The sequence below is a fragment of the Ectopseudomonas alcaliphila genome (assembly GCF_900101755.1).
Taxonomy (GTDB): domain Bacteria; phylum Pseudomonadota; class Gammaproteobacteria; order Pseudomonadales; family Pseudomonadaceae; genus Aquipseudomonas; species Aquipseudomonas alcaliphila.
In genome coordinates, this window is record NZ_FNAE01000002.1 from 86,151 (window position 1) to 201,493 (window position 115,343).

At 65.2% G+C, this 115,343-nt stretch carries 97 protein-coding genes and 2 riboswitches (2 of these 99 cut by a window edge); of the genes, 49 read left to right on the forward strand and 48 right to left on the reverse strand.

Translation table 11 applies throughout. From position 1 onward, the window contains the following. The 8 genes from BLR77_RS09170 to BLR77_RS09205 form a co-directional block, all read right to left on the reverse strand. On the reverse strand, positions 1-560 hold the beginning of the coding sequence (locus tag BLR77_RS09170) for a TolC family outer membrane protein (RefSeq protein ID WP_074676967.1). It extends 760 nt beyond the left edge of the window; the window shows 560 of its 1,320 coding nt (coding positions 1-560); it begins with the start codon at positions 558-560; its stop codon lies off the left edge, out of view. Positions 561-562: 2 nt separating this feature from the next. Further along, positions 563-1,879 (reverse strand): HlyD family type I secretion periplasmic adaptor subunit, encoded by a 1,317-nt coding sequence (locus BLR77_RS09175; RefSeq protein ID WP_074676969.1) that lies wholly within the window; start codon positions 1,877-1,879, stop codon positions 563-565. Beyond that, positions 1,876-3,633 carry a type I secretion system permease/ATPase gene (locus BLR77_RS09180; protein ID WP_074676971.1) on the reverse strand — a complete coding sequence of 586 codons (1,758 nt, stop codon included), beginning with the start codon at positions 3,631-3,633 and terminating at the stop codon, positions 1,876-1,878. Before BLR77_RS09180 ends, BLR77_RS09175 begins: the two co-directional genes overlap by 4 nt. A gap of 166 nt (positions 3,634-3,799) precedes the next feature. Further along, positions 3,800-4,417 carry a heme acquisition protein HasA gene (locus tag BLR77_RS09185; RefSeq protein WP_074676973.1) on the reverse strand — a complete coding sequence of 206 codons (618 nt, stop codon included), beginning with the start codon at positions 4,415-4,417 and terminating at the stop codon, positions 3,800-3,802. Positions 4,418-4,519: 102 nt separating this feature from the next. Further along, on the reverse strand, positions 4,520-7,210 hold the full coding sequence (locus BLR77_RS09190) for a TonB-dependent receptor (RefSeq protein WP_083366062.1): 2,691 nt from the start codon (positions 7,208-7,210) through the stop codon (positions 4,520-4,522). A gap of 200 nt (positions 7,211-7,410) precedes the next feature. Next, on the reverse strand, positions 7,411-8,379 hold the full coding sequence (locus BLR77_RS09195; RefSeq protein WP_074677911.1) for a FecR family protein: 969 nt from the start codon (positions 8,377-8,379) through the stop codon (positions 7,411-7,413). A 98-nt stretch (positions 8,380-8,477) separates the two neighbouring features. After that, complete coding sequence (locus BLR77_RS09200) at positions 8,478-8,990, reverse strand: RNA polymerase sigma factor (RefSeq protein WP_074676975.1); 513 nt, start codon at positions 8,988-8,990, stop codon at positions 8,478-8,480. 61 nt (positions 8,991-9,051) lie between these two features. Continuing rightward, the gene (locus BLR77_RS09205; protein ID WP_074676977.1) at positions 9,052-9,912 is read right to left on the reverse strand and encodes a LysR family transcriptional regulator; all 861 of its coding nucleotides are present in this window, start codon (positions 9,910-9,912) and stop codon (positions 9,052-9,054) included. Positions 9,913-10,055: 143 nt separating this feature from the next. Between BLR77_RS09205 and BLR77_RS09210 the strand changes: the two genes are divergently transcribed. After that, positions 10,056-10,481, forward strand: a complete 426-nt coding sequence (locus tag BLR77_RS09210) for a VOC family protein (RefSeq protein ID WP_074676979.1) — start codon at positions 10,056-10,058, stop codon at positions 10,479-10,481. Between the two features lie 33 nt (positions 10,482-10,514). On the opposite strand, the gene BLR77_RS09215 is transcribed toward BLR77_RS09210, so the two are convergent. Then, positions 10,515-13,397 (reverse strand): putative bifunctional diguanylate cyclase/phosphodiesterase, encoded by a 2,883-nt coding sequence (locus tag BLR77_RS09215; protein ID WP_074676981.1) that lies wholly within the window; start codon positions 13,395-13,397, stop codon positions 10,515-10,517. 325 nt (positions 13,398-13,722) lie between these two features. On the opposite strand from BLR77_RS09215, the gene BLR77_RS09220 reads away from it, so the two are divergent. Together BLR77_RS09220 and BLR77_RS09225 are read left to right on the forward strand one after the other, a co-directional pair. Beyond that, the gene (locus BLR77_RS09220) at positions 13,723-14,430 is read left to right on the forward strand and encodes a DUF1266 domain-containing protein (RefSeq protein ID WP_074676983.1); all 708 of its coding nucleotides are present in this window, start codon (positions 13,723-13,725) and stop codon (positions 14,428-14,430) included. Continuing rightward, the gene (locus tag BLR77_RS09225) at positions 14,427-17,099 is read left to right on the forward strand and encodes a DUF805 domain-containing protein (RefSeq protein WP_074676985.1); all 2,673 of its coding nucleotides are present in this window, start codon (positions 14,427-14,429) and stop codon (positions 17,097-17,099) included. Before BLR77_RS09220 ends, BLR77_RS09225 begins: the two co-directional genes overlap by 4 nt. On the opposite strand, the gene BLR77_RS09230 is transcribed toward BLR77_RS09225, so the two are convergent. Continuing rightward, positions 17,096-18,763, reverse strand: a complete 1,668-nt coding sequence (locus BLR77_RS09230; protein ID WP_074676987.1) for a molecular chaperone HscC — start codon at positions 18,761-18,763, stop codon at positions 17,096-17,098. The genes BLR77_RS09225 and BLR77_RS09230 overlap by 4 nt on opposite strands. A gap of 118 nt (positions 18,764-18,881) precedes the next feature. On the opposite strand from BLR77_RS09230, the gene uvrD reads away from it, so the two are divergent. The 5 genes from uvrD (at position 18,882) to BLR77_RS09255 (ending at position 25,098) form a co-directional block, all read left to right on the forward strand. After that, complete coding sequence (uvrD, locus tag BLR77_RS09235; protein WP_074676989.1) at positions 18,882-21,065, forward strand: DNA helicase II; 2,184 nt, start codon at positions 18,882-18,884, stop codon at positions 21,063-21,065. A gap of 23 nt (positions 21,066-21,088) precedes the next feature. Continuing rightward, the gene (locus BLR77_RS09240; protein ID WP_074677001.1) at positions 21,089-22,183 is read left to right on the forward strand and encodes a TRAP transporter substrate-binding protein; all 1,095 of its coding nucleotides are present in this window, start codon (positions 21,089-21,091) and stop codon (positions 22,181-22,183) included. Between the two features lie 49 nt (positions 22,184-22,232). Continuing rightward, positions 22,233-23,315, forward strand: a complete 1,083-nt coding sequence (locus tag BLR77_RS09245; RefSeq protein ID WP_074677003.1) for a TRAP transporter substrate-binding protein — start codon at positions 22,233-22,235, stop codon at positions 23,313-23,315. 190 nt (positions 23,316-23,505) lie between these two features. Further along, positions 23,506-24,087: a TetR/AcrR family transcriptional regulator gene (locus tag BLR77_RS09250; protein WP_074677005.1), complete on the forward strand. Its 582-nt coding sequence runs from the start codon at positions 23,506-23,508 to the stop codon at positions 24,085-24,087. 156 nt (positions 24,088-24,243) lie between these two features. Next, positions 24,244-25,098: a Tim44 domain-containing protein gene (locus BLR77_RS09255; protein ID WP_074677007.1), complete on the forward strand. Its 855-nt coding sequence runs from the start codon at positions 24,244-24,246 to the stop codon at positions 25,096-25,098. A gap of 123 nt (positions 25,099-25,221) precedes the next feature. Here the strand turns inward: BLR77_RS09255 and BLR77_RS09260 are convergent, their stop codons facing one another. From BLR77_RS09260 to BLR77_RS09275, 4 genes are read right to left on the reverse strand one after another with little or no spacing between them, the layout of a single operon-like run. Next, a complete protein-coding gene (locus BLR77_RS09260; RefSeq protein WP_074677009.1) occupies positions 25,222-25,689 on the reverse strand; it encodes a GNAT family N-acetyltransferase in 468 nt (155 codons plus the stop codon). Positions 25,690-25,706: 17 nt separating this feature from the next. Beyond that, positions 25,707-27,023: a hypothetical protein gene (locus tag BLR77_RS09265; protein ID WP_238380557.1), complete on the reverse strand. Its 1,317-nt coding sequence runs from the start codon at positions 27,021-27,023 to the stop codon at positions 25,707-25,709. After that, positions 27,017-27,466 carry a toxin-antitoxin system YwqK family antitoxin gene (locus BLR77_RS09270; protein WP_074677011.1) on the reverse strand — a complete coding sequence of 150 codons (450 nt, stop codon included), beginning with the start codon at positions 27,464-27,466 and terminating at the stop codon, positions 27,017-27,019. Before BLR77_RS09270 ends, BLR77_RS09265 begins: the two co-directional genes overlap by 7 nt. Before the next feature lies 1 nt (position 27,467). Continuing rightward, the gene (locus tag BLR77_RS09275) at positions 27,468-29,138 is read right to left on the reverse strand and encodes a hypothetical protein (RefSeq protein WP_074677013.1); all 1,671 of its coding nucleotides are present in this window, start codon (positions 29,136-29,138) and stop codon (positions 27,468-27,470) included. Positions 29,139-29,313: 175 nt separating this feature from the next. Between BLR77_RS09275 and BLR77_RS09280 the strand changes: the two genes are divergently transcribed. Then, positions 29,314-29,721 (forward strand): SMI1/KNR4 family protein, encoded by a 408-nt coding sequence (locus BLR77_RS09280; RefSeq protein ID WP_017676192.1) that lies wholly within the window; start codon positions 29,314-29,316, stop codon positions 29,719-29,721. A gap of 150 nt (positions 29,722-29,871) precedes the next feature. On the opposite strand, the gene BLR77_RS09285 is transcribed toward BLR77_RS09280, so the two are convergent. Further along, positions 29,872-30,525 carry a GntR family transcriptional regulator gene (locus BLR77_RS09285; protein ID WP_074677015.1) on the reverse strand — a complete coding sequence of 218 codons (654 nt, stop codon included), beginning with the start codon at positions 30,523-30,525 and terminating at the stop codon, positions 29,872-29,874. A 247-nt stretch (positions 30,526-30,772) separates the two neighbouring features. Here BLR77_RS09285 and BLR77_RS09290 point away from each other — a divergent pair, with 247 nt between their 5' ends. After that, complete coding sequence (locus tag BLR77_RS09290) at positions 30,773-32,167, forward strand: aspartate aminotransferase family protein (RefSeq protein WP_074677017.1); 1,395 nt, start codon at positions 30,773-30,775, stop codon at positions 32,165-32,167. Positions 32,168-32,257: 90 nt separating this feature from the next. Next, a complete protein-coding gene (locus BLR77_RS09295; protein ID WP_074677019.1) occupies positions 32,258-33,625 on the forward strand; it encodes a glutamine synthetase family protein in 1,368 nt (455 codons plus the stop codon). Positions 33,626-33,669: 44 nt separating this feature from the next. On the opposite strand, the gene BLR77_RS09300 is transcribed toward BLR77_RS09295, so the two are convergent. Together BLR77_RS09300 and BLR77_RS09305 are read right to left on the reverse strand one after the other, a co-directional pair. Beyond that, the gene (locus BLR77_RS09300) at positions 33,670-34,917 is read right to left on the reverse strand and encodes a hypothetical protein (protein WP_074677021.1); all 1,248 of its coding nucleotides are present in this window, start codon (positions 34,915-34,917) and stop codon (positions 33,670-33,672) included. After that, complete coding sequence (locus BLR77_RS09305; protein WP_074677023.1) at positions 34,917-35,627, reverse strand: tetratricopeptide repeat protein; 711 nt, start codon at positions 35,625-35,627, stop codon at positions 34,917-34,919. The genes BLR77_RS09300 and BLR77_RS09305 overlap by 1 nt, the downstream gene beginning before the upstream one ends. Positions 35,628-35,908: 281 nt before the next feature. Between BLR77_RS09305 and BLR77_RS09310 the strand changes: the two genes are divergently transcribed. Further along, positions 35,909-36,400 carry an acyl-CoA thioesterase gene (locus BLR77_RS09310; RefSeq protein WP_074677025.1) on the forward strand — a complete coding sequence of 164 codons (492 nt, stop codon included), beginning with the start codon at positions 35,909-35,911 and terminating at the stop codon, positions 36,398-36,400. A 35-nt stretch (positions 36,401-36,435) separates the two neighbouring features. On the opposite strand, the gene BLR77_RS09315 is transcribed toward BLR77_RS09310, so the two are convergent. Further along, complete coding sequence (locus BLR77_RS09315; protein ID WP_074677027.1) at positions 36,436-36,969, reverse strand: TFIIB-type zinc ribbon-containing protein; 534 nt, start codon at positions 36,967-36,969, stop codon at positions 36,436-36,438. A 121-nt stretch (positions 36,970-37,090) separates the two neighbouring features. Between BLR77_RS09315 and BLR77_RS09320 the strand changes: the two genes are divergently transcribed. Continuing rightward, a complete protein-coding gene (locus tag BLR77_RS09320; protein ID WP_074677029.1) occupies positions 37,091-37,483 on the forward strand; it encodes a DUF3301 domain-containing protein in 393 nt (130 codons plus the stop codon). A gap of 34 nt (positions 37,484-37,517) precedes the next feature. Here BLR77_RS09320 and BLR77_RS09325 read toward each other — a convergent pair whose 3' ends face one another. Beyond that, positions 37,518-38,396, reverse strand: coding sequence for an alpha/beta fold hydrolase (locus BLR77_RS09325; RefSeq protein ID WP_074677031.1), 879 nt, complete (start codon positions 38,394-38,396; stop codon positions 37,518-37,520). Between the two features lie 37 nt (positions 38,397-38,433). After that, positions 38,434-39,411: a CobW family GTP-binding protein gene (locus tag BLR77_RS09330; protein WP_074677032.1), complete on the reverse strand. Its 978-nt coding sequence runs from the start codon at positions 39,409-39,411 to the stop codon at positions 38,434-38,436. A 95-nt stretch (positions 39,412-39,506) separates the two neighbouring features. Between BLR77_RS09330 and BLR77_RS09335 the strand changes: the two genes are divergently transcribed. Further along, complete coding sequence (locus BLR77_RS09335) at positions 39,507-39,857, forward strand: NADH:ubiquinone oxidoreductase (protein WP_074677034.1); 351 nt, start codon at positions 39,507-39,509, stop codon at positions 39,855-39,857. 392 nt (positions 39,858-40,249) lie between these two features. Here the strand turns inward: BLR77_RS09335 and BLR77_RS09340 are convergent, their stop codons facing one another. The 3 genes from BLR77_RS09340 to dksA are packed head-to-tail and all read right to left on the reverse strand — an operon-like array spanning position 40,250 to position 42,536. Further along, positions 40,250-40,894 (reverse strand): DUF1826 domain-containing protein, encoded by a 645-nt coding sequence (locus BLR77_RS09340; RefSeq protein WP_074677036.1) that lies wholly within the window; start codon positions 40,892-40,894, stop codon positions 40,250-40,252. Further along, positions 40,894-42,099, reverse strand: coding sequence for a zinc metallochaperone GTPase ZigA (gene zigA / locus BLR77_RS09345; RefSeq protein WP_074677038.1), 1,206 nt, complete (start codon positions 42,097-42,099; stop codon positions 40,894-40,896). Before zigA ends, BLR77_RS09340 begins: the two co-directional genes overlap by 1 nt. A 14-nt stretch (positions 42,100-42,113) precedes the next feature. Then, entirely contained in the window at positions 42,114-42,536 is a 423-nt protein-coding gene (gene dksA / locus BLR77_RS09350; protein WP_074677040.1) for an RNA polymerase-binding protein DksA, read from the reverse strand. Positions 42,537-42,607: 71 nt separating this feature from the next. On the opposite strand from dksA, the gene folE2 reads away from it, so the two are divergent. The 5 genes from folE2 (at position 42,608) to thrS (ending at position 47,656) form a co-directional block, all read left to right on the forward strand. Continuing rightward, positions 42,608-43,498, forward strand: coding sequence for a GTP cyclohydrolase FolE2 (gene folE2, locus BLR77_RS09355; RefSeq protein ID WP_074677041.1), 891 nt, complete (start codon positions 42,608-42,610; stop codon positions 43,496-43,498). Positions 43,499-43,501: 3 nt separating this feature from the next. Next, positions 43,502-43,921 carry a phosphoribosyl-AMP cyclohydrolase gene (gene hisI / locus BLR77_RS09360; RefSeq protein ID WP_074677043.1) on the forward strand — a complete coding sequence of 140 codons (420 nt, stop codon included), beginning with the start codon at positions 43,502-43,504 and terminating at the stop codon, positions 43,919-43,921. Beyond that, positions 43,918-44,163, forward strand: a complete 246-nt coding sequence (gene yidD / locus BLR77_RS09365; protein ID WP_074677045.1) for a membrane protein insertion efficiency factor YidD — start codon at positions 43,918-43,920, stop codon at positions 44,161-44,163. Before hisI ends, yidD begins: the two co-directional genes overlap by 4 nt. After that, entirely contained in the window at positions 44,156-45,496 is a 1,341-nt protein-coding gene (locus BLR77_RS09370) for a dihydroorotase (RefSeq protein WP_074677047.1), read from the forward strand. The genes yidD and BLR77_RS09370 overlap by 8 nt, the downstream gene beginning before the upstream one ends. A 231-nt stretch (positions 45,497-45,727) precedes the next feature. After that, positions 45,728-47,656, forward strand: a complete 1,929-nt coding sequence (thrS, locus tag BLR77_RS09375) for a threonine--tRNA ligase (RefSeq protein WP_074677049.1) — start codon at positions 45,728-45,730, stop codon at positions 47,654-47,656. A 66-nt stretch (positions 47,657-47,722) separates the two neighbouring features. Here thrS and BLR77_RS09380 read toward each other — a convergent pair whose 3' ends face one another. Both BLR77_RS09380 and BLR77_RS09385 read right to left on the reverse strand, forming a co-directional pair. Continuing rightward, positions 47,723-49,648, reverse strand: coding sequence for a DUF2207 domain-containing protein (locus BLR77_RS09380; RefSeq protein WP_074677051.1), 1,926 nt, complete (start codon positions 49,646-49,648; stop codon positions 47,723-47,725). 2 nt (positions 49,649-49,650) lie between these two features. Next, a complete protein-coding gene (locus BLR77_RS09385; RefSeq protein ID WP_074677053.1) occupies positions 49,651-50,217 on the reverse strand; it encodes a LemA family protein in 567 nt (188 codons plus the stop codon). A 91-nt stretch (positions 50,218-50,308) separates the two neighbouring features. Here BLR77_RS09385 and BLR77_RS09390 point away from each other — a divergent pair, with 91 nt between their 5' ends. From BLR77_RS09390 to BLR77_RS09410, 5 genes are all read left to right on the forward strand, one after another. Continuing rightward, positions 50,309-52,228 (forward strand): DUF294 nucleotidyltransferase-like domain-containing protein, encoded by a 1,920-nt coding sequence (locus BLR77_RS09390; protein WP_074677055.1) that lies wholly within the window; start codon positions 50,309-50,311, stop codon positions 52,226-52,228. After that, positions 52,225-52,932 (forward strand): 3'-5' exonuclease, encoded by a 708-nt coding sequence (locus BLR77_RS09395; protein WP_074677057.1) that lies wholly within the window; start codon positions 52,225-52,227, stop codon positions 52,930-52,932. Before BLR77_RS09390 ends, BLR77_RS09395 begins: the two co-directional genes overlap by 4 nt. A gap of 168 nt (positions 52,933-53,100) precedes the next feature. Continuing rightward, positions 53,101-53,550: a hypothetical protein gene (locus BLR77_RS09400; RefSeq protein WP_074677059.1), complete on the forward strand. Its 450-nt coding sequence runs from the start codon at positions 53,101-53,103 to the stop codon at positions 53,548-53,550. A gap of 111 nt (positions 53,551-53,661) precedes the next feature. Further along, the gene (locus BLR77_RS09405) at positions 53,662-54,243 is read left to right on the forward strand and encodes a DUF3267 domain-containing protein (protein WP_074677061.1); all 582 of its coding nucleotides are present in this window, start codon (positions 53,662-53,664) and stop codon (positions 54,241-54,243) included. Positions 54,244-54,283: 40 nt separating this feature from the next. After that, complete coding sequence (locus BLR77_RS09410; protein ID WP_074677063.1) at positions 54,284-54,445, forward strand: DUF2986 domain-containing protein; 162 nt, start codon at positions 54,284-54,286, stop codon at positions 54,443-54,445. 300 nt (positions 54,446-54,745) lie between these two features. Here BLR77_RS09410 and BLR77_RS09415 read toward each other — a convergent pair whose 3' ends face one another. Continuing rightward, on the reverse strand, positions 54,746-55,648 hold the full coding sequence (locus BLR77_RS09415) for a LysR family transcriptional regulator (RefSeq protein ID WP_074677065.1): 903 nt from the start codon (positions 55,646-55,648) through the stop codon (positions 54,746-54,748). Positions 55,649-55,831: 183 nt separating this feature from the next. Here BLR77_RS09415 and BLR77_RS09420 point away from each other — a divergent pair, with 183 nt between their 5' ends. Next, a complete protein-coding gene (locus tag BLR77_RS09420) occupies positions 55,832-57,220 on the forward strand; it encodes an L-serine ammonia-lyase (protein WP_059391065.1) in 1,389 nt (462 codons plus the stop codon). A 229-nt stretch (positions 57,221-57,449) separates the two neighbouring features. Here the strand turns inward: BLR77_RS09420 and BLR77_RS09425 are convergent, their stop codons facing one another. Next, positions 57,450-59,117 (reverse strand): BCCT family transporter, encoded by a 1,668-nt coding sequence (locus BLR77_RS09425; RefSeq protein WP_074677067.1) that lies wholly within the window; start codon positions 59,115-59,117, stop codon positions 57,450-57,452. A 282-nt stretch (positions 59,118-59,399) separates the two neighbouring features. Here BLR77_RS09425 and cls point away from each other — a divergent pair, with 282 nt between their 5' ends. From cls to BLR77_RS09460, 7 genes are all read left to right on the forward strand, one after another. Beyond that, positions 59,400-60,845, forward strand: coding sequence for a cardiolipin synthase (gene cls / locus BLR77_RS09430; RefSeq protein WP_074677069.1), 1,446 nt, complete (start codon positions 59,400-59,402; stop codon positions 60,843-60,845). Between the two features lie 310 nt (positions 60,846-61,155). Beyond that, complete coding sequence (locus BLR77_RS09435; protein WP_156085547.1) at positions 61,156-62,805, forward strand: ShlB/FhaC/HecB family hemolysin secretion/activation protein; 1,650 nt, start codon at positions 61,156-61,158, stop codon at positions 62,803-62,805. A gap of 10 nt (positions 62,806-62,815) precedes the next feature. Continuing rightward, complete coding sequence (locus BLR77_RS09440) at positions 62,816-63,334, forward strand: toxin-activating lysine-acyltransferase (RefSeq protein WP_074677071.1); 519 nt, start codon at positions 62,816-62,818, stop codon at positions 63,332-63,334. A 48-nt stretch (positions 63,335-63,382) separates the two neighbouring features. Continuing rightward, positions 63,383-71,491: a two-partner secretion domain-containing protein gene (locus BLR77_RS09445; RefSeq protein WP_074677073.1), complete on the forward strand. Its 8,109-nt coding sequence runs from the start codon at positions 63,383-63,385 to the stop codon at positions 71,489-71,491. Further along, positions 71,488-72,102 (forward strand): GAD-like domain-containing protein, encoded by a 615-nt coding sequence (locus BLR77_RS09450; protein WP_074677075.1) that lies wholly within the window; start codon positions 71,488-71,490, stop codon positions 72,100-72,102. Before BLR77_RS09445 ends, BLR77_RS09450 begins: the two co-directional genes overlap by 4 nt. Before the next feature lie 97 nt (positions 72,103-72,199). Then, complete coding sequence (locus BLR77_RS25035; protein WP_139202925.1) at positions 72,200-72,658, forward strand: hypothetical protein; 459 nt, start codon at positions 72,200-72,202, stop codon at positions 72,656-72,658. A 353-nt stretch (positions 72,659-73,011) separates the two neighbouring features. Next, positions 73,012-73,743, forward strand: coding sequence for a substrate-binding periplasmic protein (locus tag BLR77_RS09460; protein ID WP_074677079.1), 732 nt, complete (start codon positions 73,012-73,014; stop codon positions 73,741-73,743). 2 nt (positions 73,744-73,745) lie between these two features. Here BLR77_RS09460 and BLR77_RS09465 read toward each other — a convergent pair whose 3' ends face one another. The 12 genes from BLR77_RS09465 to BLR77_RS09520 form a co-directional block, all read right to left on the reverse strand. Beyond that, positions 73,746-74,258, reverse strand: a complete 513-nt coding sequence (locus BLR77_RS09465) for a DUF3617 domain-containing protein (RefSeq protein ID WP_074677081.1) — start codon at positions 74,256-74,258, stop codon at positions 73,746-73,748. 140 nt (positions 74,259-74,398) lie between these two features. Next, entirely contained in the window at positions 74,399-74,806 is a 408-nt protein-coding gene (locus tag BLR77_RS09470; RefSeq protein ID WP_074677083.1) for a DUF1850 domain-containing protein, read from the reverse strand. Continuing rightward, positions 74,803-76,830: a TRAP transporter permease gene (locus BLR77_RS09475; protein WP_074677085.1), complete on the reverse strand. Its 2,028-nt coding sequence runs from the start codon at positions 76,828-76,830 to the stop codon at positions 74,803-74,805. The genes BLR77_RS09470 and BLR77_RS09475 overlap by 4 nt, the downstream gene beginning before the upstream one ends. A gap of 133 nt (positions 76,831-76,963) precedes the next feature. Beyond that, positions 76,964-77,917 carry a TAXI family TRAP transporter solute-binding subunit gene (locus BLR77_RS09480; protein WP_074677087.1) on the reverse strand — a complete coding sequence of 318 codons (954 nt, stop codon included), beginning with the start codon at positions 77,915-77,917 and terminating at the stop codon, positions 76,964-76,966. A 480-nt stretch (positions 77,918-78,397) separates the two neighbouring features. Further along, entirely contained in the window at positions 78,398-79,738 is a 1,341-nt protein-coding gene (locus BLR77_RS09485; RefSeq protein ID WP_074677089.1) for a sigma-54-dependent transcriptional regulator, read from the reverse strand. Positions 79,739-79,970: 232 nt separating this feature from the next. Next, positions 79,971-81,722: a sensor histidine kinase gene (locus BLR77_RS09490; protein WP_074677091.1), complete on the reverse strand. Its 1,752-nt coding sequence runs from the start codon at positions 81,720-81,722 to the stop codon at positions 79,971-79,973. 40 nt (positions 81,723-81,762) lie between these two features. Then, positions 81,763-82,947: a C17 cyclopropane fatty acid synthase CfaB gene (gene cfaB, locus BLR77_RS09495; RefSeq protein ID WP_074677093.1), complete on the reverse strand. Its 1,185-nt coding sequence runs from the start codon at positions 82,945-82,947 to the stop codon at positions 81,763-81,765. 85 nt (positions 82,948-83,032) lie between these two features. Continuing rightward, the gene (locus BLR77_RS09500) at positions 83,033-84,040 is read right to left on the reverse strand and encodes a FecCD family ABC transporter permease (protein WP_074677095.1); all 1,008 of its coding nucleotides are present in this window, start codon (positions 84,038-84,040) and stop codon (positions 83,033-83,035) included. Continuing rightward, positions 84,037-85,008, reverse strand: coding sequence for an ABC transporter substrate-binding protein (locus tag BLR77_RS09505; RefSeq protein WP_074677097.1), 972 nt, complete (start codon positions 85,006-85,008; stop codon positions 84,037-84,039). The genes BLR77_RS09500 and BLR77_RS09505 overlap by 4 nt, the downstream gene beginning before the upstream one ends. Next, a complete protein-coding gene (locus BLR77_RS09510; protein WP_051037280.1) occupies positions 85,008-85,808 on the reverse strand; it encodes an ABC transporter ATP-binding protein in 801 nt (266 codons plus the stop codon). Before BLR77_RS09510 ends, BLR77_RS09505 begins: the two co-directional genes overlap by 1 nt. 106 nt (positions 85,809-85,914) lie before the next feature. Further along, complete coding sequence (locus BLR77_RS09515; protein WP_074677099.1) at positions 85,915-88,023, reverse strand: TonB-dependent receptor; 2,109 nt, start codon at positions 88,021-88,023, stop codon at positions 85,915-85,917. A gap of 333 nt (positions 88,024-88,356) precedes the next feature. Next, positions 88,357-88,550, reverse strand: a riboswitch (cobalamin riboswitch). A gap of 125 nt (positions 88,551-88,675) precedes the next feature. Beyond that, positions 88,676-89,374: a (2Fe-2S) ferredoxin domain-containing protein gene (locus BLR77_RS09520; RefSeq protein WP_074677101.1), complete on the reverse strand. Its 699-nt coding sequence runs from the start codon at positions 89,372-89,374 to the stop codon at positions 88,676-88,678. 411 nt (positions 89,375-89,785) lie between these two features. Here BLR77_RS09520 and BLR77_RS09525 point away from each other — a divergent pair, with 411 nt between their 5' ends. The 3 genes from BLR77_RS09525 to BLR77_RS09535 all read left to right on the forward strand — a co-directional run bounded on the left by BLR77_RS09525 (position 89,786) and on the right by BLR77_RS09535 (position 92,728). Then, the gene (locus BLR77_RS09525; RefSeq protein WP_074677103.1) at positions 89,786-91,117 is read left to right on the forward strand and encodes a C4-dicarboxylate transporter DctA; all 1,332 of its coding nucleotides are present in this window, start codon (positions 89,786-89,788) and stop codon (positions 91,115-91,117) included. 116 nt (positions 91,118-91,233) lie between these two features. After that, a complete protein-coding gene (locus tag BLR77_RS09530) occupies positions 91,234-91,923 on the forward strand; it encodes a FadR/GntR family transcriptional regulator (RefSeq protein WP_074677105.1) in 690 nt (229 codons plus the stop codon). Between the two features lie 85 nt (positions 91,924-92,008). Then, complete coding sequence (locus BLR77_RS09535) at positions 92,009-92,728, forward strand: GntR family transcriptional regulator (RefSeq protein ID WP_074677107.1); 720 nt, start codon at positions 92,009-92,011, stop codon at positions 92,726-92,728. 70 nt (positions 92,729-92,798) lie between these two features. Here the strand turns inward: BLR77_RS09535 and BLR77_RS09540 are convergent, their stop codons facing one another. Beyond that, positions 92,799-93,524 carry a cobalt-precorrin-6A reductase gene (locus tag BLR77_RS09540; RefSeq protein ID WP_074677109.1) on the reverse strand — a complete coding sequence of 242 codons (726 nt, stop codon included), beginning with the start codon at positions 93,522-93,524 and terminating at the stop codon, positions 92,799-92,801. Beyond that, positions 93,521-94,723, reverse strand: coding sequence for a precorrin-6y C5,15-methyltransferase (decarboxylating) subunit CbiE (cbiE, locus tag BLR77_RS09545; protein WP_074677111.1), 1,203 nt, complete (start codon positions 94,721-94,723; stop codon positions 93,521-93,523). Before cbiE ends, BLR77_RS09540 begins: the two co-directional genes overlap by 4 nt. A 180-nt stretch (positions 94,724-94,903) precedes the next feature. Further along, a riboswitch (cobalamin riboswitch) is annotated at positions 94,904-95,086 on the forward strand. A gap of 97 nt (positions 95,087-95,183) precedes the next feature. Here cbiE and cobG point away from each other — a divergent pair. From cobG to BLR77_RS09575, 6 genes are all read left to right on the forward strand, one after another. Next, positions 95,184-96,497 carry a precorrin-3B synthase gene (gene cobG, locus BLR77_RS09550; RefSeq protein ID WP_074677113.1) on the forward strand — a complete coding sequence of 438 codons (1,314 nt, stop codon included), beginning with the start codon at positions 95,184-95,186 and terminating at the stop codon, positions 96,495-96,497. Beyond that, a complete protein-coding gene (locus tag BLR77_RS09555) occupies positions 96,490-97,116 on the forward strand; it encodes a precorrin-8X methylmutase (protein WP_074677115.1) in 627 nt (208 codons plus the stop codon). Before cobG ends, BLR77_RS09555 begins: the two co-directional genes overlap by 8 nt. After that, complete coding sequence (locus BLR77_RS09560; protein ID WP_074677916.1) at positions 97,116-97,856, forward strand: precorrin-2 C(20)-methyltransferase; 741 nt, start codon at positions 97,116-97,118, stop codon at positions 97,854-97,856. Before BLR77_RS09555 ends, BLR77_RS09560 begins: the two co-directional genes overlap by 1 nt. A 133-nt stretch (positions 97,857-97,989) precedes the next feature. Continuing rightward, the gene (gene cobJ / locus BLR77_RS09565; RefSeq protein WP_074677117.1) at positions 97,990-99,639 is read left to right on the forward strand and encodes a precorrin-3B C(17)-methyltransferase; all 1,650 of its coding nucleotides are present in this window, start codon (positions 97,990-97,992) and stop codon (positions 99,637-99,639) included. Between the two features lie 209 nt (positions 99,640-99,848). Further along, on the forward strand, positions 99,849-100,688 hold the full coding sequence (locus BLR77_RS09570; RefSeq protein ID WP_074677119.1) for an AraC family transcriptional regulator: 840 nt from the start codon (positions 99,849-99,851) through the stop codon (positions 100,686-100,688). Between the two features lie 80 nt (positions 100,689-100,768). After that, positions 100,769-101,374 carry a LysE family translocator gene (locus tag BLR77_RS09575; RefSeq protein WP_074677918.1) on the forward strand — a complete coding sequence of 202 codons (606 nt, stop codon included), beginning with the start codon at positions 100,769-100,771 and terminating at the stop codon, positions 101,372-101,374. Positions 101,375-101,382: 8 nt separating this feature from the next. Here the strand turns inward: BLR77_RS09575 and BLR77_RS09580 are convergent, their stop codons facing one another. Further along, positions 101,383-102,366 (reverse strand): GlxA family transcriptional regulator, encoded by a 984-nt coding sequence (locus BLR77_RS09580; protein WP_074677121.1) that lies wholly within the window; start codon positions 102,364-102,366, stop codon positions 101,383-101,385. Positions 102,367-102,460: 94 nt separating this feature from the next. Between BLR77_RS09580 and BLR77_RS09585 the strand changes: the two genes are divergently transcribed. Both BLR77_RS09585 and BLR77_RS09590 read left to right on the forward strand, forming a co-directional pair. After that, the gene (locus tag BLR77_RS09585) at positions 102,461-103,072 is read left to right on the forward strand and encodes a LysE family translocator (protein ID WP_074677123.1); all 612 of its coding nucleotides are present in this window, start codon (positions 102,461-102,463) and stop codon (positions 103,070-103,072) included. Between the two features lie 348 nt (positions 103,073-103,420). Next, positions 103,421-104,242, forward strand: coding sequence for an SEL1-like repeat protein (locus tag BLR77_RS09590; protein WP_238380558.1), 822 nt, complete (start codon positions 103,421-103,423; stop codon positions 104,240-104,242). Positions 104,243-104,288: 46 nt separating this feature from the next. Here the strand turns inward: BLR77_RS09590 and BLR77_RS09595 are convergent, their stop codons facing one another. Beyond that, a complete protein-coding gene (locus tag BLR77_RS09595) occupies positions 104,289-104,858 on the reverse strand; it encodes a flavin reductase family protein (RefSeq protein ID WP_074677127.1) in 570 nt (189 codons plus the stop codon). 83 nt (positions 104,859-104,941) lie between these two features. Further along, positions 104,942-105,685 carry an SDR family oxidoreductase gene (locus BLR77_RS09600; RefSeq protein ID WP_074677129.1) on the reverse strand — a complete coding sequence of 248 codons (744 nt, stop codon included), beginning with the start codon at positions 105,683-105,685 and terminating at the stop codon, positions 104,942-104,944. A gap of 140 nt (positions 105,686-105,825) precedes the next feature. On the opposite strand from BLR77_RS09600, the gene BLR77_RS09605 reads away from it, so the two are divergent. The 6 genes from BLR77_RS09605 (at position 105,826) to BLR77_RS09630 (ending at position 112,296) form a co-directional block, all read left to right on the forward strand. Further along, positions 105,826-106,737: a LysR family transcriptional regulator gene (locus tag BLR77_RS09605; RefSeq protein WP_074677130.1), complete on the forward strand. Its 912-nt coding sequence runs from the start codon at positions 105,826-105,828 to the stop codon at positions 106,735-106,737. Between the two features lie 101 nt (positions 106,738-106,838). Continuing rightward, positions 106,839-108,146 carry an MFS transporter gene (locus BLR77_RS09610; RefSeq protein ID WP_074677132.1) on the forward strand — a complete coding sequence of 436 codons (1,308 nt, stop codon included), beginning with the start codon at positions 106,839-106,841 and terminating at the stop codon, positions 108,144-108,146. A gap of 247 nt (positions 108,147-108,393) precedes the next feature. Next, a complete protein-coding gene (locus BLR77_RS09615; RefSeq protein WP_083366052.1) occupies positions 108,394-108,882 on the forward strand; it encodes a carboxymuconolactone decarboxylase family protein in 489 nt (162 codons plus the stop codon). 26 nt (positions 108,883-108,908) lie between these two features. Continuing rightward, entirely contained in the window at positions 108,909-109,526 is a 618-nt protein-coding gene (locus BLR77_RS09620; protein WP_083366053.1) for an FMN-dependent NADH-azoreductase, read from the forward strand. A 119-nt stretch (positions 109,527-109,645) separates the two neighbouring features. Next, the gene (locus BLR77_RS09625) at positions 109,646-111,790 is read left to right on the forward strand and encodes a TonB-dependent receptor family protein (RefSeq protein ID WP_074677136.1); all 2,145 of its coding nucleotides are present in this window, start codon (positions 109,646-109,648) and stop codon (positions 111,788-111,790) included. Next, positions 111,790-112,296 carry a GNAT family N-acetyltransferase gene (locus BLR77_RS09630; RefSeq protein ID WP_074677138.1) on the forward strand — a complete coding sequence of 169 codons (507 nt, stop codon included), beginning with the start codon at positions 111,790-111,792 and terminating at the stop codon, positions 112,294-112,296. The genes BLR77_RS09625 and BLR77_RS09630 overlap by 1 nt, the downstream gene beginning before the upstream one ends. 99 nt (positions 112,297-112,395) lie before the next feature. Here BLR77_RS09630 and cobF read toward each other — a convergent pair whose 3' ends face one another. The 4 genes from cobF to cobN form a co-directional block, all read right to left on the reverse strand. After that, positions 112,396-113,163, reverse strand: a complete 768-nt coding sequence (cobF, locus tag BLR77_RS09635; RefSeq protein ID WP_074677140.1) for a precorrin-6A synthase (deacetylating) — start codon at positions 113,161-113,163, stop codon at positions 112,396-112,398. Continuing rightward, entirely contained in the window at positions 113,160-113,870 is a 711-nt protein-coding gene (locus tag BLR77_RS09640) for a vWA domain-containing protein (RefSeq protein ID WP_074677142.1), read from the reverse strand. Before BLR77_RS09640 ends, cobF begins: the two co-directional genes overlap by 4 nt. Then, a complete protein-coding gene (locus BLR77_RS09645; RefSeq protein WP_074677144.1) occupies positions 113,852-114,853 on the reverse strand; it encodes a magnesium chelatase ATPase subunit I in 1,002 nt (333 codons plus the stop codon). The genes BLR77_RS09640 and BLR77_RS09645 overlap by 19 nt, the downstream gene beginning before the upstream one ends. Positions 114,854-115,139: 286 nt before the next feature. After that, positions 115,140-115,343 carry the 3' end of a cobaltochelatase subunit CobN gene (gene cobN, locus BLR77_RS09650; protein ID WP_074677146.1) on the reverse strand. It continues 3,543 nt past the right edge of the window, so 204 of the gene's 3,747 nt are visible here — the last part of the coding sequence; the start codon falls outside the window, past its right edge; its stop codon occupies positions 115,140-115,142.

A 115,343-nucleotide genomic window follows, 5' to 3' on the forward strand; every position in this document is an offset into this window, starting at 1 on the left:
TCGGCCAGAGCCAGGCGCGCCTCGGTTTCCAGCTCGTCGGTGCGTGTGCCCTCGCCGGCTCGCACCAAGCGTTGATTGAGCTGCAGACGCTCGACCAGGGCGCGACGCTGGGCGCGCGCCAGGGCGATGCGTTCGTCACTCAGCAGCGCCTGGCTGTAGGCCTCGAACAGGCGTACCGCCAACTCCTGGCTGCGCCCGCGAAAGCGCTCGTCGGCCAGCAGCGTGCGCGCCACACCCTGGCGGTAGTCGGCCCAGGCGGCGTAGTCGAACAGCGGCTGCTGCAGGCTGAGCACCGAGGCGTAGCTGCGGTAATCGCGGTCGACGCGCTGCTCGCCCGCCGTCACCTGCGAGTCGTTGCGCTGGTTACTGTAGCTCCACGACAGCCGTGGCAGCAGCCCCGCGCGGCCGATGGCCTGACTCTCCAGCCCGGCGTCACGCTCGGCGATGGCGGCCTGGAAGGTCGGGTCGTTGCGCAGCGCCAGGGCGTAGGCATCGAGCAAGCCGAGTGCGTACGCAGGCGATGCCAGGCACAGGAACAGGCCGAAACAGAGCGCGCGCATCGTCAGTCTTCCGCCAGGGCCAGGTGAGTGCGATCGAGCAACGGCTTGAACAGGTAGTTGAGCAGCGAGCGCTCGCCGGTGCTGATAAAGGCCTCCACCGGCATGCCAGGGCGAATGCGCAGGCCGGCCAGTTGCTGCATGGCATCGTCGCCCACACGAATGCGGATGGCGTAATACGGCTCGCCGCTGCGTTCATCCTGCAGGCGGTCGGCGGAAACCAGCTCCAGGGTGCCGGCGACGCGCGGCGTGGTGCGCTGCTCGAAGGCGGTGAACAGCAACTCGACCGGCAGGCCAGGGTGTACCTTGTCCACCAGCGCCGGGCTCAGGCGGCCCTCGACCAGCAGCGGCTGATCCTGCGGGACGATCTCCAGCAGCGCCTGCCCGGGTGCGACCACGCCGCCCTCGGTGAATACGCTGAGCCCGACCACCAGGCCGCTGGCCGGCGCACGCAGCAGGGTGCGCTGTAACTCGGCATCGACCCCGGCCAGGCGGTGGTGCAGCTCTTCGCTGCGGATCTGCGTCTCGGCCAACTGGCTACGCACCTGTTCCTGGAACTGCTCGCGACGCTGTGCGGCGCGCAGACGCAGTTCGGCGATCTGCCGCTGCAACTGGCCGATACGACCGGCGTCATCGGCCAGCAGACCGATCAGCTCGGCACGCTGGCGCTCGACATCGAGCAGGCGATTGCGCGGGATGTAGTTGTCCGCCGCCAGCTCGCGCAGGCCCAGCAATTGCTCGTCGAGCACGCGTAACTGGGCTCGCTTGCTGCTGTGCAGCGCACGCAGGCCACCCAGTTGCGCCTCGTTGCCGGCCAGGTTCTGCGCCAGGCCATCGAGCTCCAGGGCCAGGGCCTGACGTCGGCTGGCGAACAGTTGCCGCTGCAGCTCCAGACTGGCGACCGCCAGGGGATCATCCGGGCGTGCCAGCAGCCAGGGGTCGAAAGCGATGCTCGCCGCGCCGTCACGCTCGGCAGCCAGCCGCGCAGCGCTGGCGCGACTGCCGATCAGTTGCGCGCGCAGGGCCTCGGCCTGCGCCTGCAACGCCTGGTCATCCAGCTCCAGCAAGGGCTGGCCGGCCTGCACCGAATCGCCATCCCGGACGAGGATGCGGCGCACCGTGCCACCCGTGGGGTGCTGCAGCGCCTGGCGATTACCGCTGACCATCACCGTGCCGCTCACCGGCACGCCCTTGTCCAGCGGTGCCAGTGCAGCCCAGGCGAGGAAACCACCGAAGCCAGCAAGCAGCAGCCACCAACCGAGTCGAGTTGGCGCCCGCGCATCGACGGCGTGCAGAGGCTGAAGCGGGGCCGGCGCGCTCATTGCTGAGCTCCCGGCGTGGCGCCGTAACTCATGCTCAGGCTCGGCGCGACACGCCGCACCGGCGCGCTCTGGGCTGCCGGCCGGGCGGCCTGCTGCAAATCCTGCAGCACCCGACTGGCCGGGCCGAAGGCCTGCATCTGCCCGCCGCGCAGCAGCAACAGTTGATCGGCGCCCTTGAGCAGCGCCGGGCGATGGCTGACCAGCACCAGGGTGCGGCCTTGTTCGCGCAGGCGGTCGAGCGCGGCCAGCAGCGCCTGCTCACCGGCCTCGTCGAGGTTGGCATCGGGTTCGTCGAGCACGATCAACGCCGGCAGACCGTAGACCGCGCGAGCCAGGCCGATGCGTTGCTTCTGCCCGCCGGAGAGCCCGGCACCGCCCTCGCCCAGGCGCGTGTCGTAGCCCTGCGGCAGGCGCAGGATCAGTTCGTGCACACCGGCCATCTGCGCGGCGGCGACGACCTTGTCCGCCTCGAGGTCGGCGAAGCGGGCGATGTTCTCGGCGATGCTGCCGGCGAACAGTTGCACGTCCTGCGGCAGGTAGCCGAGGTGCGGGCCGAGCACGTCCTTGTCCCACTGCTGCAGATCGGCACCGTCCAGGCGCACCTTGCCCGCCAACGGCATCTGCGCCGCCACCAGCAGACGCGCCAGGCTGGACTTGCCGCAACCGGACGGCCCCAGCACCACCAGGCGCTGGCCCGGCTCCAGGGCGAAGCTGACGCCTGCCAGCACCGGCGTGCGCGAGCCCGGTGCGCAGGCCGACAGTTGCTCCACGCGTAATGCGCCGCATGGCGCTGGCAGGCTCATGCCGCTGGCTCGCGGCGGTTGCGCCCGCAGCAGGTCGCACAGGCGCTGGTAGGCCTGCTGCGCGCCGCTCCACTGCTTCCAGGCATTGATCAGTTGGTCCAGCGGGGCGAGCACGCGCCCGGCGAGGATGGAGCCGGCGATCATCATGCCGGCGGTGATCTGTCCGTCCACGGCCAGCAGCGCGCCGAGGCCGAGCATCAACGACTGCAGCGCCAGACGCACGCCCTTGGACGCCGCGCTGAACGCCGCGCCCTGCTCGCTGGCACGGTTCTGCAGCTGCAGGAAGCGGCCGTGCTCGCCCTGCCAACGCTGACGCAGGCGCGCCAGCATGCCCATGGCCTCGGTCGCCTCGGCGTTGCGCAGGTGCGATCCAGCCGCCTGGGTCGCCTGGATCGCCAATTGCCCGGCCTCGGCCAGCGACGCGCGGGTCAGCCACTGGTTGGCCCAGGTCAGCGCCAGCAGCAACGCCGCGCCGCCCAGCGCCAGCCAGCCGAGCCAGGGGTGGAAGAGAAACAGCACCGCCAGGTAGAGGGGGAACCAGGGCGCGTCGAACAGGGCGAACAGGGCATTGCCGGTGGCGAACTGGCGCAGGCTGGTCAGGTCGTTCAGCGGTTGCGCGCTGCTGCCACGGCCGACGCGCAGGCTGGCATCGAAGGTGGCGTCGTAGATGCGTGCGCCAAGCTGCTGGTCGATCTGCGCGCCAAGGCGGATGAGCACCAGGCTGCGCACCCACTCCAGCAGGCCCATGAAGGCGTACAGGCCGAGCACCATCAGGGTCAGCATGGCCAGGGTCATGTGGTTGCCAGAAGCCAGCACACGGTCGTAAACCTGCAGCATGTACAGCGCCGGGGCCAGCATCAGCAGGTTGATCACCGCGCTGAAGGCGCCGACGCTGACGAAGCCGCGCCGGCAAGCCGCCAGTGCAGCGAGGATTTCGTTGGAAGGTTGCATGCTGTCGCGCCCCAGAAGCACCGCCTGCCGCGATTGACGCGGCGGGCAGCACTTGTCGAGAATTGGTGCGACCACCGTGGCGCGAGTTGTTCAGGCCAGCACCACGGCGGTCGTTGCCGGCGGCCGGGAGAGCGATCTCCCCGCCGCCTTTTTCATCACCCGAAGATCAGGCCGCCAGGGCCAGATCGTCGACCAGCTCCGGCACACCGACCAGCTCCGCAGAACCGGTGCTCAGCGGGCCGGCAGCCAGGGCGGCGGCCACCACGTCGAAGGTGTCGTCGGTGGAGACGCCATAGGCAGCGAACAGATCGTCCAGCACCGACTCCAGTGCATCGGTATTGCCCTGCATCAGGCCGTAGATGGTCTCGTGCACCTCGTTGCCGGTACGGCCGGCGCCCAAGGCAGCGGACAGATCCAGACCGCTGAAGGTGACCACGTAGTTGCTCAGGGTGAAGTCGCTGCCACCGCCACCACCCAGCTCATACCCCAGCGAGACATTGTCCAACTGGCCGTAGAGATAGTGGTTCTGGTTACTGTTGGCCGGCAGCGCCGGGTTGAATACGTAGTGCAGTCCATTGCTGGCGTCGCTGTCGGCGATGAAGGCGTAGTCCGAGCCATTGGCGCCGCTGGTGGCGTACTGGTCGCCGCTGAACGTGCCGTTGCTGAAACCGCCGGTATTGCTTTGACCGTGGCCGGCGGTGGCGAAACCGGTCGTCCAGAAGGCCAGGTAGTCATCGATGGTGGAGCTGCCAAAAATCGGGTCATAGGTAACGGAAACGCTCATGACAAATCCTCTTGCATGGAGTGATGGACGGCGGTGCCTGGGGCACCATCGCCTTTGCCCGAGACGGGCAAAGCCTTGCCCCGGCCCCTTGGCCGGGGCTGTTCAGAAGCGATACTCGAGCATCCCGGTAAGCGTGCGGCCGCGGGCCAGGGACAGGTTATTGGCGTCGCCCATGGCGACGAAGTAGGCCTGATCGGTGACGTTCTCCATCGACAACGCCAGGTTCAGGCTGCTGGTCATCCAGTAGCTGGCGTAGAGGTCGTAGACCTCGTACTGCGGCCAGAGCGCCTGGTCGATCTGGGTGAACCCCCAGGTATCGAGGTTTTCGCCATTACCTTCGCTGTAACGCAGGCGCGCACCGACATCCAGGCGCCGGTCGAGAAAGCGCATGCCCAGGGTCAGCGAACCGCGATCGGCCGGCATATAGGCCGCGCTGCCCATGATCTGGCCACAGGTGACCAGATCGTTCAGCTCGTCATTGGCCTGAGCTTCGTATACCGGTAATTGCACTGGAATCTGGATCGGCCCAACCTGGATGAAACCGGGCACGGTACCCACCTGCACGCGCTCCTGGGCACCGCCCATGTAGAACTCTTTCGAGCAGAAGTCGTTGCTGCCGATCATGTGGGTGTAGCTAAGACGGGCGTAGTAGTCGCCCGCATCGTAGTCGAGGTTGTATTCCACGCCGCGGAAGCGGGTTTGCTCCTGGTTGTTCTGATAGGCCGAACGGCCAAGGCCGATACCACCTACCGTACCTCCCGGCACGCTGACGTTGATATCCATGAAGGAGAAGTTGTCGATGCGCGTATCGAAATAGGCCACCTTGATGCCCAAGCGATCACCGTCGCGCAGCAGGGACTCCTTGAAGACGTTGAAACCCGCCTCCCAGTTGTGCGAGCGCTCCGCCTCGAGGAAAGGATTGGGATAGACCTGTTCCGAGCCACCGCCACCATGGGGCCGGCCAGACATGAACGCCTCGGTCACCGCTGGCGGGCGCCAACCCTTGCCCCAGCGCGTGTAGAGCTGCAGCCAGTCCACCCCCGGGTTGATCGCTACACCCAGCGTGGGCGAGAAGCGGCCCTCCTCTCGATCGACATCGAACACCAGGGACCGCGCACTCCTGACGTTGCCACCACTGGTGAACTGACCGTCGGGATACATCCATACCGTAAGGCCGGTATCACCCTCAAGGCGATAGCGGTCGTAGCGCAGACCGGCATCGAGGGTCAGCCAATCGTCGTAGTCGTAAACCACCTGGCCGAACAGGCCGGCCATGGTGCGTTCACCCTCTGGCGTAGCCCCTTTGATATAGGGATAGGCCGTTTCGTTGGTCGAGGGCGTACGGGTGGTCGAAGGCTTGAAGCTGTCGCGAAACAGTTCGCTGCCATAGGTCACGGCGAACTGGTGTGCGTCGCCCAGATAGAGGCGCGAGGTGTTCTGCAGTTGCAAGCCCCAGGTGTCGGTACGGTACTTGTCCGTGTAGTCGGGATACCAGTTACCGCTGCCGGGGGTAGCCGTACTGCCGGCACTCCAGCGATCCTGCCGGGTGCTGACGTAGTAGAGCTTGGCCTTGAAATCGATCAGATCATCGTCAGGGCTGTAGCTGTAATCCAACGCCGTATTGCGGGCAATCACATCACTGCTACCAGAGCGCTGATATTCATAGCGTTGCCCGTCGGCGGAAAGCCAGGTCCAGGCATCCTTGCTGTCGGTGTCGAGCTCTATGTAGCTCAGTTGTAGCCGCTGACTCTCCGGCAGATTGAGCCCCAGCTTGAACAACTGCGAGCGGGTCACACTGCCGGTATCGCCCACCTCGGAGTCCAGCCAGTTCTCCCAGGCAGCGGGGTACTGGTTGCGCAGGCGGATCTGCGTGCCGAGATTGTCCTTGTCATTGGTGCCGGCGCGATAATCACCAAAGTGGCGCTCGCTGACGCCCAGCAAGACATCGCCGACCTCGTTGCCGAAAGCGAACAGAGCGCTGCCGTTGAAATAAGTGCCATTACCCAACTCGCCGATGCCATGGCCGGCGCGGATGCGCCCACCGAACTCCTTGCCATCACCAAGGAACTCGCGCGCCTCGACCGTGTTGAACGAGGCGATGCCGCCCAGTACCCCGGCACCGCCCATACCGGCGCTGGTGCCCTTGTCGATCTCCACGCTGGAGATGAACTCGGGGTCGACGAACATCACGCCGTTGCGCTGCTGGTGGCCATTGACGCTGAAGTTCTGGCGCATGCCGTCGATGTTCATGTTGACCCGGCCATAGTCCTGCACGCCGCGAATGTTCACCGACAGGCCGGGGTCGCGTTGATTGACGGCGGTGTAAACGCCGGAGGTTTCCTCCAGCATGTCGGCGGCATGCCGTGGCGGACGCCGGTCGATCTGCTCGCGATCGATCACCGCCACCGAGCGCGGTTGCAGGTAGGTCTCCTGGCGTTCGCTGAGCCGTTGACCCTGCACGGTGGTGGACTGCAGTTGCAGCGTCTGCTCGTCGGCGCGGGCACGACGGGTCAGGGTGACTTGCTGCGCGTCGTCGAAGCGGTAGTCCACCGGCGCCGTGCCGAGCAAACGGCGAAGCCCCTCGTCGAGGGAGTAGCGGCCTTTCAGCGCGGTGCTGGCAAATCCCTGCAGCCGTGCGCTGTCGAAGAACACCTGCACACCGGCCTGCTCGGCAAAGGCCAGAGCAGCGCGATCCAGGGGCTGGGCAGCGATATCGAACGCCACCACCTGACGCTGGGCGAGCGCCGTTTCGCCTGCCGGCTCAGCAGCAACGACGCTGCTGCTGAGGGCCATGGCCACGCCCAGCGCGACACCGCCAAGCAGCGGCGCAGGGCCGTAGCGACGAAGAGTGGGTGGTACTACGCAACGACGATGACTCACGACTGACTCCAGGCTGCTTTTGTTGGTAATGAAAATCACTAACAACAAAGACGCCTGACAAACAGAAAGTCAGTAATTCGATGGGAAACTTTTTTCGCAGATCGCGAAAAGGCTCAGTAGATCAGGCTGACGCCCATCAATTCGCGGTGCTGCAGCTGCATCTCGCGGGTCAGCGTGGCCAGGGCATCGTCCAGCCCGTCGAGGCGAAACACGCCACTGACCTCGCGCTGTGCAATCGCGTCGCTACCTATCAGGATGTAGCCCGGTCGGTAGCGGTTGAGTTGCTCGATCACCTGGCCCAGCGGCTGACGGTCGAACACCAGCAGCCCACGCTGCCAACTGGTGACGCGCTGCAGATCGAGCACCACGTCATGCAGACCGGTGGCGTCATAGCGCAGGCTGTCGCCTTCCTGCAGACGGCGCTGCTGGTCCGCCGCCTTTACCTGCACGGCATGTTCGAGCACCCCAACCAAGGCTCCTGCGCCCGCTTCACGCTGAACCACAAAGCGCGTGCCCAACGCCTGGGTACTGCCGCCGGCCGCCTCGACGACGAAAGGCCGGTCAGCCTGCGGCGCGACCTGGAAGATCGCCGCGCCGGCAAGCAGTTCGATCCGGCGCTGACCCGCCGAGTAATCCAGGCGGATGGCACTGGCACTATCGAGCGTCACTTCACTGCCATCGGCCAGGGTCAGGCTGCGCACTTCGCCACTGGCCGTACGATGGTCGGCCAGCAACGGCAGCAGCAGGTGTTCGCTCTGGTTCAGGCCAAGGCCGCCGAGCAGCAGCGCCAGGCAAGCGGCTGCCCCCCAGCGGCGCAAACGGGCATGCCGCCGAGGATGGCGGGCCAGCTCAGGGGCGACGGGCAGCGCCCGATGGCGCGCCGGTTTATCCGCCGGCAAGTTGCCCAGCGCCGACCAGGTACGCCGGGCGAACGCCAACGCCTCGGCATGCCTGGCATCCGCTTGCAGCCACTGCTGCAGCGCCTGCTGCTGGCCGTCATCGAGTGCGTCATCGGCGAGCAATACCGCCCATTCGGCGGCCGCCTCGCGGATGCTCCGCTGCTGCGGTTCTTGGCTAATCAGGCTCACTCTTGGTTCTCGTTATAGGTCGTTGCAGGCCAGGCGGCTCACGCCCGTCTTAAGTAATGACGCGCGGCGACGAATTTTACCGTAATGCCCTCTCATGCCTGCTCGCCCGCCTCGACCAGGCGCTCCATCACATGCGCCAGGGCGCGAGCCAGGTGCTTCTGCACCGAACTGTCGGAAATACCCAGTTCGCGCGCCACCTGGGCGTGGGTCAGGCCTTCGATACGGTTGAGGCGGAAGATTTCCTGAGTGCGTGGCGGCAGTTCGGCGACGGCGTGCTGCAGGCGCTCGACGCTCTGGCGAGCAGCGGTGATTTCATCCAGCGAGCTGCCACCGGCCTCGACCTCGCACAGCACATCCTCACCGAGCAGATCGGTCTTGCGCCGGATCTGCTGGCGCTGATGGTCGATCAGCAGATTGCTGGCCGTGCGAAAGAGGTAGGCTGGCGAGTTGTCGATGCGCTCGCCACCGCGCTGCTCGGCGAGGCGCAGGAAGCTTTCCTGGGTGAGATCGGCGGCCAGTTGCGGGTCGCGGCTCTTGCGCAGCAGGAAGCTGTGCAAGGCCTTGGCGTGCTTCTGGAACAGGCCTTTGAGATCCAAGTCCGACAAGCGTGCATCCCTGGTCTTGGGCAAGAGGAAGCGGGCATCTTATTTTTATTGAGAACCATTTTCAATTTCTCGATTCAAGACAGCTCAACAAGCAATCCAGTGCCGGCTGTCGCTGCGCACGGCGCACCAGGGCGACCAGCTCGCGATGAAACGTCAGCGCGCCCAGCTCGATCACCCGCAGGCGCGTCGGCCGTTGCAGCCACAGGCCGGCGCGCGGCACCAGGGCCACGCCCATGCCGTTTTCCACCAGACGCACGATGGCTTCCAACTCGTCCAGCTCCAGCGCCTCGCGCACGTTCAGGCGTTGCTCACGGAGAAAGCGTGTCACCTGGCGCCCGCCGAACGAAGCGCGGTCATAACGCACGAAGGGCTGCTCGGCGAGCAGGCGCAGTGGGTCTGCCCCGTCCACGTCCAGCGGTGCGATCAGCACGAAGGGCTCGCGCGCCAGCGGTACTTCCAGCAGCTCCTTGGGTAAGGTGAACGGCGGTTTGATCAGCAGCGCCAGATCCAGCTCGCCGGCATCCAGCTGGCTGAACAGCTGCAACGACACGCCCGGCACCAGCTTAAGTTCGACCAGCGGCGCCAGTTGCCGAAAACGCGGCAGGGCCTCGGCCAGCAGGCCGGTCTGCAGGGTGGCGATAGCACCGACGCGCAACTCGCCCTGCCACTGATCGGCGGCCTGCGGCAGCGCCATCTGCGCGTACAACGCGAGCATCTGCTCGGCCAGCGGCAGGGCATGCCGGCCGGCAGCGTTGAGCACGGCAGCGCGACCGCTACGCTCGAACAGGCGCACGCCGAGGTGCTGCTCCAGTACGCGCATCTGCGCGCTGACCGCCGACTGGGTCAGCCCCACCTGCTGGCCAGCGGCGGCGAAGGTGCCCAGGCGAGCGACGGTGATGAAGGTTTTCAGCTCGCGCAGCATCGGCGTCTCGAATGATCAAAATTATTTGAGCTTGTTAGAAACAATATTCGCTTTAGAACAATTTTGCTGTTGGTAGGCTGGTGCGATGAAGATCGATGGCGGGTTGCACCCGCCCTACTCACAACAATCAGAGGTATTGCGTGATGGCCCTTGCTCCCTTTCACCTGGCGATTCCCGTGTACGACCTGGCTGCCGCGCGGCATTTCTACGGCGAGGTGTTCGGCTGCGCCGAAGGCCGTAGTAGCGAGCACTGGGTGGACTTCGATTTCTTCGGTCACCAGTTGGTGATCCACGAAGCGCCGAAGATGGCCTACCAGGAGTCGGCCGCGAGCAACCCGGTGGACGGCCATGACGTGCCGGTGCCGCATTTCGGCGTGGTGCTCGGCTGGGCAGACTGGGAAGCGCTGGCCGAACGCCTGCGCAGCCGCGAGACGACGTTCGTCATCGAGCCCTACGTACGCTTCAAGGGCCAGGTCGGCGAACAGGCCACCATGTTCCTACTCGACCCTTGCGGTAACGCCCTGGAGTTCAAGGCGTTCAAGGACATGAGCCAGTTGTTCGCCAAGTGAACGCACGCTGCCCGGGTAGCGAGCAAGCGCCGCTCAATCCAGCGGGTTGTCGATCTGCGCGCGCAGCAGCTCGGCGAAGGCGCTCGCCTCCACCGGGCGGCTGATCAGAAAGCCCTGGATCTCGTCGCAGTTCTGGCTCTTGAGGAAATCCATCTGCGCCTGGGTTTCCACGCCCTCGGCCACCACTTTCAGCTCCAGGCTGTGAGCCATGGCGATGATCGCCCGGGTGATCGCCGCATCCTCGCCACCAGGCGAGAGATCACGGATGAAGGTCTGGTCGATCTTCACGTAATGCACCGGGAAACGCTTGAGGTAGCTGAGCGAGGAATAGCCGGTGCCAAAGTCGTCGATGGCCAGCTTGACCCCCAGTTCACGCAGTTGGCGGAAGGTGACGATGACGCTGTCGACGTTGTCCAGCAGCTGGCTTTCGGTCAGCTCCAGCTCCAGGTAATGCGGCGCCAGGCCGGTTTCTTCGAGCACCTGGCGCACCAGGCTGGTGAGATTGCCCTGGCGCAACTGATACACCGAGATGTTCACCGACACCCGTATCTGCGCCAGCCCCTCCTGCTGCCACTGGCGCGCCTGACGGCAGGCCTGACGCAGCACGAACTCGCCAATCGGCGCGATCAGCCCGGTCTCTTCGGCCAGGCCGATGAACTCGCCAGGCGCCACCATGCCCTGTTGCGGATGGCGCCAGCGCACCAGCGCCTCGGCGGCGTTGAGCTGGTCGTCGGCGAGGTTCAGCTTGGGCTGGTAGAACACCTCCAGCTGGCCTTCGTCGATGGCCTTGCGCAGCTGGTTCTCCAGTTGCAGGCGCTCCAGGGTGCAGGCCTGCAGGTTGTCGGTGAAGAACTGGAAAGTGTTGCCGCCCAGGTGCTTGGCGTGTTGCACGGCCATGTTGGCCTGGCTGATCAGCGCACTGATCTCGCGGGCATAGTCCGGCAGCAGGCTGATACCCAGCGAAGCGCTGATCACCAGCTCGTGCCCGCCGACGGTCATCGGCACACGCAGCTTGGCCAGCAGCCGACTGGCCACCCGCGCCAGGCTGGAGAGGCTGCCATAGGCATCGAGAATGATGGCGAACTCGTCGCCCGAGAGTCGCGCGATGCAGTCGGCCTCGGGCACGGCCTGAGTCAGGCGCCGGCTCATCTGCCGCAGCAACTGGTCCGCCACTTCATGGCCGAGGCTGTCGTTGAGCAGCTTGAAACGGTCCAGGTCGATATGCACCAGGGCGATGCTGCGGCCGCTCTGGCGGGCGCGCTGGCTGGCCTCGTGCAGACGCTCCTTGAACAGGCTGCGGTTGGCCAGACCGGTCAGGTCGTCGTAGTGCGACAGGTAGCGCAGGCGCTCCTCGGCCTCGCGCCGCGCACTCAGATCGGCGAAGAAGCCGACGATATGGCTGGGCCGACCCGTTGCATCGCGCACCAGGTTGAGCTGCAGCCATTGCGGGTAGAGCTCGCCGCTCTTGCGTGTCTCGATCAGCTCGCCCTGCCAGGTGCCGGTGCTGTCCAGCTCCTGGCGGATCATCTGGTATTGCCTGCGCATCTCGCGGCTGCCGATCAGGCTGGTCACCGTGCGCCCGACCACCTCTTCGCGGCTGTAACCGGTCACCGCGCTGAACGCGCGGTTGACTGCCAGCACACGGTAGTCGGGGTCGAGAATGAAGATGCCTTCACTGGCCGCTTCGAACACCGTCGCCGCCAGGCGCTGCTGTTGCTCCTGCTGACGCCGCGCACTGACATCGCGCCGCGTGCCGAGCATGCGCCGGACACGGCCGGCGGCATCGCGCTCGACCGCGCGACCACGGTCCTCGACCCAGACCCAGTGGCCATCGACATGGCGCACGCGGTATTCGATCTGATAATCCTCGCTGCGCCCCTTGAGGTGCCGGACCAGCGCCCGGCGCAGCCCCGGCAGATCGTCCGGGTGCAGGCGCGGGGTCAGGTCACGCAGCATCACCTGCACCTGGCCCGGCTCCAGACCGAACAGCTCGCGCAGGTGCGAGTGGTGCACCTGATCGCTTTCCAGGTCCCAGTCCCACAAACCCAGCTCGCTGGCTTCCAGCGCCAGGGCCAGGCGCGCCTGACTCTTGCCCAGGGCATGGGTCGCTTCATCCAGCTCCAGGGTGCGCTCGGCCACGCGCATTTCCAGCTTGCCGTGGGCGCCGCGCAATTCGCGCTCGGCGCGGCGACGCTGCTCCACCTCACGCGCCAGCTCTTCGTTGAGCCCTTCGGCACGCTGTTTGGCGTGTTCCAGATTGCTGATCAGCGCCAGGTTGTGAAAACGCTGCAACAGGCTGCGCTGCACCAGGCGATTGACCTGCCAGGCGACCACCAGCAGGGCGAGCAACAGCATTACGCTGAGCAGGCCCCAGCCGCGTTGCAGGCCGCTGCCTGAGAGCAGCAGGAAGCCAGCCGACGGCAGCAGGCAGGGCAAGGCAAAGGTGAGAAAGGCAGACAGGCTGACGGCATAGGCCACGCTGGCCGAGAGAATCGCAGCAGCGATCAGGCCGTAGACCAGCGCCTGCTGATAGAACACATCGGTGGGCACCAACACGATCACGGCGAAGGCGAGGGTCAACCCGGATGCACCGGCGCCGAAGAGGAAGATGCGTCGCCAATAGGGCTCGGCCTGGCGGCTCGGCAGCGCCTCATTGAAGGCATTCACCTGGGTCAGGCGCAGCAGCGCCAGCAGCACTACCCAGCCCAGCCAGGCGGCGAGCATCGGTGCGCTCTGCTGACTCCACAGCAACAGGCTGCAAGCCAGGCCGACCAGCAGCATGAGCAACGTGGGCAGGCGCGAACCCTGGAACAACAGACGGGTACGCTCGACGGCAATATCCGTGGCGAACTGGCGTTCAGCCTGGTGCGGGTCCGGCGTCACCTCTTGAACTACGGCGCTAGTCGTGGCGGTCATAGGCGATGTTCTTGTAATGGTTGCCTGAGGGTCTGCACCACGTTTTGGCAGCGGTCACAGCCCTGACGTCGCGGGAGAATACCCGAGACAGACGTGGTGCCCAACCAGCATGTGGCCAATTTCACAGTTTGGCGCCTAACTTTTGGCGCAATACTGGCCTTTCGCCTGCCTGCAGCCACCCTTTGCGGCCTGACCCGCCGGTCGTCGGCTGCTCGGACGCACCTTTCGACGACCCCCTTGCACCCCCTGCAAGACCCTTGCGGCGCCCCCGCAACAGCTCCTAGGATGGGCACCCTCTGCAATCAGGGAAGACGGCCCAACGCCCATGGATGACCTGCAACAACGCTGGCTCTTTGCCCTCTCCGCGCCGATGGTGGCGATCAACGCCAACTCGGGCGCGCAATACGCGCTGCCTGATTTCTACCCGGACAGCGAGTTCGTCGACCTCAACGAGTCCTGGGGTATCGCTGATCGCCCCGCCCTGCTGGCGATGATCCAGCGCATGACCGACGACGGCCATGCGCGCGATCTGAGCGGCGCCTACTGGGATAATGCGCGCCTGCTGCCTAGCGAATGGCAGGCGCTGGTCGACAGCCTCGACGAAGGCCAGCAGGTGGCCTATCGCTACGTCGCCGACACCATCCTGGTCTGCGGCTCCGGTGGCATCCGCGCCTGGGACCTGGGGCGCATGAGCTTTCTCGCCCGCATCGGCCAGCTGAACGGCTGGCTGAGTCTCGCAGAGAACCTCTGGCTGCATACTCGCCTGAGCCTGCGGGCGCGTTACTACTACCAGGGCTGGCACAGCTACCTGGCCGGTTTTCTCATCGGTCGCTGCTACTGGAACTGCCTGGGCCACGAGCAACCGGGAGAACAGGCGCTGTGCATCAGCCGTCAGGGCAGTGACCCGACGCACCGCGCCCTGATGCGCGAACTGACGCTGAGCCCGGCAGCCGGATTCGACGAACTGCCCTGGGACATGGAACTGGATCTGCCGGAAAAACCGGCATCGCTGGAGGCGTTCGACTGGTCATGAGTTGCTGGGAACACCTCGGCATAGAGCCGACTGACGATCAGAACAGCATCCGCAGCGCCTACCGCGCACGCCTGCCCGACGTACACCCGGAGCGCGATCCCGAGGGTTTCCAGGCCCTGCGCGGCGCCTACGAGGACGCCCTGCGGCAGGCCCGTGGCGAAGCCCCCGCGGCAAGCGCACAGAGCGCACCGCCCAGCGCCAGCGAACAGGCCGTGCAACAGTTCGTCGAACTGCTGCAGGACGCCGGCCGGCGCTTTCGACCCGACGCCTGGCAGGACTACTGCCGGATGCTCGACCAGTTGCCGCTGGACGTACTGGAAAGCGTCGACGGCTCGCTGCGCGGTCTGCTGCTGAGCAACGGGCCGCTGTCGCACCGCTGCGTGAACCTGCTCACCGAACGCATGGCCTGGGCCAATCGCCTGATGCAAATGCCCTTCGAGGAAGCCGAGGCGCTGGATCAGTTACTGCAGCGCATCGCCGAGCCCGACCCGTTCGACCTCGCCAGCCTGTCCGAGTGGCCGACCGTCGCGCAGGTGGAAAACCTCTGGTACGTGCGCACCCTCGATCATCTGTTCAGGAACCGGCCACTGCAGGAATTTCGCGGCTGGTGCTCGCTGCACCTGTGTCTGCCAATGCCGGCCGACCCGGACTACTATCCGCGCCTGTATCGCCAGTGCACCCTGGCCGGGGTGGCCCTGGGCGGCGCCCTGGAGCACTACCAGGCGCTGCATGAGCAGACACCCGACGACCTCGATATCCAGTACCTGCTGGCATTGCAGAAGCAGCACCATGACCAGGACGCCCTCGACCTGTGGACCCGTCTGTGGCATGAGCGCGAGATGCCCGAGGCGGCCGCCTGGATACTGGCCTGGTGCGCTCATCACTCGCCTGAACGCCTGCCGCTGCTGATCCTGGCGTTCAACCGCAGCCAGATCGAGCTTGGCCATGAGCATCCGCTCGACGCCTATCAGCTGGCCGATGGCGAGCCGGCCCAGACACCGCAAACCCTGGCGCGCTGGCAGCGCGCCGCCACCAGCGAACTGCCGTCACTGGCGCGCACCTTCGTCGCCTGGCAGATGGGGGACAGCGAGTGGCCATTCCTCGCCGAGCTGCTCGGCGCCGCGGACACGCCGCTCACGCGGCTCTATCGACAGGCCTGGCTGCTGCAGCGCGGCGACGAGGCCGACCTTGAACACCTGCTGAATCTGCAAGCCGGCGACCATCCGCTCGATGCCGTACTGGTGCAGGGGCTACAGCACCACGCCCGGCAACAGCGCCAGTGGCTGCGCGAATCGCCTGCGCTGCAGGCGCTGCAACAGGCACTGAGCAGCCCTGGCGCGAAACTGCCGCAAGCACTCGGCGATAACACCGTGGCCCGTGCCCAGATGTTGCGCGGGCTCAGACGCTTGCGCCGATACGACCAAGCGACGCTGCAACGCCTGGGCGAACTGTTCGCACCGCTATCGGGCTGGTTGCTGCCGCCCAGCCTGCAGTTGCAACTGACCCTGCAGCGCAGCGGTCGCACCCTGCCAGAGCTTCCCGACGATAGCGACGCTCGCTGGCACTGGCAGCGCCAGACGCTGTTGCTGCTGGGCCTGCTGGAACAGCCCGAACAATGGCTGGAACAACTGGATAAAACCCTCGCCGACCTGCCCACCGATACCGAACATCCGGCCCACGAGGCCAAGACGCAGTTGCTGGCGAATGCCACCACGCCTCGTCGCTGGCTGCTGGATCTCGACGAAGGTGATCCACTGCAAGGTCTGATCGCTGCCGGACAGGTCAGCCCGGACATTCTCCTCGGCAGCCCGCGCCTGCCGTCGGTCGCCCGTATCGGGGCCTGCGCCGCGCAATACAGCCACGAGCTGGCAGGCGACCCGTTCGGCCAGATGCTGCTCGACGCCCTACTCCATCACGACCCGGACCTGCCGCAAGAGGAACGCAATCAGGCCTTGCAACGGCTGCTGGCGTTCACGTGCCCTGGCGTCTGGTTCGAGCCCTTCCGCGAGGGACTGGTCAAGGGCCGACCACAGAACCTGGCGCAATCGATCTGCACCGATAACGGGCTGGTGTTCGCCACCATGCAGGTGATCTTCGATTGCATGCGCGATCTGCTCAGCGGCGCCAAGCCGCATCTGCCCCCGACCAGCCAGCTGCGCAACTTGCAGAAAGCCAAGGACGCCAGTAGCACGCCGACGGCAGTCCGCCTGGCCATCACCTTGCTGCTGTCGCGTTGTGAGCGCCAGCAGCCCGAGCACGCGCCGACCACCTGGCGTTCACAGTGGCAGATGTGGCGCCTGGGCGGGCGCCTGAACCGGATCAACTTCACCCTGCAGACGCTGGCCCTGGTCGGAGCCGCACTGCCGCTGAGCCTACTCGTCGACAAACTCAGCAGCGACCTGGCACTGGCGGTGCTCGCTGGCACCGTCCTGGTCGTGATCACCTGCATGCTGCGCCGGTTGCATGACATGAGCCGTGGTGTGGGTACGCTACTGATGTTGCTACTAGGCAGCTTTATGCTGCCCTACATGCTGCTCGTGCTGTTCTTCTGGCCCGGTGACCCGCTGCCCAACCGCTATGGCCCGCCCAACGGCAGCCGCACGCAGGATGGGCAAGGCCTGCAGGCACGGCTGCGGCAACTGAACGGGTTCAGGGAGCCGGCAAGTTAGAAGCGCAGCGCGTCCAGCTCCTGCTCCAGACGCTGACGCGCGGCCGTGATCGGCTGCTCCTGCTGGGCGCCGAGCACGCTCTGAAACTCGTCCAGCCACTGGCCGATCTGCTCGCGCTCGGCACCCAGGGTCTGCATCCAGGCGCGCTCCAGGCGGGCCAGCAGGGTACGGTTGTGCAAGGTGTCACGCGGATGGATCTTCAAACCGGCCAGGCGCGCCTGGCTGGCGGCACGCGCCTCGGCACTCAGACCGGTGGGGCTGCGGTCGATCACGTGGCCGTGGCGCTGGCCACTCTCCAGGGTCACGTCCACTTCCAGCAGACCGTTGATGTCGTAGCTGAAACGCACGTCCAGCGCCTGCACCTGGCCGGTCTGGGTCAACTTCACCTCGAAGGCATCGACGAAGATGTTGTCGCGCACCCAGGGGCGCTCGCCCTGATAGACCTCGATGCGGATGTATTCCTGCTGTGCATGGGTGGTGTAGTAGCGCTGCACGCGCGACGCCGGGATCACCGTGTTGCGCTCGATGATCGGCGAGAAGGCGCCCGGCTGCTCGTCGCTGCGCCGCGAGGCAATACCCAGCGTGTAGGGGCAGACGTCGGTGAGGATGATCTCCTCGATGGCCCGGTCGCGCGCCTTGCACGCCGCCTGCGCGGCGGCGCCGAGGGCAACGATGGTGTCCGGGTCGAGGTGACGATAGGGCAGACGGCCGAACAGGGTGGCGACCAGTTGCTGCACCACGCTCATGCGCGTGGCGCCGCCGACCAGCACCAGGCTGTCCAGGTCACGCGGGTTGAGCCGCGCATCGCGCAGCGCCTGCTCGATGGGCTGGCGTAGACGCGCCAGCAGCGGCGTCCAGATCTGCTGCGCACGGGCGTCGTCCAGTTGCCACTGGCGGCCATTCCACTCGAGCGTCTGCGGCCCTTCGGCGAGACGCCGTTTGAGCTGCTCCAGCGCGTCCTCGAGGCTGGCCAGGGCCTGGCCGTCCAGCTCGCTGCGCGACAACCCCCAATCGCTCAGGCAGGCCTTGAGCAAGGCTTCGGTGAAATCCTCACCACCGAGGAAGTTGTCCCCGGTGGAAGCATGCACCTCGATCAACGGCAGGGCGTACTCCAGTACGGTGACGTCGAAGGTGCCGCCGCCCAGGTCGAAGATCAGCGTGCGCTCGAACTGCTGCTCGTGCAGCCCATAGGCCATGGCCGCCGCGGTGGGTTCGTTGATCAGGCGCTCGACGCGCAGCCCGGCCAGCTCGGCAGCGAATACCGTGCGCTTGCGCTGTTCGTCGCTGAAATAGGCCGGTACCGAGATCACCGCGGTGCTCACCGGCACGCCGAGGTGGGCCTCGGCATCCGCCTTGAGCGAGCCCAGCACCAGCGCCGACAGCTCTTCCGGCGTGAACTGGCGATCGCCCAGGGTGAAGCGCTTGTCGCTGCCCATGAAGCGCTTGAAGGCGGCCACGCTACGCAGTGGATGGGTGGTCAGGCGCGCCCGGGCGGCAGCGCCGACCAGAATGCTACCGTCCTCGTCCAGGCTCACCGCTGAGGGGGTCAGCACATCGCCGAGTGCATTGGGGATCAATTCGGCTCGCCCTTCACGCCAGACGGCGATCAGGCTGTTGGTGGTGCCCAGGTCAATGCCCAGCAGCGGGCTGTCACCAGTCGACATTGCTATCGCGACTCCCTCAAATCCATTGAAGGGCGCAGTCTACCCCGCACACAGGCCCCGGCAAACTGCCTCGTCGCTGGCGTTTGCCCTACCCTGCAGCGCCCCCTAGAATGCCGCGATGCAAAACGACCTCGAACACAGACTCACGACCCTCAATCCTGCCCAGCACCACGCGGTCACCACGCCGCCTGGTCATCAGCTGGTGCTGGCCGGCGCCGGCTCGGGCAAGACCCGCGTGCTGGTGCATCGCATCGCCTTCCTGATCCAGCGCCTGGATGTCTCGCCGCACAGCATCCTGTCGGTGACCTTCACCAACAAGGCAGCCGCCGAGATGCGCCACCGCATCGAAGACGTGCTGGGCCACAACCCGGCCGGTATGTGGGTCGGCACCTTCCATGGCCTGGCCCACCGCCTGCTGCGTGCGCACTGGAAGGAAGTGGGGCTGGCCGAGAACTTCCAGATTCTCGACTCCGACGACCAGCAGCGCCTGGTCAAACGGGTGATCCGCGACCTCGGTCTCGATGAACAGCGCTGGCCGGCCAAGCAGGCGCAGTGGTTCATCAACGGGCAGAAGGACGAAGGCATCCGACCGCAAGGCATCCAGGCCAGCGGCGACCTGTTCCTCGCCACCATGCGCAGCATCTATGAAGCCTACGAGGCGGCCTGCGCGCGCACCGGCGTCATCGACTTCGCCGAGCTGCTGCTGCGTGCCCTTGATCTGTGGCGCGACAACGCCGGCCTGCTGGAGCACTACCAGCGCCGCTTCCGCCATATCCTGGTCGACGAGTTCCAGGACACCAACGCCGTGCAGTACGCCTGGCTGCGCTTTCTCGCCAAGGGCGGCGAAAGCCTGATGGTGGTGGGCGACGACGACCAGTCGATCTACGGCTGGCGCGGCGCGAAGATCGAGAACATCCAGCAGTTCGACAGCGACTTCGCCGATGCCGAGATCATCCGCCTGGAGCAGAACTACCGCTCCACCGCCAACATCCTCAATGCCGCCAACGCGCTGATTGCCAACAACCAGGGCCGTCTCGGCAAGGAGCTGCGCACCGACGTCGGCGATGGCGAGCTGCTGGCCCTGTACGCCGCCTTCAACGAGCACGACGAAGCGCGCTACGTGGTGGAAACCATCGAGGACGCGCTGCGCAAGGACGGCCTCAAGCGCAGCGAGATCGCCATTCTCTATCGCTCCAACGCCCAGTCGCGGGTGCTGGAGGAAGCGCTGCTGCGCGAGAAGATCCCCTACCGCATCTACGGCGGCCAGCGCTTCTTCGAACGCGCCGAAATCAAGAACGCCATGGCTTACCTGCGTCTGCTCGACGGGCGCGGCAACGATGCGGCGCTGGAGCGCATCATCAACGTGCCGGCGCGCGGCATCGGCGAGAAGACCATCGAAACCATCCGCGAGTACGCCCGCGCCCACGACGTGCACATGTGGGAGGCGATCCGCCTGATGCTGGCGGTCAAGGCCCTGCCGGGCCGTGCCTCGGGCGCACTGGCCGGGTTCATCGAACTGATCGACGGCCTGGCGGAGCAGGTGCTGGCCATGCCGTTGCACCAGATGACCCAGGTGGTCGTCGAACGCAGCGGCCTGCTCGCCTACCACGAAGCGGAAAAGGGCGAGAAAGGCCAGGCCCGGGTAGAAAACCTTGAGGAACTGGTCAGCGCCGCGCGCGCCTTCGAGAACGATGAAGACGACGAGCTGACCCCGCTGCAGGCCTTCCTCACCCATGCCTCGCTGGAGGCCGGGGACACCCAGGCCGCCGAAAACGAGGACAGCATTCAACTGATGACCCTGCACAGCGCCAAGGGCCTGGAATTCCCTCTGGTGTTCCTGGTTGGCATGGAGGAGGGTCTGTTCCCCCACAAGATGAGCCTGGAAGAACCGGGCCGATTGGAAGAAGAACGCCGCCTGGCCTATGTTGGCATTACCCGTGCCATGCAGAAGCTGGTGATCAGCTACGCCGAAACCCGGCGTCTCTACGGTAGCGAGACCTACAACAAGGTGTCGCGCTTTGTCCGCGAAATCCCCGCGCCGCTGATTCAGGAAGTGCGCCTGAGCAACAGCGTCAGCCGCCCGGTGAGCACCAGCTCGATGGGTGGCGGCAGCCTGTTCGCCGGCAGTGCCATACCGCAAACGCCCTTCAACCTAGGCCAGCGCGTACGTCACAGCCTGTTCGGCGAGGGCACCATCCTCAATTTCGAGGGCTCTGGCGCCCAGGCGCGGGTTCAAGTGAATTTCGAAAACGAAGGCAGTAAATGGCTGATGCTGGCGTACGCCAAGCTTGAGGCCTATTAGCACACCGTATCTGGAGATAATCGATGAATCGCCGCAATCTGTTCGGCGCCGCTGTGGCGCTGATCGCCGCCATCGGCCTGGCTGGCTGTAAAGAAGAAAAGGCTGCCAGCGAGCAAGCCGCTGCCAAGCCGGCAGAAACCATCCACTGGAAGATGGTCACCTCCTGGCCGAAGAACTTCCCCGGCCTGGGCACCGCTGCAGAGCGCCTGGCCGAACGCATCAACGCCATGAGCGCCGGACGCCTGACCGTCAAGGTCTACGCCGCCGGCGAGCTGGTGCCGGCGCTGGAAGTGTTCGATGCCGTCTCCCGCGGCACCGCCGAGATGGGCCACGGCACCCCGTACTACTGGAAGGGCAAGGTGCCGGCCGCGCAGTTCTTCAGCAGCGTGCCGTTCGGCCTCTCCACCCTGGAAATGAACGCCTGGCTGAGCAAGGGCGGCGGTCAGGCGCTGTGGGACGAAACCTACGCACCCTTCGGCGTGAAACCGCTGTCGGCCGGCAACACCACCATGCAGATGGGCGGCTGGTTCAACAAGGAAATCAACAGCCTGGATGACATCAAAGGCCTGAAGATCCGCATGCCGGGCCTCGGCGGCGAAGTCTGGAGCAAGCTCGGCGCGATCACCGTCAACCTGCCGGGCGGCGAGATCTTCACCTCCCTGCAGACCGGCGCCATCGACGCCACCGACTGGGTCGGCCCTTACAACGACCTGGCCTTCGGCCTGCACAAGGCAGCCAAGTACTACTACTTCCCGGGCTGGCAGGAGCCGCAGGCCGTGGTCGAATCCATGGTCAACCAGAAGGCCTTCGATGCGCTGCCGGCCGACCTGCAGGCCATCGTCGTCGAAGCCGCCCGCGCCGCGACCCTGGACATGATGGACGACTACGTGTTCAACAACGCCAAGGCGCTGCAAAGCCTCAAGAGCGAAGGCGTGCAGTTCAAGCGCCTGCCGGACGAGGTGTTGCAAGCCATGCGCGAACAATCCGACGTGGTACTCGAGACCCTGGCTGCGGAAAACGACCTAAACGGCCGCATCTGGGCCTCGCAGAAAGCCTTCCTCGAAGAGGCCAGCGCCATGCAGACGCTGACCGAGAAAGAGCTGTACAACTGGCGTTGAGCCAACTGAACGGGGCTGAAAAGCCCCGTTTTTCTTAGGGATTCTGCCCATGCGCCTTCACTCGCTGCTTTTACTGCCCCTGCTCGCCTTCGGCCTGATCGGCTGCAAGGACGATTCCGCGCCGGCCGACCAGGCCGCAGCCCCCGCCCAAACCTTCCACTGGAAGATGGTCACCACCTGGCCGAAGAACGCTCCAGGCACCGGCACCGCTGCCGAACGTCTGGCCGAGCGCGTCAACGCCATGAGCGCCGGGCGCCTGACCATCAAGGTCTATGCCGCTGGCGAGTTGGTGCCGGCACTGGAGGTGTTCGACGCGGTGTCGCGCGGCACGGCTGAACTCGGCCACGGCACGCCCTACTACTGGAAAGGCAAGGTGCCGGCCGCGCAGTTCTTCGGCGCAGTGCCCTTCGGCCTGTCCACCCTGGAAATGAACGCCTGGTTGAGCAAGGGCGGCGGCCAGGCACTGTGGGATGAAGCCTATGCGCCGTTCGGCCTCAAGCCGCTGACCGCAGGCAACAGCACCATGCAGATGGGTGGCTGGTTCAACAAGGAAATCAACAGCCTCGCTGATATCAAAGGACTGAAGATCCGCATGCCAGGCCTCGGCGGCGAAGTCTGGAGCCGCCTCGGTGCGACCACCGTGGTGATGCCGGGTGGCGAGATCTTCACCGCGCTGCAGACCGGCGCCATCGACGCCACCGACTGGGTCAGCCCCTACAACGACCTGGCCTTCGGCCTGCAGAAGGCGGCCAAGTATTACTACTACCCGGGCTGGCAGGAACCGCAGTCGGTGCTCGAGCTGCTGATCAACCAGAAGGCTTTCGATGCGCTGCCGGCCGACCTGCAGGCCATCGTCAGCGAGGCGGCGCGCGCGGCGACCCAGGACATGATGGACGACTACGTATTCAACAACGCCCTGGCGCTGGACGAGCTGAAGAAGAGCGGCACGCTGCTCAAGCGCTTCCCCGACGAGGTGCTCCAGGCCATGCAACACGAGAGCGAACAGGTGCTGGGCGAGTTGGCTGCGCAGAGCGAACTCAACGGCCGCATCTGGGCCTCGATGCAGACCTTCCAGGCGCTGGCCACCTCGATGCAGGCGCTGTCGGAAAAAGAGCTGTACGACTGGCGCTGAGCCGCTCAGGGTTATAACCCTTACCCTTGTGGGAGCCCCGCCCCGGGGCGAAGCTTTATTATCTCAGGTTCGCGGCGGGGCGCCGCTCCTACTCGCTCAGCGTGGCGGCGCCTGACTGACAGTCATCGGTTTGCGAGCTCCGTTTGTCGTTCCAGACCCCACCTCATGCCCTGGCGGCCATACTTCGGGGATGAAAAAGAAGCCGACCGACCCCGCCCAGATCCTCGATAGCGCCCTGCAACTGGCCGACGTCTGCGGCTGGGAGCGCCTGCACCTGTTCGACGTCGCCGCTGCACTCGACATTGGCCTGGACGATATCGCCCGTCATTACCGCGACAAGGATGACCTGGTGGAAGCCTGGTTCGACCGCGCCGACCAGGCCATGCTCGGCCACGCCAGAAATCCTGATCTGCGGGGCCTGAACGCCGAACAACGCCTGGAAAGTTGCCTGCTGGCCTGGCTCGACAGCCTCTCCGCCCACCGGGGCGTCACCGGACAGATGCTGCTGTACAAGCTCGAACCCGGCCATATCCACCTGCAGGTGCTCGGCCTGATGCGCATCAGCCGCACCGTGCAGTGGTGGCGAGAGGCAGCCGGACGGCAAACCCTGCATTTGCGCCGTATCGCCGAAGAAACCCTGCTCACCGGCGCCTACCTGCGCAGCTTCGTGCACTGGCTGCGTCATTCCGACGAAGGGTCTGCGGAGTTCCGCGCCTACCTGCGCCGCCAACTTCGCTGCGGCCCGCTGCCCTTGCTGCTGCAACGCCCGTAGGGTGCGCCATGCGCACCAGAGGCCGCTTCGGTACTGAGCCGGGCGCGTACGGCGCCGTCTGGCGCAGGCAAAAGCCGGAAACATTCTGTCACTGGTCATGCGCCCCCATGGCGGGCAAGATGCCGGGCAAGCTTTTCCACAAGAGAGAAAACCGTGATGCAGCGTTTCCTCAGTATCGCCATGGTTCTATGCCTGGCGCTGACCTTCAGCTTCGAAGCCCACGCCAAGCGTTTTGGCGGTGGCAAATCCTTCGGCTCCGCCCCCAGCCACCAGACCCGTCAGGCCACCCCGCCAGCCCAGTCGGCTGCCCAGGCACCTGGCCGTCAGCAACCTGCCGCTGCCGCCAGCGGTGCTTCGCGCTGGCTCGGCCCGCTGGCCGGTCTGGCCGCCGGTGGCCTGCTGGCCTCGATGTTCATGGGTGATGGTTTCGAAGGCCTGCAGATCATGGACTTCCTGATCTTCGGCCTGATCGCCTTCCTGCTGTTCCGTTTCCTCGCCGCTCGTCGTGCTCGCCAACAGCCACAAATGGCCGCTGCCGGCGCGCCCTACCAGCGTGAAATGCCGAACGCCGACAATGCTCCGGCCGCTGGCAGCAATATCTTCGGTGGCCGCCTGGCTTCGGCCGCTCCGGTGATCAACGCCCCGGCCTGGTTCAACGAGCAGAGCTTCATCGCTGCCGGTCGCGAGCACTTCATGAACCTGCAGCAGCACTGGGACGCCGACGAGATGGACAAGATCGCCGAGTTCGTCACCCCGCAACTGCTGGACTTCCTCAAGCGCGAGCGCGCCGAGCTGGGTGACGGCTTCCAGTCCACTTACATCGACGAACTCGACGTGCAACTCGATGGCGTCGACGACAACGCCGAGAAAACCATCGCCACCCTGACCTTCAGCGGTGTGTCGAAGACTTCGCGCTTCGACCAGGGCGAGCCGTTCAGCGAAAGCTGGCGCCTGGAGCGTGCCCAGGGCGACGACCAGCCCTGGCTGATCGCTGGCATCCGCCAGAACTGATCGCTACGACGCACAAAAACCCGGGCTTGCCCGGGTTTTTCATTTCAGCATTCGCCTGCTATCGCGGCTGAAGCCGCTCCCACGAGCTGATCAGTGGGAGGCGCTTTAGCGGCGACATCCACATCACCGCAGCTCCGTAGCAGCCCGGCGCATGCCGATATGCGGGATATCGTCCTCCAGATACACCTCGGTCACCGCCGTGAAACCGTAACGCCCGTAGTAGCCCTGCAGATGCGCCTGCGCCGACAGATAGACCGGCACGCCCGGCCAGCGCTGGCGGCACTCGGTCAGCGCCTGCTCCATCAGCCGGTGGCCCAGGCCAGTGCCACGCGCCCGCTCGGCGATCACCACCCGACCGATCACCACCTCGCCTGCCATGCGTTGCGGATCGAGCAGGCGCAGATAGCCCACCAGCCCCGACCCATCACGCGCCAGCAAGTGGCAGGTATCGCCGATCAGGTCCTGGCCATCGGTTTCCAGATAGGGGCAGTTCTGCTCCACCACGAACACCTGGGTACGCAGGGCGAGGATGGCGTACAGCTCATGGACGTCGAGTTCGCTATGGTGCTTGCTGATCCAGCTGATGGTCATCTTGCTCTCCATAAAACCTAGTGTGCATGTTCACCGTCTGCTCCCGCCCGGCCGCGCAGACAGCGCCAGAACATGACACCGAGTATCAGCACCAGCCAGAGCAAAGGCAGCAGAAAAAGCACCAGGGTACTTGCGGCATGCCGCCCCACCTCTGTGTGGTAGACCAGCCGCACCCCGCCGTCTTGTTGCTCGGCAGCGAGCAGCACGGCGTTCTGCAACTTGCCCAGCGTCCCGTTTGCCGGTACCGATACTGGCAACTGGCGCAAGGACCGCACCAGACCGTTCCAGGCGGTAGCGCTGTTCTCGCGGAGTGAAGAGAAGGCCGCCAGCCCCGCATAGCTGGGCGCCTGGTCAGTCAAGGTCAGGCTACGCCGCTGCACCTCGGCATACACCGCGACGATAGCGGCCACGCGCCGTTCCAGCTGAGCGTGCACGTCCCCGGCAAGCACGGCTATCGCTTCGTCGCGCGACGTAGAGGGAGCGGCTTTATAAGCCTGAAGCAACTGCTCAGGTCGAGCGTGGAGCGAATCCCGAAAATCAGCCCAGTGCTCATAGCCAAGTAGCTGCATGATGGCCTGCTTTCCGGCCTGGCACTCCACATCGGCAGGGCACAACAGGTCGAGCTCGGCCATCGCCGTCGGAAATAGCTGAAACCCCGTGAGGGTGAAGAAATTTCCCGACTCTGTCTCCGACCAAAGATTCGCAAGACCATAGAGCATCGGCAGATCGTCAAGGGCAGCATGCTCAGGTGCAATCATCGCCGGCCCCCAGTAGTAGTTCCGACAATCAAGGCGATAGGACAGCGAGGCGTACGACGGCTCAGGGGCGCTCACCACCCCACATGAGAGCGTCTGATCCGCTGGTTTGAAAATCAGCCGCGTACCCGCTGGCGGCAGGTATTCGCCAAGATCATCACCGCTATGCAGCACCAGATCCGGGTAGCCCAGGAGCGCCCCCTGCAACCGGTAGAAGCTCGCCGACCAGAGCTGCTGGCCGTCGATAGCCAGCAGCAGGAGCAAACCGCTCGCCAGGACCAGCGCGGCGCCCAGCGGCCGACGAGGTTGCCGACGAGTCAGCAGAGCGATGCTGCCCAGGTAGATCAGCGGCAACCCCAGCAGCAGCCCAGGCAGCGCCAGAGAGCTTTCCGACGCCCAGTTGAACAACAGATAGTGGCTGCTGGCGAGCACCGCCAGGACCGCACACAACAGCCCGAACGCCAGCGCAGTCGCACCCCAGCCTCGGATAGTGCCCGGCACCAGCACCGCCGCGCTCAGCACCACCAGTGCCAGGCTTACCCAGCGGACCCAATCGGGCGACGCCATCATCTCTAACATGGCCACTCCCATCCTTCGCAGTTGAACACCCGCTGGCCGTGTACATGAATCTGTTTCCAGGCCAGCCGGCCATCCTTTTCCAGTCCGTAGGAAACGCCATGCTCGGCGCTCGCAGCGTCGTGCCGCCAGACGCCAACCAGGTTGCCGGCAGTTGTCAGGGCCAGCCAGGTTCCAATCCTTTCACCGTCGCGATACCAGCCATGCATGACGAAGCCGCCGTTCGTTTCATAGACCCAGTAGCCACTGCGTTGGCCGTTGGCTTGCGCACCGCAGCCGACTAGCTTGCCATCGACGATTTCCTTGTGAATTTCATCCGTGCTGCGCGCACAGCCGTCGCCATCCAGCACAGGTGGTGCAAGCTCTTTCAGCAAGCGCTGGGGCACCCGCTCGAAGGCGGCTGCGGAAGTAGCCAGCAGCATCAGGACCAAAGTGAGCACGCGCATATCAGTTGCCCTCCAGCTGCATGAAGCGATACGTCCAGCGCACCGTGCGCGGCGTGGCATCAAGCGTGGTCAACTGCTCGATGCGCCTGACCTCGCCGTGAAACTTGAACACACCACCCGGGAACAGGAAGTCCTCGACGGTCGGCTCATCAAGGTCGGCAGAACGGGCGACCGGCATCAGCGCCTGCCCATTGGCATCGAGAAAACGCAAACGGCCGAACAGCTCGCGCGCCGGCTGCTCGGGCTGCACCAGCGCGCTCGGCAAGGCGGCAGCCGCAACCAGCCAGGGCGCTTCGCCGGCCTGATAGGGCAGCGCCTGCCAGGCCAGGCCGCTCGGGCAGGACAGCTCGCTCTCGACCTGAACGTCATGGAAGAAGCGCAGCTCGCCATCGCTGCCCTGCAGCTCCCAGCGCACCTGATCGAGCTGCTCTGGTGGCAACGCCGAATAACGCCGGTAGCTCTTCATTGGCAGTCGCTGTGTGGCCCGCCAGCGCAGCAGCGGCTGTTCTGAGCTGACCACACGCAACTGACAGACTGCGCTCAGGGAGATGGGCAGAAACACCTCGTGATACTCGCGGCCCTGCGCCTGCAGCGGCAGTTGCGTGGGCATGTCGAGGTCGGTATGCGCCAGTGCAAGGTGCCATGTCGAACGTAGGGACGGATCGCTCCGCAGCTCGTCGTCCTTGGAGAAACGCACGTCCCTGAGGCGCTCCTCCTTGCCACTCCAAAGCCTGATCGGCAGGCGCGCTGGCGGTGTGCCCTCGAAGCGCAGTTGGTACATGTCGGCAGCGAGAAAGGTCTTGCCCCGCAGCAGGCGATCCCAGGCACTGTCAAAGTATGGCGAACTGGCGTAGCGCACGCGATGCCAAGCCTGATGGGCCGGGTAGTCATCCGGCATGAAATGCAAGGTCTCCTCGCCCAGGTTGACGACCTCGACCCACCACTCACCCGGCACGGCGCCAGGCCGGGCGGTGACGCGGCTCTCGCCAACACGGATGACGCTCTCCTCGCCGGAAAGTGCCAGCCAAAGCGGCTCTTCCTGCGCAACAGCGACCTTGCGCAACACATCGGCCAGCACCCAGGCCGGTTCCTGATAAGCACAGGCCGGGCTGTACATAGGCGTCCAGAACAGCTCGAAGCGATGCGCCGCCATGGCGCGCGTCGGGTATTCAGCAAGCTCCTGCGAGAGCACCAGGTCGGCATCGATGCCTACCCACACAGGTCGCTGCGGTGCATCCAGACGCAACTCGGGGGCACATAGCTGTGTGCCGTCCGGGGCGAACTGTCGGATATTGTCGATAGCCAGGATGGTTTCCGGCATCAATGCGTCGCTGCCGCGCGCGGCCAGCAGCAGCTCGAACCAGTCGCGTCGAGCGGGGTTGCTATAGAAACTACCGAAGCCTGCGTGAAGACTGAGCGTGCCGGCCAGCGCAGCAGGCTGAAGCGGCTCGTCCACATCCAGACCGGGCAGTTGGAAGGGCCTGTACACGACCGTATGGGTGCTGTCGAACAGGCCGTGGCCTTCACGGGACGCCACGATCATCAGCGCGACCAGCCAACCGAGGGTGATCAGGCTGACGACGACGAAGCGCCGGGTGCGCAGTTCCTTTTGCAGACGCACAACGATGCGGTTGCGGAGCTGCGCGGTTGGGGTTGAAGATGCATCCTGCATGTGGCGGCGCTTCCAGGCTTTTCGCGGGGCGTCAAGGTTGCCGATAAAGGCCGCTCGGCTCAAGCGACAATTGCCTGTACCGCTAACTGAAACGGCTTTTCGCTGGTCGCTCCAGCGATACCTCAAATCCCGCTGCTAGGGTATAAAGCTGCCCGTTCATCAGGAGAGCCCTATCGTGGAAGAAGTCATCGAACAGCTGCGCGAACTCAACGAGCCGGTACCGGTACCGCTGGAGCTGCCGGAAGAAGAGACCCTGGTGGAGATTCAGGAGCAGATCCTCATCCACCTGCCCTTCGAACTGCGTGAATACCTGCTCAAGGTCAGCGATGTGGTCTACGGCCGCCTGGAGCCGGTGACCGCCAGCGATCCGCAATCGCACACCTACCTACCGGAAGTCGCCGCTGAAGCCTGGAGCCTGGGCCTGCCGCGCGATCTGGTTCCGCTGTGCCAGGACGGTCGCGACTACTACGCCGTGGACGTGGAAGGCCAGGTCTGGCTGTGGGACGGCGACGAAGGCGAACTGACCGACGAAAGCTGGGACTCGGTCTGGCACTGGTGCCGCGACGTGTGGCTGGAGAGCTGATCGCACCCTACGGGGCTACCGGCGCCGGGCATGCTGCTTCGCGAACTCCGTCGCCGCTGAAGCGCCTCCCACAATGTGTACCCGAGACTCGGCTCCGTGGGAGGGGCTTCAGCCGCGAAACTCATGAGGTGAGTTACGCGAGTACCGCCTTCACACCTCGCCCTGCTCAAGCGCCAGCAGGTTGAGCAAAAATCGCGCGAAGTAGAGCAGGTCCTGCTCCATCGCCTGGCGCGCGCCCTTGGCGTCGCCGGCCTCGATGGCAGCGAAGGCATCTTCATGAAAGTCATTGAGCCGCAGCGACAGATCGGCGCCGGTGAACAACCGGTTGAAGAATGGCCCGATCTGCAGCCATAGCGACTCGATCGAGCGCACCAACACCGGGTTGCCGCAGGCGCCGTACAAGTGCAGGTGAAACTGGCTGTTGGCGATGAGGTAGTCCTGCACCTGACGCGTCTCGATGGCCACATCCATGCGTTGCACGCAGTCACGCAGCAGGGCCAGGTCGTCGCGGCTCAGGCTCGGTGTGGCCAGCTCCACGGCCAGGCCTTCCAGCGCCAGGCGCACCTGAAAGATGTTCTCGTAACGTTCTCGGGTCATCGACGGGACCCGTACCGAGCGCTGCTGCTCGCCCTCCAGCGCTCCCTCGGCCACCAGCCGTTGCAGGGCGGCGCGGACCGGCATCGGGCTGGTGCCCCATTCTGCCGCCAGGTCGCGAATCTTCAGCCGTTGGCCGGGCTGAAAGCGCCCGGCCAGCAGGCCCGAGCGGATGTTCTGATACAGCTGCTCCTGCAGGTTGTCAGCCATGCACCACCTCCCTCGGTGGCGCCGGCAGTTGGGCAAGGGTCAGGCTACAGTCACGCATGAAAGGCTCCAGTGGAAAATGTAGCGAGTCTACGTCAGGAACTTATTTTGTGTGAAAAATGGCTGAAACAGAAACATTTCGTGATCACAAATATAGATTTCAAGCCGTAATATCTGAATTTCATCTGGCTATTTACTATTTTGTGATCACAAAATATGCTGCCTGCAGTGTCCAATCGAGGTAAGACCCATGACCACCAGCAGTGGCATCAGCCCAATCGCCGTGGAGCGTTTCGTCGCTGCCGAGCGCGAGCTGTTCCTGTCCCGCAATCCGAAGTCCGTGGCGCTGGCCGAGCGCGCCCGTCACTCGCTGTATGGCGGCGTGCCGATGCACTGGATGGCCGACTGGTCGACGCCGGTGCCGCTGTTCGTCGAGCGCGCCAAGGGCGCGCGCTTCTTCGACGTGGACGGTCATGAGTACATCGACTTCTGCCTGGGCGACACCGGCACCATGTTCGGCCACTCGCCCGATCCGGTGGCCCGCGCCCTCGCCGAGCAGGCGAACAACGGCCTGACCACCATGCTCCCTGGCGAGGACGCCGTGGTTTGCGGCGAGCTGCTGGCCCAGCGCTTCGGCCTGCCCTACTGGCAGGTGACCGCCACCGCCACCGACTCCAATCGCTACGTCCTGCGCTGGGCACGCGCCATCACCGGGCGCAAGACCCTGCTGGTGTTCGACGGCTGTTACCACGGCACCGTCGACGACGTGATGGTGCGCTACCGCGACGACCAGACGGTGCACCGCTCGGGCCTGGTCGGCCAGGCCTACGACCTGACCGAGTACAGCCGCGCCATTCCCTTCAATGATGTCGAAGCCCTGGAAGCGGCGCTGGCCCAGGGCGACGTCTGTGCCCTGCTGTGCGAGCCGGCGATGACCAACATCGGCATGGTGTTGCCCGATCCAGGCTTCATGCAGAAATGCCGCGAGCTGACGCGCCAGTACGGCAGCCTGCTGATCATCGATGAAACCCACACCATCTCCACCGATATTGGCGGGTGCACGCGCCTGTGGGGGCTCGACCCGGACTTCTTCGTGGTCGGCAAACCCATCGCTGGTGGCGTGCCGTGCGGCATCTTCGGCTGCAGCACGGCGATGGCCGAAGCCATGACCCAGGCCCGTCAGCGCGCCAGTGAAGAAAGCCATGGTCACGGCCACAGCGGCATGGGTACCACCCTGTCGGCCAACGCCCTGGCCATGCACTGCATGCGCGCCAACCTGGAACAGGTGATGACCCAGGCCGCCTACGACCACATGCTGCCGCTGGCGGCGCGCCTGGCCGAGGGTTTCCGCCGGTTGATCGGCAAGCATGGGTTGAAGTGGTCGGTGACCGAGCTGGGCGCACGCTGCGAATTCCAGTTTTGCGCCACACCGCCGCGCACCGGCGCCGAGGCCGAAGCGGCGTTCCACGACGAGCTGCAGATGGCCCTGCACCTGTACCTGATCAACCGCGGCATCCTGATTACGCCATTCCATAACATGACCCTGTGCTGCCCGAGCACCACAGCCGAAGATGTGGACAAGCTGATCGCCATGCTCGACCAGGCCCTGAGCGAGCTGCTGGCCATACCCGGCGCCCGCGAGTAATACCCGTGGGAGGCGCTTCAGCGGCGACAATCGCGGCTGAAGCCCCTCCCACAGGATGAACTGCGCCCACGACCTTCTGCGAGAACCCTCATGCAATTCGCCAATCCCCAGGAAGCCCGCGACTTCCTCGAACGCTATCCCGAGGTGCGCAGCATCGAGCTGATGCTGATCGACGCCAACGGCATCCCGCGCGGCAAGCTGCTGCATCGCGACGAACTGCTGGCCATCTACGAGAACGGCCGGCCGCTGCCCAGCTCCATCCTCTCGCTGACCATCCAGGGCGAGGACGTCGAGGCAAGCGGCCTGGTCTGGGAAGTGGCCGACGCCGACTGCTGGACCTACCCGCTGCCCGGCAGCCTGTGCCTGCAACCCTGGCGCGCGGTGCCCACCGGCCAGTTGCAGGTGAGCATGCACCCGACCCAAGGCCTGCCGGCCACGCCGGGCGATCCGCGCCATGTACTGGTGCGCGCCATCGACGCGCTCAAGGCCGACGGCTACCACCCGGTGATGGCGGTGGAACTGGAGTTCTACCTGCTGGACAAGCAACGCTCGGCCTGCGGCCGCCCGCAGCCGGCCGTGCAGATGAACGGCGTACGTCCGCAGGCGCCGCAGGTTTACGGCGTGTACGAGCTGGAGCAGGTGCAGCCGTTCCTCGACGACCTCTATGCCGCCTGCGAGGTACAGGGCCTGCCGGTGCGCACGGCGATTTCCGAATACGCCCCCGGCCAGCTCGAACTGACCCTGGAGCACCGCTTCGATGCCCTGCAGGCGGTGGACGAAGGCGTGCGTTACAAGCGCCTGGTCAAGGGCGTGGCGAACAAGCATGGGCTGCAGGCCTGCTTCATGGCCAAGCCCTTCGGCGATCTGGCCGGCAACGGCATGCATATGCACGTCAGCCTGGCGGATGAGCACGGCAACAACCTGATGGCCTCGGAAGACCCACAGGGCACACCGCTATTGCGCCACGCCATCGGCGGCATGATGGCCACGCTGGACGACGCCCTGGCGATCTTCTGCCCCAACGCCAACTCCTTCCGCCGCTTCCAGGCCAACAGCTACGCGCCGCTGGCCAAGAGCTGGGGGGTGAATAACCGCACCGTATCGTTCCGCGTACCGGGTGGGCCGGCCAACAGTCGCCATGTCGAACACCGCATCTGCGGCGCCGACGCCAACCCCTACCTGGCAGCGGCAGCGATCCTCGCCGGCATCCACAAGGGCATCCGCGAGCAGATCGATCCAGGCGCGGCCATCGTCGGCAACGGCTACGAACAGGCCCGCGAAACCCTGCCCACCGACTGGCTCACCGCACTGCGCAGTCTTGAGGGTTCGAGCTGGGCGCGCGAAGCGCTGGGCGAGGAGTTCCTCAAGGTGTTCCTGGCGATCAAATGGGCAGAGTACCGCCAGTTCATGGGTGAGGTTGGCGAGCAGGACTGGCGCTGGTACCTGAGCCACGCCTGAGCCGGATAGGTGGATGAAAAAGCGTCATCCACCCTACTCCCTACTCACAGCGGCAGGCAGCGCGCGCTATCATCCCCCAGCAGCGGCCCATCAAAACACAGCCGGCCCTGTTCATTAAGATGAGCTGGCTGACCCGGGTAGTAAGGGTTGTCGAAGGCACGCAGCTGCTCGGCGCTTGGCGCACCTTGAGGCAGTTGGGACAGCCCCTGTAGCAGGCGACGATAAGCTTCGAGATCCTGTAGTCGTACTGCGTAGCGGCGATAGTCAGGCGCCCCAATTTCAAGCAACACGTTACCCATTGGGTTGCGCCAGCTGCGTTGCCACTGGGCAGCGGGCAACTGCTGCAGGTCCCCGACAAACACTTCAGGCGGGCGCCGCGACAGCTCGGCCATCGGCTGATAGAACGTCAAGCTTGCATTGATACTCATCTGCGGGCGAAGGCCCCACCGCAGCATCAGCCACTCGCCCAAGCTATTCTCTGCCTTGGGCAGCGCCTCGAAAAGTAACGCCATCCCTTGAAACTCATGCTGCAGCGGCATCAACAGGCTGCGCTCAGCGCCATCGAAGGCAGGCACACTGCTCGGCGTCGGCATCAACCCCTTACGATAGAGCACGGCCTGCCAGAGCATGTTGCGCTCGACCATACGCGCCAGAATCATCTTTGCGATCAGCGTATCAGCGCGGCGCAGTTGCCCTCGCAGCAGGTGCAGCTCCTCATCGAGACGCGTCCGAACCTGCTCACCTTCCCCCTCCTGAGCCGCCTTGAGCAGTTGCAGAGTCAGCAACTGCTGGCCACTCACGAGGTAACGGTGCGGCGGCAACGGGGCAATGATGCTGGCCTCCAGAAGATTGCGGTAGTCATCGAGATGGAGAAACTGCCAGTAGCGCTCGCGCAGAAGACGCTGCTCATGCGTCTCGACCCAGCCAGACACCCCTCTCAGCAGCGTGGTCAAACAGCCATCTTTCTCTATCGCACAGAACAATGGTCCCTGCGGTAAAGCCAACGTGGCAACCACCGGCTCTGCAAAGCCCTCATCCATCGGGCCGTGGCTGCTGCGCCAGGCGCGATAGGCCTTTAGCCGCTCGGCACCCAGTGCCTCTGGCGACTGCTCAAGGTCAGCATCCAGTCCATTGAGAAACACATAGGCCCGACTCTGCCCCTCATCGACCTGAGCCTGTTCCAGCCAGGTTTGAGCGTCGGCACTCAGCGGTTCATCCCGCGTCCAGGCATAGCCGCCAGCGACCAGCAGCAGCGGTACACAAACGACCAGCGCGATGATCCCTCCGCGCATCAGCGGCTCACCTTGATATAACGCCCATCCACGCTGATGCCCATGCCGCCATAGTCCTGGCAGCCATCGCCATATACCTCCTGCACGCGCAGCTCGATGCCCTCACGCAGCACCTGCACCTCACAGTCGCGGCCCAGGCCGGCATCCTCCAGGCGCATATGCACGCCGTCGCCGACCAGCTTGCCATCCAGCTCGCCAATCGCGGCCGGGCCGTATTGCTCGACCCTGGCACCGACGCGCACGGGCGAGAAACTGGCGAGATAACCACCATTACCGTCCTCGCTGATCAGCAATTCGCTCCACACCGCCTGACCGCTGTAGCGCAGGTAGCGGCCCACGGGGTTGGCGCTCAGCGCCGGATAATCCAGCGCCTCGGTGACCTTGCGCAGATGCAGGCGAGTCGAAGAGCCGTTGAGGTGGTTATCCAGCGCCACACCCAGCCAGGCGCGTGCCATGCCCGCATCGCCAGCACGCAGATTGGCCAGGATCAGGTTATTCAGCGCCAACTCCAACTGTGCCGTGTCGCCGTTCTCGACGCGTCGTAACTGACGTTCGAACGCTTCGATGGCCTGCTCATAGCGCCCGTCCTGATAGGCGGCGCTGCCAACCTGGTTGCACTGCACCGTCGTGGCGCATTCTTCGGTCGCCTGCACGGCACCGGCGAGCCCCACCAGCAGCGGTAGAAGCAGAAATTTCGAGCGGATAAGCATGGATGGCATCCTTGCAGTAGTGAGTGTGTATCTTGCATCCCCAGAGCCAGCAGGCCTTACCAGGCTGTTGAAAAACTACCTACGTTGCCATTGCTGCGTTAAAAACAGGCTCGTGCGCGAGTCCGATCAAAATGCTCATTTACAACGCGTAAAGTCGGACGCGACCCCGGTCGTTTTTCGCCTGTTTTTGCGGGGCCGCCATCGGTATTGCACTGGCTGCCTCGTCTACGTTTTTCAACGGCCTGGTACTCTCATAAGCCCCACACGTACTCGGAGCAACGATGGAAGCCGGAACCGCGCAACTGACGATGACCGTACTGATGACCCCGGATATGGCCAATTTCTCCGGAAATGTCCACGGCGGCACCCTGCTCAAGTACCTCGACGAGGTCGCCTACGCCTGCGCCAGCCGCTATGCCGGTTGCTATGTGGTGACCCTGTCGGTGGACCAGGTGATGTTCCGCGAGCCGGTGCATGTCGGTGAGCTGGTCACCTTCCTCGCCTCGGTCAACCACACCGGCCGCACGTCGATGGAGATCGGCATCAAGGTGATCACCGAGAACATTCGCGAGCGCTCGGTGCGCCACACCAACAGCTGCTTCTTCACCATGGTCGCGGTCGACGGCCAGGGACGCCCGGCGCCGATCCCGGAACTGCAGCCGGACACCGCCGACGGCCTGCGGCGCCAGCGCCAGGCCAAACAGCGCCGGCAGATTCGCGAAGAGTTGCAACAGCGCTACCAGGCGTTGAGCGATGAAAAGAACCAGGCATAGCTTGGCAACGGGCGCTGCCACCTCGACATCGCCCCTCAATCGTGACCGATATAAAACAGTAGCTCGCGTCGCTGCGGATGGTCCTTGAGCCAGCCGCGGATCTCGTCGGCGCGGGCAATGGCCTCCTCCCCGGCGATGCGGCTGAAGCGCTCGCGCCGAGCCTGCTCGCTGGCCTGCTGGCGCACCTGGCGCTGCCAGGCTTCGGTAAAGATCGCCGGCATGCGCTGGCTCAACTCCAGGGCCTTGAGCAACTGCCATTCGCCGCTGTCCAGCCAGGCTTCGTCGCACGTGCCGCACAGGTCGAGACGGTTGGCGCGGGTGCCGCTGATCTGAAACTTGCTCATCAGCTTGGCGCACTTGGGGCAGCTCAGGGCATGGCTGGTTTCGCCCACTTCGGCCTCGGCGGCCAGCTCGGTTGGCGTCTCTTGCGCTGGCTGGCGCTCGGCCCAGTCGCGGTAGTGCAGCAGGCTGACCAGCGTGCCCTGGCACTGTGGGCAGCCATGGCCAAGCAGGCCATCTTCGAGTTTCGCCGGTTGCAGACGGCTGGTACGGCAGGCGGGGCAATGCATGGTGACGTCCTTTTCCTATTCAGTGCGCGAACGCTAATCTAGGGCAGAGACGAGAGCAAGACCGACGCTGAGAACTACTTGGCGGATAGGCTAAGCTCTGTCTCCCGGATCTGGAGCCGTCATGATCAACCTGTTCGATGTCTTCCTGCTGATACTGTTCGCTACCGTCTGCGCCTGGCTGTGGCGCGGCCATGGTATTCGCGAGCGTGCACTGGCGTTCGCCAAGCAGCACTGCGCCAAGCTCGACGTTGAGCTGCTCGATGGAGCCGTGGCGCTGCGCCGCCTGGCCATCCAGCGTGATGCCAAGGGTCATCGGCGCCTGGCGCGGTTGTATGACTTCGAATTCACCGTCACCGGCGAGCAACGCCTGCGCGGGCATATCAGCATGTTCGGCCCGCACCTCGGCAGCATCGAACTGGAGCCCCATCCGATACTGGAGCCGCAACCCGAGCCGGTTTCGGTGCAGCAGCCAGGCAACGTCATCCGCCTGGAAGACTGGCGGCGCAAGGCTTAACCCGCCGCCTCAGTGGTGGCGGGTTGCGCCCGCCCTACCCGCGCTGCAGCAGGAAATCGGCCACGCGCTCGGCGCTGTCCGCCGGTTGCTCCTGCATGAAGCAGTGCCCACCCGGCACCACCTGACTGCGCACATGGGCGTTGCTCGCGCACCAGCGCGCCACCGACTTGGCGACGAAAGGATAGGTGTGCACGCCATGAATCACTTCGGTCGGCGTCGCCACCTTGGCCAGCGACGGCCACAGGCGCCGCGGGAAGGAACCGAAGATATCGGCCTCGCGACTTGGCCGGCACTTGAGCTCGACGCCACCTTCAACGTCCTTCAGCGCATGCTCGATATAGGCGTCGAAAGCCGCCTCGTCCCAGCCACGGAACATGCCACGACCATGCAGTGCGGCGTGTGCACTGGCGCGATCCGGCCATTGCCGACGCCGTTTCTGCGCCTTCTTCGCCATGCCGGTGCGCTGCGCCAGACCAACCACATCGGACAGCGCCATGACGCCGATCATCGCCGGACTGAACAGCACCGGATCGAGCAGCACCGCACGTCGGAACAGCTCGGGATGGCGCGCCAGGATCAGGCTGGTGAGCACGCCGCCGAAGCTGTGCCCGAGGGCGAAACGCGGCACTTCGCCGAACGTCCCGCGCAGGGCATCAAAGGCTTCCACCGCCAGTTCGGCACTGCGGTTCCAACCATGGAAACGACCACCGTGATCGCTGTCGCCATGGCCCTGCACATCACACAGCCAGAGGTCGAAATCCTCGGCCAGCAGCGCCAGCATCGGTGTGTAGACGCGCCCGCAATAGCCATTGCCGTGCAAGAAATGCAGCAGTGGCTTGCCTGACGGCGGTGTGTGCCAGCCGCGCAGGGTGAAACCGGCAGACGTGTCATGAGACCAGGGCAGCAGTTGCATTGAGGTTATCCACAGCGACGAAAGCGCGGCGAGTTTATCAGCCCGTCGCAGGGATTCGGCAGTTGGCGAACGCAGCGCTGAGCGCTGCGACGTCCTGCGCCTGATCGAAGATCAACTCCAGCCGTGAGTCCTTGCGCCATTCGCTCGGGCCCCAGGCCTCCAGCGCGTGCCCCTGCAAGGCATTCAACGAGTGCCAACCTTCTGCGCCATGCAGCACGGCCTTGGCCCTGCGCCACCCCAGGTTCTGCAGCCACCGGCTGACCTGCGCGAGGTCGAAACGCTGGCTCGGGTGCCAGCGCCAGCCGATGCTCCAGCCCTCGGTCCGATCCTGCACCTGGCAGATCGGCTCGGCGACGTTGCGCCAGATCTGCGCCAGGCTGGGTGCAGCTGTGGGTAACTCGGCGCTCACCTCGATGAGCGAGGCCTGCGTCGCCAGGCCCGGCAACAGGGCCAGGTCGAGCTGGCCCTGTTCAGTCCAGTGCAGCGGTACGGGCGGCAGGTTCGCGGCAATTCGCGCACGGCTCGCATCATCCAGCCCGGCGCTCTTGTTCAGCAGCAACAAGCCGACCTCGCCCAGCGCCTGACGCTGCACGTCAGGCAGCGGCTGGCCTGCCGCCAGCGCGGCGGCGTCCAGCACCAGCAGCGCCGGCTGCACGGCCAACACACCGAGCCAGGGCGGCTGACGCAACTGCGCCAGCAACTGCGCCGGATGCCCCAGGCCGGAAGGCTCGATCAGCAGGCGATCAGGCCTGGCCTTGCGCAGCAGGCGCCCAAGGCCGACCTGGAACGGCGCGCCGTTGACGCAACACAGGCAACCACCGGCCACTTCGGCCATGGCGATGCCGTCGTCGCCCTGCTCGAGCAAGGCCGCGTCCAGGCCGATCTGGCCGAATTCGTTGATCAGGACGGCCCAGCGCTCGTCTGCCGGTTTCTGCGCCAACAGATGACGGATCAGGCTGGTCTTGCCGGCACCCAGTGGGCCGGCGATGAGGTGAGTGGGGATTTGACTGAGCATGAATGTATGTTCGGTGGTTCGCCAGACAAGTGCCAGCACAGACTGCAAAGGAGCAGCATGTTAGATTCGCCGGCAGTTTTTCGGGAGTCGAAACGATGCGTGCATGGCTGTTGCTGTTCTCTCTATTGCCCGGCCTGGCCCTGGCCGAAGCCTGCGTGGTGCATAGCCAGGCCGAACGCCTGGACGTGCAGATCTGCCAGGAGAATCGCAACATCCCCGACACGCTGTTTCGCGAGGGCTTCTGCCAGCCGCAGTTGCAAGGCCAGACAGTCGAGGTGGAGTTCGTCGAACAGTGCCCGAAGGGTGCCTACGGCGTCTGCCAGAACGCACGCGCCGGTAGCGGTATGTACCTGCAGGATATCCACTACTACGGCGTGGCCAGCGACGCGTTGTACCTGGAACCGGCCTGCAAGACGCAGTATCAGGGCCAGTGGATCAAACCCTGACATCAAAGCGTCACCAAAAAAGCGCCTAATGACCTCGGGTACCTCACGTAACCCTCATGTCGAGTCACGCGTCGACATGATCTCTTGGTGCTTAAGGCCGGGGCATTCGCTCCGGCCTATTTTTTGGTGATGTCCCATTGCAGTGGATAGCGTCTCGTAGGAGCCGCGCCCCGCGGCGAATGGTGGTCACACCGCAATTCTTCCTGAACAACCACGGCCGCTTCGCCCCGAGGCGGGGCTCCTACTGTTGCCTGCGGGCAATGCTCAGGCTAGCGAATAGCCCGGATGCAATCCGGGGATGCTGGCGCACTGCAGCTGGACGATACATCGTCGGCAAACCGGCTCCTACAGCATACGCAACGCCCCTGTAGGAGCCCGCTTGCGGGCGATATTCAGGCCAACCAATCCAGGGTCAACAGCAAACGCCGCTGTCCGGCAGGCGGCTGCGGCGAACGGTGGATCAGCCCGCGTCCCTCGTTACCGTGCCATTTCTCGCCCTTGGCCAGCGCCACATGGCCGGCGTCGAGACGCTGGATCAACGCCTCGTTCTGCGGCTCTGCACCCGGCTGACCGAGGCCGCTGCGCGGCATGGCGCCCTCTTCCAGCCAGTCGCTGCCAACACCGGCATAGCTGGTAATCAGCCGCAGCGGCACATGGTCGACGTGAAAACGTGGGCACATGGCCTTGTCCAGCGCACGCAGGCGCAGGCCGATGCGCTCGGCGTCGAGCAGGCAGGCAAAGGCGCGCACCAGCCAGGCCACGTCGGCTAGAAAGGCCGCCTGGCCCGGCAGATCGGCGTACTGCGCCAGCAGACCGTCGAGGTTCGGCTCGCTGTCCGCGTGCGGCAGCTCCAGCGTCATGGACTGCGCCAGCGGCTCACCTTGCGCCAGCAGCGTCTCGGCGAAGTCTTCGATCTGCGCCGGCAGGCGGCGCTGCCAGACGGCCAGATTGACGCCATCGTGCAGCACCTCACCGAGCACCTGAATATCCTCGCCCAGCACCTGCCGGGACATTTTCGGCAACTGCAGGGCGAACATCAGGCAGCCTCCTGCTGCCAGGCGCCGAATGGGTCGGCGAGCAGGCACCAGGCGTCCGGACCGCCGGCCATTTCCTCGTCGGTCAGCAAGCAGTCGTCCAGCTCACGGACCAGTCGCGGGAAATCGATATTCTGGCCGATGAATACCAGCTCCTGACGGCAATCACCGACCTCGGCGCTCCAGTGCTTCATGATGGTCTGCAGGCCTTCCTCGTCCTGCGGCCAGTGCTGCTTGGGCACGAAGCGCCACCAGCGCCCGGCCAGGCCATGGCGCATCAGTCCGCCGGCCTGCGACCAACTGCCGGCCTCCTGGTATTTGCTGGCCAGCCAGAAGAAGCCCTTGGAGCGCAGCAGACGACCGTTGCGCCATTCCTGGGAAAGGAAATCGAAGAAGCGCTGCGGATGGAACGGCCGGCGCGCACGATAGGCACTGGAGGCGATGCCGTATTCCTCGGTTTCCGGTACGTGTTCGCCGCGCAGCTCCTTGAGCCAGCCCGGCGCCTGCGAGGCGCGGTCGAAGTCGAAGCGGCCGGTGTCGAGAATCTTGTCCAGGGCGATCTGGCCCATGCTCATGGCCTGGATGTCGGCATGGGTGTTGAGACCACGGAGGATGGCCATCAGCTCCTCGCGCTCGGCCTGGCTGATCAGGTCGATCTTGCTGATCAGGATCACGTCGGCGAACTCCACCTGCTCGATCAGCAGGTCGGTGATCGAACGCTCGTCCTCCTCGCCCAGGGTTTCGCCGCGGCTGGCCAGGCTGTCGGCCTCGTGGAAATCGCGCAGGAAGTTCACCCCGTCGACCACCGTGACCATGGTGTCCAGCCGCGCCAGGTCGGACAGGCTGCGCCCCTGCTCGTCACGGAAAGTGAAGGTTTCCGCTACCGGCAACGGCTCGCTGATGCCGGTGGATTCGATCAGCAGGTAGTCGAAGCGGCCTTCGCTAGCCAGGCGGCTGACCTCGTCGAGCAGGTCTTCGCGCAGGGTGCAGCAGATGCAGCCGTTGCTCATCTCCACCAGCTTCTCTTCGGCGCGGTTGAGGCTGACGTCCTGCTGGACGGTGGCACCGTCGATGTTGATCTCGCTCATGTCGTTGACGATCACCGCGACCTTGCGGCCCTCGCGGTTCTTCAGCACATGGTTGAGCAGGGTGCTCTTGCCGGCGCCAAGAAAGCCGGACAACACGGTAACGGGTAGACGCTGATTCATGGGGTGTTCCTCGTTCAGTCACGGTCACGCTGATGTTTTTCGCGCTGCTCCTGACGCTCCTTGGCTTCGATGCACAGGGTCGCGGTCGGGCGCAGCAGCAGGCGCTTCAGGCCGATGGGTTCGCCGGTCTCGGCGCACCAGCCGTATTCGCCACGCGCCAGGCGTTCGAGCGCCTGGTCGATCTTGTCCAGCAGCTTCTTTTCCCGCTCCAGCAGGCGCAGCTGCCACTGGCGTTGCTCCTCGGCGGCACCGATATCGGCGACGTCGCTGCTGATCTCGGGTTGGCGCAGCTCGGTGAATTCCTCCTCGATGCGCGCCTGCAACTCGGCACGCTGAGTCAGCAGCAGCTCGCGGAAGAACTGCTGCTGGGCGTCGTTCATGTAGTCATCGGCTGGCTGGGCCAGCAGCTCGGCTTCGGTGGTCGCGGTCAGGGTCATGGCAAATCGGCTGGCTTGTTTTAATTGTTATAACATAACATTTATTTCTGACCGCTACCCACGGATTTGCGATGAACGAACAGCCTCTGCCGGATATTGCCGCCCAAGCCACCCACCATGACCTGCCGCTGGAGTGGGTCGGCATGGCCGGCATCGCCCTGCCCATTCGCCTGGCGGACGCCGCCGTGACCGCCAGCGTCGACATCGGCGTCAGCCTCGACGATGCCGGCGCGCGCGGTATCCACATGTCGCGCCTGTACCTGGCGGCGCAACGCCTGGTGCATCAGGCATTGACCGTACCGGCGGTGCTGCAGGTGCTGGACGACTGCCTGAGCAGCCATCAGGCACTGTCCGACAGCGCCACCCTGACCCTGCGCGGCGAGGTACCACTCAGGCGCCCGGCGCTGGTCAGCCCGCTCAGCGGCTGGAAGGCCTACCCCTTCGAACTGCGCGCCAGGCAGGATGGCCGGGGCGTGAACATCGAGCTGCAGGTCGAGGTCGGCTACTCGTCCACCTGCCCCTGTTCGGCAGCGCTGGCGCGGCAGTTGATCCAGCAACGCTTCGCCTGGGACTTTCCCGACCAACAGGTGGATTACTCCAACGTGCTCGATTGGCTCGGCTCGACCCAGGGCATCGTCGCCACGCCACACAGCCAGCGCAGCACGGCGACCCTGCAACTGCGCCTGGCGCCAGGCTGCGTTGACCTGCCCGTGCTGGCACTGATCGACAGCGCCGAACAGGCCCTTGGCACACCGGTGCAGACGGCAGTGAAGCGCGCCGACGAGCAGGCCTTCGCCCTCGCCAACGGACAGAACCTGATGTTCTGCGAGGACGCCGCACGCCGTTTGCACCGCGCTCTGCGCCAGTTGCCGCAGACCAGCGCCTTCCGCCTCAAGGTCGTCCATGCGGAAAGCCTGCACGCCCACGACGCCGTGGCAGAAAGCCGCTGGAACTGGAGCTGAACCATGACTGCCCACGCCTTCTGGGTGCAGCTGGAATCGGCCGACGCCGGCCACACCGTGCCGCTGAGCGAGACCCTGGAGGCCATCGCCTGGAACGACGCCGGGCTGATCCCGGTGATTGCCCAGCGCCACGACAGCGGCGAGGTATTGATGCTGGCCTGGATGAATCGCAGCGCGCTGGCGGAGACCCTGGCCAGCGGCCAGGTCTGCTACTGGTCGCGTTCGCGCCAGCGCCTGTGGCGCAAGGGCGAAACCAGCGGCCATCGCCAGCGCCTGCTCAGCGCCCATCTCGATTGCGACGGCGACGCCCTGTTGCTCAAGGTCGAGCAGCTCGGTCCGGCCTGCCACACCGGACGGCCCAACTGCTTCTACAACGACCTGGACGGCGAGCGCCTGCGCGTGGCCGTGAGCCGCCCCGCATGAAGCGCCTGGCCATCGCCCTGGTGCGCTTCTACCAGTACCTGATCAGCCCGCTGCTCGGACCGCGCTGCCGCTTTCACCCGAGCTGCTCGCACTACGCCATTGAGGCGCTGGAAAAGCACGGCCTGCTGCGCGGCCTGTGGCTGAGCCTGCGCCGGCTGCTGCGCTGTCATCCCTGGCATCCGGGCGGCTACGACCCGGTGCCCCCCACCCATCGCTGCTCCCAGGAACATCGCCATGACTGACCTGCTGATTCGTAATGCCCGCCTGGTCAACGAAGGCCGGGAGTTCGACGCCGATGTCTGGGTGCATAACGGCCGTATCGAGAAGATCGCCAGCAGCATCGAGGGAGTGAGCGCCAGCACTGAAATCGACGCCGCCGGGCAGTACCTGCTGCCCGGCATGATCGATGACCAGGTGCACTTTCGCGACCCCGGCGCGCCGCACAAGGGCAGCTTCGCCAGCGAGTCGCGCGCGGCGGTGTCCGGCGGCATCACCAGCGTCATGGACATGCCCAACACCAACCCGCCGACCTTGACCCTGGAGGCGCTGGCGGCCAAGGAACAACGCGCCGCCAGTTGCTCGCGGGTCAACTACGGCTTTCACTTCGGCGTCAGCCACGACAACCTCGACACCGTCGCCGCGCTCGACCCCAGCCGCGTGGCGGCGGTGAAGGTGTTCATGGGCGCCAGCACCGGCAACATGCTGGTCGACGACCTGCCAGCGCTGGAACGGCTGTTCCGCGACTGCCCGACCGTGCTGCTGACGCATTGCGAGCACACCCCGCGCATCCGTGAACGCGAGGCGCAGTGGCAGGCGCGCTACGGCGACGACATCCCCGCCGCAGAGCATCCGGCGATCCGCGACGCCGAGGCCTGCTACCAGTCCTCCAGCCTCGCCGTCAGCCTGGCGCGGCGCTATGGCACCCAGCTGCATGTGCTGCATATCACCACGGCCCGGGAGCTGGGCCTGTTCCAGCCAGGCCCGCTGGCCGGCAAGCAGATCACCGCCGAGGTCTGCGCCCATCACCTGTACTTCGATGAAGGCGACTACGCCGCGCTCGGCCACCTGATCAAGTGCAACCCGGCGATCAAGACCAAGGCCGACCGCGACGCCCTGCGCCAGGCCCTGCTGTGCGGGCGCCTGGACATCATCGGCACCGACCACGCGCCGCACACGCTGGAAGAAAAGCAGCGCCCCTACCTGCAAGCGCCGGCCGGCCTGCCGCTGGTGCAGCACGCCCTGCCATCGTTGCTGGAGTTGGTGGCCGACGACCTGCTGCCCCTGCCGCTGCTGGTGGAAAAGACCAGCCACGCCGTGGCCGAGCGCTTCGCCATCGAGCAACGCGGCTACCTGCGCGAAGGCTACTGGGCCGACCTGGCCCTGGTCGAACGCCTGGCCGAGCCGCGCCCGGTGGCGGCCGACCCGATCCTCGCCCACTGCGGCTGGACGCCTTTCCAAGGCCGATCCTTCCGCCATGCCGTGCGCAGCACCCTCGTCTCCGGGCAACTGGCCTGGCACGACGGCCAGGTAAAGGACGATTGCCAGGGGCTGCCGCTGCGCTACCAGCGCGGCTGACACGCAACTGAATAAGACCGCTTTTGTAGGGTGGGTTAGCGGCGCCAAGCTCCAAACGATCAGACACCGCCATCGTGGCGCGCCGCGTAACCCACCAGGCGATCTCCCTGCGTTGCGCCGATGGTGGGTTACGCGGCGCACGAATGACGCTGGGCCTTCCTGAGCACGGTTCTGCGCCGCTAACCCACCCTACGGATTTCATATTTAACCGAACTTGATTAGAGAACTGATATGCCCAGCATTACCCTGCCCGACGGCAGCCAGCGTCACTACTCCCAGCCTTTAAGCGTGGCCGAGGTGGCCGCCGATATCGGCCCCGGCCTGGCCAAGGCCGCATTGGCCGGGCGCCTCGACGGCCAACTGGTGGACACCAGCACGCTGATCGACAAAGACGCCAGCCTGAGTCTGATCACCGGCCGCGACTCCGAGGGCCTGGAGCTGCTGCGCCACTCCTGCGCGCACCTGCTGGCGATGGCCGTGAAGCAGCTGTACCCCAGCGCCCAGGTGACCATCGGCCCGGTGATCGAGGACGGCTTCTTCTACGATTTCGCCTTCGAGCGGCCCTTTACCCCGGACGACCTCGAACGCATCGAAGCGCGCATGAACGAGCTGGCCGCCGCCGATTTGCCGGTCAGCCGTCGCGAACTGCCGCGTGATGAAGCCATCGCCCACTTCGAGGCGCAGGGCGAGCACTACAAGGCCGAGCTGATCCGCGATATTCCCGACGGCGAGGTACTGTCGCTGTACCGCCAGGGCGACTTCGAGGATCTGTGCCGCGGTCCGCATATCCCGCGCACCGGCCTGCTGCAGGCGTTCAAACTGACCAAGGTGGCCGGTGCCTACTGGCGCGGCGACGCGAAGAACGCCGCGCTGCAACGCATCTATGGCACCTGCTGGGCCACGCCGAAAGAGCTCAAGGCCTACCTCACACGCCTGGAGGAAGCCGGCAAACGCGACCACCGCAAGCTCGGCGCCCAGCTCGACCTGTTCCACTTCGACGACTGCGCACCCGGTTCGGTGTTCTGGCACCCCAAGGGCTGGACCCTGCTCCAGCAGTTGATCAACTACATGCGCCAGCAGCAGGACGCCGCCGGTTATGTAGAGGTCAACACACCGGACGTGATGGACCGCAGCCTGTGGGAAACCTCCGGGCACTGGTTCAACTACCGCGACAACATGTTCACCACCAGCACCGAGGACGAACGAGTATTCGCCCTCAAGCCGATGAACTGCCCCGGCGCCGTGGCGCTCTACGCCCGTGGCCTGAAGAGCTACCGCGACCTGCCGCTGCGCATGGCCGAGTTCGGCAAGGTGCACCGCTACGAGCCCTCTGGCGCGCTGCACGGCCTGCTGCGGGTGCGCCACTTCACTCAGGACGACGCGCATATCTTCTGCACCGCCGCGCAGATGGAGCAGGAGTGCGCCGACACCATCGCCTTGGTGTTCGCCATCTACCGCGACTTCGGCTTCAACGAGGTGGCGGTGAAACTCTCCACCCGCCCGGCCAACCGCATCGGCAGCGATGCCACCTGGGATCAGCTGGAAGGCGCACTGTCCGGCGCGCTGCAACGGATGAACATCGACTACCAACTCAACCCCGGCGAAGGCGCGTTCTACGGGCCAAAACTGGAGTTCGTGCTGCGCGATGCCATCGGCCGCGACTGGCAATGCGGCACCCTGCAGGTGGACCTCAACTTGCCGGAGCGCTTCGATATCAGCTACATCAACGAGCAGAGCGAACGCGAACGCCCGGTGATGCTGCACCGCGCCCTGTTCGGCTCGCTGGAACGCTTCACCGGCATTCTGATCGAGCAGTACAGCGGCCTTTTCCCGCTGTGGCTGGCGCCGCAGCAGGCCGCCGTGCTGACCATCAGCGAAGGGCAGAACGACTACGCCCGCCAGGTGCTGGCCAGGCTCAAGCGTGCCGGCCTGCGTGCGGCTGTCGACCTGCGCAACGAGAAGATCGGCTACAAGATCCGCGAAGCCACCCTGCAGAAAGTGCCCTACCTGCTAGTAATCGGCGAACAGGAAAAGGCCGAAGGCCGCGTCACCCTGCGCAGCCGCGCCGGCGACAACCTCGGCAGCCTGACGCTGGATGCACTGGTCGCACGTCTTAGCCAGGAGGCGCGCATGCCCGGCCAGGAGGACAGCGACGACTGAGGTTCCTTGCACAGAAGCGCCCATCGCGCCGATCGTTTCTCGGCTCGATGGACGCGCTGAACGGCCTTACCAGCCCCCACCGCCACCGCCGCCACCGCCGCCGCCGGATGAACCACCACCGGACGAACCACCGCCGCCCGAAGAACTGCTCGACGGTGGCGACGAGGCCAGGGCCGTGGCGCTGGCGAGGCCGGCGGCCAGCGCACCGCTCAGGGCCTGTGGCGAGCTGTAGCTGTTGCGGCTGTGGTACCAGCTCGGCTGATAGTCACGCTGCGCCGGGTCGATCAGGCCGCTGGCCAGGGCTTCACTGAAACGCGCGCTCCATTTGTCTTCCACGCCCAAGGCCATGGCGAAGGGCAGATGGCGCTCGTACAGGGCGATGCTCATCGCCGGGGCGTCGCCTGCCAGGGCCAGGACGTCACGCTCGGCCAGTTGCAGGTAATCGCGATAGCCCTCCAGCGCATCGAGCAGGCGCCGCCCTTCCAATGACGGCGCCGGCATCAGGTAGTAGAAAACCGTCACCAGTACGGCGTACAGAATCACCAGCAACAAGGTCGGCAGAGGCGCCACGTCGGCGATCATCAGCAGGCCCACCGGCATCGGCCAGCCGAACATCAGCGCGGCGAGGATCAAGGGGAGCTTCTTGCCGAAGCTCGGCTGCCGCCACGCCAGGTTGAACATGATTAGCGCCGGCACGCCAAAGCCCAGGCCGAACACCAACCCCGCCAAACCGATGGCGAAATCATCGCCATGGGTGCTCATCACCAGCATCAGCGCACAACCGAGCACGGCCCACAGCACCCCCAAAGCCCAGATGCCACGGTTGTTGGCGAACCAGGCCTTGCCCTGCTCGCCCAACCGGCTGCTCAGCCCGGCCACCGCGTCCGCCAGGCGAGGCTCGTACTTGGTGCCGATGGTCAGCGCGACACCCTCCTTGTTGGCCAGGAACAGGCGTTTGCGCAGGTCGCGATCCAGCTTGCTCATCTCACCGCCCGCCCCCTGGTCGCGGGCCAGGCTGAAACCGCCGCCGCGCGTCTTGTCCTCGATATGCAGATGCTTGCGGATGGCCATGTCGGTCAGCCACACGCTGAAGGCTCGCGTCGCCGGGAAGGCGCCACGCAAGCCGCGATGCCAGAGATAGCCAGCCTGCACCGCGCTCATGCCCTGCGGCCCCTCGAACAGAGGGATGATCACACCCTTGCGCGGGTCGCGGCCGACGCGGCTCCAGGCGCGCAGGTAGAACAGCAGCAGGCCTATCAGCAACGCGGCACCAATGCCCACGCCGAGGTTGTCGAGTAACGCGCGCGTGGCGTTGTGCATTGCGCCCGGCCGCGGTACCAGCCCCGCCTGCCAATCCACGGCCACCGTCAGGCCATGATAGGCGGGCAGCTCCGCGTTAGTGGCCAGACGCAGGTAGTCATCGCGACGTTCGAGTATCTGGAAATCCTGGCCCTGATCGCCCTGCGCACCGGTATAAGCGGCCAGTTGGCCGATGCGCGCACCTGACGGCAGGAGTACTTCGACCGACGCCTGGCGGATCGGAAAAACCCAGCCGTTGCCGGTGACGTTCCAGTACAACTCGTCCGTGTCGGCGTGATGCAGCAATATGCGCCCGACCCGGTAACGCAGCTCGTAACGGTGGCGCCCGGTCTCCAGCAGCACATCAGGCGAACCCAGATAGAAACGCACCCAGGCACCGCTACGCTCGCTGCGCACCGACTCGGGTTGACCATCGCGGGTCACCCCCAGCAGGGTAATCGGGCTGCGTTGCTCCAGCCCCATCGGCAGCGCATAGCTGACCGGCAGATCGCGATAGATGCCGCGCCGAATATCCCGGCCCTCGGCGCGCACGGTGATCTGCTCGATCACCAGCAGGTTGCCGTCCGCCTCGACCTGCAGGCTCACGGCAAAATCCTCGATAGCCTCCTGCGCCGACACCAGGCCGGGCAACAGACAACCCATCAGCAACAGGCCACGCAGCCATCCTTGCATGCTCAGAACTCCATCTTCGGCGACTGGCCGTCACGCGGATCATCCAGCGTGAAGTATTCGGCCGGGGTAAAGGAAAACAGACGCGCCACCAGATTGCTCGGCACTGACTCGACCAGCACGTTCAGCTCGCGCACCGCGCCGTTGTAGTAACGCCGCGCCATCTGGATATGGTTCTCGACCTCGCTGATGTTGCCCTGCAACTCGCGAAACTGGCTGTCGGCCTTGAGCTGGGGGTAGGCCTCGACCAGGGCGAAGAGCTGCCGCAACTGGCTGCCCAGTTGCGCCTCAACCGGTGCCCGTTGGCCCAACGGTGAGTCGGCCAGCTGTACGGCGCGCATGCGCTCCTGCACCAGCGCCTCCAGCGTGCTCTGCTCGTAGCTCATGTACTGCCGCACGCATTCCACCAGCGCCGGAATCAGGCTGGCGCGGCGCTTGAGCTGGACGTCGATGCCGCTGCCGGCCTCGGCCACGCGATGGCGGTTGAACACCAGGCGGTTGTAGTAGAAAACCGTCGCGCCGCCGAGCACCAGCAACGCGCCCGCCAACCACCAAAGTCCTAAACCCTGCATAGCCTCTCCTTGATTGGCTGATTACCACCCGCTTTGCACTGACATCGTGGCAGCCCGTATCCTGTAGTGCCAGCCAGTCAGCGAGGCCCGCATGCAGATCGAGTTGATCGAGATCCGCGACCACCTGAATCGCTTCGCCCCTTTCGACAATCTGCCGGAGCAGACTCTCGACGAGATCGCCCGCCAGGTGCAAGTGGCCTACTTCAAGGCCGGTAGCGAAATCCTCGCCGTCGGTGCGCCGATCCACGAGTTGCATTACGTGCGCAGTGGCGCGGTGGAGATCCACCGGCGCGGCGGCGAACTGCACAACCGCCTGACCGAGGGCGACATCTTCGGCCAGGCCGGCCTGCTGCGCGGCAACAAGGTACGCCTGGGCGCCACCGCGCTGGAAGACAGCCTGATCTACTTCATCCCTGGCACGCTGTTCCATCAGCTCTGCGAGCAGTTCGACAGCTTCGCCGACTTCGTCGAGGCCGAGGGTCAGTCGCGGCTCAAGTCGGCCCTGGCAGACAGCCATGGCAAGGCCAACGAGCTGATGAAGATCAAGGTGCGCAAGCTGATCTCGCGCGGCGCGGTCAGCGTGCCGCTGGACACGCCGATCCAGCAGGTGGCGCAGGTGATGACCGAGCACAGCGTATCCTCGGTGATCGTCGTCGACCCCGGCACACGCTGGCCCGACCCGCACCAGGTGGACGTGGCCGAACAACAGACCCAGGTGATGGCCGGCATCCTCACCGACCGCGACCTGCGCACCCGCGTGGTCGCCGCCGGCCTGCCCAGCGACACCCCGGTGAGCCAGGTGATGACGCCCAACCCCATCACCCTGCAGGCCGACGACTCGGTGTTCGAGGCCATGCTGTGCATGCTGCGCAACAACATCCACCACCTGCCGGTGCTGCATCGCCGCCGCCCGGTGGGCGTGGTGGCGCTGGCCGACATCATCCGCTACGAGTCGCGCAGCAGCCTGTACCTGGTCAACGGTATCTTCAACAAAACCTCGGTGGACGGCCTCAAGAGCCTGCTGCCGGATCTGCGCGCCACCTTCGTGCGCATGGTCGCCGACGACGCCAGCGCGCACATGGTCGGCAGCGCCATGAGCGGCATCGGCCGCGCCTTCAGCCAGCGCCTGCTGGAGCTGGCCGAGCAGAAGCTCGGCCCGCCGCCGGTGCCCTACTGCTTCATGGTCGCCGGCTCCATGGCCCGCGACGAACAACTGCTGCTCACCGACCAGGACAACGCCCTGGTGCTCGACGATCGCTTCGATGCGGACGAACACGACGCCTACTTCGCCGAACTGGCGCAGTTCGTCAGCGACGGCCTGGCCGCCTGCGGCTACAGCTACTGCAAGGGCGGCATCATGGCCACCAACCCCAGATGGCGGCAGCCGCTGAAGGTATGGCGGCAGTACTTCAGCGAATGGATCGAGCGGCCCAACCCGGAAACCCTGCTCAACGCCAGCATCTTCTTCGACCTCGACGGCCTCTCCGGCGAAACCGAGCTGGTGGAGAACCTCAAGGACCTGCTGGCGCAAAAGGCCAGCGCCAGCCCCGCCTTCCTCGCCGCACTGGCGCGTAACGCGCTCAACCGCACGCCGCCGCTGGGCTTCTTCCGCACCTTCGTGATGGAAACCGACGGCCGCCACCGCAACATCATCAACCTCAAGGGCCGTGGTACCGCGCCGCTCACCGACCTGATCCGCGTGCATGCCCTGGCCTGCGGCTCCAAGGCGCAGAACTCGCTGGATCGCCTCGACGCCATCGCCGCCACCAAGCTGCTGCCCAAGGAAGCGCTGGAGCACCTGCGCTACGCCTTCGAGTTCCTCAGCCTGGTGCGCGTGCGCCATCAGGCACGTGAAGTCGAAGCCGGCAACGCGCCAAGCAACTACATCGAGCCGGAACAGTTCAGCGCCAGCGAACGCCAGCACCTCAAGGAAGCCTTCCAGGTGATCAGCAACGCGCAGAAGTTCCTGCGCTTTCGCTACCCGGCGCAACCGGCGAGCCGCCCGCGATGAGTGAGCGCGCGGCCCAGGACTGGCCGCAACTGTTCGCCAACCTCGCCGCAAGCAGCCGCGACCCACGCCTGCGCGCCTTCTACGGCGCCGGTTGCGTCGCTGCCGATACGCCATTGGAGAGCGTCCCGTTGGTGGCGCTGGACGTGGAAACCACCGGCCTCGACCCACGCGAAAACGCCATCGTCAGCCTTGGTCTGGTGCCGCTGAGCCTGCAGCGCATTCGCTGCAGCGAGGCGCGCTACTGGGTGGTCAAACCCACCGGCGAGCTGAACGCCGAATCGGTCACCTTTCACCACATCACCCACAGCGACATTCGCCATGCCCCGCGCCTGGCCAGCGTGCTGGACGAACTGCTCGAAGCCCTGGCCGGCAAGGTGGTGGTGGCGCACTACCGCAATATCGAACGCAGCTTCCTCGACCAGGCCGTGCGCCAGTACCTGGGCGAAGGACTGATCTTCCCCATCATCGACACCATGGAACTGGAAGCCCGCCTGCACCCCAAGCGCACCGTGAGCTGGTGGGACCGCCTGCGCGGCCGCGAACCCATTTCCATCCGCCTGGCCGACAGCCGCCTGCGCTACGGCCTGCCACTCTACTCCGCGCACCATGCGCTGACCGATGCCCTGGCCTGTGGAGAACTGCTGCAGGCGCAGGTGGCGAGGCACTATCCGGCGCATACACCGGTTGGGGCGCTCTGGAGCTGATTGCCCCGGCGCGGCGCTTCTATTCGCGCATGCCGGGCGCTGCTGGCGCACGGGCCGATCTCATCGCATGGACACGTCAGGGCAAATGCTCTAGCGTCTGTCCCGGCTGAAGCGCAGCTCGAGTGCTGCGCCAAGCACTGCCACAGGACTGCTCATCAAAGGGACTTCATGAAAAAAACCTTGCCCGTCATCATCTTCGCGTCTTTTCTCCTGGCCGCCTGCGCATCGCTCTCCAACCTGCCAAAGCCGGAACAAAGCGAATATTTCACGACCCTCGGCGGTGGGTTCGTGATCACACTGGGCAATCCGCCCACCTATCGTTACGGGGTAAACCTGGTCATCACCAAGACCCTGCCGGAAAGTGCCTACGCGGTGGTCGAGTTCCAGAACCCAGCCGACAGCTCACAGCCGTTTGTCCTGGCGGGTCCCCTCGAAGACCTGAAGAAAATGACGCCGTCGCCCTACCCCAACGTGTGGGTGCTGACCTCACCCGCCGTACAGGGCATCTCTGCACACACGAATTACGCCGTGATCGCCAGCATCTATTCCGATAGCAGCCGGCAAACGCTGACCGCAAGGCACACGCAGTTGGTCAACTCCGAATACATTCAGAACTGACCAAGGGTTACCCCTATGTTGAGCACCCGAAGACGGCAGCCGATGCTGTTTCTATGTCGTCAATCCGGGCAGTGACCCTCTCTGTGCATTCCGCTACAGGCTAACTTCATCGTGAAATTCAGAATTGGCTCGTTACCGGTAAACCAGGATTTCGATCCTCATGCCGGCAACTGGATACCCTGCAAAGAACCCAAGCCGTGGGTATCGACCTGGCTCATTTCGATTCCTCTGAGCCTCTTACTGGCTATCATCTTTACCGTGATGCTATTCAAGCTCACGCCCTTCGACCTCCAGGGCCTCACGCCTTACAAGCTGGTGCTGCTCTACGTTGGAGTTATCGTCGCCCATGAGGCGATACACGCCGTCATGCAACCCGACCGGGGAACATCTGCACGCACGACGCTGGGCTTCTGGCCGTCTCATCTGGTCTTCTACGCCCACTATGACGGTGAACGAAGCCGCGCCAATTTCCTGTTCGGCCTGGTCAGCCCTTTCCTGCTGCTTTCGGTAGTTCCCATGCTCCTGGCAATCGCCTTCCAGACGAGCGCATGGTGGGTGGGAGCGCTGATCCTGGGGAATGCGGTCGCGTCCAGCGTCGATCTGTTCGGTTTTTTCGCGGTGCTGCTGGGAACCCCGAAGAACAGCCAGCTCATCAACAACGGTTGGTACACCTATTGGCGCGTACGCGGCTAGAGTGAGTGCCATTCATTCACGGCAACGCAGACACACGACCATGAATCGCCGCAAAAAGATAAAGCAACTACTCGAGGCTCACGCCAAGAAGGCCAACGCCAAGCTCGCGCCCAAAAGCAACAAACCCAAGTACGTTAGCAAGGCTGACAGGGCGAAGTTGGAGGCTGAAGCGGCTAAAGAGCCTGTCACTCCCGCTGAGTAGAAGTCGGCAAACGGACAGTTTGATCGTTCCCACGCTCCGCGTGGGAACGCAGCCAAGGACGCTCTGCGTCCGTTGCGGTTTAGGCAGAGTCCGCCGACGCAGAGCGTCCCGAACGGAGATGCCCACGCAGAGTGTGAGTACCATCAAAAGCACCCTCTCCCCCGGCCCCTCGGCGTGGGCATCCTGCGTTGCTCTACCTCCTGCATCCATGCAGTCGTCTCCCATGAATGGGAGAGGCGAGCAAAAGCCTCGCGGCTGAAGCGGAATGCCGCCCAGCCCCTCCTACAGGGGCCAGTGGCGTTAGCCGAGGACTTTGTCGGCGGTGTACACCGCCTCGTCGAGAAACACATTCACCGCCGGGTGATCACGCTCGCCCTTGCGGTAGGCGAGGAAGACGCCGCGCTGGATATCCGGCAGCAGCGGCACGGCGGTGACGCCAGGTAGCGTTCGTACCAGGCGCAGGCCGGAGACGATGGAGATGGAGTTGCCCGAGGCAACCATGGCCGCGACCATCTCGAAGCCGGCGCAGTGGGCGTTGATGCGCGGCGCATAGCCCGAGCGGCGGCACAGGTTGGTGATGAATTCGCCGAACGAGCTGCCGGTGGAGTCCAGCGCCCAGGCTTCGTCGCGCAGCTCGGCGATGGTCAGGCTGTCGCGCCTGGCCAGCGCATGGTCGATGGGCAGCAGCACGTGCAGCAGGTCCTGGGTCAGGGGAATCAGCGCGTAGTTCTCGCGGTTCTCGTCAGGCTCCACGGCCAGGTCGTCGATCACCGCCACGTCGATCTGCCAGGCGCCGAGGGCGCTGAGGCTTTCCTGCGGTTCCAGCTCCAGAACCACCACGTTTAGCCGAGGGTAGGCGCTGCGCAACGCGCGCACGGTTTCCGCTATCACCGCCACGGCGATCGAGGGGAAGGCTGCCACGCGCAGTTCACCGGCGATTTCGCCGCGCAGCAGCGCCAGCTCCGAGCGCGCTTCGTCGAGCACCATGAGGATGCGCTCGGCATGCGCCACCAACCGTTCGCCGGCAGGGGTCAGCACCACGCCGCGCCCGCGTCGCTCGATCAGCGCCATATCCGCCTCGCGTTCGAGCTGGGCAACCTGCTGTGAAACGGCCGAAGGCGTCAGGTGCAGCGACTCGGCGGCGGCCGCCATGGTGCGGCAGCGGGCCAGTTCACGCAGGGTGCGCAGGCGGGTGATGTCCATGACGCGATCTCAATAGTTAAGGGTCGCTAACGAATAGGTTAAAAATAAATCAGTATACATAATGATATGGCCGGCCTTAGATAGAGATATCCACACGCGCTGAACCGGGCGCGTGGTTCACCCACATAAAGGCATCACTGAAAACCCGGTTTTCAGCCGTGCCCACAGAAGAAGAATCTCGCCATGGCTATCAGTGTTTTCGACCTGTTCAAAGTCGGTATCGGCCCCTCCAGTTCCCACACCGTCGGCCCGATGCGTGCGGCCGCGCTGTTCACCCACGCCCTGGAAAATCACGGCCACATGCCGCAGGTGACCCGTGTCGCCGCCGAGCTGTACGGCTCGCTGGGCGCCACCGGCAAGGGCCACGGCAGTGACAAGGCAGTGCTGCTCGGCCTCAGCGGCTACGAGCCGGACACCGTCGACGTCGATCAGGTGCCCGGCTACATCGAGGCCATTCGCCGCGACAAGCGCATCGTCCTGGCCGGCAAGCACTCCGTCGCCTTCGACGAGAAGGCCGACCTGAAGATGTTCCGCAAGGCGCTGCCGCTGCACGCCAACGGCCTGCGCTTCGCCGCCTTCGATGCCGCCGGCATTCAGGTGCATGAGGCCACCTATTACTCGGTGGGCGGCGGCTTCGTGGTCAGCGAGGCGATTCTCGCCGACGGCTCCAAGCACAAGGTCATCGCCCCGGACGCCACCAGCCTGCCGTTGCCGTTCAGCAGCGGCGCCGACCTGCTGCGCCTGGCGCGCGAGAACGGCATTGGCATCGCCGAGGTGATGCGCCGCAACGAACGCCATTGGCGCAGTGACGAAGAGACCGATGCCGGCCTGCTGGAAATCTGGAAGGTGATGCAGGCCTGCGTCGACCGTGGCTGCCGCACCGAGGGCATCCTGCCGGGCGGCTTCAAGGTGCGCCGCCGCGCAGCGATCCTGGCGCGCAAGCTGGGCGGCTTCCAGCGCAGCTACCTGGAAGACCCGCTGCGCATGCTCGACTGGGTCAACCTCTGGGCCCTCGCGGTTAACGAAGAGAACGCCGCCGGTGGCCGCGTGGTGACGGCACCGACCAACGGCGCCGCCGGCATCATCCCGGCGGTGCTGCACTACTACGCCAACGCCATTTCCGGCGCCAGCGAGCGCGGCATCATCGACTTCCTGCTGACCGCCGGCGCCATCGGCATCCTGTACAAGGAAAACGCCTCGATCAGCGGCGCCGAAGTCGGCTGCCAGGGCGAAGTCGGCGTGGCCTGCTCAATGGCGGCCGGCGCGCTGTGCGCGGTACTTGGCGGTACGCCCGAGCAGGTCGAGAACGCCGCCGAGATCGGTATGGAGCACCACCTGGGCCTGACCTGCGACCCGGTCGGCGGCCTGGTGCAAATCCCCTGCATCGAGCGCAACGCCATCGCCTCGGTGAAGGCCATCAACGCTGCGCGCATGGCGCTCTACGGCGATGGTTCGCACTACGTGAGCCTGGACAAGGTGATCAAGACCATGCGCGAGACCGGCGCAGACATGCTGACCAAGTACAAGGAAACCGCCCGTGGCGGCCTGGCGGTCAACATCATCGAGTGCTGATTCCCCCGCGCCAGATGCGAAAACGCCGCGAACCCTGGCAGGTTCGCGGCGTTTTTGTTTGTGGCCGGCTTCCCCTCTCCCATCAAGGGGAGAGGGGCGCGAGCTGCGTGGCGTCTAAAGAAACACTAAAAAAGCCGTCATGCCCGCGCAGGCGGGCATCCAGAACCTACGAATCACCTGGGCTCCCGCCTTCGCGGGAGTGACGATAAATGGCTTTTTCAGAACATCGCTAACGCGGCTCGCTCATCAGGCCTTTGACGATGGAGACACAGCCCACCAGCAACACGATGGTGAACGGCAGGCCGGTCGACACGGCCATCGCCTGCAGCGCCACCAGGCCGCCGCCAAGCAGCAGGGCGATGGCGATGACGCCTTCGATGCTGGCCCAGAACACGCGCTGCGGTACCGGTGCGTTGACCTTGCCGCCAGCGGTGATGGTGTCGATCACCAGGGATCCGGAGTCCGACGAGGTGATGAAGAACACCACCACCAGCACGATACCGATGAACGAGGTGATGCCGGTCAGCGGCATTTCGCCGAGCATGCTGAACAGCTTCAACTCCAGACCGGCGTCCTGCGCGCCGGTGAAACCATCCACCAGCAGTTGGTTGATGGCGGTGCCACCGAAGGCGGTCATCCACAACACCGATACCAGCGACGGCACCAGCAATACGGCGATGAGGAACTCACGCACGCTGCGGCCACGGCTGACCCGGGCGATGAACATGCCCACAAACGGCGACCAGCTGATCCACCAGGCCCAGTAGAAGGCCGTCCAACCCTGACTGAAGTTGGCGTCTTCACGGCCGATGGGGTTGGACAGCGCGGGCAGGTACTGCAGGTAGGCGCCGAGGTTCTTGAAGAAACCGGTGAGGATGGCCAGGGTCGGCCCGACGATGATGACGAACAGCAGCAGGGCCATGGCCAGCCCCATGTTGATCTCCGACAGACGCTTGACCCCCTTGTCGAGGCCGGCGACCACCGAAGCCAATGCGATCAGGGTGATGGCAACGATCAGCAGCACCTTGGTGGCGTCCGTGGCCGGAATGCCGAACAGATACTCCACCCCCGCAGCCGCCTGCTCCGCCCCCAGGCCCAGCGAGGTGACCAGGCCGAACAAGGTGGCGAACACCGCGAGAATGTCGACCACATGGCCCGGCCAGCCCCAGACGCGCTCACCGAGGATCGGGTAGAAGATCGAACGGATCGACAGCGGCAGGCCTTTGTTGAACGAGAACAGCGCCAGCGCCAGCGCGACGATGGCGTAGATCGCCCAGGGGTGCAGGCCCCAGTGGAAGATGGTCGCGGCCATGCCCAGGCGCACCGCTTCCTCGGCGTTGCCGGCGGCGCCGCCAAGCGGTGCCCAGTCGGTACGCACGCCGTCTTCACCGACGGTGATGCCGCCCATCGCCGAGCTGTAGTGCGACATGGGTTCGGACACGCCGTAGAACATCAGGCCGATGCCCATACCGGCGGCGAACAGCATGGAGAACCAGCCCATGTAGGTGTAGTCGGGGGTCGCGTCCTTGCCACCGATGCGCACCCTGCCCAGCGGCGAGAGGATCAGCCCGATGCAGAGCAGGACGAAGATGTTGGCGGCGCCAATGAAGAACCAGGCCATGTGATGAGTGAGCCAGTCGCGCACGCCGCTGAACAGCGGTTCGATCTGGTTCTGCAGGGCCAGGGCGAGGATCACGAAGATCACCGCGACCAGCGCGGAGATGGTGAAGACCTTGCCGTGGATGTCGAGGGCGAAGACGAATTGCCCTTTGATGTTGTCCTGACCGATGACGTAATCGGTGTCGATCAGGTTGGCTTCACCGGACGGGGCCGGGATGCCTTCGTGGTTTTCCGCTACGGATGGCGGGGTCGTGTCATGCGAAGGGACGTTTCCCATACTTGGCGTGCTCCTTGATGCGTTTGACTCGCTAGACGAGCGTGAACAGGACTGATGCCCTCCTCCAATTAAAGACGACCTGCAAACGGGTCGAACCAAGAAGGGTAACACATGAATTCCGCTCACTCAGACTCACAGACACATGAGATTCCCGAATAATTCCTCAGGATGTGGCAATTTGCCCGACACTGCCATTCGCCAGATGGCCGTGGCAGGATGATCACGAACACTGCGCAAACCCCGTGGTCAGCTGCACACAGCTTGTGCAAAGGAAGACCCTGCATGCCTGCGGATTTCGGCATTCCCCACCTGTTCGCCTACCTGATCGCCATCACCCACGCCCTCGGCGTGCTGGCCGCGATCCACGCCGTGCTGACCGTGCGCACCGCCCAGGGCGCGCTGGCCTGGGGGCTGTCGCTGTTCTTCATGCCCTACCTGACGCTGCTGCCGTACCTGGTGTTCGGCCGCAGCCGCTTCGATGCCTACGTCAAGGCGCGGCGCCAGGCCGACAAGGAAATGCACCACGCCATGGCCGAACAGGACTGGCGTCCCTGGGTCGAGGAAGCCAAGGCCGCGCACCTGTCGCCGGCCTACGACCGCCTGCGCGCCCTGCCGCGCCTGTCGCATCTACCCGGCCTGATCGGCAACCGCGTCGAACTGCTGATCGATGGCGAGGCCACCTTCGCGGCGATCTTCGCAGCCCTGGCCAACGCCCAGCAGGTGATCCTGCTGCAGTTCTTCATCATCCGTGACGACAGCCTCGGCCGGCGCCTGCAAGACGTATTGCTGGAGCGCGCTGCCGCAGGCGTGCAGGTGCATGTGCTGTATGACGGCGTCGGCAGCCACTCGTTATCCGGCGCCTTCATCGACCGCCTGCGCCGGGGCGGCGTTGAGGTACACGCCTTCCCCACTCGCTCCGGGCTGTTCAATCGCTTTCAGCTGAATTTTCGCAACCACCGCAAGATCGTCGTGGTCGACGGCGAGATCGGCTTTCTCGGCGGACTCAACGTCGGCATCGAATACCTCGGGCAGAAACCACCGCTGGCCCCCTGGCGCGATACCCACGTCGAAGTGCGCGGGCCCGTGGTGGCCAGCCTGCAGGAAGCCTTCGCCGAGGACTGGTACTGGGCCTGCCAGAAGCTGCCACCGCTGCTGATGCCGAGCAAGCAGGACGAGCCCGGCCTGCTCTGCCAGGTGATCGCCAGCGGCCCGGCCGACCCGCAGGAAACCTGCTCGCTGCTGTTCGTCGAGGCGATTCACTCGGCGCGCGAGCGGGTGTGGCTGAGCAGCCCGTACTTCGTACCCGACGAAGCGCTGTTCGCCGCGCTGCGCCTGGCGGTGATGCGCGGCGTGGACGTGCGCCTGCTGCTGCCGGCGCGCCCCGACCACCGCATCGTCTATGCCGCCTCCAGCCTGTACGCATTCGAAGCCTTGCGCGCTGGCGTACGCATCTTCCGTTTCCAACCGGGATTCCTGCACCAGAAGGCGCTGCTGATCGACCATGACACGAGCATGCTGGGCAGCGCCAATCTGGACAACCGTTCCTTCCGCCTCAATTTCGAGGTGAACCTGCTGACCTTCGATGAGGGCTTCAATGCCCAGGTGGCGAACATGCTGGAGGAAGACTTCAGCCGCTCACGCGAACTGGTCAACGCCGACCGGCGCAACCTGCACCGCCTGCAACAACTGGGCATGCGCGTAGCGCGGCTGATCTCGCCGATTCTCTGAGCCCGCTCGTCCACCTGGCAAGGCCGCTTTGGGCCTAAGAGAAAATGCGCTCCACATCACACCGCGATGCGCTGCCCCGACGAACTGCACGTTCGCCTCGAAACTTTTTTTCTTTCACCCCCTCTCAGCACGCGTCTAGCCAGGTGTAACGGCCAACCACCGCAGCGCCGGGTGGCTCGTTCAACGCACCATCGTCAGCCCACAAGGATGTGTCATGCAGTCACTCATTCCATGTCCCGCTTCGTCGCGCACAAGGGTTTTCACGCTCCTCCGTCGCGCCTTCCCTTCGCTGCTATTAACCGCTCTGACAATGGCCCAGACCGCGCAAGCCGCAACCCCCGAAGAAGAGTTGCTGCGCCAGCGTGAGCGCGAGCGCGTACTGCGCGATCAACTGGAGACGCGCCCAGACATCCGCCTCGAAGCCTTGCCTCAAGAAGAGGCGGCGCGCCTGCCACGCGAGGAAACACCTTGCTTTCGCATCGACCAGATCGAGCTGATCGGCGAAGCCGCAGAGCAGTTCCAGTGGGCCTTGCAGGCAGCCAACCCCGAAGATGATCCGGCCCTGGGCCGCTGCCTAGGTTCGCAAGGCATCAACCTGACGATGAAGCGCATCCAGAACGCGATCATCGCCAAGGGCTACGTCACCACACGCGTACTGGCCGGCGCCCAGGATCTGAACAGCGGCGTGCTGACCCTGACCCTGCTACCCGGTCGTATCAGCGATATCCGCTTCGACGAAGAGACCAGCAAACGCGCTAATACCTTCAACGCAATGCCGGCCAGCCCTGGCGACCTGCTCAACCTGCGCGATATCGAACAGGCGCTGGAGAACTTCAAGCGCGTGCCGACTGTGGAGGCCGATATCCGTATCGTACCGGCCAGCGCCAGCGGCGCCAGGCCGGGCGAGAGCGATGTGGTGATCGCCTGGCGCCAGCGCTTCCCGGCACGCGTGAGCTTGTCGCTGGATAATGGCGGCAGCAAGAGCACCGGCAAGTATCAGGGCGCCGTGGCCCTGTCGCTGGACAACCCGCTGACCCTCAACGATTTGTTCTACGCCAGCTTCAACCATGACCTGGGCGGCGGCGAGGATGGCGACCGTGGTTCCAAGGGCCACACGCTTCACTACTCGGTGCCCTACGACTACTGGCAACTGGCGTTCACCAGCAGCGAATACGACTATCACCAGACCATCGCCGGGATTAATCAAGACTTCCTGTACCGTGGCGAGAGCCGCAACAACGAGTTGCGCCTGTCGCGCCTGGTGTACCGCGACGCGGTGCGCAAGACCACGCTATGGGGCAGCCTGTGGACACGCAGCTCGGAGAACTTCATCGACGACACCGAAATCCAGCAACAACGTCGGCGCATGGCAGGCTGGCAGGGTGGCGTCGGCCACCGCGAGTTCATCGGCCCGGCCACCTTCGACCTGAGCCTGAGCTACCGCCGTGGCACCGGTGCGCACCGGGCGCTGGAGGCTCCCGAGCAAAGCTTCGGTGACGGCACCTCGCGCTCGCAGATCATCCTGGCCGACAGCCAATGGCAGGTGCCCTTCAACGTCTATGACCAGCGCCTACGCTACCTCGGCGCCTGGCGTGCGCAATGGAACCGCACCAACCTGGTCCCGCAGGACCGCTTCAGCATCGGCGGGCGCTACACCGTGCGCGGCTTCGATGGCGAAAACATTCTCTCCGCCGACCGTGGCTGGACCCTGAGCAACGAACTGGGCCTGGCCCTTGGTGACAGCGGCCAGGAGCTATACGCCGGCATCGACTACGGCGAGGTCGGCGGCAACTCCGCCGACTACCTGATCGGCCGCCGCCTGGCCGGTGCCGTGGTCGGCCTGCGTGGAGCCTATCGGAATCTGTCCTACGACTGGTCCTGGGGCACGCCGCTGAAGAAGCCCGAAGGCTTCAAGACTGCCGACTACACCAGTGCTTTCACCGTCGTCCTGTCGTTCTGAGGATCGCCCCATGCGCTTCGATACCTTCGACATCACCGCCCCGGCCGTCTTCGACGAGCCATGGAATGAGGCCAACGTACTGGGTGCCACCACCTGGCTGTGGATGCATTCCGAGGCCCACCGCGACGCGCCCCTGCACAGCCTGTCGCGCCTGCTCCTACCGGCGCTCAAGCACCGCCAGTTCGTGCTCGGCAGCGAGAACGGCAGGCCGGTGTTTTACCTGGCCTGGCTGAGCCTGGACGAAGCCGGCGAGCGGCGTTACCTGAGCCATTCGCCGCTGGAAATGGATGAGGCCGACTGGTGCAGCGGCGAGCGCATGTGGATCAACGACTGGGTCGCGCCCTTCGGCAACACCGCCGTGCTCAGCCGCCTGCTGCAAAGCCGCATATTCCCCAACCGCTGCGCTCGCGCGCTTTACCACCGTGGCGAAACACGCGGCCTGAAGGTCAAGACCTTCCATGGCATCGGCGTGATCCCGGAGCAGGCCAAGGCCTGGTTCGCGGCCCATCCACTCGCCAGCGAGACCTGATTCTCTTCAAACGTTACATGCGGTCCGGTACCGCAAATGGAATTGCACATGAACAAGCACCTGCATCGAGTCATCTTCAACAAGGCACGCGGCCTGCTCATGGTGGTGGCGGAGAACGTCAGCAGCCAAGGCAAGGCGCCCGGCACGCGCGATGCCAGTGGGGCTATCCACGGCTGTGTAGCCACTCTGCAGCCCCTGCGCTTCGCCCTGATGGGCGCACTGGGGCTGGTTAGCCTGGCGGTCACTCCGGCCTGGGCTGGCGGCATCGTTGCCGATCCCAATGCGCCCGGCGGCCAACGCCCGCACGTCATTGAAAGTGCCAACGGCACGCCACAAGTGAACATCGCCACGCCCAGCGCTGCCGGGGTTTCACGCAATACCTACAGTCAGTTCGACGTGGATGGCCGCGGGGCGATACTCAATAACTCGCCGACCATCAGCCAGACCCAGATCGGCGGCTGGATCGAGGGCAACCCGAACCTCCGATCGGGCGCGCGAGTGATCCTCAACGAGGTCAATTCCAGCGACCCCAGCCAACTGCGTGGCTACGTGGAAGTGGCCGGGCGCCGTGCCGAGGTGATCATCGCCAACCCGGCCGGGATCACCTGCGACGGCTGCGGCTTCATCAATGCCGACCGCTCCACCCTGACTACTGGCCGCGTGCAGATGGAAGACGGCCGCATCACCGGTTACAAGGTCGAAGGCGGCACCCTGAGCATCACCGGCAAGGGCCTGGACAGCCGCGACAGCGACTACACCGACCTGATTGCCCGCAGCGTCGAGGTCAACGCCGGCATCTGGGCCAAGGATCTCAAGGTCACCGCCGGGCGCAACCAGGTCAACGCCGACAACACCCAGGTCAGCGCTCTCGCCGATGACGGCAGCGCCAAGCCTGAAGTAGCCATCGACGTCGCCCAGCTCGGCGGCATGTATGCCGGCAAGATCAAGCTGGTGGGCACCGAGGCCGGCGTCGGCGTGCGCAACGCCGGGCAGATCGGCGCCATGGCCGGCGAGGTGGTAATCAGCGCCGATGGCAAATTGCAGAACCTCGGCACCGTCAGCAGCGCCGGCGACACTCAGTTGGTCAGCACCCAGGCCATCGATAACAGCGGCAGCCTCTATGCCAAAGGCGACATGCGCCTGAGCAGCCAGGGCAGCATCAAAAACAACGGCGTGGTCGCAGCCCAGGGCAATACTCACCTGCAGGCTGACCGTGTGCAGAGCGGTCGTGATTCGCTGCTGGCCGCCGGTATCGATGCCCTGGGCAACGCCAAAGGTGCCGCCGAACTGAAGATCGAGGCTCGCCAGGTGGCAGCCAACGGCCAGAACCACGCCAGTGGCAAGCTCGACGTGCAGGGCGACAGTCTCGACCTGAGCCACAGCCGCACCCAGGCCGGCGACCTTGACCTGAGCGCCAGCAACGGCGATATCGACCTGAGCGCCAGCCAGATCGACAGCACCGGTAACCTGCAAGCCAGCGCCAGTGGCACCCTGCGCAGCGATGCCGCCAAGGTCAGCGCCGAGCATCTGGCGCTGAGCGCCAAGCACCTGTCCAACGTCGACGGCGAGCTGCTGCAAACCGGCAGCACGGCCAGCACGCTCAAGGCCACCGACAGCCTCGACAACAGCAACGGACGCATCGCCAGCAACGCCGAATCGCTCAGCCTCGAGGCGCAGACCCTGAACAACCAGGGCGGCACGGTCGAACATGCCGGCGACGGCCGCCTGGCATTGAACGCCCAGCGCATCGAAGGCAGCGGCGGCAGCCTGCTGAGCAATGGCCAACTGCATCTGACCGCGCAGCAGGCGGTACTAGCTGGCGGCTACAGCCAGGGGCGCCAGGTATTGATCGACAGCCGCGAGCTGGACAACAGCGACGGTAGCCTCCTCACGACTGAGGGCGGCACGCTGGAAGTGCGCGATGCCCAGCGACTGAACAACAAAGGCGGCACCATCGCCAGCAACGGCGAGGTCAGGCTGACCGCTCAAGAGCTGCTCAACGAGGGCGGCGAACTGCTCGCCGGACGTCTGCTCTCACTCAACACGGCCTACCTGCGTGGCACCGGCAAAGCCCTGAGCCTGGGTGACCTGCTGCTGCGCCAGCAAAGCAACATGAACCTCGCCGGGTTGCTGCAAGCCAACGGCAAGCTGGACGTCGAAGTCGACGGCGCCCTGAACAATGCCGCCCAACTACAGGCCGGACAATCGCTGCTGCTACGCAGCACCACGCTGGACAACGCCAGTGGCGCCGAGTTGAGCGCCAATCAGGTCGACCTGCGTGTCGACGGCCAACTGCTCAACCGTGGCCTGGTCGATGGCCAGCAGGTGCGCGTCCAGGCCGATGAGCTGCACAACCTCGGCACCGGCCAACTCTATGGTGATCGCCTGGCCGTTACCAGCCGGCTACTGTCCAACCGTGACGAGGCCGGTCGCGCCGCCACCCTGGCAGCCCGCGAACGCCTGGACATCGGCGCCGAGACCCTGGAGAACCGCGAGCAGGCATTGATCTTCAGTGCCGGCGACCTGGCCATCGGCGGCGCGCTGGATGCGAATGATCGCGCCAGCGACCGGGCCGAACTGCTGAGCAACGCCAGCGCCACCATCGAAGCGCTCGGCAACCTAGACCTGGCGGTGCGCGAACTGCGCAATACCAACGAACATTTCAGCACAAGCCAAGTGGAGGTTAGCCGCGAGCGACAGCAGGAATATCAGATCAGCAGTTCCCCCAACCGCTATCGCCCCGACCAAATATCCATACACCATGATGAAGTCGATCACCTGACCACACCCGATGGTCGCCGCGACAACTTCAACCGCTACGACTACGACCGCGTTGTCACTGAAACCCGCGTGCTTACCTCGGCGCCCGGGCAAATCCTGGCGGGTGGCAACCTGTCGTTCAGCGGCGAGAGCCTGTTCAATGACAAGAGCCGCATCATCGCCGGCGGTTTGCTGCAGGTCGGCGCCGCCCAGGTGAACAACACCGAGGTGGAAGGCCAACGCATCACCAGCGATATCGGCAGCGTCACCAACTTCTACCGCATCCAGCGCAAGGGCCGTGATCGCCAGGGCACCAACGTGGCCACCTACCGCCCTGCCCCGTTGATCCAGGATATCGACATCAGCCCGACCGAGTTCCGTGGCCAGACGGCAGTCAGCGGCAGCAACACGCAACTCGGCGTACGCCAGAGCAACCAGGTCGACCCAGGCATCGAGGTACAGCTCAACAATGGTCAGGGCGTGGCTGGCCTGGTACGCAGCGGCGGCCTCAACCTCAACCTGCCGAGCAACAACCTGTTCCAGACCAACCCGGAAGGCACCCGCGGCTACCTGATCGAAACCGATCCGCGCTTCGCCAGCTACCGCCGATGGCTGTCGTCTGACTACATGCTGCAACGCCTGAGCGTGGACCCGGCCCTGACCCAACTGCGCCTGGGCGATGGTTTCTACGAGCAGAAGCTGATCCGCGAGCAGATCGCCCAACTCACCGGGCGACGCTTCCTCGACGGCTATGCCGACGACGAGGCGCAATACCGCGCCCTGCTCGACAACGGCGTTACCCTGGCCAGCGAGTGGAACCTGATACCCGGCGTGGCGCTGACCGCCGAGCAGATGGCGCAACTGACCAGCGACCTGGTGTGGCTGGTGGAACGCTCGGTGACCCTGGCCAATGGCGAAACACGCAGGGTGCTGGTGCCCCAGGTCTACATGCGGGTACGCGACGGCGACCTCAACGGCAACGGTGCGCTGATCGCCGGCCAGCAACTCAAACTCGACCTCTCCGGTGACCTGCTCAACAGCGGCAGCATCGGCGGGCGCAGCATCGTGGCGGTGAACGCACGGAACATCGACAACCTCGGTGGGCGCCTTCAAGCCGCCAAGCTCGTGGTTGAGGCGCGCGAGAACCTGAACAACATCGGTGGCTCGATGAGTGCGGTGGATTTGCTCTCGGTCAACGCAGGCAACGATATCCGCGTCGCCTCGACCACCCAGGACAGCGCCAATGCCCAGGGCAGCCGCACGGCGCTATCCCGCGTCGCCAGCCTCTTCGTGAGTGGCAGCGACGGCACACTACAGGTCGGTGCTGGTAATGATCTGCAACTGGATGCCGCGCAAGTCGCCAATGCCGGCCAGGGCGCCACGCTGCTCACGGCCGGGCGCGACCTCAACCTGGGCACGCTATCGGAGGCGCATCAGCAGTCCATCGTCTGGAACAGCAGCAACTGGCGTAACGAAGCCAGCCGCACCGAAGTGGGCTCCGTGATCCAGACCACCGGCGAGCTGCAGCTCAATGCGGGCCAGGACATCAATGCCCGTGGCGCCAGCGTCAACACTGAGAACGGCATGCTGCTGGCGAACGCCGGGCGCGACATCAACCTCACCGAGGCCGAGAACTACCAGTTCGCTGATGAAGCGCACAAGTTCAAAGGCAAGAGCGGGATGTTCTCCAGCACCACCACCACCTTGCGCGATACCGTCGAACAAACCCTCGCCGAAGGCTCGACCTTCAGCGGCGAGCAGGCCTATCTCCAGGCGGGGCGCGACATCACCCTGCGCGGCAGCAATGTCGCCTCGACCGAGCAGACCATTCTGCTGGCCGATAACGACATCCATCTCGACGCAGCGAGTGACCGCATCACCGAGCGCCACGACAAGACCAAGAAGAAAAGCGGCCTGTTCAGCGGTGGCGGCCTCTCGCTGACCATCGGTACGCAGCAACAGAGCGTGGAGGACGACTCAACAAGGCGTACAGCAGTCGGCAGCGTGGTCGGCTCGACCGACGGCGACGTGCTGATCCTGGCCGATGGTGACTATCGTCAGGTTGGCAGCCATGTGGTGGCGCCTAAGGGCAATGTCGACATCAGCGCACAACGCATCGATGTCCTCGAAGCGCGCAACCTCAGTGAGCGCGAGCGCGAAACCAGGTTCAAGCAGAGCGGGCTCTCGGTCAGCATCACCAACCCGGTGGTCAGCGCCATACAAACCGCCGACCAGATGAAGCAGGCGTCGAGCAAGACCGACAACAGCCGCATGCAAGCACTGGCGGTGGTAACCACCGCGCTGGCCGCCAACAATGCCGCCACCGCAGTTGCCCAAGATCCTACGAACGCGGGTGGCATCAACGTCAGTATTTCGCTGGGCACGCAAAAAAGCGCCAACACCGTGGTGCAGCGTAGCGACACCTCCGCCGCGTCCACCATCGCCGCAGGCAACGATGTATCGCTGCAAGCCAGCGGCGCCGGCAGCGATAGCCACATCACCGTGCGCGGTAGCCAGATCAAGGCCGGTAACAATGCATCGCTGGCAGCGGGCGGCGACATCAATCTGCTGGCCGCGACCGATAGCGCCATGCAGCAAAGCGATAGCAGCGGCAGCAGCGCCAGCGTCGGCATCGGCTTTTCGCTTGGCGGCAGCAAGAACGGCTTCTCGCTCAATCTCGGTGTCTCAGGCAATCGTGGTGAGAGTGATGGCGAGGACATCACCCACAGCAACGCACGGGTGGATGCCGGCAATACCCTGCTGCTGCAATCGGGCCGCGACACCAACCTCAAAGGCGCCGTGGCGACCGGCAAGCAGGTCGTGGCCAACGTAGGTCGCGACCTCAATATCGAAAGCCTGCAGGACACCAGCACCTACAAGGTCGACGAGAAGAGCATGGGCGTTGGCCTGAGCCTGTGCATCCCGCCCTTCTGTGCCGGCGCCAGCTCCATCTCCGCCAACTTCGGCAAAACCGATATCGACTCCGAATACGCCAGCGTCATCGAGCAGTCCGGCATCCGTGCCGGTGACGGCGGCTTCCAGATCAACGTAGGTGGCAATACCGACTTGGTCGGTGCCGTCATCACCAGCAGCGACAAAGCCAGCGCCGACGGCCGCAACACACTGAGCACCGCGACGCTGACCACCCGCGATATCAAGAACGAGGCCAAGTACAGCGGCAGCAGCCTCAGCATCGGCGGTGGCTACGGTGCGAATATTGGCAAGGATCAACAAGGCAACGCCCAAGCCGGCCCCGAGCAAACACCGGGCAGCACATTGCCCAACGAGGGCGGCTTCAGCGCCACCATGCCCGTGGCGCTGGGCGCCAAGGATGAGACGAGCAGCGTCACCCATAGCGGCATCAGCGCGGCAGATATCGAGATCCGCGACGATGCCGGCCAGCAGACGCTTACCGGCTCGACCGCCGAACAGACCATCGCCTCGCTCAATCGCGACGTATCGACCGATCGCGATACCTCCAATGCGCTCAAGCCCATCTTCAATGAAGAGGAACTGCGTGCAGGCTTTGAAATTGCCGGTGCATTCACACGAGAGGTCGGGACGTTCCTTGATAACAAGGCCAAGGAGGCCGATGCGAAGAAACGGCAGGCCGAGGAAGCCGAGGCCAGAGCGCTGGATCCCAACAACGGTCTAAGCGACGAGCAGCGCCTGACACTGCTCGACCAATCCCGCAGCCTGCAGCAGGAGGTGCGGCGCATCGGTGACGACTGGGGCGCAGGTGGCACCTACCGACAGATCGCCACCGCCTTGGTAGCCGCCGCCAGCGGTAACATCAGTGCCGGCGGCGGCGAATTCGCCCAAGGCATGGTGGTGAACTACGTGCAACAGCAGGGTGCTGGATACATCGGCAAGCTCGTCGCCGAAGGCAGCCTGCTTGAAGGCAGCCCCGCACATGCGGCACTGCATGCCATTGTCGCATGCGCCGGTGCGGCGGCCAGCAACCAAAGCTGTAGCGGAGGCGCCGCCGGTGCAGCGGCCTCCAGCCTGTTGACCGGGCTGTTCAACGAAACCAGCCCAGACGAAGGACTCGCCGAACGTGAAGCGAAGCGCAACCTGATCGTCAGCCTGGTCAGCGGCCTGGCAGCGGCGAGCGGGGCCGACACCACCAGCGCCACAACGGCGGCTGGCACTGCGGTGGACAACAATTGGCTGGCCAGTCAGCAGATCGTGCAGATGAACAAGGAGTTGGAAGCTGCCGACGGTACTCTGGAAACCCTCAAGGTTCTGGCCAAATGGGGCTATGTCAGCCGGCGCCAGGATGTACTGACCTCGGTGGGTATCGGCAAGGGTCTAGCCGAGTCAGGTTGGAACGATATCGAAGGTTTGGCTCAGTTTCTCTCCGATCCCATCGCAGGACTTAGTGGCCTGAAGCAACTCATCTCCAGCCCAGACGCCCGCCAGGAGCTTGGCGACAGCGTCTTCCGCGAACTTGACGCCAAGATTGATCGAATGACTATTGCCCTGGAACACGGGGGGGATCAGAACGCTGAACAATTGGGCAAGGATCTTGGCGCACTGATCTGGCAGGTAGGCAGCGTAGTCACTGGCGTCGGCGGAATTGCCAAAGGAGGGGTCAAACTGGCAACTGCTGGCGTCAAGCTGGGTAAAGACACGCTGGAGAAGATGGCGACAGATGGGGCCAAGCTGGCGAAAGCAGAGGCGGTCGCTGGAGATGCAGGCAAAGCACTCCCATCCAAACCAACTACCGAGCCACCGGCAAGTACAGGCGCAGACGTAGCAGATACTGGCAAGCCTGCTCATAGCCCCGAAGGCAAGCCTGAACCCCAAAAAGCAGATCCAGCACCTACAGTTGTGCAAATGGACGAGTTCGTGGTCGAACCGTTCAACCCCTACAACAGCAAGAAATTCCAGGCCATGTCGCCTGCGCAGCAAAAGGCGTATCTCAAGGAGTACAACAAGCAGTTGCAAGCGCAGCAGGATGCACTGAACAATTTATCGCTCGATGAATATAAAGCTGCCCGTGACGCCTATAACGACGTGGGGCGTAACCCTGCTTCGGTAGGAGCGCAACAAAAATTTGGTCAAGACTTTGAGATAGCGGTGCGGGAGAGCATCGCGGAGTCATTGATGGCCAAAGGTAAAGACTTTTCCAGCGCAACCACTGAAGCGGCAGAACGGGCCAAGCAAATTCGTTCAGAGCTCGCTGCCTTGCATGATCCAGACATGGTGGCGGGGGGGTGGGGCAGCCCAGAACCTGTCAGAATGGGTAACTCCGTGATCAACTCCTCAATCGGCGCTAGCTGGCCAAGTCGCTTGAAAGCATTGGACGAGGCGGTCGATAACGCTATTGCCAGCGGAGGTGGTGCGGCGAAAATGAATGTGAAATTGGAATTACTTCGAGGCACGTCAAGATGAGAGATGAGTTCTTTCAATCGTTCATCGCTAACATGGGTGAAGCCTGCTACCGAGAGGTTGTACCTACTTCTAGCATTAACAAATATCGTTCGGTGCTCCCAGATGCGCTATTGCGTTACTGGCAGGAAGAAGGTTGGTGTGCGTATGCTAATGGTATGTTCTGGCTTGTTGACCCGGCCCTATACAAGGACACCTTGGACAGCTGGCTACAAGGTACCGACCTTCAGAACATCGACAATTATCATGTCATTGCAAGGGATGCTTTCGGCTCCCTTTATGCTTGGGGAGAGCGCTATCAGCGCAAGATAACCATATCGAGCCTTGCTGGTGGAATTGTCGCATTGAAAAATCAACTGCAAAAAGTAAATCCTCAGCCAGATAGGGCCGTTGGGATTTTTCTGGGCATGTCCAAACCGGAAAACTTCGACTTCCAAGACGAGCAAGGCGAGCCACTTTTTCAACGAGCGCTCAATAAGTTAGGGCCGGTTTCAACTAACGAGATGTACGCCTTCGAACCGGCATTGTGTATCGGTGGGAAGGCCGCCTTGGAAAACCTTGTGAAAGTGGACATGCATATTCACTTGATGATACTCGACCAGCTACGGCGCTGACATCAGAAGAAAAGGGGACACCCATTAGCCGATTTGTGAAGATGCAATTAAATAAATCTGCCCCCTTTTACACACCTTAAAGCTTGCGAGATCCAGTATGTTCAGATTTATTTTAATCGCATTTCTTGTAACCGGGTGTTCCTCTAAAGACAACCATCCCAGCTGGATAAAAACGCCTATTCCAGATGATGACATGTCACTTAAAGAACACATCCACAACAATCACTTGGACGTTAATCAGACCAAAGAATATCCGGGATACCAAGAACCACTAAAAATTGCAGTTCTACAAGTTGGCACAAAATACGTAATCGGCGACTGGGAAGATGAAGCGCCTGGAATCAGGGCGATTGATACTCTTCTGCTCGAAGGTCTCACAATGGGTGAAGTTGAGCATGAGCAATGTGTGCGCACTGCGAGCCTGCTGACTCGACTGGGTGAAAAGACCCCAGAGAATCGTGATGTTTTTGAGTTCCGCGCCAACAAGCTGTCCATTATCTGCGAGCACATTAAATCTAAAAGTAACCAAGAGGCGCCAAATAATAGGGGACACTGAGGAATCCCCAAAACTCTACTCCAGCGCCCGAGCTTGCCAGTGTACCTCGTCACGTAGCAAGAATATTCGGGGACAAAGAATATTCGGGGACAGACCACGAATATCTCCCGCTCTTTAGAATCAATGGGGTCAGAGTCATAGATCAGATACAAAACGATGACTTTGACCCCATTGATTGTCTGCAACAACTGGGCATGCGCGTCGCGCGGCTGATCTCGCCGATTCTCTGAGGCCACGCACGGTGCCTGGTTTCGCCTGCTCAGGGCCCACACGGAAACTTTGAACGGGCCCGAAGGCGCGGCTATGGTTACCGAAGCGAGCCGCTGTTAGCCGTCAGCGAGACCCTGCCTGCCATGAAAACACGCCCTGCCCTGCTGCTCAGTCTGTGCCTGTTCGTTCTGCCCGTCGTGGCGCAGGAAGAGATTCGCGTCGGCGTCGAACTGCAGCCCTATCAGCCTTACTCGGATGTACAGGGCGGTGAGTACCGCGGCTACGCCCGCGACCTGCTGGACGCCTTCGCTGCCGAGTCCGGCTATCGCTTCGTCTACACGCCGCTACCGGTTCGGCGTCTGCTCAGTGATTTTCTCGCTGGCCGGGTCGATCTCAAGTTCCCCGACCATCCGCAATGGAACGCCGACCAGAAGGCTGGTCACGCGGTGCGCTACAGCGATCCGGCAGCGCCCTACGTCGACGGCATTCTGGTCAAGCCGCAGCACCTCGGTCAGGGCATGCAGCGCATCGAGCTGCTTGGCACGCAGAACGGCTTCACGCCCTGGCCGTATCTCTCCGAGATTCGCGGCGGGCGTATCCGCCTGATCCAGGCCAACCAGATCCAATCACTGCTGCTCATGGCCAGCAGCGACCGCCTCGACGCCGTCTACCTCAATCCCAAGGTAGTGGCTCACCAGCTCGGGCAGATGGGCATGGCAACCGACAGCCTGGTGTTCGACCCGGCGCTGCCACACGTGGAGGATCACTACTACCTGTCGAGCATCCGCCACCCGCAACTGATCGAGGCGTTCAACCGTTTTCTCGAAGAGCGCGCCGAGCAGGTCGCGGCGATACGTTTACGCCACGGCCTGTAGCATTAGCGCTGCAGCGCTCCACAATCCGCCCCGACCCAACGGGCCCGACTTTCCATGCTGCTCGGCTGGCCGTTGTAGGTGCCCTTGACCTGCGTGGTGAATTCCTTGTCGCTGACGAAGCGCGTCTCCCCTTCGCCCTGAGCATCCGGGCAGCTGAAGCGGAATCGCCACAGCGTCGCACTGCGCTCGAGGATCTCGTTGCTGCAGCCGGAGTCGGGGTCATGCAGGGGTATTTCCTGAGCCTTGATCTGCTCGGCGGTAAGGCACATCTGCACGCCACCGGCACCGAGCTTGATGCCCTGCTCGGCCATCATGCTCTCCATCATCTGGCGCTGTTCGGGCGGCAGGTTCTGCATCTGCGCCAGCATTTCCTCCATGCCGGGCATGGCCTGGCCGCCCACCTGCATGTTGTGCGAGCTGACTTCCCAGACGCCTGGCTGAATATCCAGGGCGCTGGCCGCCAGGGGTGAAAGGCAAAAGACGAGCGGGAGTGCGGAGCGAAAGAGTGGGCGCATGACGAGTCTCCTGAGCAGGTGGTTGACCAAGCCTAGCAGGCTGCAGACGAACAAAACCCCCACAGGCTCGCGCCGCATGGGGGTTCTCTTCTTTGCGCCGGCACTTGTGGCGCCGGGAGCCTGGGTCCGCTCTGGCGAACCTAACCCGCGTCAGCCGCGGGGGAGCTCAGCTCGCAGCTCCAGAGTTCCAACGCCGGCTGGCTCGCTTGTGGCGGGCCGAGCCAGTCGCTCATCGGGCGACAACGCTGGTCGAAACACAGTTGGTAATCCCCGGCCTCGGGCGTACGCCCGACTCGCAGGGGTTGCAAAGGCGGTAGCTGACGCTGGTAGTGCCAGCTGCCATTGCGCAGTTCGGCGCCGTCGGGAATTTCCATTCCGGCGCCGGAACCCTTGACCCGCGCCTCACCGAGAACCAGGCCCTCGGCGGTGACGCGGTAATCCTCTTCCCAGCGAACCTTCTCGATGGTGTGGGTCCAGGCCAGGGTGAAGGCCGGCGTGGGCAACTCTGCCCATACCGCGCCGGCCAAGCCCAGGCACAGACCGATCACGCTGCCGCAGCCTCGGCACGACGGGCGCGCCAGAAGTGCTGAGCGAGGAAGATGGCGCTGAGGGCAAAACCGACTTCATCACTGATCGGCGTGGCCAGAATCAGGCTGGCACCAGCGGCCAGGCCGAGGATGCGCTCCCACCAGGTCAGCTTGGCCTGCAGGAAGCCGGTGAACACCACGCCCCAGATACCGATGGCCAGCGCCGCCTTGAACAGCACGTAGAAGGTCGCCAGCAGGCTGTCGCCCTGCAGCATCAGCGCCGGCGCATACACCGCCATGAACGGCACGACGAAGCCGGCGATGGCGATACGGATCGCCCACAGGCTGATCTTCAGGCCACGCTCCTTGGCGATCGGCGCGGCGGCGAAGCAGGCCAGCGCCACCGGCGGCGTGAGGTCGGCCATGATGCCGAAGTAGAAGACGAACATGTGCGAGACGATCAGCGGCACGCCCAGCTCCAGCAGGGCCGGCGCGGCAATCGAGCTGGTGATGATGTAGTTGGGGATGGTCGGAATACCCATGCCCAGCACCAGGCAGGTGAGCATGGTCAGCACCAGCGACAGGAACAGGTTGTCCTGGCCGATGGCGAGGATGTAACCGGCGAAGGTGGACGCCACCCCGGTCAACGACACCACACCGATGATCACGCCGACCAGAGCACAGGCGATACCGACTGGCACCGCGTGACGCGCACCTTCGACCAGCGCGTGCAGGCACAGAGTCAGGGTTTCACGACCGCCCTTGACGAACCAGCAGACCGCCACCAGCGCCGCGATGACGCCGAACACCACGCCGATGCCGAGCTGGAAGAAGCCGGCGCAGAGCACGCCCAGGGCGATCCAGAAGGCGAAGCGCATGACCTTGGACGAGACCCGCAGGATGATCGCCGAGCCGAGGATGACCATGGCGGTCAGGGCCAGGCCAACGGTACCGGAGAACAGCGGGGTACGACCCGAGAACAGCAGGTAGATGAGGATGAACAGCGGGATCAGCAGGAACCAGCGCTCACGCACGGCCTTCCACGGGTTCGGACATTCCTCCTTGGGCAGGCCGCGCAGGTTGGCGCGCTTGGCCTCCAGATGGACCATCCAGAACACCGAACCGAAGTACAGCAGCGCCGGGATCAGCGCGGCCTTGGCCACTTCGAAGAACGGCACGTTGATGGTCTCGGCCATGATGAAGGCCACGGCGCCCATGATCGGCGGCATGATCTGGCTGCCCATCGACGAGGTCGCCTCGACGCCGCCAGCGAAGGCCGGGCGATAGCCGAAGCGCTTCATCAGCGGGATGGTGAACTGCCCGGTGGTGACCACGTTGGCCACACCGGAACCGGTGATGGTGCCCATCAGCGCCGAAGACACCACCGACACCTTGGCCGGGCCGCCAACCTTGTGACCGAACAGGCCCATGGCGAAATCGGTGAACAGCCTGATCATCCCGGCCTGCTCGAGGAAGGCGCCAAACAGGATGAACAGGAAAATGTAGGTGGCCGAGACGTAGGTCGGCGTGCCGTAGAGGCCTTCGGTACCGAAGGCCAGCTGGTTGACGATCTGGTCGAAGCCGTAGCCGCGGTGCATCAGGTCGCCCGGCAGGTACTGGCCGAGCATGCCATAGGCGAGAAACAGCGCGCAGATGATCGGCAGGGCGATGCCCATGACCCGGCGCGCAGCTTCGAATACCAGCACGATGAGGGTGATGCCGATGATCATGTCGCTGGTGGTCATGTCACCGGAACGCTGGATCAGGTCCGCCTCGAAATACCACTGGTAGATCGCCGTGGCCATGCCGGCCAGGCCCAGCAGCCAGGCCAGCGGCTGCCAGGGGCGCTTGGCGCCGAAAGCCGGAAGGCTGATGAACACTACCAGCAACAGGAAGCCGACGTGCACCGCGCGCAGCACCTGGGTAGATACCGGGTGGAAGGCCGCGGTAACGATCTGGAAGATGGAAAACAGCAGCGCGACGGCGAACAACGCCTTCGGCCAGTCGGACGGGCTGGCGCCCATACCCTGATTCTGCTCACTCATGGAGTGCAAACCTCATGACTACTTCGATACGGGGACAGAGTCGCCAACAAAACCCACCGTCCATGAACGCCGGTTTTATTCGCGATTCTGTGAAGACCGGACCGTGGCGCAGAGGCCACGGTCCGAGCCGTCATTACAGCGCGCCGGCTTCCTTGTAGAAGCGCTCGGCACCCGGGTGCAGCGGGATCGGCAGGTTCTGCGTAGCGGTTTCCAGCTTGATGTCCTGAGCCGCGGAGTGAGCGGTGCCCAGGCGGCCGAGGTTGTCGAACATCAGCTTGGTCATCTGGTAGGCCACTTCGTCGGACACGCCTTCGTGGGTGACCAGGATGTTGGTGATGGCCACGGTGGGCACGTCGGCGTCCTGACCGTCGTAGGTGCCAGCCGGGATGGTGGCGGCCTCGTAGGCGGCGTTGTCGATCTTCGCGGTCACTTCGGCCGGGATGGCGACGAAGCTGATCTTCATGGTCGAGGCCAGGTCACGGATGGCGGCCATGCCCAGACCGGAGGACTGCAGGGTAGCGTCCAGCTGGCGGTTCTTGATCAGCTCGACCGACTCGGCGTACGGCAGGAACTCGACCTTGCCCATGTCTTTGTAGGTCAGGCCAGCGGCTTCGAAGATGGCGCGAGCGTTGAGCTCGGTGCCGGACTTCGGCGCGCCGACGGAGATGCGCTTGCCCTTGAGGTCTTCCAGGGTCTTGATACCGGATTCAGCGTTGGCAACGATCTGGATGTAGTTCGGGTAGGTACCGGCGATGGCGCGGATCTTCTTCAGCGGTGTCTTGAAGCCAGCGTCCTCGACGCCGTTCCAGGCATCGGCTACCGAGTCACCGAGGGCAAAAGCCAGCTCACCGCGACCAGCCTGGAGCAGGTTGAGGTTTTCCACCGACGCCTTGGTCGCCTGGACCGAGGTCTTGGAGCCCTCGATGCCGTTGCTGTAGAGCTGCGAAAGGGCCACGCCGATCGGGTAGTACACGCCGCTGGTACCACCGGTGAGCACGTTGATGAACGTCGGGGCTGCGAGCACTGCGGTGCTGGCAGTAATGGCCGCGGCAGCGGCGAACAGGCTGAGTTTCTTGGTCAGTCGCATGGAAGTATCTCCGTCGTTGTTATTGGCTATATGCAGAGTTTCACTCTAGACGACGCCACACAGGCAGCGTCGGCGTTGCGCGATCAGCAGCGCAGGGTGCAGCGTAGGACAAGAGCCGCGGCAGGCGCGGTGGGGAGGCGGCCCATGCACGGCAGCGAGTGCGGCATGGCGCGAGGGGCATGGCAGTTCATGGGCTGACCTCTTGTCGTTGTTATGGTCGCCACGTCGGCAAGATGCTGCGCGGCTGTACCTGTCATAGCAGATGCCGTGCCAGGGCCTGAAAAGCCCGAGATAGAGAGGTTTTATCGATAGACCAACGGGTCACTGAGCGGGAAATCGCCTACCTTTGTGACAGGGTCGGCAAAATTCCGCTTATCGCTCGCCTGGGTGCGGACCAGCACAGCCATGTCGCGTAGGAGCCCGCTTGCGGGCGATCATCCTAACCCTATCGCCGGCAAGCCGGCTCCTACAGGGCGTGGCTTATTCCTCGCCGCCTGGCAGGTAATCACCGCGCGCCAGGCCATGGCGCTGCATCTTCTCGTTGAGGGTGCGGCGCGGCAGCTGCAGCATTTCCATCACTGCGCTGATGTTGCCCTGGCATTGCAGCAGGGCGTTGTGCAGGCACTGCGCCTCGAAGGCCTCCATCTGCTGCGCCAGCGCCTGACCGGCGAAGCGCTCGGCCGGCGGCGGGCTGGACAGCCCCAGGGCATGGCGCTCGGCGGCGTTGATCAGCTCACGCACGTTGCCCGGCCAGTCATGGCCGAGCAGGCGCGCCAGTTCGCTCGGGGCCAGTGGCGGCGCTTCGCGACCATGACGTTGCGCTGCCTCGTGGGCGAAATGCTCGAACAGCAGGGGAATGTCCTCGCGACGCTCGCGCAGCGGCGGAATGTGCAGGGTGGCGACGTTGAGGCGGTACACCAGGTCCTCGCGGAAACGCCCGGCCTTGACCTCGTCGAGCAGATCCGGCTTGGCCGCACTGATCACCCGCAGGTCGACCTGGATGCTCTTGTTCGAGCCGAGGCGTTCCAGGGTCTTTTCCTGCAGCACACGCAGCAGTTTGACCTGTTGCGCCAGCGGCAGACTCTCCACCTCGTCGAGGAACAGGGTACCGCCATCGGCATGCTCGATACGGCCGATGCGCCGCGCCTGGGCCCCGGTGAAGGCGCCGCTCTCGTGGCCGAACAGCTCGCTTTCGAAGATGGTCTCGGGAATCGCCGCACAGTTCAGCGCGGCGAAGGCCTTGCTGGCTCGCGGGCTGAAGTCGTGCAGGCTGCGCGCCACCCGCTCCTTGCCGCTACCGGTCTCGCCGCGAATGAGCACGTTGACCGAGGTGCCGGCCAGTTCGAGGATCTGCCGGCGCAGGTTTTCCATCGGCCGCGAAATGCCGATCAGCTGGCTTTCGATACGGCCCTTGTCGGCCACCTGCCGACGCAGCTGGCGGTTCTCGCAGACCAGGCGACGCTTGTCCGGCGCACGACGCACGCTGTCGAGCAGACGTTCGGGGGTGAAGGGTTTCTCGATGAAGTCATAGGCACCCTGGCGCAGCGCCTGCACCGCCATGGGTACATCGCCATGGCCGGTAACCAGGATCACCGGCAGGTCGGTGTCCACCTGCAGCAGCTTGTCGAGCAGTTGCAGACCATCGCTGCCGGGCATGCGCACATCGCTGACGACGATGCCGGGAAAGTCGCGGTCGACCAGAGCCAGCGCTTCGGCCGCGCTGGCGCAGGTACGCACGGTGAAACCGGACAGCTCCAGCCACTGCTGCACCGCCTCGCGAATCGCCGCTTCGTCGTCGACCACTATGACCTGAACGCTCATGGCACCTCCTCTTGAGAACGGCGGGCAGTGTAGCCCGACGAATGCAATCCGGGGGAACGACCGGTGCGCATGGCGCACCCTGGGATCAGGCAGCGCCGCGCAGAAAGCACCACCCCACCCCAGGTCCGCCGATATGCCCCGTGTAGGAGCCGGCTTGCCGGCGATAGGCCTGTGTGGCACGGAGCATCGCCCGCGAGCGGGCTCCTACAAGGCATGCGCGCAGCCATCCGGGTTACGGCGCCGCCGGCAGCCTCAGGGTAAACACCGCGCCCAGCTCACCATTGTGCGCCTCCAGCGTGCCGCCGAGATCGCGCACGATACCGTAGGACACCGCCAGCCCGAGCCCGAGGCCCTGCCCCACCGGCTTGGTGGTGAAGAAGGGCTCGAAGACCCGACCGAGGGTTTCTTCGGCGATGCCGCCGCCACTGTCCTCGACGCTGAGCAGGCAGCCGCCGTCTTCACGGACGATGCGCACCAGGAGGATGCGCGTCTCGCTCTCGGCCATGGCATCGAGGGCGTTGTGCAGCAGATTGAGGATCACCTGCTCGATGCGGATGGCATCGCCGAGCACCTCGGCCTCGTCGTCGATCTGCGTGCGCAGCTCCACCTGCTCGCTGCGCATGCGCGGCGCCAGTAACTGCAAGGCCTGCTCCAGCACATCGCCCAGGCACAGGCGCTCGCTGAGGCCGGCCGGAGTCTTGCGGGCGAAGGTCTTGAGGTGGCCGGTCAGCGCGGCCATGCGCTGCAGCAGCCCATCGATACGCTGCAGACCGTCGCGCACCGCTTCCGGCCGACCGCTGTCGAGCAGCAGGCGCAGGCTGCCGAGCTGCATCTGCAAGGCGGTCAGCGGCTGATTGATTTCGTGCGCCAGGGCCGCCGACATCTGCCCCAGGGCCGCCATCTTGGCGGCATGCACCAGGCCGTCCTGGGCTTCGCGCAGCTCAGCGGTGCGCAACGCCACCTCGCGCTCCAGGCGCTCGCGGATGCCGGCCTGCAGGCGCTGGTTCTTGCGGCGCTGGGCGAGGAACAGCAGCAGGAAAGCGCAGGTCATCCACACGCCGGCAGCGGCCAGGCGATAGCTGCGCACGCTGTCGGCCAGGCCGACCGGCTCGCTGAGCAGATGCAGGGTCCAGCCCTCTTCGGGCATGTGCAGACGCTGCCAAAGATAGTCGCGATTACCGTCGGGGCCGTCGACCCGCGCCCAGTCCGCATCGGCATCGATATGCCGATGCACCTGATGCGCCAGCGGCTGCAGCGCCTGCTCGGCATAGCGGCGCACCTCCACCAGTTCGGCACGCGCCTGCTCGTCGAGCGGCTGCAGCGCGCGGAAACGCCAGATCGGCTTGTTGCTGAGGATCACCACCTGATAGCTGTCGGCGACCAGCAACACGCCGGGCTGGCCAACCCATTCGCGCTGCAGGTCCTCCAGCTCCAGCTTGACCACCAGCACGCCGAGCAGCTCGCCCTTGTCATCGCGCACCACGTGGGAGAGGAAATAACCGGGAATACCGGTGGTCACGCCCACCGCGAAATAGCGTGCGCCACCATCGCGCAGAGCGTTCTGGAAATACGGCCGGAAGGCGTAGTTGTTGCCGACGAAGCTGCTCCAGTCGCGCCAGTTGCTGGCCACCAGGGTTTCGCCCTGGGCATCGAGCAGGTACAGCACGGTGGAGCCGGCAGCCGCGTTGAGCCGTTCCAGGCGCTGGTTCAGTGCCAGGCGCAACTGGCGATCATGCGGCGCGCGCAGCAGGCTGCGGATGTCGCTGTCCAGCGCCAGCACTTCGGGCACCGAGCTGAAGCGCTCGACCAGGGTGCGGATCGACTGGGCATAGAGCTGCAACTGCCCGCGCGCCTCGACGCTGCGCTCGTCCCAGGCGCGATGCTCGGCATGCCGTCCACCAAGCCAGAGGCTCAGCAGCAAACCGGCGAGAATCGCCAGAACGGTGAACAGTACGCGGTGACGATGCTGTTGCGGCAGGGGCATGGGCGGCTCGTGGGGTCGGCTCGAGGCGCATGTTAACCCATCATGAGTAGAGGTCAGCGCGCGTCCACGGCAGATCATGGCCACCGTCGTCACGTGGCTTCACCGCCAGGATCTGATGCAGGTTCATCCAGCCATGCTGGAAGCCGTAGGCGCAGCCGGCCAGGTACAGACGCCAGATGCGCAGGGACTTTTCCGGCACCCACTGCGCGGCCTTCTGCAGGCGCCGCTCCAGCCCCTGGCTCCACAGCTGCAGGGTACGCGCATAGTGCAGGCGCAGGCTTTCGACATCGACGATCTCCAACCCCGCCTCGCTGATTGCCCTGGCGATGGTCGCCAGGTGCGGCAACTCTCCCTGCGGGAATACGTAGCGGTCGATGAACTCACCCGCACCTCGACCAACCGGGCGGCCGTCGGTGAAGCGCGAGGTGATGCCATGGTTCATCACCAGGCCACCGGCCTTGACCGCACCGAACAGGCGCTGGCAATACAGCGGCAGATTGGCGTGACCGACATGCTCGAACATGCCGACGCTGACCACCTTGTCGAAACGACCGTCCTGCGGCAGGTCACGGTAGTCCAGCAGCTCCAGGGTCACGCGCCCTTGCAGGCCTTCTTCGGCCACGCGCTGCAGGCCCAGTTCCAGCTGCGCCTTGCTGAGAGTGATGCCGTACACCTGCGCGCCGCATTCACGTGCGGCAAAGCGCGCCAGGCCGCCCCAGCCGCAACCAACGTCGAGCAGCCTGTCACCCGGCTGCAGGCGCAGCTTGCGGCACAGGTGGCGCAGCTTGGCCTGCTGGGCCTGGTTCAGGTCTTCCTCGCCGGTTTCGAAGTAGGCGCAGGAATAGACCATGTCGCGATCCAGCCACAGTCGGTAGAACTCGTTGGACAGGTCGTAGTGGTAGCTGATGGCGGCGGCGTCGCTGCGCTTGTCATGCGCGGCATGCTGCTCCACCGGAGGGGGCTCGTCGCCGAGCAGCGCAGTGCTCAGGGCATCGCCGACCTCGATGGCTTCTTCGATGGGGCCCTCCAGATCCACCCGTCCCTCGACATAGGCGGCGCCCAGGGCATCCAGGCTGGGATGGGCCAGTTGCGCGACCAGGCTGGGGTCCTTGACCACCAGCGTCACCCTGGGTGTGGGCCCCAGATCGATCTGCTTGCCGTCCCACAATTTCACCCGCAGCGGTATTTGCAGATCACGAAACGCGGCGGTCAATTGCGCAAGCATGGTCATCTCCCCCTGGCCAGGAGTGTGTCTTACAGAGACTAGTTCAGATGACCTTTGCACCCTTGCAGCAGTTCGATCCTGGCGACTAGCGGCGCCTCAGCAGAGCGACGAAGAACGCCCCGCCGATGGCGGCGGTTACGATGCCGATGGGCAGGTCCTGCGGCGCCAGCCAGGTGCGCGCGGCGACATCGACCCAGACCAGGAACAGCGCACCGAGCAGCGCCGCCACCGGCAACACGCGACGGTGCTCGGCGCCGACCAGAAAGCGCGCCACGTGCGGCAGCATCAGACCGACGAAACCGATGGCACCGGACAGCGACACCAGCACGCCGGTGAGCAAGGACGCCACCACGAACACCAGCAGACGCACCCGGCGCGGGTCCAGCCCCAGGCTCACGGCGCTCTGCTCGCCGGCCATCAGCGCGTTCAACGCGCGGCCCAGGCCGAGCAGCACCGCCAGGGCCAGCGCCAGGCACAGCGCCGGTAGCCACAGCAGCTCCCAGCGCGCCAGACCGAGGCCGCCGAGCATCCAGAACAGTACCGAGCTGGCCGCGTGCGGGTTGCCCAGGTACAGCAACAGGTTGCTGGCCGCCATCATCACGAAGGACACCGCCACCCCGGCCAACAGCAGGCGGTCGCTCTGCAGCCGCCCGCTGCGACTGGCGATGGCCAACACCAGCAGCATGCTCGCCAGCGCACCGACGAAGGCCGCCAGCGGCAGACTGAGCAGCCCGGCGAATTCGCCCAGGTAGAGCACCACGATTACCGCACCGAACGCCGCGCCGGAACTGACACCGAGCAGGTGCGGGTCGGCCAGCGGGTTGCGCGTCACCGCCTGCAGCGCCGTGCCGACCAGTGCCAGGCCGGCACCCACCAACGCGCCGAGCAGCACCCGTGGCGCACGCAGGTGCCAGACGATGCTGTCCTGGCCGACGCTCACCGCCACCTCGGGCGCGATGCCGAACAAATGCTGGCCAAGGATCGCCAGCACCCGCTCGAGCGGCACCTGCGCCGCGCCGAAGACCAGCGACAGCGCACAGGACAGCGCCAGCAATGCGGCCAGGCCGAGCAGCAGCAGGCGAAAACGCGTCACTGCGCGAATGCCTCGGGATGCAGCGCGGCAGCCAGCGTCTCGATGGCCGCGGCGTTGTCCAGGCTCGGCGTGACGGCGAGATAGGAGAGCACCACGAAGCGCCTGTCGCGGATAGCAGTGACGCCCTGCAGTGCAGGATGCTGCAGGAGGAAGTCACGTTTCTGCGCCGCCGTGCGCTCGCCATAGTCGACGATCAGGATCAGCTCCGGGTCCTGCTCCACCACCGTCTCCCAACCCACCTTCATCCAGTTGGCCGCCACCCCATCCATCACGTTGCGCCCACCGGCCGCCTCGATCAGCGGCTGCGGCATGCCCAGACGCCCCGCACTGAAGGGCACATCCTCGCCGCTGTCGTAGACAAACACACGCGGCCGCGTCGGTTGCTCGCCAAGCCGCGCGCCTACCGCTGCTACCCGCGCCTGCATGCCCTGCACCAGAACCTCGGCGCGCGCCTCGACAGCGAAGATGCGGCCGAGGTTGCGCAGGTCGTTGTAGACATCATCGAGGCTGGCGACGCGGCCAGGCATGACGTGCGCGCAGGACTCACTCAGCTCGTAGACCGGAATGCCGAAGCGCTCCAGGCTGGCCGGGGTGACCTCGCCGCCGATACGCATGCCGTAGTTCCAGCCGGCGAAGAAGAAGTCGGCGCCGGCGGCGAGCAGATTTTCCAGCGACGGATAACGCGCCGCCAGTTCGGGCAGCCCATCGAGTTGCGCCTGCATGCCCGGCTCGACAGTCTTCCAGCCGCTGATGCCGCTGTAACCGACCATGCGCTCCCTCAGACCGAGGTCCAGGAGCATGGCGGTCAGGGTGATGTCGTGGCTGACCGCACGCTGCGGCGGCTGCTCGACGGTCAGTTGGCGGTCGCAGCTGGTGACGGTGGCGGCCCAGGCGGGGCTGGCCAGCAGCAGCGCCGAGAGCACGAGCGTGGGTAGGAGCGGCTTCAGCCGCGAATGGCACAAACTCATCAAACAATCCAGGTAATACGCGGATGACCCGCCAGTGGATGGGTATCGACCAGCGCCCGCACGCCGAACACCTGCTGCAACAGCTCGGCGGTGAGCACCTCGGCGGGCCGACCGACCGCCACCAGGCGCCCCTGATCCAGCACGCAGAGGCGGTCGCAGAAGGCCGCCGCCAGGTTGAGGTCATGAAAGCTAGCCAGGGTCGCCAGGCCCAGCGCCCTGATCTGGCCGAGCAGTTCGAGTTGGTAACGCGGGTCGAGGTGGTTGGTCGGTTCGTCGAGAATCAGCACTTGCGGCTGTTGCACCAGGGCGCGGGCCAGCAGTACGCGCTGCTTCTCGCCACCGGAGAGGCTCGCGAAAGGTTGCTGCGCCAGCGCACTCAGACCCACCCGCGCCAGTGCCTCGCTGACCAGGCGCTGGTCGTCGGCATCGTCGCCATCGAACAGGCCCTTGTGCGGCGTGCGGCCCATGGCCGCCACCTCATGCACGCGCAGGCCGAAGTCCTGCGGGAACTCCTGCAGCAGCACCGCCACGCGCTGTGCACTCCAGCGCGGCGGACGCTGCCACAGCGCCTCGCCGTCCAGTTCGACGCAACCGGCGCTCGGCCGCTGGAAACGGTAGGCGCAGCGCAGCAGACTGGTCTTGCCGCTGCCATTGGGGCCAATCAGCCCGAGCAGTTCGCCGTCGCCAATCTCCAGGTCGATCGCGTCGAGCAGGGTGCGTTGCCCGTCCGGCGACCAGGCCAGATCGCGGATGTGCAGGCGTGGCCCAGGCGCCGCCGTACGGCGGCTCGGTGCTGGCACGAGCAGGCTGGAGGGCCAGCCCAATCGGATACTCACTGACACGGGAAAACTCCACTTGCAGGTCCCTGCCACGCACAGGCGGCGCATGAGCGGGTCGAGGGATGCTTCAAAAGCTGTAATCCGCAGTGACGAAGAACGAACGCGGCGCGCCCAGGTACCACTGCTGGCCATCGCTGCTGGCGCTGGTCGCGTACTGGCGGTCGAACAGGTTGTTCAGCTCCAGGCCCAGACGCACGTCCGGCAATACCTGCCAGGCGATATTGGCGTCGACCACGGTGTAGCCGGGCACCTTGGCGGTGTTGGCGCTATCGGCGTAGCGCGCATCGACATAACGCGCGCCGATACCGGCGTCCACGCCACTGCCGAGGTCCTTGTTCAGCCACAGATTGGCGGTGCGCCTGGGCACGTCGGTCGGGCGATTGCCGCTGCGGTCGCCACCGCCCTCGACGAAGTCGTCGTACTCGGCACGCACGAACGCAGCATTGGCCGCCAGCTGCCAGCCCTGAGCCAGGGCCAGTTGCAGCGTGGCTTCCAGGCCATCTGCGGACTGCTGGCCGACCTGCTCGGTAGGCGAGGTCGGCGTGGCACGGCTGAGCAGCTTCTTCTTGACGATATGGTAGGCGGCCAGCGTCCACTCGCCCTGCCCACCCCAGAATGCCTGCTTGAGGCCGATTTCGCTCTGTTTGGCTTCGCTCAGATCGAACTGCTGCTGAGTCGGGCTCAAGGTCAGCAGGTTGCTCACGCCCTCGGTGCTGGTGGCGTACTGGCCGTAAAGCGACAGCTCCGGGGTCAGCGCGAAGACCAGGCCGGCGCGCCAGTTGTCGCCGCTGAGGCTGCGGTCGACGCTGCTGCCATCGATCAGGTTGTCGCGCTGGATATGCACCTGATCGCGGCGCACGCCGGTCACCAGCGACAGGCGCTCGGTCAGTTGGGTGCGGTTCTCGGCGAACAGCGAGAACTGCCGGGCCAGGTTGCGCTCGCGTGGGCCGTAGCCGAGCGGATCGGTGCTCTGGTACTGACCGCCACCGGAACCGGCGAGCGGCACGCTGTCGCTGAAGCTGCTGGCAAAGTCGTGCTGGCGGGCGAAATGGATACGGTTGTAATCCACGCCCACCACGGTGCGGCTATCGAGGCCGAACAGCGGATGCTCGAGGGTGAAGCTCTGGCGGTCGCCGACCTGTTCCTGGGTGTGCTTGATCTCGTAGAACTCGCCGCGCTCGACCGTATCGCCCGGTTGCCAGCGATACGCCTCGGCATTGCGCCAGTAGCGCTGGGTCTTGATGTAGTAGAGCTGGTTGCTGGCGCTCAGCGCGTCGTTGATGCGCCAGTCGCTCACCAGACGGGTGATCTGGTCGTTGTAGCGAATGTCGGCATTGGCAACGTTGTAGTTGCGTTCGCGGATGCTCTCGCGGTACTTGCCAGCCACCAGCGGCGTGCCGAGATAGCGCTCGGGGCTCTGGTCGCCATGGTCGTGGGACAGGGTGAAGCTCAGGTCGTCATGGGCGTCCCAGCGCAGGGCGGCGCTGAGTGCGACGCTGTCGGAGTCGCCCCGGTCGACCCAGCCATTGCTGGCCTGCTGGTTGACGTTGAAGCGATAGCTCAACGCATCGTTCAGCGAACCGCCGCTGTCCAGCGCGGCCTGGCGGCGGTCGTCGCTGCCGTAGCCGAGGCGTAGCTGGTTGCGGATCTCGCCCGCGAAAGGCTTCTTCGGTACCACATTGATCACCGCGCCAGTGGCGCCTTCACCGTAAAGCACCGAGGCCGGGCCGCGCAGCACGTCGATGCGTGCCACCGACCAGGTGTCCACCGGGAAGGTCACCGTGCCGGCACCGACGTACTGACGGGTGCCGTCGTACAGTTGCATGGTCGCCGCATGGCCGGTGAAGCCGCGCGCCGACAGCGCGGTGCCGCCATTGCCGGGCGAGCCGATGCTGCTGATGCCCGGCGTGCGGGTCACCGCGTCCTGCACCGTCAGGTTGTTGCGCCCACGTACTTCGGCGCCGCTCAGGCTGGAAGTGCTGGCCGGGGTCTGCAGCGCCGAAAGCTCCAGGCGCGAGCCGGACGTGGTGGGCGTATGCAGATCGCTCGCACCTTCCTCGGCAACGTGCGCCTGGACGGTGACGTCAGGGAGATCGACGGGCGATTCGCTGGCCGTGGCCACACCGCCAACCAGCAGCGCGAACGGCAGGGAGCAGTGGCGTAGAACCTGTTGCACGTGAGTGATTCCGGTTTTTTTAGGGAAGCCGTCAGGGCGCTCCAAGCCCTTTGCGTGCGAGTTGAAAGCGGTCAGCTTTGACTCTTTGCAGTCGGTGACTGAAGCGATAATGTTACTGTTATAACATAACATTATCGTTTTTCGCAGGCAGCCGAAATTAGGCTCGAGACGTTCGTCCAGGCCTGAGGAGGAGAGGTTCTTGTAGCGGAAATGGCGCGCCATATTGCTTCCATCGCAAAGAGAAAAGGCACGGCAATCCGATGGAAATGCGCAACAGCAGACGGGGGCACGGCGGCGCCCTACTGGAGTCAACGCCCGCCCACCGCGGGTTGCCAGACAAAATGACTCCAGGCCGGTCTCCGGGCTTGCGAGGGTCATGAACGCATCGCCTTCCCATGCGCGTGGCGCACAGTGGCGTATCGATGCGGTCGCTCGCTTACCGTTGCGGGGGCAGCGTCGGACTTCAACCGACTTCCCGTTTCACCTCACGCGCGGCGGCGTGAGACACCTGAAGCGGGCGGATATGACCATTCGCACCCGCTCAAGTCAAGGCGCGGGGGCAATTGTGGGAGGCGCTTTGGCGGCCGTAAGTCCACTCGTGGGTTGGACTCAGGCGTAGGGTGGACAACGCGCAGCTTGTCCACAACGGCGACTAGTTTCCGCCCTGCTCGTCGATACGCAAATCCGGTAGCGCCCTACCAGCTACCAGGCGCTCATCGACCAGACGGATCACCGCCGCCTCGTCCTGGATGCCGTACCACTCGCCCTGTGGATAAAGACTTGCGGTCGGCCCCAGGTCGCAGGGGAACTGGCACTGGCTGCGGGTGATATGCACGCCGCCGTCGCACTCCAGCTTGCCGGCGGCCTTGAGCCGCTGGCGCAGGGTTTTCCACAGGCCCAACGCCCCCTTGCGCGTGCAGCGCGGGCCGTTGCACAGCAGCAGGCGCTGCGCATGCGGCGGAATCTGCGACCAGGCATGGTGCGCCGGCACGGGCGGCACATCACTGCAGGGCAGATGCGTTTCGCGCCGTTCCAGCAACGCGCCCAGGCCATCGAGCCAGACATCCTCCAGCGCCGTGCAGACAACGAACACCCCCGCCCCATCGCCGCGCTCGGCGATACGCTCGCGCAGCCAGTCCCGGTGCGCGGCATCGGCGCGCGGCTCCAGATCCACCACCAGCAGCGGTCGTGGCGCCTCATCGATGGCCTGCCAGAAGCCGTCCTGCTCGCTGTCCTGCAGATGCGCCTCGCCCAGCAGTGCTTCGACGCGCTGCTGCAGACGCTCGGCCGATGCCCCACGACCAAGGCCGGGGCCGATGAACAGAACGCGGGCGTAGGGGGCTTGGCTCATGACGGTCTCCAGAACGGGCCGGCAGTCTAGCCGCTTCGGCACGATGGCCATACCCCAACATGTCGACTCCGCACGGCTGGGGTGTTATCCGGTCTGACCGGTGATTTTGGCAATCGCCGCGCCATTTTCACGGGATAACCCCGTATCACCATGCTCCATCGGCAACAGCCAGACGCTTACGAAAACTGCCTGACCAGCGGTCATTAATCTGCATTAAGGCGCTCTGTTTCGGGCTTTTCAACGTATCTAATCACGACTCGACTGAGGTAACGCGCCAGACGGGGGCTTGCCGGGTAGAAAAATTGCGCTTAGCCTGAACTGGTCAGACCGGTAATACCATAAAAACAATCTGGCGTTCGCTTCTGGGCCTCCGTGAGGGCATGGATGACGCGCCGAACGGAGACCTCGACGATGCTCAAACTGCTTCCCCGCTCGCTCTTCCTGCAAGTCGTGATAGGCCTGGTGCTCGGCGTGTTGTGCGGCCTCAGCCTGCCCGAACTTTCCATCCAGCTGAAACCCCTTGGCGATGGCTTCATCAAGCTGATCAAGATGCTGATCGCGCTGATCGTCTTCTGCGTGGTGGTCAGCGGCATTTCCGGTGCAGGTGACCTGAAGAAAGTCGGCCGCATTGGCCTGAAATCGGTGATCTATTTCGAGGTGCTGACCACCTTCGCCCTGATCCTCGGGCTGGTAGTGGCCTACGGCTTGGGCCTGGGCTCGGGTGCCAACCTCCACCTCAACGAGTTGTCGACCAGCGATGCCGCGCTCTATGCCAGCCGCACCCAGGAGCTGCACGGCCCGGCGACCTTCATCATGGACTTGATCCCCACCTCGGTGCTGGGTGCATTCGCCGACAACAACATTCTCCAGGTGCTGCTGTTCGCCGTGCTGTTCGGCAGCGCGCTGAATCTGGTCGGCGAGCAGGCTAGCGGCGTGGCCAAGCTGATCAACGAGTTCAGCCACGTGATCTTCCGCATCATGGGCATGATCGTGCGCCTGGCGCCGATCGGCGTGTTCGGCGCCGTGGCCTTTACCACCAGCAAGTACGGCCTCGACTCGCTCAGCCACCTCGGCGCCCTGGTGGCGGTGTTCTATGTGACCTGTTTCCTGTTCGTACTGATCGTCCTCGGCGGCGTGCTGCGTCTGTGCGGCGTGCCTCTGCTGCCCTTCCTGCGCTACTTCCGCGAGGAACTGACCATCGTCATGGGTACCGCCTCATCCGATGCCGTGCTGCCGCAGATCATGCGCAAACTCGAGCACATGGGTGTCCGCAGCTCCACAGTCGGCCTGGTGATTCCCACCGGCTACTCGTTCAATCTCGATGGTTTCTCCATCTACTTGACGCTGGCGGTGGTGTTCATCGCCCATGCCACCGGCACCGACCTGGCGATGAGCGACCTACTCACCATCCTGCTGGTCTCGCTGATCACCTCCAAGGGCGCCCACGGCATTCCCGGTTCGGCGCTGGTCATCCTCGCCGCGACCCTCACCGCGGTGCCGGCAATACCCGCTGCCGGCCTGGTGCTGGTGCTGGCGGTCGACTGGTTCATGGGCATCGGCCGGGCGCTGACCAACCTGATCGGCAACTGCACCGCCACCGTGGCCATCGCCCGCTGGGACAACGACATCGACCTGCAGCGCGCCCATGCGGTTCTCGACGGTAAGCTGAGTGCCTACGGCGCAAGCAAGGGCTCCAGCACGATGCGTGTGGCGGTGGGCCAGGAAGGCGAGGCGCGCAGCTGATGACAACCCGGGCCTGGTCTGCTCTCATCGCCAAGCCGCAAAGCGTAGCCGGCTGTGAGCGTGGCTATGCCCGGGCGTGCGCTGGCACTCATCGTTTTGCGGTTTAGGGAGGCCCCATGTTTTCGTCATCCAAGCTGGTCGACGCGGTAGTCCGCAAGTTGCTCGCCCCCATCGAGCAGGGCCTGTGGCCGGCAGGCCAGATGCTGCCGGGCCAGCGCGAACTGGCCGAGCAGATGGAGGTCAGCCGTCCCAGCCTGCGCGAGGCGATCACCATCCTGGAAACCCTGGGCGTGGTGCGCTCGCTGCCTGGCAAGGGCGTCATGGTGCTGGAGCGCCAGGGCGCCGCGCTGCCCGAGGTGCAGGCGCCGCCCAGCGCGACCACCGCCGACGTGCTGGAGCTGCGCTACGCGCTGGAGCCCTTCATCGCCGGCCTGGTCGCCCAGTCGCTCGACGGTGCCGAACTGAGCCAGCTGCGCCTGTTGCTGCTGGACATGCGCGAGGCGATCGAGGATGGCGACATGCGCGCCCTTGCCAGCGCCTACACCAGCTTCCACCGCAAACTGGTGGCACTCAGTTCCAACCCGATCTTCCTCAGCGTGGCCAAGCAGATCGGCGGTGCCCTGGAGCAAAGCGACCAACTGATCCGGCACAACCCGGACTACGCCGAAGACATCCTTCAGGAACACGAGGCGATCCTGCGCGCCATCCGCCGCCAGGACAGCGAGCAGGCCAGCCAGGCGATGCGTCAGCACATTCTCAACGAAGGCACCCGCCTGAACATCAACCTCCGCGTACCGCAGGCGTGAGCCTCACGCCGCCTGGCTTGCCTGGCAGCAGCCGGCCGGTACCTCGACGCGGCCTGCAGTCCGGAACCCATCGACAGGTGTGATCATGAATCTTGCCGATCAGCCAACCCGCCGCGCGAGCGTCGGCGGTGGCAAACCCACCAGCCATTTCATCTACCAGAGCATTTACGCGGCGATCCTCAACCGCCGTCTGACACCCACCGCAAAATTGGACAAAAACACCCTTGGGCGCATCTTCGGAGTCAGCGGCTGGACGGTACAGCGCGCCCTGACCCGGCTGGCCGAAGAAGGCGCGGTAACCCTGGAACCGCGGCAGATCGCCCAGATCACAAGGCCCAGTGAGCAGCAGGCCCACCAAGTGCTGGAAGCACGCCTTCTAGTCGAAACAGAGGTCATTCGCCTACTCGGTACGCGTCCGGCGGACGCACGCCTGAACGAGGTGCATGCGCTGGTGGAAAACCAGCGGGCCTGCCTGGCCGCTGGCGATGGCGCGGGCCTGATCGAGCAGGCCGGGCAGTTTCACCTGAAACTGGCGGAACTGGCCGGCAACACGCTGCTGCTCGAGTTTCTTCGCGGCCTGCTGTCGCGCGCCTCGCTGAATGTCGCCCTGAGCCGGGGCGTGGTCTATTCGGCACAGACCTGCGAAGAACACCTGGCGCTGATCACGGCGCTGGAAGCGGGCGATATTGCCCACGCGACCCAACTGCTGATCGACCACCTGCATGGCGTGTTCGACAGGATGTGCTTTGCGCCCACGCCGACGGCTGACCTGCATGCCGCCTTCAAGGTCAGACGCACGGCCTGATCAAGCATCGCGGTTCCCCAATTCCCGCAGACAGCGGTGAATCAGCCACGCCCAGCAGCGGCACCCTGTATCAGAGCCGCTGCTGCAACACCTCCCATAATGCCTCCATCTCGGCGAACTCCCGATCTACCGCTGACAGCGCCGGCCGACGCAACAGCAGCACCGGCAAACCCAGCTCGCGGGCGGCCTGCAGTTTCGGCTCGGTGGAGGCGCTGCCGCTGTTCTTGCTCACCAGCACGTCGCAGCGGATACGGGCGAACAGTGCGCGCTCCTCGTCCAGGGAGAACGGCCCGCGTGCGCCGATGATCTCGGCGCGCGGCGGCGCCGGCTCGCTCTGCAGGCAACGTACCGTCCAGTGCTGGTGCTCGGGAATCTCATGCAGATGCGCCAACGGCTCGCGCCCGGAGGTGAAGAATGGCCGTTCGAATGGCGCCAGCGCCCGGGTCAGTTCATTCCAGTCGTCCACCTCGCGCCAGTCGTCGCCGGGACCGGGCTGCCAGCCAGCCCGACGCAGCGCCCAGCAGGGCACACCCGCGATCTCGGCGGCGCGGGCGGCGTTATGGCTGATCTGCGCCGCATAGGGATGGGTCAGATCGAGCAGCAGTTCGATGCCTTCGCTGGCGATAAAGGCCGCCAGGCCGTCGGCGCCGCCAAAACCGCCGACGCGCACGCGGCAGGCCAGATCGTCCGGCACCCGGCCGAGGCCGGCCAGACTGTAGACCGTCTCCGCTCCCAGCCGGCGCGCCAGGCGTAGGGCCTCGGCGGTACCGCCAAGCAGCAGGATACGCGCCGTCACGGTTTATAGGCCGCCAGCAGGGTGATCGGCAGCGCCGCGCGCCAGGTGTCGAAGCCACCCAGCGGCTGCGCCTGGGCCACGGTCAGGCGCAGCAGCTCGCCGCCATGCTGTTCGCGGAAGGCCACCAGCGCCGCCTCGCTCTGAATCGTTACCGCATTGGCCAGCAAGCGCCCACCCGGCTTGAGCGCGGCCCAGCAATCATCCAGCACACCAGGCACGGTGACGCCGCCGCCGATAAAAATGGCATCCGGCGCCGGCAACCCGGCCAGCGCCTCGGGTGCATGCCCGGCTACCAGTTGCAAGCCGGGTACGCCGAGGGCATCGCGGTTGTGGCGGATATGATCCTGACGCCCTTCGTTGGCCTCGATGGCGATGGCGCGGCAGGCCGGATGCGCGCGCATCCATTCGATGCCGATGGAGCCGCAACCGGCGCCGACGTCCCACAACAGCTCGCCGGGCAGCGGCGCCAGGCGCGCCAGGGTAACGGCGCGCACATCGCGCTTGGTCAGTTGTCCGTCGTGACGGTAGGCCTCGTCCGGCAGGCCGCAGGTCGGCGGAAGTAATTGCGCTCCGGCGTCGGCCAGGCACTGCACGGCCAGCAAGTTGAGATCGGCGCCTCGCGGCAGGTTCCAGCTTTCAGCCAGACCATCGATGCGGCGCTCGTCAGCAGCGCCGAGGTGCTCCAGCAGGGTGATCCGGCTGGCACCGAACCCGCGCGCACGCAGTGCCTCGGCGACCTGCGCGGGCGTGTCACCGTCGGCGCTCAACACCAGCAGGCGCACGCCGGGAAACAGCCGTGCGTTGAGCGTGGCCAACGGCCGACCGACCAGCGACAGCACTTCCACCTCCTGCAATGGCCAGCCCAGACGCGCCGCCGCCAGCGACACCGACGACGGTGCCGGCAGCACCAGCAGCTCATCGGCCGGCACCTGGCGCGTCAGGCTGGCGCCAACGCCGTAGAACATCGGGTCGCCACTGGCCAGCACACACACCGCCTCGCCACGCCGCGCCAGCAGCGGCTGCAGGTCGAAGGGGCTGGGCCAGGTTTCCCGCTCACCACTGATGCAGGGCGGCAGCAAGGCCAGCTGACGCGGCGCGCCGACGATGCGCGCGGCCGCCAGCAGCGCGCGGCGCGCGGCCTTGCCCAGACCGGGGTAGCCGTCTTCGCCGATGCCGACCAGGGTCAACCAGGGTTTCATCCAATGTCCTCGCACAGGCCCGACGGACCGCCTGTCCGCGCTCCGGGCAAAGCGGGCATAATAGCGCCTTCGTCGGTGCCCTTGAGTCGATACGACTCAGTAAAGGGCCTAAGGAAACTCTGAAATAGTCGTCATTCCCGCGCAGGCGGGAATCCAGAATCTCAGTACTACCTGGGCTCCCGCCTTCGCGGGAGTGACGGTAAATGGCCATTTCAGAGCTTCCCCAAGAGGGAACACGGTTCACCGTGGCTGCCCCCGCAACTGTAAGCAGCGAGTCCAATGCAATCGGCCACTGGGTAACCGGGAAGGCGCAGCGGATCAAGACCTGTCAGCCAGGAGACCTGCCGACGAACGCTGGTCGCGAGTGCCAACATCGGGCGGGGTGTACCGATGCCATGGAGTCCCCCTGTGGGCGGATTTCGCTGGTTCGGTCGCCGCGTCGTTATCCACAGGTGACCCCTTGTCCGCATCTGCTCGCCCCTCCGCCTGCCCCGGCCTGCTGCGTATCGTTCCCGCACTGGATGGCGGCATCTGCCGCATCAAGCTGCCCGGCGGCGTGCTGCGCAGTGCCCAGGCGCGGGCGATAGCCGAGGCAGCGCGGCATTGCGCCAGCGGCGTGCTGGAGCTGACCAACCGCAGCAACCTGCAGATTCGCGGCGTGCTGCCCGGCCAGGAAAGCGCGCTGATCGACGCCCTGCTCAGTGCCGGACTCGGCCCGCGCGTGGCCGCCGCTGACGATGTGCGCAACCTGCTGCTCAGCCCCGCCGCCGGCCTCGACCCGCAGGCGCGGATGGACGTGCGTCCGCTGGCGGCCCAGTTGCTCGACCTGCTGCAGGACACCCCGGCGCTGCATGCCCTGTCGCCCAAGTTCGCCCTGCAACTGGACGGCGGCGAAGCCCTGGCCATGCGCGAACATCCCCACGACCTGTGGCTGGCGGCTGAAGACGAGCAGCATCTGCTGCTGGGCCTGGCCGGCTGCCCTGGCGATGCGCCCGTGACGCGCGTCGAGGCGACCCAGGCAGTCGAGCTGGTGCGTCAGCTTCTGCTGTTGTTCCTCGAGTTGGCCACGCCCGAGCAGTCGCGCATGCGCCAGTTGCTGACCCAGGTGCCGCCCAGCGAACTGCTGCAACGCCTGCAGGCGCGCCTGGATTTCCCCCTGCAGCCGGCACCGGCCCACTGGCAGCCCGCCAAGACCGTCAGCCGTCCACCGGCAGGTATTTATCCACAGGCGCAGAGCGGCCTGTGCATGGTGGCAGCCGGCGCCCAGCTGGGTCGGCTGCATGCCGAACAGCTCATGGCACTCGCAGAGCTGTGCGAGCAACAGGGTGACGGCGAACTACGCCTGACGCCCTGGCAAGGTCTGCTGCTGGGCAACGTCCCGGAGGCCGGCGCCCGTGAGCTGCTGACTGCACTGAACGATCTGGGCCTGCTGAGCCACGCCGATGAGCCGCTGCTTGGCCTGGTCGCCTGTACCGGCTCGGCTGCCTGCGCACGCGGTCTGGCCGACAGCAAACACCACGCCCTGCACCTGGCCGAGCTGCTGCGTACCAGTGGCGCTCGCCCGCAGGTGCACCTCAGTGCCTGCCCGCGCAGTTGCGCCAGCGCCCGCGTCCAGCCCTACACCCTGCTGGCCAGCACGCCCGACCATTACCAGCTCTACCAACGCACGCCCGAGGCGCCCGGTTTCGGCCGCCTGCTGGCGCCGGCCATGACCATCGACGAAGCCGGCGCCTGGTTCGCCCGCCAATACCCCGCAGGAAAACCCGATGCTTGATTACATCCGCGACGGCCAGGAAATCTACCGCCGCTCCTTCGCCACCATCCGCGCCGAGGCCAATCTCGACGGCATCCCCGCCGACCTGGAAAAGCTCGCCGTGCGCGTGATCCACGCCTGCGGCATGGTCGACGTGGTGGAGGATCTGCGCTTCTCCGCCGGTGCCGGCGCCGCCGGCCGCAAAGCCCTGCTGGCCGGCGCGCCGATCCTCTGCGACGCGCGCATGGTCGCCGAGGGCATCACCCGCCCGCGCCTGCCGGCGAACAACCCGGTGATCTGCACCCTGCACGATGCCGGCGTACCGGAGCTGGCGCGCGAGGTCGGCAATACCCGCTCGGCGGTAGCCCTGGAGCACTGGCGCGAACATCTGGAAGGCAGTGTGGTGGTGATCGGCAATGCCCCCACCGCGCTGTTCTACCTGCTGGAAATGCTCGACGCCGGCGCGCCGAAGCCAGCGCTGATCATCGGCATGCCGGTGGGCTTTATCGGCGCGGCGGAATCGAAAGATGCGCTGGCCGAGGACAGCCGTGGCGTGCCCTACGTGATCGTGCGTGGCCGGCGGGGCGGCAGCGCCATGGCGGTGGCCGCGGTCAACGCCCTCGCCTCGGAGGTGGAATGATGGCCGGTCGTCTGCTCGGCCTCGGCGTCGGCCCCGGCGACCCCGAGCTGCTTACCCTCAAGGCCCTGCGTCTGCTGAAATCGGCGCCAGTGGTGGCCTACTTCGTGGCCAAGGCCAAGCACAATGCCGGCCACGGCGGTAATGCCTTCGGCATCATCGAGGCGCACCTGGACGCCAGCCAGCAGCGCCTGCCGCTGGTCTACCCGGTGACCACCGAGAAGCTCGCCCCGCCGCTCTCCTACGAGGATGTGATCGCCGATTTCTACGACACCTGCGCCGAGCAGATCGCCCGCCTGTTGGACGCCGGCCAGGACGTGGCGGTGATCTGCGAGGGCGACCCGTTCTTCTACGGCTCCTACATGTACCTGCACGACCGTCTGGCCGATCGCTACGAGGTGGAGGTGGTGCCCGGCGTGTGTTCGATGCTCGGCTGCGCCTCGGTGCTCGGCACCCCGCTGGTGTACCGCAATCAGTCCTTGAGCGTGCTCTCCGGCGTACTGGCGGAAGACGAGCTGGAGCAGCGCCTGCGCGACGCCGAAGCCGCCGTGGTGATGAAGCTCGGGCGCAACTTCGACAAGGTCCGCCGCGTGCTGCGCAAGCTGGGCCTGGATGGCCGCGCCCACTACGTCGAGCGGGCAACCATGGCCAGCCAGAAGATCGTGCCGCTGGACCAGGTGGAGCCGATGGATTCGCCGTACTTTTCCATGATTCTGGTGCCTGGGCAGAAATGGAGAGGCTAACCCGAACATGTGGGAGGGGCTTCAGCCGCGACAGTCGCCGCTAAAGCGCCTCCCACGGATCGCTACCTGGCCTCCCGGATGCAATCCGGGAAACCCATTCCCCGGATTGCATCCGGGCTACAGGATTTGCCACATGAACATCGTCATCCTCGGCGCCAGCGCGCTGGCCACAGCACAACGCCTCAAGGCGCTTTATCCACAGACGGTTATCCATGGCCTGCGCGGCCGTGCCGATGGCGCCGAGCGCCACTACGACGACTTCGGCGACCATCTGCGTGCGCTGTATCGCCAAGGCCAGCCGCTGCTGGTGCTGTGTGCCGCCGGCATCGTCATTCGTAGCCTCGCCGCTCTGCTGGCGGAAAAGGGCGCCGAGCCACCGGTGCTGGCCCTGGCCGAGGACGGCAGCGCCGTGGTGCCGCTGCTCGGCGGCCTGGCCGGGGTCAATCGTCTGGCCCGCGAGATCGCCGCACGCTTGGGTGTGACGCCGGCCATCACCACCAGCGGCGAGCTGCGCTTCGGTACCTGCCTGCTGGAGCCGCCCGCCGGCTACGCGCTGGCCGACCTGCAGCAGGGCAAGCGCTTCGTCAGCGACCTGCTCGGCGGCGAAAGCGTGCGCATCGAAGGCCAGGCGCCCTGGCTGGACGCTGCGCAGCTGCCTGTGGATAAAGCCGCGTCGCGGGTTATCCATATCACCGCCGAGCAGCGTCCGCCCCGCACCGACGAACTGCTGATCCACCCGCGCGTCGCCGCCGCGCTGATCGAACGCCCCGACGCCGACCTGTCGGCACGGCTGCAACAGGCGCTGAGCGCCGCCAACCTGGCGCCACAAGCGCTGGCCTGTCTGCTGGCGGACAAAAGCTGGATGGCCAATGCCGAGCTGCATACGGCAGCGGAGGTACTGAAACTGCCCCTGCGCTTTATCCACAGCACATCCGCACTGCCAGCCGAGCACCATGCCGGCGACGGCCTGCGCCTGCTGCTGGGCGAGCAACCACTGGATATCGAGCGCCTCGGCCAGCGCCGTGGGCGCCTCAGCGTGGTCGGCCTCGGCCCCGGCGCCGCCGAGCACATGACCCCGGCCGTACGCCGCGCCCTGGACGAAGCCGAAGACCTGCTCGGCTACGACACCTACGTGAAGATGGCCGGCCCGCTGCGCACCGATCAATGCCTGCACCCCAGCGACAACCGCGAGGAGCTGCAGCGCGCCGCCCACGCCTTCGAGCTGGCCGCCGCCGGCCGCCGCGTGGTGATGATCTCCTCCGGCGACCCCGGCGTGTTCGCCATGGCCGCTGCCGTGATGGAGGCGCTGGAAAGCCCGCAGAGCGAGGCCTGGCACGGCGTCGAGCTGGAGGTGCTGCCGGGCGTCTCCGCCGCCCTGGCCACCGCCGCCAAGGCCGGCGCGCCGCTGGGTCATGATTTCTGCCTGATCTCCCTGTCCGACAACCTCAAGCCCTGGGCGGTGATCGAGCAGCGCCTGCAGCATGCCGCCGCCGCCGATCTGGCCATGGCCTTCTACAACCCGATCTCCAAAGCCCGTCCCTGGCAGCTCGGCCGCGCCCTTGAGCTGCTGCGCCAGCATCGCGAACCACAGACCCTGGTGGTGCTCGGTCGTGATATCGGCCGCCCGGCCGAAGCCCTGCGCACCCTCACCCTCGGCGAACTGACGCCGGAGATGGTCGACATGCGCACCCTGGTGATCATCGGCTCCAGCCAGACCCGCCGCTTCCCCCGCGCCGATGGCGGCGAGTGGGTGTACACGCCGCGCTGGTATCCCGAGAGCTAAGGCCAGCGGATGGCCGAGCATCTGGGCTCCCGCCTTCGCGGGAGTGACGGTGATTAGCAGGGAAAACGTGTAGGAGCCCGCTTGCGGGCGATCCAGCCCCGTCCGCCAGCAAGCCGGCGCCTACGAAAGGCGCACCTGCACAAACCTTCTAGTCCTGTTCGCCGAACGCGCTAAGCTCTGACGTCCACAGCAACAGCGGGCAGCAGGCGATGAACGCGCAGTCATGGGTCGACCTCAAGCAGGATGCCGATACCGGCATCGAGGTGATCCGCGCGCATTTCGAGGGCCACGCCTACGATCCGCACTGGCACGACAGCTACCTGATCGGCTTCACCGAACAGGGCGTGCAGCAGTTCCATTGCCGTCGCGCGCTGTTCAGCAGCGTCGCGGGGCAGACCTTCTTCCTCGAACCCGGTGATATCCACGACGGCCACGCACCGACCCCGGGCGGCTTCACCTACTCCACGCTCTATCTCGAGCCGGCCTGGCTGGAACGCGCGCTGCCGGCGCTGTTCGAGCAGGCACCCGGCGATTGCCTGCCCGGCGTGCCACGCACCCAGCCGGACGACCCCGGCCTGCTGCCGTGCATCGCCAACGCCCTGCAGGCACTGAACGAAGACGAGCCGCGCATGGTGCGCGACGCCGCACTGGATGCACTGCTGGAGCGCATCTCGCGCAGCCTGCACTGGCGCCAGCGCGTGCAAGGCAACCCGCAGATCCCCAGCATGGCCCTGCGCGCTCGCGAGTACCTGCACGCGCACTTTCACCAGAACATCGGCCTCGACGAACTGGCTCGGGTCTGTGGCGTCGACCGCTTTCGCCTGAGCCGTGCCTTCAAGGCCGCCTTCGGCATCGCCCCCCACGGTTACCTGATCCAGCTGCGACTGGTACGCGCACGCCGTCTGCTGGCCCTTGGTACTGCGCCAGCGGATGTCGCCAGCGACCTGGGCTTCGCCGATCAGAGCCATCTGGGCCGCTGGTTCCGCCGCGCCAACGGCCTCACCCCGGGCGCCTACCGCAGCCTCTGCACAAAGCTTCAAGACCGCTGAGCGAGCCGCCCGGACAATCGCCTCCATGCCTTCGATATGGAGCGATGCAAAATGCCTTTCACTGCCCGCCGGGCCCAGCCATGAACCAGTGGCTGCCCTTCCTCCTCTTCGCCTCGGTGGCCTCGATCACTCCCGGCCCGACCAACCTGTTGATCCTCGGCAGCGCCGCCCGCTTCGGCCTGTCCATCGCTCTGGCCATAGCAGTCGGGGCGAGCCTCAGTGCCAGTCTGATGCTGCTGGTGGTGGGCCTGGGCCTCGGCGAACTGCTGGCGCGCGCACCGCTGCTGCAAACGGTGATGGCCTGGGCCGGCGCGGTCTGGATCAGCTGGATGGCTTGCACGCTGATGCGCGCTGACGCCACTGGACTGGGCACGCGCAGCGTCGATCGACGCCAGGGCTTCATCCAGGGTGCCGGCCTGCAACTGATCAATCCCAAGACCTGGCTGATGACCGTCTCGGTCACCGCGATCTTCCTCGATGGCCAGGCCTCGCTCGGCGCGGTGGCAAGCTGCGCGGCGCTGTTTCTGCTGGTGTCTACCCCTTGCCTGCTGGCCTGGGGCGTGCTCGGTATCGGCAGCGCGCGCCTGCTGCGGCGACCGATCTGGTTGCGACTGTTCAACCGCTGCATGGCCCTGTTGCTGCTGGCCTCGGTGTGGGTGCCGTTGCTGTCACAGCTTCGCGGCTAAAGCCGCTCCTACGCCGTGCCTTTGGCTTGGCGGCGCATCGCCCCAGGCGTGGTACCGAAACGCTGGCGGAACAGCTTGCCCAGATGGCTGGCATCGCTGACGCCGATCTCGTCGGCGATCTGCGCCAGGCTGTGGCTGGAATTGAGCAGGCGCCAACGCACATGCTGCAGGCGCAACTCGTTCCAGTAGTCGCGCGTGCTCATGCCCTGGCTGGCGTGGAACAGGCGGTCGAGCTGACGGCGGCTGATGCCGACGCTCGCGGCCAGGGGCTCGATACCATCGGCACTTGCCAGGCCGTGACGCATCAGGGCGATGGCGCGATCGACATGGCGCTCACCGCTCGGCGTGGTGTGCAGCGAACGCAGCGCATGCTGGCCGCTGCGCGTCTCGTCCACCAGCATGTCGGCCAGGCCCTTGAGTGCCCGCGCCCGGCCGCTGCCCTGGGCCAGCAGCTCCACCGCCAGATCGATGGCCGCCGTGCCGCCGGCGCAGGAGATTCGCACGCCGTCCAGGCAATACAGGCGCTCGCGAGCCAGGCGCAGGTGCGGGAAACTGGCGCGGAACTCCGCCTCATGCCGCCAGTGCACCGCGACCCGATGGCCGTCGAGCAGCCCGCAGGTAGCCAGCAGGAAGCTGGCGTTATCGATCGCCACCAGCTTCACCCCAGCGCGGGCCGCGCGTCGCAGCAGCGGCTGGTAGGTCGGCGCCAGCGCGGCGGTTGCCTGCGCGTTGCGCCCGCCGAACAGCACCAGATAGTCATAGTCGGCCAGATCGAGCTGCTCCGGCGTGGCCTCGATGCGCAGCGCAGCGCCGCTGCTGGACAGCACATGCCCCGGCTGCAGGCCGAGAATCGTCCAGGCGCAGTAGCGCTGGCGGCTGTAGTCCTCGTCGTCGGCGCTGAAGCGCAACTTGTCGAGAAACCCACCGAACGGCAGCAGGGCGAACTCCGGCAAGGGCAGCAGGAGAAAACGCAGATCGGGGCTTTCGGCCATGCTCAGTCCAGAATCAACCGTTGAATGACCAGAATCTACCTCATTCCCGCCCCTGTCGCTGACTAGACTGGCCACCCCCGCACAGGAGACCCGCATGGCCCTCGAACTCTGGCTCGTCTACTTCGTCGCCACCCTTGGCCTGGCGCTGACACCCGGTCCCAACAGCCTGTTGGCGCTGACCCATGGCGGGCTGTATGGCGCGCGCATGGCGCTGGCCACCATCCTTGGCGGCGTGGTCGGCTTCAGCGCGCTGATCGCCCTGGCCATGTTCGGTCTCGGCGCCTTGCTCAAGACCGCGCCCACCGCACTGCTGGCGCTCAAGTGGGTCGGCGGCGCCTACCTGATCTGGCTGGGCGTGCAACTGTGGCGCTCGCCACCGATGAACATGACCCTGGCCGATAGCGGCGCCCGCCCCAGCGCCAGCCGGCTGTTTCGCCAGGGCCTGCTGTCGGCGCTGTCGAACCCCAAGGTGATCCTGTTCTACGGCGCCTTCCTGCCGCAGTTCGTCGACCCGCAGCGCGGCCTGGCCGTACAGTTCGTGGTGATGGCAGCGACCTTTGCCGTGGTCGAGTTCCTCGTCGAGCTGCTGCTGGCGCTGCTGGCCTTCCGCGTGCGGCCCTGGCTGGAGCGCGGCGGCCGCGCCTTCAACCGCAGTTGCGGCGTGCTCTTCGTGCTGATCGGCGTGGCACTGCCGCTGGCACGCTAAGCCAAACGGTGGCTGTTGCGAGTGATACCTGCCTCACAGCCTGAGGACACAACCTTGCCAGGATGGCGCTGACCGATAGAATGCCGCCCTACCGATGCACCGGACGGCCAGCGTCCGGGCACATCCAACCAGCGATTAAGGACGATCAATATGCGGCATTTTCACTGCCTGCCAGTAGTTTTCTCCGCTCTGATTCTCGGGTGTGCCAGCACGCCCGAGCAGCACGACACGACTGCGGATCTCAACGCCACCCTGCCCAACTTGACGCTGAATGCTGTGCTGCCCTCTGCGCAGGCGAATTCGTACTGCACGCCGCAGATGGATAGCGACATTCTCTACGGTGTGGGCATGCAGCTGTTCAACGCCAACGACACGGCAAACGCCAGAAGCTGTCTGATTTTCGCCGCTCCCGAACACAACCGGGCCTTCTGCTACCTGTCGCTGATTGCCGACAGAGACCAGGAAAAAACCCAGGCCGAGAGGGATCAGGAATCCTTCAACTACATCGCCTATGCCGCGAGCCAGAACGATTGGTGCGCAGAGTACGGCATGTGGCGCATCTACCAGATCGGTAGCAAAGGTGTGGAGCGGGACCCGGAGCTCGCCAAGCGCTGGCTGGAGCGCTCGGCTCTGCACGGCTATGGTGAATCGCAAAGCGCGCTTGCCTATCGCTACGAGGCGGACGAGGACTTCGTTGCCGGCCTGGCCTGGACACGCATCCTCGGCGAAGACGACGACCTCGAACAGCAGGAACGCCTGCGCCAGCAGATGGACGCAAAGCAGCTCGCCGCAAGTGACAAGCTCTATGAGAGCCTGAAAAAGCGGGTAACCAGCAAGGAAGCCATGTACGCGGAAGCACGCGAAGAGGATATCGGCCGCTACTCGGCGACCATCCACCTCAACGATCCCGAGGTTCTCCAGGGCATGGAGACGGAGCAGCGTCGCGACTTCATCCGCCAGGCCATGTTCACCGCGCTGGACCTACCCTATGTAGAAACGCGCGAGCAGGTCACCCTGTACATGGTGCTGTCGCGCCGCGCCCAGATGCTCGAACCGGGTGCCGACATTCTGCAGAACCCGCAATTGGTAGCGCTGCTGCAGAATACGGAGCTGTCGTTCGAGCAGGCGAATGCCGATGCTCGGCGGATCATCGAAGACACCTATCGCTGACACGCCCTCTCCAAGGCCCATGATCCTCATCATGGGCCTTGTCACTTCAGGCCTTCAGCGCCTCGCCAATCGCGTAGTAATGCCCGCCCGCCACGTGATGCAGGCTGCGCAGGTTCGGGTCGGCCGTTTCGAAATGCCAGCGGCCATCGCGGAACACGCGCTCATCGGCCCAGGCCGCGATCACCTCGCCGATGAACAGGTCGTAGGCCAGCTGGTTGTGCGGCTCATCGAGCAACCGGCAGACCAGCCAGGCCGAGCAGCCGGCCACCAGCGGCACATCGTGGCCTTCCATCGTGAACAGCTCGACGCCGGCATGGGCCAGCTTCGCCGGATCGTCGGCCAGGCTGGCATTGCCCACCGCCTGGGTCAGTTGCAGTTGCGCCACGGTCGGCACCTGGATGACGAACAGACCGCTGCCTTCGATCAATGCACGGGTGCGGGTGGCCTTGTCGATCACTACGGTCAGCTTCGGCGGGTCGAAATCCAGGGCGCAGCACCAGGCTGCGGCCATGACGTTATCCACAGCCTGGTGGCGAGCCGAGACCAGCACGGTTGGGCCATGGTTGAGCAGACGGTAGGCCTTGGCCAGATCGACGGGGCGGATAGGCGCGCTCATGCAGACTCCTGAAAGCGAAAAAGGCGCTCGCATGCTGGCCCGTGAAGGCCCGCATCGCAAGCGCCTGCTGCAGTGGCTTTTGATCAGAATTCCTGCACGGTCGGGCGCAGGACGATCTCGTTGATGTCGACATCGGCCGGCTGCTCGATGGCGTAGGCGATGGCACGCGCCACCGATTCGGCTGGAATCGCCTGCCTGTAGAAGTCGACGACGAAGTCACGGCTCTGCTGGTGCGAGCTGCCGAACTTCAGCTCGGAGTCCACCGCGCCCGGCTCGATGGTGGTGGTGCGGATGCTGCCACCGACCTCGTGACGCAAACCTTCGGAGATGGCGCGTACGGCGAACTTGGTGCCGCTGTAGACGGTGCCGCCCGGGCTGAACACCTTGATCCCGGCCACCGAGGCGATATTGATGAAATGCCCGGCGTTCTGCTGCTGGAACACCGGCAGCGCCGCGGCGATGCCGTACAGCACACCCTTGATGTTGATGTCGATCATGCGATCCCACTCCTCGACACGCACGTCGCTCATCGGCGCGATGGCCATCAGCCCGGCGTTGTTGACCAGTACGTCGACGCGGCCGAAGGTGTCCAGTGCACCCTGGATCAGCGCCTTGACCTCGTCGGCGCGAGTCACGTCGGTCTGATAGGCCACGGCCTCGCCGCCAGCGGCGACCAGTTCGCTGACCAGCTGCTCGAGACGCTCCTTGCGCCGCGCCGCCAGCACCACCTTGGCGCCCAGCTGGCTCAGGTGACGCGCGGTGGCTTCGCCCAGGCCGCTGCTGGCGCCGGTGATGACCACGACCTTGCCGGAAATGTTGTTGCTCATGGGTAAGCCCTCTCTCGATTGGTTGGAGTGTCCGCGCCATACGCCGGACATGGGCTCACGTTAGAGGTGATTTCAGTTTCAATGAATGGAAGAGTTTGGATTAGGCTATTCCATATTCCGGAATACAGAGGCGCCCCGACATGCTCAACCGCATGGAGATGATCCGCATCTTCTGCAGCGCGGCCGACTGCAGCAATTTCCGCGAGGCGGCGACTCGCCTGGGGGTTTCCCCACAAGCGGTGACCCGTGCGATCAAGGCGCTGGAGGAGGAGCTGGGCGAGATTCTCTTTCACCGCAACACCCGCCAGGTGCATATCACCGCCTTCGGCGAGGCCTACGCGGTGCGCGCGCGGCAGATGCTGGAGGATTTCGACGCGTTGTTTCGCGGTCATCGCGCCGAGGCCGAGTCAGCCATCGCCGGGCGCATCGGCATCACCGCGCCGCAGGCCATCGGCAAGCGCTTTCTGGTGGCGTTCCTGCAACCCTTGCTCAAGCAGCACCCACAGCTGGTGCTGAACCTGCGCCTGGAAGACGAGATCACCGACGCGGTGGAGGCACAGATCGACATCGGCATCCGTGTCGGCTTCCTGCGTGACAGCCGCTACGTCGCCCGCGCCCTGGCACCGGTACCGCTGCAGGTGGTGGCCACGCCGGAACTGATCAAAGCCACCGGCAAGCCGCGCACCCTCGACGAGCTGCAGCAGCGCCCGCTGTCGGTGCTGATCGACCGCAAGAACGGTCGCCCCTGGCCGTGGACCTTCGCCCACGGCCCCAGCCTGCATCCGCCCGCGCCAGCGCTGGTGTGCGACGACCCCGAAGCCGAGCTGGAGGCCGTGCTCGCCGGCCTGGCCTACGGCCAATTGCCCGCCTACCTGGCGCAGCCCTATCTGCAAAGCGGCCACCTGCAGGCGGTGCTGACGGAGCAGGCGCCCGATCCCTGGCAGCTGTTCATCTACCGCCCACAGCAGGGCCCGGTGTCGCCAAGGGTGCGCCTGGTGTTCGATCACCTGCGCGCCTGCTTCTGCGATCCGGCGCAGTTTCCCCAGGGCTGAGGTCGCTCACGGCAACGCCGCTGTCGCCTGCGAAGCGCCTGCCCCGGCTATCGCTCCGTAACCTGCCTGAAGCCGTCTAAATCAGGGATCAGGAGCGTCGCATGAATGCCATCAGCACAGGCCAGCAGGTCAGCCCGGCCACCTTGCACAAGGTGATTGCCGCCTCGGCCATCGGCAACTTCGTCGAGTGGTTCGACTTCGCCGTCTACGGTTTTCTCGCCGTGACCATCGCCTCGCTGTTCTTCCCACCGGGCAATCCGACCCTGGCGCTGCTGCAGACCTTCGCCGTGTTTGCCGTGTCGTTCGCCCTGCGCCCGCTCGGTGGCATCGTCTTCGGCATTCTCGGCGACCGCATCGGACGCAAGCGCGTGCTGTCGATCACCGTGCTGCTGATGGCCGGCGCCACCACGCTGATCGGCCTGCTGCCGACCTACGCCAGCATCGGCCTGTTCGCCCCGCTGCTGCTGGCACTGGCGCGCTGCCTGCAAGGTTTCTCCGCCGGTGGCGAGTATGCCGGCGCCTGCGCCTTCGTGATGGAGCACGCGCCCACCGAGCAGAAGGCCCGTTATGGCAGCTTCGTGCCGGTCTCGACCTTCATGGCGTTCGCCTGCGCAGCCGGGCTGGTGTTCGGCATGGGCTTCTGGCTGGACGAAGCGCAGATGCAGGCCTGGGGTTGGCGCGTGCCCTTCCTGATCGCCGCACCACTGGGCCTGGTCGGCCTGTACATGCGCCTGCGTCTGGACGAGTCACCGGCCTTCCAGGCCCTGGCCGCGCAACCTCATCCGGAACATTCGCCGTTGCGCGAAACCCTGCGCGAGCACGGCAGTACCGTGCTCTGCCTGTCGGCATTCATCTCCGCCACGGCGCTGTCGTTCTACATGTTCACCACCTACCTGACCACCTACATGCAGGTGGTCGGTGGCGCAGCACGGCCGGTGGCCTTGCTGGCCAGCCTGATCGCACTGTTCTTCGCCGCCCTGCTCTGCCCCTTCGTCGGGCGTTACTCGGATCGCGTCGGCCGCCGCCGCACCATCCTGACTGCCGGGGTGGCGCTGATCGTCGCGGTGTATCCGGCCTTTACCCTGGCCGCCTCGGGCACCCTGCTGGCTTCAGCCCTGGGCGCCATGCTGCTGGCGGTCGGTGCGGTGATCTGCGGCGTGGTAACCGCCGTGCTGCTGTCCGAGCAGTTCCCCACCCGCGTGCGCTACACCGCCTCGGCGTTCACCTACAACCTGGCCTACACGATCTTCGGCGGCACCGCACCGTTGATCGCCACCTGGCTGATCGAGGCAACCGGTAATCGCATGTCGCCGGCCTACTACCTGATCGTCATCGCCCTGCTGGCCCTGGCCGGTGGTCTGGCGCTGCCCGAGTCGTCGAAGCGATCTCTGAACTATCAACCGGCCTGAGGCCTCGCCACGCTTGACTCAGGGCTGCGGCGCACAGGCCGCAGCCTGTCTCCTGCCACCCCGGCAGGCGCTGGCGGTCATCGATGGCCGGACAGCGAATCAGGCAGTTGCGCAAAGTGGACCAGTAAAAATCCGTAAAAATGGATCTATGTGGCTAGACCACTGGTGCGTACATTCGTCCTCACCGGGCCGCAGTGGTTCTGCCAGTTGCAGAGGGGGCATCGGTTTCTTCTCAACTCGGATACGGATGATGACCATGAGCCAGCGCCTCGACTACTTCGCACTCTCCCCCAAGGCCTCCGGCAAGTACGCCGAATTCTCCACGCTGCTGACCCGCAGCCCGTTCCTCGCGCCGCTGGCTCACCTGGTCATGCTGCGTGCCTCGCAGATCAATGGCTGCGCCTTCTGCGTCGACATGCACGTGAAGGAAGCGAAGATCCATGGCGAGCGCGAGCTGCGCCTGCACCATGTCGCCGTCTGGCGCGAATCGCCGCTGTTCTCCGCGCAGGAGCGCGCCGCGCTGGAGTGGACGGAAGCCCTGACCCAGCTGTCGCCGCATGGCGTGTCCGACGCCATCTACGCCAACGTGCGCGAGCAGTTCTCCGAGCAGGAACTGTCGGAGCTGAGCTTCCTGGTGGTCGCCATCAATGGCTGGAATCGCCTGAGCGTGGCCTTCCGTAACGTGCCGGGCTCCGCTGACAAACAGTTCGGCCTGGACAAGGCCGACCTGGCCTGAAGCCCGATCTCAGAGAGGTTACGCCCATGCCTGCAGCTATCCGTGTGCTGCGCCTGATCAGCAGCCCGCGTGGCGCTGAATCGGAAAGCCTGCGTCTGTCTCACCAGGTGCTCGACGGCCTCGCTGGCCGGCACTCGCTGGAGGTGCAGGACGTCGACCTCAACGATCTGCAGCATGTCGATCGCGACTATGCCATGGCTCTGGCCTCTCCCTCTGACAGTGACCAGGCAGAGACCGGCAGCGCCCGGCAGCGCTCCGCCGAGCTGATCCGTCAGCTCGACGAAGCGGATGTGCTGCTGATCGCCACCCCCATGCACAACTACACCGTCCCCTCGACGCTCAAGGCCTGGGTCGATCACATCGTGCGGATACGCATGACATTCAACGGCACACCGCAAGGCAAGGTTGGCCTGCTACGTGACCGCCCGGTGTACGTGGCGCTGGCCTCAGGCGGGCTGATCAGCGGCGAGCAGGCGCGGCAGCCAGACTTCCTGCGCCCCTACCTGCAGGCGGCCCTGGCCACGGTGGGCCTCAAGAACATGCATTTCTTCTGTGTGGAGGGTACCTCCAGAGGTGAGCATGCCCTGCTGGAGGCGCGCGCCGTGGCGCAGTCACAGGTAGCTGCGTTTTTCTCTGTCGAGTGAAACGGCTGACAACACGTCAGGCATCTGAGCGAAGGATTCTGTAGGGTTGCGGACGATGGTGACGAATCGCCTGCGTCATCCATCAGACAGACTCGTAGCCCGCTCAATGGAACCTTCGCATGTTGCCCCAGCCGCTATACGCTCGACCGGCCCGCCTGGCCCTGCTGACCTTCAACTGCCTGGCAGCGCCAATCGCCCTGGCTCAGCAGCCCATGCAACTGGACGCCATGCAGGTCAGCGGCGCACCGCTGAGCGAAATCGAGGCCGCGCAGGAAGAGCTGAAACAGGTCCCTGGCGCCACCAACCTGGTGGACATGGACAAGGTCGAGCAGGGCCGCGTGGCCGGCGTCGCCGACGTGCTGGCCTACCAGCCTGGGGTCTATGCGCAGTCGCCCGGCAACGAGGGCGTGAAGATCAGCGTGCGTGGCTCAGGCATCAATCGCGGCCCCGGCTCGCACGCTTCCGGCACCCACATCCTGCTCGACGGGCTGCCGCTGACCGGCTCCGGCGGCACGCCCTACGAACTGCTGGAACCCTTGTGGATAAGTCGCGCCGAAGTGCTGCGCGGCGCCAATGGCTTCGACCGTGGCTCACTGGCTTTGGGCGGCGCCATCGACTACATCACCCATACCGGCTACACCGCGCCCAAGCTGCAACTGCGCTATGAAACCGGCAGCCGTGGCTACCAGAAACGCAACATCGCCTCCGGCCAGGTGCTGGGCGATTTTGACTACTACCTCGCCCTCACCGACAGCCACACCGACGGCTATCAAGATCACGCGTCGGGCAAAGGCAAGGGCGTGGCCGCCAACTTCGGCTATAGGCTCAATGAGAATCTGGAGACGCGCTTCTACCTGCGCTACCGCGAAACCGAGCATGAAACGCCCGGCCGCCTGAGCAAAGCGCAACTCAAGGACGACCCGCGCCAGGCCAACGCGTCCAATCGCAGCATCGACGCCCACCGCGACCAACCCGGCAGCACCTGGCTGGCCAACAAGACCACCTGGCAGATCGACGACGACTCCACCCTGGTCGCCGGCCTGGCCTATCACCACTACCCCTTGGATATCACCGAGACCGCCTATCGCGGCGGCGCCTACCGTATCCGCGTGGACTACAGCGATATCAGCGGCACTCTGAACTACACGCGCCGGCATACCCTGTTCGGGCTCAACAGCAGCACCACCATCGGCTGGCGCAGCACCACCAACCTGCCGAGCAGCAAAGCGAAAGAGACCGCGGCGTTGCCGATCGACGTCAACGGCACGCCCTATCCGGCCGGCACCCTGATGCGTGCCTATGACCATCTGGGCTCGGACAGCGTGCTGCATATCGGCAACGAACTGGAGCTGGCGCCTGACCTGTGGCTGACCAGCGGCCTGGCGCTGATTCATACCCGCCGCGAAGTGCAGGTGACCTGGCCGGCCAACCACGACAAGCTCGACGAAAGCACCTGGGACTACGCGCCACGTATCGGCCTGCGCTATCAGCTCAACCCCGAGGTGCAGCTGTACGGCAATATCAGCCGCGCGGTGGAACCGCCGCATGCCTGGTCGATGCTATGGGGCTCGCCGCTGCGCTTCTCCAGCACCACCACGCAGCCCTATGCCGCGCGCCAGCGCGCTGCCATCAGCCTGGACAACCAGACCGCCACCACCTTCGAGGTTGGCGGGCGCGGTGATTCCGCGCTGGGCCAGTGGGAGCTCGCCTACTACTACTCGCAGGTACGTCACGAGCTACTCACCGTCGAGATCGAGCCCAACGTCTTCGCCGAATCCAACGCCAGCCCCACCGTGCACCAGGGCATCGAAGCCGGCCTGACCAGCCCGCTGTGGCAAGGCGCCGCCGCCGGCGCCCTGAGCCTGCGCCAGGCTTACACCTTCAGCGACTTCCACTACCGCGATGACGATGCCTTCGGCGACAACGGCCTGCCAGGCCTGCCGCGCCACTACTACCAGGCAGAGCTGCGCTACGACCACCCGAGCGGTTTCTACGCAGGCCTCAACACCCAGTACGCCTCGAAGGTGGCGGTGGACTACGCCAACTCCTATTACGCCGATGCCTACGCCACCTTCGGCGCCACCCTCGGCTACGCCTCGCCGAAAGACGACTGGCAAACCTGGCTCGACCTGCGCAACCTGACCGACAAGCGCTATGCCGCCACCGTTACGCCGGGCTATAACGACAACGGCGCGGATGTAGCGCGCTCCACGCCCGGGGAAGGGTTTGGGGTGTATACGGGAGTTTCCTGGAGTTGGCTCTGATGGCGCAGACGTACACCACGTACTACTTGGAAATGACCTCGCCGGATCAACTGAAGGCCAAGCCTCAGCGCAGCGACCTGCAGATCGTCGAGTGCGAAGAACCGCAACCGGCGCTCAATCGCTTTCTCTACCAACTGGTCGGCTCGACCTGGGAATGGGGTGATCTGGACGACTGGAGCGACGCACAGTGGCGCGCCATGGTGGAAAACGAAGCACACCGTACCTGGGTCGCCTATCACCGTGGCGCCATCGCCGGTTACTACGAGCTGTTCCGTCCTGACGGTCGCAGCACGGAGATCCGCTACTTCGGCCTGGCTCCGCAGTTTCTCGACCGCGGCTTCGGTGGCCCACTGCTCAGCTATGCCATTCAATCGGCCTGGCAGTGGCCGGGGACTGAGCGCGTTTGGGTGCACACCTGCACCTTCGATCATCCGGCGGCCCTGGCCAACTATCAGGCGCGTGGTATGCGGGTTTATCAGGAAGAAGTCTGCGATATATCCAGCTAAAGCAGACTTTTACCCAGCCTCCAATACTGCTGCATCATCGGGGGGTGATCGCCCAGCACGTAGGGTGGACAGCGCTCTTCCTGTCCACCGCCCCTCACGTTACGCCTCCGCCACACCCTCCTTGCGCAGCAGATAACTATCCATGATCCAGCCATTGCGCTCGCGCGCCTCGGCGCGGGTCGTGGCAATGCGTTCGGCCACCTCGTCCAGCGGGCCGGCGATAAGGATCTCATCGGCGGTGCCGACGTAAGCGCCCCAGTAGATATAAAGGCCGTGGCCGACGAAGTGGCGGTAGGTGTCCTTGGCGTCGAGCATCACCGCCGCGCTGTCCACGCCCTGCGGCCAGCCTTCGGCAAGCAGTCGGCCGGTGGTGATCTCCACGGAGCGGCCGATGCTGTTGAGCGGGATGCGGTGGCGTGCGGTCAGCGCCTGCAAGCTGGTGATGCCGGGGATGACGTCGTAGACGAAATCGCTACGGCGCGCGGCGATGGCCTCGATAATGCGGATGCTGCTGTCGTACAGCGACGGGTCGCCCCAGACCATAAAGGCCGCCGTCTCGCCATCGGCCATCTGCTCATCGATCAGTTGCTCGAACACCGCCTGCTTGTCACGGTTGAGCTCGTCGACGCTGGCGCGGTAGTCGGCAGCCTCGCGTTCGCGCTCCGGCTGCTGGCCTTCGGCGAAACGCGGTGTGTGACCGTCCAGGAAGCGCGCGCAGATTTCCCGGCGCAGGGCGTTGAGCTTGTGCTTCGCCGCGCCCTTGTCCATCAGAAAGATCACGTCGCTACGGCGCAGCGCCTTGATCGCCTGATAGGTGATGTAGTCCGGGTCGCCGGCGCCGATGCCGACCAGCAGCAGGGTTTTCATGGGGTTCTCCAGGTGTGCCCCGACACGCCGGGCGCCAGGTCGTCGATATGTTGGTAGTCGGCCTGCAGCGCCTGCGCCAGCTTACGCGCACGGCCGAGGCGGATCGGCGCACGCTCGGTGTCGAGCAGCAGGCTCGGGCACGGCAGCGGCGCCAACGCTGGAAGATCACGCAAACGGCCATCGGTCAGGATCAGCAGGCGCTGGCGTTCGTGCGGTTTCGCCCGTTGCCGACGCAGCAGCCAGTCGCCGGCCTGCTGCAGTGCATCGAGCAGCGGCGTGCCGCCTCCCGCGCCCAATTCGTGCAGCCAGCGATGCAGCTCGGCGCTGGCCTTGCGCCCCTGCCACAGCCATTGCGCTTTACGGCCACCGGCCTGCAGCACGGCTAGGCGCGCGCGCTGGCGATAGGCGCTGTCGAAGACTTCGGCGAGCACGCCCTTGGCCAAGCTCAGGGCGCCATGGCGGCGAGTGGAGGCAGAGGCATCGACCAGCACCAGCCACAGTTCCTCAGCCTGCTGGCTGCGCGGGCGCAGCACCAACTGTTCGCGGCGTTGCGGCCGGCCCTGGCGCAGGGTCGCCGCCCAGTCGATACTACCGGCCACGCCGCTACGCGCAGCGCCGCGCAGGCCGCCGCCGAGTCGTCCGGGCCGGTTACGGGCATCCGCGCCAGTGGCTGTGCGCGGGCGGATGCTCAGGGCTTTTTTGGCCAACGCGGCGGCACGCGCCGCTCACCCATGGCCTGCGGCTGCGCCGGCAGTTCGCCCCACTGGCCTTCGCCCTGGCTCTGTTCCTGCGCCTGCTGCGGCGCCTGGCCCTGTTCGGGCGGCGTGGCAGCCGGCGGTTGTTGCTGGCGACGGCGATGGCGCAGGACAAAGTCCTCCACCGCATCGATATCCACAGGCTCGATACCCGCCGCGCCACGCCAGGCGGCATGGGCGCGGGCGGCGCGCAGCCAGACCAGATCGGCGCGCAGGCCATCGACGCCGGCGGCGAAGCAGCGCAGGCTGATCTCTCCCAGGGCGGCGTCATCCAGTGGAATGTCGGCCAGGCATTGGCGAGCATTGCGGCAGCGTTCGGCCAGGGCGTCCTGCTCGCCCTGCCAGCGTTGCAGGAAGGCTGCGGGTGCCGCATCGAAGGCCAGACGGCGACGCACGATCTCGGCACGTTCGGCTGGCTGCGGCTGGCCATCGAGCGCCAGGTTGAGGCCGAAGCGGTCGAGCAGTTGCGGGCGCAACTCGCCCTCTTCGACGTTCATGGTGCCGATCAGCACGAAGCGCGCGGCGTGACGATGGGAGATGCCGTCACGCTCGACATGGTTGACGCCGCTGGCGGCAGCATCCAGCAGCAGGTCGACCAGATGGTCTGGCAGCAGGTTGACCTCATCGACATAGAGCACGCCGCCATCGGCACGGGCCAGCAGGCCAGGGGAAAACTGCGCCCGGCCTTCGCCGAGGGCCGCATCCAGATCCAGAGTGCCGACGATGCGCTCCTCGCTCGCCCCCAGCGGCAGGGTGACGAAGCGCCCACCGTCGAGCAGATCAGCCAGACCACGGGCCAGGGTCGATTTGGCCATGCCGCGCGGGCCTTCGATCAGCACACCGCCGATGGCCGGATCGATGGCCGCCAGGCACAGCGCCAGCTTCAGCGAATCGGCGCCGACCACGGCGGCGAGGGGGAAGTGATGTTCGGTCATGGCAGTCATCCGTGGAGGTGAGCGGTCGCACCTGGCTTTTGTGGGAGGGGCTTTAGCCGCGAGCATGTCGCCGCTGAAGCGCCTCCCACAATGGGCACGTTGCACCCGTAGGGTGGGTTAGCGGCGCAAATCGTAGGTCTTGCAGCCGCGTAGGAGAGTAGCGCGCCGCGTAACCCACCAGGCGATGCATGGCGTGGCACCGATGGTGGGTTACGCCGCACCCGCTTCAGCGAGTTGGCCGGCAACCGCGACAGGCGGCTAACCCACCCTACGAGAAGGTGTCGCTTCACGACTCCTCGCTATCCAGCAGCAGGTTTTCCAGCGCTTCACGGTATTCGCCGGGATTCTCCCACAGGCCACGCTGCTGGGCCTCCAGCAGACGTTCGAGGATGTCATTGAGCGCGCCAGGGTTGTGCTGCTGGATAAAGTCGCGGGTGTCTTTGTCGAGCAGGTAGGCATCGGTGAGCAGCGCGTACTGGTGATCGTCGAC

Coding starts and splice junctions, on each gene's coding strand:
- BLR77_RS09175 (WP_074676969.1), bottom strand. CDS start 1,879: ATGAGCGCGCCGGCCCCGCTTCAGCCTCTGCACGCCGTCGATGCGCGG.
- BLR77_RS09180 (WP_074676971.1), bottom strand. CDS start 3,633: ATGCAACCTTCCAACGAAATCCTCGCTGCACTGGCGGCTTGCCGGCGC.
- BLR77_RS09185 (WP_074676973.1), bottom strand. CDS start 4,417: ATGAGCGTTTCCGTTACCTATGACCCGATTTTTGGCAGCTCCACCATC.
- BLR77_RS09190 (WP_083366062.1), bottom strand. CDS start 7,210: ATGGCCCTCAGCAGCAGCGTCGTTGCTGCTGAGCCGGCAGGCGAAACG.
- BLR77_RS09205 (WP_074676977.1), bottom strand. CDS start 9,912: ATGCTGCGCGAGCTGAAAACCTTCATCACCGTCGCTCGCCTGGGCACC.
- BLR77_RS09210 (WP_074676979.1), top strand. CDS start 10,056: ATGGCCCTTGCTCCCTTTCACCTGGCGATTCCCGTGTACGACCTGGCT.
- BLR77_RS09215 (WP_074676981.1), bottom strand. CDS start 13,397: ATGACCGCCACGACTAGCGCCGTAGTTCAAGAGGTGACGCCGGACCCG.
- BLR77_RS09220 (WP_074676983.1), top strand. CDS start 13,723: ATGGATGACCTGCAACAACGCTGGCTCTTTGCCCTCTCCGCGCCGATG.
- BLR77_RS09225 (WP_074676985.1), top strand. CDS start 14,427: ATGAGTTGCTGGGAACACCTCGGCATAGAGCCGACTGACGATCAGAAC.
- BLR77_RS09230 (WP_074676987.1), bottom strand. CDS start 18,763: ATGTCGACTGGTGACAGCCCGCTGCTGGGCATTGACCTGGGCACCACC.
- uvrD (WP_074676989.1), top strand. CDS start 18,882: ATGCAAAACGACCTCGAACACAGACTCACGACCCTCAATCCTGCCCAG.
- BLR77_RS09240 (WP_074677001.1), top strand. CDS start 21,089: ATGAATCGCCGCAATCTGTTCGGCGCCGCTGTGGCGCTGATCGCCGCC.
- BLR77_RS09245 (WP_074677003.1), top strand. CDS start 22,233: ATGCGCCTTCACTCGCTGCTTTTACTGCCCCTGCTCGCCTTCGGCCTG.
- BLR77_RS09250 (WP_074677005.1), top strand. CDS start 23,506: ATGAAAAAGAAGCCGACCGACCCCGCCCAGATCCTCGATAGCGCCCTG.
- BLR77_RS09255 (WP_074677007.1), top strand. CDS start 24,244: ATGCAGCGTTTCCTCAGTATCGCCATGGTTCTATGCCTGGCGCTGACC.
- BLR77_RS09260 (WP_074677009.1), bottom strand. CDS start 25,689: ATGACCATCAGCTGGATCAGCAAGCACCATAGCGAACTCGACGTCCAT.
- BLR77_RS09265 (WP_238380557.1), bottom strand. CDS start 27,023: ATGTTAGAGATGATGGCGTCGCCCGATTGGGTCCGCTGGGTAAGCCTG.
- BLR77_RS09270 (WP_074677011.1), bottom strand. CDS start 27,466: ATGCGCGTGCTCACTTTGGTCCTGATGCTGCTGGCTACTTCCGCAGCC.
- BLR77_RS09275 (WP_074677013.1), bottom strand. CDS start 29,138: ATGCAGGATGCATCTTCAACCCCAACCGCGCAGCTCCGCAACCGCATC.
- BLR77_RS09285 (WP_074677015.1), bottom strand. CDS start 30,525: ATGGCTGACAACCTGCAGGAGCAGCTGTATCAGAACATCCGCTCGGGC.
- BLR77_RS09290 (WP_074677017.1), top strand. CDS start 30,773: ATGACCACCAGCAGTGGCATCAGCCCAATCGCCGTGGAGCGTTTCGTC.
- BLR77_RS09295 (WP_074677019.1), top strand. CDS start 32,258: ATGCAATTCGCCAATCCCCAGGAAGCCCGCGACTTCCTCGAACGCTAT.
- BLR77_RS09300 (WP_074677021.1), bottom strand. CDS start 34,917: ATGCGCGGAGGGATCATCGCGCTGGTCGTTTGTGTACCGCTGCTGCTG.
- BLR77_RS09305 (WP_074677023.1), bottom strand. CDS start 35,627: ATGCTTATCCGCTCGAAATTTCTGCTTCTACCGCTGCTGGTGGGGCTC.
- BLR77_RS09310 (WP_074677025.1), top strand. CDS start 35,909: ATGGAAGCCGGAACCGCGCAACTGACGATGACCGTACTGATGACCCCG.
- BLR77_RS09315 (WP_074677027.1), bottom strand. CDS start 36,969: ATGCATTGCCCCGCCTGCCGTACCAGCCGTCTGCAACCGGCGAAACTC.
- BLR77_RS09320 (WP_074677029.1), top strand. CDS start 37,091: ATGATCAACCTGTTCGATGTCTTCCTGCTGATACTGTTCGCTACCGTC.
- BLR77_RS09325 (WP_074677031.1), bottom strand. CDS start 38,396: ATGCAACTGCTGCCCTGGTCTCATGACACGTCTGCCGGTTTCACCCTG.
- BLR77_RS09330 (WP_074677032.1), bottom strand. CDS start 39,411: ATGCTCAGTCAAATCCCCACTCACCTCATCGCCGGCCCACTGGGTGCC.
- BLR77_RS09335 (WP_074677034.1), top strand. CDS start 39,507: ATGCGTGCATGGCTGTTGCTGTTCTCTCTATTGCCCGGCCTGGCCCTG.
- BLR77_RS09340 (WP_074677036.1), bottom strand. CDS start 40,894: ATGTTCGCCCTGCAGTTGCCGAAAATGTCCCGGCAGGTGCTGGGCGAG.
- zigA (WP_074677038.1), bottom strand. CDS start 42,099: ATGAATCAGCGTCTACCCGTTACCGTGTTGTCCGGCTTTCTTGGCGCC.
- dksA (WP_074677040.1), bottom strand. CDS start 42,536: ATGACCCTGACCGCGACCACCGAAGCCGAGCTGCTGGCCCAGCCAGCC.
- folE2 (WP_074677041.1), top strand. CDS start 42,608: ATGAACGAACAGCCTCTGCCGGATATTGCCGCCCAAGCCACCCACCAT.
- hisI (WP_074677043.1), top strand. CDS start 43,502: ATGACTGCCCACGCCTTCTGGGTGCAGCTGGAATCGGCCGACGCCGGC.
- yidD (WP_074677045.1), top strand. CDS start 43,918: ATGAAGCGCCTGGCCATCGCCCTGGTGCGCTTCTACCAGTACCTGATC.
- BLR77_RS09370 (WP_074677047.1), top strand. CDS start 44,156: ATGACTGACCTGCTGATTCGTAATGCCCGCCTGGTCAACGAAGGCCGG.
- thrS (WP_074677049.1), top strand. CDS start 45,728: ATGCCCAGCATTACCCTGCCCGACGGCAGCCAGCGTCACTACTCCCAG.
- BLR77_RS09380 (WP_074677051.1), bottom strand. CDS start 49,648: ATGCAAGGATGGCTGCGTGGCCTGTTGCTGATGGGTTGTCTGTTGCCC.
- BLR77_RS09385 (WP_074677053.1), bottom strand. CDS start 50,217: ATGCAGGGTTTAGGACTTTGGTGGTTGGCGGGCGCGTTGCTGGTGCTC.
- BLR77_RS09390 (WP_074677055.1), top strand. CDS start 50,309: ATGCAGATCGAGTTGATCGAGATCCGCGACCACCTGAATCGCTTCGCC.
- BLR77_RS09395 (WP_074677057.1), top strand. CDS start 52,225: ATGAGTGAGCGCGCGGCCCAGGACTGGCCGCAACTGTTCGCCAACCTC.
- BLR77_RS09400 (WP_074677059.1), top strand. CDS start 53,101: ATGAAAAAAACCTTGCCCGTCATCATCTTCGCGTCTTTTCTCCTGGCC.
- BLR77_RS09410 (WP_074677063.1), top strand. CDS start 54,284: ATGAATCGCCGCAAAAAGATAAAGCAACTACTCGAGGCTCACGCCAAG.
- BLR77_RS09415 (WP_074677065.1), bottom strand. CDS start 55,648: ATGGACATCACCCGCCTGCGCACCCTGCGTGAACTGGCCCGCTGCCGC.
- BLR77_RS09420 (WP_059391065.1), top strand. CDS start 55,832: ATGGCTATCAGTGTTTTCGACCTGTTCAAAGTCGGTATCGGCCCCTCC.
- BLR77_RS09425 (WP_074677067.1), bottom strand. CDS start 59,117: ATGGGAAACGTCCCTTCGCATGACACGACCCCGCCATCCGTAGCGGAA.
- cls (WP_074677069.1), top strand. CDS start 59,400: ATGCCTGCGGATTTCGGCATTCCCCACCTGTTCGCCTACCTGATCGCC.
- BLR77_RS09435 (WP_156085547.1), top strand. CDS start 61,156: ATGGCCCAGACCGCGCAAGCCGCAACCCCCGAAGAAGAGTTGCTGCGC.
- BLR77_RS09440 (WP_074677071.1), top strand. CDS start 62,816: ATGCGCTTCGATACCTTCGACATCACCGCCCCGGCCGTCTTCGACGAG.
- BLR77_RS09445 (WP_074677073.1), top strand. CDS start 63,383: ATGAACAAGCACCTGCATCGAGTCATCTTCAACAAGGCACGCGGCCTG.
- BLR77_RS09450 (WP_074677075.1), top strand. CDS start 71,488: ATGAGAGATGAGTTCTTTCAATCGTTCATCGCTAACATGGGTGAAGCC.
- BLR77_RS25035 (WP_139202925.1), top strand. CDS start 72,200: ATGTTCAGATTTATTTTAATCGCATTTCTTGTAACCGGGTGTTCCTCT.
- BLR77_RS09460 (WP_074677079.1), top strand. CDS start 73,012: ATGAAAACACGCCCTGCCCTGCTGCTCAGTCTGTGCCTGTTCGTTCTG.
- BLR77_RS09465 (WP_074677081.1), bottom strand. CDS start 74,258: ATGCGCCCACTCTTTCGCTCCGCACTCCCGCTCGTCTTTTGCCTTTCA.
- BLR77_RS09475 (WP_074677085.1), bottom strand. CDS start 76,830: ATGAGTGAGCAGAATCAGGGTATGGGCGCCAGCCCGTCCGACTGGCCG.
- BLR77_RS09480 (WP_074677087.1), bottom strand. CDS start 77,917: ATGCGACTGACCAAGAAACTCAGCCTGTTCGCCGCTGCCGCGGCCATT.
- BLR77_RS09485 (WP_074677089.1), bottom strand. CDS start 79,738: ATGAGCGTTCAGGTCATAGTGGTCGACGACGAAGCGGCGATTCGCGAG.
- BLR77_RS09490 (WP_074677091.1), bottom strand. CDS start 81,722: ATGCCCCTGCCGCAACAGCATCGTCACCGCGTACTGTTCACCGTTCTG.
- cfaB (WP_074677093.1), bottom strand. CDS start 82,947: ATGCTTGCGCAATTGACCGCCGCGTTTCGTGATCTGCAAATACCGCTG.
- BLR77_RS09505 (WP_074677097.1), bottom strand. CDS start 85,008: ATGAGTTTGTGCCATTCGCGGCTGAAGCCGCTCCTACCCACGCTCGTG.
- BLR77_RS09520 (WP_074677101.1), bottom strand. CDS start 89,374: ATGAGCCAAGCCCCCTACGCCCGCGTTCTGTTCATCGGCCCCGGCCTT.
- BLR77_RS09525 (WP_074677103.1), top strand. CDS start 89,786: ATGCTCAAACTGCTTCCCCGCTCGCTCTTCCTGCAAGTCGTGATAGGC.
- BLR77_RS09530 (WP_074677105.1), top strand. CDS start 91,234: ATGTTTTCGTCATCCAAGCTGGTCGACGCGGTAGTCCGCAAGTTGCTC.
- BLR77_RS09535 (WP_074677107.1), top strand. CDS start 92,009: ATGAATCTTGCCGATCAGCCAACCCGCCGCGCGAGCGTCGGCGGTGGC.
- cbiE (WP_074677111.1), bottom strand. CDS start 94,723: ATGAAACCCTGGTTGACCCTGGTCGGCATCGGCGAAGACGGCTACCCC.
- BLR77_RS09555 (WP_074677115.1), top strand. CDS start 96,490: ATGCTTGATTACATCCGCGACGGCCAGGAAATCTACCGCCGCTCCTTC.
- BLR77_RS09560 (WP_074677916.1), top strand. CDS start 97,116: ATGGCCGGTCGTCTGCTCGGCCTCGGCGTCGGCCCCGGCGACCCCGAG.
- cobJ (WP_074677117.1), top strand. CDS start 97,990: ATGAACATCGTCATCCTCGGCGCCAGCGCGCTGGCCACAGCACAACGC.
- BLR77_RS09570 (WP_074677119.1), top strand. CDS start 99,849: ATGAACGCGCAGTCATGGGTCGACCTCAAGCAGGATGCCGATACCGGC.
- BLR77_RS09575 (WP_074677918.1), top strand. CDS start 100,769: ATGAACCAGTGGCTGCCCTTCCTCCTCTTCGCCTCGGTGGCCTCGATC.
- BLR77_RS09580 (WP_074677121.1), bottom strand. CDS start 102,366: ATGGCCGAAAGCCCCGATCTGCGTTTTCTCCTGCTGCCCTTGCCGGAG.
- BLR77_RS09585 (WP_074677123.1), top strand. CDS start 102,461: ATGGCCCTCGAACTCTGGCTCGTCTACTTCGTCGCCACCCTTGGCCTG.
- BLR77_RS09590 (WP_238380558.1), top strand. CDS start 103,421: ATGCAGCTGTTCAACGCCAACGACACGGCAAACGCCAGAAGCTGTCTG.
- BLR77_RS09595 (WP_074677127.1), bottom strand. CDS start 104,858: ATGAGCGCGCCTATCCGCCCCGTCGATCTGGCCAAGGCCTACCGTCTG.
- BLR77_RS09600 (WP_074677129.1), bottom strand. CDS start 105,685: ATGAGCAACAACATTTCCGGCAAGGTCGTGGTCATCACCGGCGCCAGC.
- BLR77_RS09605 (WP_074677130.1), top strand. CDS start 105,826: ATGCTCAACCGCATGGAGATGATCCGCATCTTCTGCAGCGCGGCCGAC.
- BLR77_RS09610 (WP_074677132.1), top strand. CDS start 106,839: ATGAATGCCATCAGCACAGGCCAGCAGGTCAGCCCGGCCACCTTGCAC.
- BLR77_RS09615 (WP_083366052.1), top strand. CDS start 108,394: ATGATGACCATGAGCCAGCGCCTCGACTACTTCGCACTCTCCCCCAAG.
- BLR77_RS09620 (WP_083366053.1), top strand. CDS start 108,909: ATGCCTGCAGCTATCCGTGTGCTGCGCCTGATCAGCAGCCCGCGTGGC.
- BLR77_RS09625 (WP_074677136.1), top strand. CDS start 109,646: ATGTTGCCCCAGCCGCTATACGCTCGACCGGCCCGCCTGGCCCTGCTG.
- BLR77_RS09630 (WP_074677138.1), top strand. CDS start 111,790: ATGGCGCAGACGTACACCACGTACTACTTGGAAATGACCTCGCCGGAT.
- cobF (WP_074677140.1), bottom strand. CDS start 113,163: ATGAAAACCCTGCTGCTGGTCGGCATCGGCGCCGGCGACCCGGACTAC.
- BLR77_RS09645 (WP_074677144.1), bottom strand. CDS start 114,853: ATGACCGAACATCACTTCCCCCTCGCCGCCGTGGTCGGCGCCGATTCG.